The following is a 115,343-nucleotide window of genomic DNA, read 5'->3' as shown; positions in this document are numbered from 1 at the left end:
ATTTTTTTACCTTTTAAAGCATTTACACCATCAGCGAATTCCGAAGCATCCATGAACTCAGCAATTGCCAATTGATTTAATTGTTCTCTAAGTGGTAATGTGTTGAAATAATTTGCCATTGTCTTTTTTATTTTTCTTTATTAGATATAGGTTATTTACTTGTGTTTATTAATTTATGCTGTGCCTTAGCATAACCAAAATGTAGATTGTCATGGCCAGAGGTCATGGCAATAAGCTCCTCGATAGTGTCCATCGCTTCATTATAAGTCGCTGTAACCACCGGTGTAATCTGCGCAAAAACTCCCGCCTTATAATCGGCTTCAATTTCTTGCACCGTAGATATGGCCAAAGCCTTTAACTCGTCAACCTCCTCCTGCGACACAAAGTAAGTAGGTTTTGTTCCCTTCGTGTAGGCAGCGCCATACTTAATAAAAGAAGGGTCATTTCTCAACCCGGTACGTATATAGCACAATCCTGGAGTGCTAACCACGATATGACCGAAGTTCCAGATGATATTATTCGAAAAGCCATCCGGAATGGCATTTAATTCTGCTAAACTAAGGCCATCTATTAATTGAATAAAAGCCCTGCGCGAGTCTATAATAAATTTAAATACTTTATCCATAACGATTACATGGTAAACACCTTATCCTGCTGATCTAAGAATTCATTCTCTACCATTTCAGGAGCAGGTTCTTCTTGTTCAAACTGTTTCAGCTTAGCGTGGAAACCAGCGCTATCCTTAATAATGGCAATACGAGCGCCACGCACAAATTCAATGAGCTTATATTTACCCAGTTCTTCCGTTAAGCGGTCAATTTCTTCCCGATGTCCTGCTGTTTCAAAGACGATATAATCATTTCGGATTACAACCACATTGGCGCCGTATTGGCGTAGCAACCTTTCGACATATACCTTTTCTGAAATAACCGATGCCGGCACCTTGTAAAGCGCCTGTTCCTGCCAAATCAACTCGTCGTTAGTATTAAAATACGCCTTTAATACCTCCACCTGTTTTTCAATCTGGCGGCAAAGTTTTCGTACCACCTCTTCAGATTCGGTAATTAAAATGGTGAAGCGATGTATACCATCCACCTCGGAAGGAGAGGTATTTAAGCTTTCAATATTAATCTTTCTTCTGGAAAATATACCAGAGATACGGCCTATCATACCGATAGAGTTCTCTGTATATATGGTTATGGTGTATTCTTGTTTTTCCATTTTTTACTTATGCCTTAATATTACTTCAAACGGATTTCAGAAACAGATGTACCTTGCGCAACCATTGGGAATACATTGTTTTCTTTGCCTACCATTACCTCTAACAAATAAGCACCATTGTGGTCCAACATTGTTTTTATGGCGGTTTCTAAATCTTTACGTTCCGATATTTTATTGCCCTCAATATAATATCCCTTCGCTACGGCCACAAAGTCAGGGCTAGTGATATTTACGAAAGAATAACGTTTGTCGTGGAACAGCTGCTGCCATTGGCGTACCATGCCTAGGAACTCATTGTTTAAGATTAAAATTTTAACCTTTGCACCGAATTGCATAATCGTTCCTAACTCCTGGATGGTCATTTGGAAGCCACCATCGCCGATAATAGCTACCACATCGCGGTGTGGCGCACCATACCAAGCTCCAATTGCTGCTGGAAGACCAAAACCCATGGTTCCCAAGCCCCCCGAAGTAACACTCGACTTGGAGCTATTGAATTTTGCATAACGACAAGCCACCATCTGGTGCTGACCAACATCGGTAGCGATAATCGCATTGCCACCCGAAAGTTCATTGAGAACACGTATTACCTCACCCATGGTCATCACCTCCCCCGTAGGGTTAAGCTCCGGTTGAATAACCTCTTTAATTTCTTCTTTTTCGAGATCGCGAAACTGCTGCAACCAAGCGCTATGATCAAGAGGTTTTAACAATGCCGTTAAGGCAGGTAAAGTTTCTTTACAGTCGCCCCATACAGGAACGGTAGCTTTTACATTTTTATCAATTTCTGCCGGGTCGATATCCAAGTGAATCACCTTCGCCTGTTTAGCATATTTGTCTAAACGCCCCGTAACACGGTCGTCGAAGCGCATCCCAACAGCAATAAGCACATCACATTCGTTTGTCATCACGTTTGGCGCATAGTTGCCATGCATACCCAGCATACCCACATGCTGTGGATGGTCCGTTTCTAAGGCACTAAGCCCCATTACGGTCGCTGCTGCCGGGAAACCACCCTTCTCTATAAAATCCTTAAACTCCTGTTCTGCACGTCCTAATATTACCCCCTGACCAAAAAGTACAAAGGGCTTTTTGGCTTCATTAATAAGTTTTGCTGCCGCCTCAATATACTCCTTACGCACCAGGGGTGCAGGTCTGTAACTACGTACATGCGTACATTTTTCATACCCTTGATAATCGAAGAGTTGAATTTGCGCATTTTTAGTAATATCGATCAACACAGGGCCTGGTCTACCCGTTTGGGCAATATAAAACGCTTTGGCCAGCACACTTGGTATTTCGGTCGCATCAGTTACCTGATAGTTCCATTTGGTGACCGGTGTTGTAATATTTACGACATCTGTTTCCTGAAAAGCATCGGTACCTAAAAGCGAAGCAAATACCTGTCCAGTAATACAGACAATAGGGTTACTGTCGATCATGGCATCGGCCAAACCTGTTACCAAGTTTGTTGCGCCGGGGCCACTTGTTGCAAAAGCCACACCCACACGTCCGGAAGTACGTGCATAACCTTGTGCAGCATGAATTCCACCTTGCTCATGGCGGACCAAAATATGCTTTAACTTATCGTTGTAATCGTACAACGCATCATAAATTGGCATAATGGCACCACCAGGATACCCAAAAATGGTGTCCACTCCCTCATGGATCATGGCTTCCAAAACCGCCTGCGACCCCGATAATTGTGCCGGTGCAGCCTGCGTTTTAGACGCCTTTGTTTCCGTTTGTTCCAGTGTACTCATAGTTTATTTAAGTAAAAATGAAATAGTAAAAAGTAAAAAATGCATAGCGCATAATAAGTCGGTTAAACAACCGTGCGATCGTGTACAAGGCAAGCCTCAAACTTAATAGTATTGTGCCTACCTAAATACAACCTAGCCTTATTACAGATCCGTTACGCAGCCCTGTGATGCATTGGCAACCGTTTTGGCATATTTATACAATACCCCTTTTGTGACTTTCAATGCAGGTTGTTTCCAGTTTGCACGACGTCTTGCAATTTCTTCATCCGACACCCGCAGGTTCAAGGTATTGTTAACAGCGTCGATTTCAATAATATCATCATCCTGTACCAACCCAATTAATCCGCCTTCAAAAGCCTCAGGTGTAATATGGCCTACCACGAAGCCATGCGTACCCCCCGAGAAGCGGCCATCCGTAATTAAAGCGACCGAATTGCCTAAGCCAGCGCCAATAATCAAGGAAGTCGGTTTCAACATCTCCGGCATACCAGGAGCACCTTTAGGGCCTTCATTTAAGATTACAATAACATCACCCGCTTTAATTCTTCCAGAAGCTACACCAGCAACCAAATCCTGTTCGCCATCAAATACACGCGCTGGACCGGTAAACTTCTCGCCCTCTTTACCCGATATTTTAGCCACAGAACCCTGCTCGGCTAAGTTTCCGTAAAGAATCTGCAAATGGCCTGTAGCCTTAATAGGTGTTGCCAAAGGTTTAATTATAGGCTGTTCATAATCCATGATAGATTTAACATCCGCCAGATTTTCGGCCAAAGTTTTTCCCGTTACCGTAATACAGTCGCCATGTAACAAACCCTCGTCTAAAAGATAACGTAATACCGCAGGCACACCACCATAGTTATGTAAGTCCTGCATTAAGTATTTTCCCGAAGGCTTAAGGTCAGCAAGAACCGGCGTTTGGTCCGACATACGCTGAAAATCATCCGGGCTGATATCTACGCCAACAGATTTACCCATTGCAATAAAGTGTAAAACAGCATTGGTAGAACCTCCAAGTATAACGATGGTACGTATTGCATTTTCAAATGCTTCACGTGTCATAATATCCGAAGGTTTAATATCTTTTTCCAAGAGGATACGCATATATTTGCCCACCTCAAGACATTCATTTTTTTTCTCCTCAGAAACGGCAGGATTAGAAGAAGAGTACGGCAAACTCATGCCCAATGCCTCGATAGCAGAAGCCATCGTATTTGCCGTATACATACCACCACAAGCACCTGCACCAGGGCAAGTATGGCGTATGACGCCATCATAATCCTCATCCGATATTGTGCCGGCAATTTTTTTACCTAATGCCTCAAAAGCAGATACAATATTTAAGTCTTCGCCCTTATAGTGTCCAGGAGCAATAGTACCGCCATAGACCATAATTGCAGGTCTGTTTAAACGCCCCATAGCCATGATTGCTCCAGGCATATTTTTATCGCAACCGGGTATAGCCACAACAGCATCGTAATACTGCCCGCCACAGATGGTTTCAATACTATCAGCGATAACATCTCGCGATACCAACGAGTAGCGCATACCCTCGGTACCATTGCTCATACCATCACTTACGCCAATTGTGCCAAAGGTAAGACCCACTAAATTATTAGACCAGATACCTTTTTTAACAACCTGTGCCAGGTCATTTAAGTGCATGTTACAGGTGTTCCCATCATAGCCCATACTTGCAATACCAACTTGCGCTTTATCCATATCAGCATCGGTTAAACCAATACCATACAACATGGCCTTTGCCGCAGGCTGTGTTTCATCCTGCGTAAAAATTCTACTGTATTTGTTTAATGTTTGTTCTTGGTCAGATAATGACTTCATAATTCTCTTGCTCTAATACTAAGTTTTTATATTTTCTTTGGATAGATGCGCCTATCGTATGTTCCCAATCTTCTTTATATACCACATGGTCTACCTGCTTGATACCAATTATTTCTGCAGCAGTACCAGATAAAAAGGCACTATCGGCGGTATAAATATCCTGCACTGTAAGCCTTTTTTCGATAATTTCAAAACCCAACTCTTTACAAATGCCGATTACAGTTTGGCGGGTTATTCCCGGGAAAACATCAGCAATAGGAGGGGTATAAATTTTAAAATCCTTTTCGATAAAAATATTTTCGCTGGATGCCTGCGCCACATATCCTTCCTGATCTACAAGTAAAGCCTCATCGAATCCATTTCGAATAGCATCTGTAGTCGCCCGAATGGCATTAATATACTGCCCAGAAACTTTAGCGTCTATTAAAAAGGATTTTTTACTAGGACGTTCTATATCCGAAATATTTACCCGAATAAGATGCTGACCAAGGTAAGGGCCCCATTCCCAGGCGGCAATCATAATATGCGCTTCTGTTGCCGATGTTAAGTGCATATTCGAGCCCGAAAACACCAACGGCCTGATATACGCAGAACGGAGGTTATTGGCTGATAACAAAGCATAACACTGTTCAATTAACGTTCTATTATTCCAGGTATACGAGAAGCCTATCGCCTCGCAAGATTTGCGCAATCTTTCGAAATGAGCCTCTGCCTTAAAGATACGCGTGCCATTGTGCGTACTATAAGCCCGCAAACCCTCAAATGCGCCATAACCATAATGCAGCGACTGGCTAAACAAGTCGACTCTGGTGCCTGTAGCTTTCACAAATTCACCGTTTAGGTAAATCAATGTATTCTGATTGTAGTACTGCATAAGCGTAGCGTAATGGATGAATATACTGTTACTATTTTTAATAGAGTTATAGCGGCTATTTTTTCACTTCCTCAAGTTACTCCGATTTAAAATTCTTTACAATAGCCAATTAAAGTATTTTAAAAAAGATTATTATTTCAATTATTTTTTTATTTCAAAATAAAAATCTGTAAAAATGGCTTATTATAGGTTTTTAATTTTGTTATTGGTAGACCAAAATTAAAATCGGTCTTTTATTTGTTTTTTTAATTTTTTTAAGTTTAGGTCGAAATTCTTCCTAAAATCATAAAAATGGAGAGAAAAGTAAAAAAAAATAGCCCTTAAAACTTGAAGTCTTAAGGGCTATTTTTTATCGTTTTTACTATTCCTAGTCTTGCACAATTCCTTCCGCTAAAACGATGATATTGTTGTCCTTTACTTCAACTACACCACCTTTAATAATAATGACCTGTTCTTCATTATTGTTTTTAATAATGAGCTTGCCATCCTCTAGCGTCGACACAATAGCCGCGTGATCGTTCAAGATCTGAAAAGATCCTGCCGTTCCTGGAACAGTAACAGCTGTTACCGGTCCTTCAAAAGCTAATTTGTCTGGAGTAATAATTGTTAATTTCATTATTTCTGAGTATTGAGTAGTGAGGATGATAAGCGGTGTAGCACCCATAAAATGCTACACCGATTATCTTTATACCGCTTCCGCTAATAATTTTTTACCTTTTTCGATAGCATCTTCAATCGAACCTACTAAGTTGAAAGCTGCTTCTGGGTATTCATCTACTTCACCATCAATAATCATATTGAAACCTTTGATGGTATCTTTGATGTCTACTAAACAACCTTTCAAACCTGTAAATTGCTCAGCAACGTGGAAAGGCTGTGATAAGAAACGTTGTACACGACGTGCGCGGTGTACAGTTAATTTATCTTCTTCAGATAACTCGTCCATACCTAAGATAGCGATGATATCCTGTAATTCTTTATAACGTTGAAGAATTTCTTTAACACGTTGAGCCGTATTGTAATGCTCAGAACCCAATACCGCTGGCGATAAGATACGCGATGTAGAGTCCAAAGGATCCACCGCAGGGTAGATACCTAACTCAGAAATCTTACGTGATAATACCGTTGTTGCATCTAAGTGGGCAAATGTTGTTGCCGGAGCAGGGTCAGTTAAGTCATCGGCAGGAACGTAAACGGCCTGTACAGAAGTGATAGATCCATTTTTTGTAGAGGTAATACGCTCTTGCATTAAACCCATCTCCGTTGCCAATGTCGGTTGGTAACCTACCGCTGAAGGCATACGACCTAATAATGCCGATACCTCAGAACCCGCCTGCGTAAAGCGGAAGATATTGTCGATAAAGAATAATACGTCACGACCTTTTCCTTCGCCTTCACCATCACGGAAGTATTCAGCAACGGTAAGACCCGATAACGCCACACGTGCACGTGCACCAGGAGGCTCGTTCATCTGTCCGAAAACAAATGTACATTTCGAATCTTTCATCAACTCTTGGTCAACCGTATCCAAAGGCCATTCGCCTTTTTCCATGCCTTCCATAAAGTGCTCACCGTATTTGATAATACCAGACTCCAACATCTCACGAAGCAAATCGTTACCCTCACGAGTACGCTCACCAACACCCGCAAATACAGAAAGACCACCGTGACCTTTAGCGATATTGTTGATTAACTCCTGAATTAAAACCGTTTTACCTACACCAGCACCACCGAATAAACCGATTTTACCACCTTTAGCATAAGGCTCTAATAAATCGATAACTTTGATACCTGTAAATAATACTTCACTTTCTGTAGAAAGATCTTCGAAACGAGGAGGAGTATTGTGAATAGAACGTCCGTTAGTCTTGTCCAATTCGCGAATACCATCAATAGGGTCACCAACTACGTTGAATACACGGCCTTTGATTTCTTCACCGATAGGCATTTTTATAGGAGCACCAGTGTCAACAACTTTCATTCCACGTACTAAACCTTCGGTAGCATCCATGGCGATTGTACGAACACGTTCTTCACCTAAGTGCTGTTGAACCTCTAGAACAATACGTTGTCCATTTTCTTTTTCAATGTACAATGCATCGTAAATCTTAGGAAGATTTTCATTGTCGGCAAAGTTGACGTCAACCACTGGGCCGATAATCTGCGCTATTTTACCAATATTGGGCATATTATAGGGACTAAAATTTATTAATCTGTTTAATTTACAGCTCTTTTCATGAGCGGTATTTCGGAATGCAAAAATAAGTGTTATATAATTAAAAGCAAAGCATATAAAAAAATTTATTTTCTAAATGTAAAATTTCAAGTTTTAAAACCTCCAGCGCTTAGGCAAACCAGAAAAAGAGCGTCATTTTTTTAAGGAAAATGCCCTGCTGTTATAATGTAAGTGCTTGATAGTAAGGGTTTATTGAAAATAAAGCTGGTAAAAAGCTAAAAAGCCGAAAGCATCTTTTAAAAACGATACCTTCGGCTTTTTGAAGTATTATGCGGTTAACTTTGATCAAAGCTTAACCTTATTGATTTCTTTTTAGCTGCTCATCTAAAAGCTGACGCTTTAATTGCTGCTCCTTTTCCATCGCTTTTTTCTTATAGGTATGGAATTCATTTTGCACTTCCTCTGCGGTTTGCTGATGCACTACAGCATCGACCTTTGCTTTGCGGAACGAAAAAACTGTAGTCAGCAAAACAATAGACAATACCGCAATAAGAGTCCACACCGTTCCGTGGTACGCCCCTTTACCGAATTCTAACCCAGCAACAGAAACATTATCCGTTTTCTGTTTTTCGGTATGCAATTCCTCTTTAATCAAACTTAACGAATCCCTTACCGCTTGCAGTGTATTTACTGAAGACGAGCTATTGCTTTTTAAGCTCGCAATTTCTTTGGTATATTTCGCTATAGAATCCGCTACATTTTTCTGTATAATTTCAATATTTGATTTACGAATAATTTTAAAGTCCACATCTTGAGAACGAGATTGCGCTAATAAAATTTGAAATTGCGTTGGTAAGTCCAAATTAGACTGCAATTTCTGCTGCAGTGTAAGCTGTGCAAAGCTTTGGGCAACAACAAATATAAAAACAAACGAAAGAATTGATTTAAGCATAGTTGGATATTTATCAGTTGTGATTTATGTAAAAATGTTAAAATATTTACGTTTAAACAAGAAAAATTATAAATCATTGAACTGCTGTAGCGTTTTTTCAGTTTCTGCATGATTTATCCGATTATAAGGGTAGCATGTATATGCCAAAGGCAGTATGCTTGGTTTATTTGGGCGATAGTAATTAAAAAAAATCGGCTGCCTTATTCAGGCAGCCGATATATGTCGGTATGTTTTGAATTATCTTTTTTGTGTTGGAAAAGGATACTCTTTTAAAACACCGGTTACCATTTTAGGTAAATCGTTAATGGCTTTTTCAGGAACGCTAACCTCACTAAAACCACGAGCTTGCCATATTACTGTATTTGTACTGCGGTCGATAGCTTCCAGAATAAGGTGTCCGTAGCGTACCCTTTCCTTAGCCACCGGATAAGAACCACCATAGAAACCGCCATAAAAAGACCAAGGGCTATACCAACCCCAAGGGCCACCCCAACCGAAACCACCATAATATGGGCTGCTATATATTAATTTACTTTTATTGTTAACAAGGGCAATATAACGGAATAAAATATCAGGATTATCCTTGCTATAAGTAAGGCCATGCTGTTCTAGCGTTTTGTTTGCCGTAGAAAGGATATTATCTCTAGCAATATCATTATTATAGAAATCTTTGGATAGCGAGTCTACCGGGGGCAGCCAGCCATACGTTTTAAACTTGCTAAAATCCATGCTTTGAATACGTGTAGTATGGAATTTGCGCGAAGAGCAGGAGCCCAGAACAATGAAGGCTACCGCGGCAAGGAATAGGAAAAAATTTTTCATAACATACTTTATTTATAATCCTTTAGACATACGGTTCATAAAAAGGTTTATTTTTTAAAAAGAAAATTTTGCAACTAAAGGCATTGCCCTTCCAGGCCCAAAAGCCTTCGGACTTACCCTTAAAATTGGAGGGGCTTGAAAGCGTTTAAATTCAGCATTATTCAGCAGTTTGCTGATGCGTGTCACCAAGTCTATATCAAAGCCCAGTTTAACCACTTCAGATCCTGACTTCTCTTTTTCCACCAGTTGATAGAGTATTGCATCAAGTATTGGGTAAGGAGGCAAAGAGTCGGAATCTTTTTGATCTGGTCTAAGTTCTGCTGAGGGCGCTTTCACGATGGTGTTAAGTGGAATTATTTCGCGCTCCCGGTTAATGTACTTAGCAAGTTCATAAGCCTGCGTTTTATACACATCACCAATAACGCTTAATGCACCGGCCATATCACCGTACAAGGTACCATAGCCCACTGCAGCTTCACTTTTGTTGGAGGTGTTGAGCAATATGTGGCCAAATTTGTTAGACACCGCCATTAACAAGGTTCCACGTATCCGCGCTTGGATATTTTCTTCTGTTGTATCAGGTGTTAACCCCTTAAATGCCTCTGCAAGGTTATGATCAAAGGCCTCGGAGATATCCTTGATGGGCAAAACAAGGTGTTTACAGCCCGTATTTTCGACCAAGTCCATGGCATCCTTTATAGAGTGATCTGAAGAATATATGGAAGGCATTAATACGGCCAATACATTTTCAGCACCTAAAGCCTCGACAGCAAGAGCGGCAACGACAGCCGAGTCTAAACCGCCAGACAAGCCTAACACCGCCTTACTAAAGCCTGATTTTCGGAAGAAATCTTTTATTCCGAGCAATAAAGCCTGATGTATCCATGCAATTTCTGAAGGGTTCTGTTTGGCCTGTTGCTGGTCTACCACGAAATCTCCCCCCGTTAAGGTTACATAGCTCAAGTCCTCTTCAAAGGCCGCCAGTTCGGTAAGGATAGATCCAGATTTATCGAGGGCTAAAGAGCGTCCGTCAAAGATAATATCAGCATGTGCACCAACCTGATTTACATACACTAAAGGAGCACAGGCTTTAACGATATTGCTTCTCAACACCTTTACGCGTTCTTCAAAGTGTACATATGAAAAGGGAGAGGCAGCGATATTAACAATAAGGTCAGGCTTTTCCGCTGCCAGTTTATGCATAAGATCGCCAACATAAGAATTGTCTGTATCATTGTCCCAAAGATCCTCACATATGGTTAGCGCAATCTTCTTGCCCATTATGTCTATACAATGAGGAGCCGTGTTAGGTTCAAAGTAGCGGTATTCATCAAATACATCATAGGTAGGCAATAATGATTTATGCGTAACCGAATTGATTTTACCATTGGATAATACTACTGCCGCATTGAATAAAGGTTTTCCCTCTTGGTTTGTATTACGCACAGGAGCACCTATAATACAGCATATATCCACACAATGCAGCGCAATCTGCTGAATGGAAGTATGGCATTGCTGAATAAAAACAGTATTTCGGAGGAGGTCCTTGGCTGGATAACCACCAATAGCGAGTTCAGCGAAAATTATAAGATCAGCATTTTGTGTTTTGGCTTGTTGAATGGCCTGAATAATTTTGGATGCATTGCTCTCAAAATTACCGATATGATAGTTGAGTTGTGCTAGCGCTATTTTCATTTTTTTATGCTATTATGCTAAGCTATTTAGAAAGGCATAAATATAAAAATTTTTTATAGCTTAAAGCAAGCGGGTTGCCCAAATGAGCAACCCGCTGTGTATATTATTTAATATCCAAGACCTCAATGGTGAAGTCCAAAGGCGCATCAGGAGGAATTACCGCTCCTCTGCCATACTTATCATAACAATAAGGGGAAGGGGCAACAAATCGGATTTTTCCTCCTTTTTTAATTCCCAGCGGTGTTAGTCCACCCATATTATAGATCGTTCCATTCAGCTTCTGTTCGCTAGGTATTATCGCTCTTACCCAAGCATTGATAATTCCATCCGCCGTAAAAGAAACATCACCCTTGTCGTTCGCATCAAATACAGCACCATCTTTTACCAGACGCCCCTCGTATTTTGCCGTTACCATGAAGTTTTTAATATAACCATTTGCTGCATAGAAATTATAACTATTATCCGTGTTTGGAGCCAATACCTTATACCATATGCCACTTGCCGTATCCAATTTGGCTCCGGGGATATTTTTTTCCGCGTATGCTTTCAATATCGGCGCCTGTTGTTTTAACAAGGCTTCAACACGTTCTTTATCCTGTTGTAGCAATTCTTCATAGCTGATTTTGTCTTTATCGCTACAAGAAGTTGCAACAAGCGCTGTAGAAAGAATAGCGAAGGAAAGGAAGAGTAGTTTTTTCATGTAAATTATCGTGATATGCTGTAAAAATAAGATCTTTAATGATGCCTACAATGCTAAATAAAAATAAACCATATACCTAATGTTAAGGCAACAGGCATTCCGAATAAAAAAGAGGTATAAAAAATAAGGCGCCCATAATGACGCCTTATTTTTATACAAGGAATTTAGTTGCTGATTTCTAGTACCTCAAATTCGTAAGCTAAGGGTGAGTTAGCAGGAATCTTATCGCCAAGTGTGCTGTTCTGGAACGCAAATACCGATGGTCCTACAATTCTAAATTTACTGCCTTTTTTAAGACCATTTTTGGTAATACCGCCAATAATTTTGGCATCACCATTAATTTTAATGTCATACGGCGTAAACGCGTAGTACCATAAGTTGTTAAAAATAGGGGTGTTAGGGTTGTTCTGCCAGTTGTAGGTAGAACCCGTTTTATCTTCTTGAACGACAGTTCCATTCAAAAGTTTAGCCGTGTATTTTAATTTTAATATCGGTAATACAGCAACATAGCCACCATTTGTTAGTGTTGCTTTATACTCATACGTATTATCTGTAGGTTCATTAACTACCTCATACCAAATTGACCTGTCCGTTTTCTTATTTAAATAATAATAACGCATGGACACCGTATCCTTCACAGGAGTGCCGTAAGTACTTTTTGCATAATTTTCAATGGCTGTACGTTGCGAGAAAATTAATGAGTCGAGTGATTTTTCTTGTTGTCTGTAAAATTCCTCGTAATCGGTATTATCTTTTTTATTGCAGGCGCTAAACAAAAATACACCAGCTAATGCCACCAGTGAAGTCTTAATAAGGTTAGTAGTTTTCATTGTAGTTTATATTAATTTAAATCCATCTGTAAAACGCTAATATAAAAGGATGTGCTACATTTTGGAATTAAAATTATTGAAAATTACACTAAGTATCTTGAAATCAATAGCTAATGTTTGTTATTTCTTTCCAGTATTAAAAAGTACAAGCATTTCATGGCGGCAAAATCCAAAGGATGTACTGAAAAGATAAACCAGAAGCTGTTATAAAACGAAGACCTGGATTTTTTCCAGGTCTTCGTCTTCGGGGCTTTTAAAACAGTTTATTTAATTAAACGATTATTGTCGTCTGGGAATACCAATCGCGGCTGATGTACTTTGGCTTCCTCTGTCGTCATTAATGCATACGATATAATAATTACAATGTCACCAACCTGAACTAAGCGTGCAGCAGCACCATTTAAACAAATGGTACCTGTGCCCCGTTCGCCAGGAATAACATACGTCTCTAAACGAGCGCCGTTATTATTGTTTACAATCTGGACTTTTTCGTTTGCAAGAATATTTGCTTCGTCCATTAAGTCTTGGTCAATGGTAATACTCCCTACGTAATTCAACTCAGCCTGTGTTACACGAGCACGGTGAATTTTCGACTTCATTACTTCAATCATCATGATACAAAATTACTTTTTCTGCTGTATACTATGCAGAAAAAAAATATAAATATTACCTAATTGTTGTTTAACAACATATTGTCGATTAGGCGTACACCATCAATCCAAGCCACAATAAGTGCCACATAGTTTTGGTTTGGTTCTATCCGCTCAGTTTCCATTAATGTGGTCGTCTCACAGATGGCCAGATACTCCAACTCGACGTCTCCTTCCCCTGCTATCAAAGCCTTAGCTTGGCTTAAAAGTGCGGCAAAGGATTGCTCCTGGAAGCCCTCTTTTATTAAGGTCAATGCCCTCGATAAAACCAAAGCTTTGGTTTTTCCCGTTTCACTTAGGCGCACATTTCTAGAGCTTAGTGCCAAGCCCTTTTCATCGCGTATAATAGGGCAAATGATAAGGGTAACCGGCAGCTGTTTGCTATCAATTAAACGCTGAACCACCATAACCTGTTGAAAATCTTTTTGTCCGAAGCAGGCTACATCAGGCTCAATTATCGTGAAGAGTTTATAAACCACCTGTGTTACCCCCTGAAAGTGTCCCGGTCGATTGGCGCCCTCCCAGATTTGATCCAGGCTACCCAAGTCGATATGCCATTTTTCGTCCTTATCGGGATACATCTCCTGTACATCCGGCAAAAATAAGACGTCGCATTCTGCCTTTTCTAATAAGCGAATGTCATTTTCCAATGGTCTCGGGTATTTTTCCAAGTCCTTGGGGTCGTTAAATTGTGTCGGGTTTACAAAAATACTACAGATAGTTAACGTATTATTTTCTTTTGCTTTATCTAATAACGAAAGGTGCCCGCTGTGTAAAGCGCCCATGGTAGGAACCAATGCTATACGTCTATTTTCGGCCTTTTGTTGTTTTACAAAGGCCTGTATTTCGTTTTTGGTTTTAAAAATTTGCATACTGCCAACCTAAAATAAGAGGGTAAAGGTGCGTAATAAATTCGTAATTAAAAAGCTGCATGAATTGATGAATTGTAAAATTTAGATATTATTAGTATCTTTGTAAACCGATTTTACTGTTCAAAAAAAATAAAATTAAATAATTGGAGATGGCAAAAACGAAAATATTGTTTGTTACCCACGAGATGTCGCCTTTCCTTGAAATAAGTAAAATTTCTGAAATTACACGCCAACTACCTCAAGCGATGCAAGAAAAAGGATTCGAAATTCGTATCCTGATGCCGCGTTTTGGAGGTATTAATGAGCGCAGAAATCGTCTTCACGAGGTTATAAGGTTGTCGGGAATGAATATAGTGGTGGATAATAACGACAATCCATTGATTATTAAGGTAGCCTCTTTGCCTGCTGCACGTATGCAGGTTTACTTCCTGGACAATGAAGAGTTTTTTCAACGTAAGAAAGTTTTCAGTGATGAACATGGCAAGTATTTCGACGACAATAATGAGCGTTCCTTATTCTTTTGTAAAGGTGCCTTGGAAACGGTTAAGAAATTAGGCTGGTCGCCAGATGTGGTACATTGCCATGGATGGTTTACAGCAATGATTCCGCTTTACTTGAAAAAGGTGTATCATGATGATCCAACCTTTAAAGATGCGAAGGTGTTCTACTCGTTGTTTAACGAAGAGTCTGATTTTAGCCCATCAAACACATTGGGTGCCAAGTATGGCGAAATGGCTGCGCAGGAAGATGTTTCTGCAGCAGACGCAGCGGTGTATGGTAGCGGTAGTTATGCCGATGTGTACAAAGGTGCGCTGACCTATACCGATGTTGTCGTAAAGGCGGATGATAATTTAAATGCAGAAGTGTTGCAGTTTATTGAAGATCAAAAGCTACGTGTATTTACGCCAGAATCAGATACGGATTATGAAGGTTTTGGAACCTTATATGAAGAATTTGCTTCTGAGGAAGTTGAAGCATAAACACTATATACCAACAAAAAGGGCTGTCATTTTGACAGCCCTTTTTGTTGGTATATACTTAAAGCATAATAACCTTATCTATCTTAGCGACCTGTTTATAATACGCAATAACCTCGTCGGCCGTTGCAACATACGTTTCTACGGTTAAGGAGTTATATTTTCCAGTTTTAGAATCTTTAACAGCTATTTTAGTGCTAGGGTGGACGAATATTTTTTCAATCTCCGCGTTGTTTTCCAAGCTAGCAGGTACAATAAATTTAAACGTATACAGGGTTGGAAATTGCTCTACTTCAACCAGTTTTTCGCGAAAACTTGCGTAGAAGTCTGTTTTGTCTCCTGTGTTGATATCTTGAACATTGATGTTGCTCAAATCTTTCATAATAAATTTCCTTTCGTTTTAATCGTTTTATTACAATAAGTGTGCCTTGATTAGTTCGGGGTAGGTTATGGCCTATTATCTACCTCAACGGCAAATTTTTTGTTTGGTTTGGCAGACATTTCAAGTATTAACGTGCCTCCATCAATCAAATTGTCATGTTTGATATAACTTTTAGGGTAGTTTTTTCCATTTAAAGTAACCCTATTGATGTATATATTTTGGGCAGCATAATTTTTTACCTGTATTTTAAATGTTTTACCATTTGGCAATTGCAGGGTTGCCGATTCCATTAAAGGAGATCCAAATATGTACTTGCCCTCCATCGGATTTACGGGGTAGAAGCCCATTGCAGTGAATACATACCAGGCACTCATTTGTCCTAAGTCATCATTGCCACATAAACCCGCGGGGCTGTTGGTATAGTATTTCGTTGTTACTTCACGTAGCAACTTTGCGGTTTTCCACTGTTGCCCAACATAGGCATAAAGGTAGGGGACATGATGATTGGGTTCATTTCCCTGCGCATACTGCCCGACCATACCCGAAATATCAGGCGAGGCATCGTCCAGAGCCTCAGGCAGGTTGATAAATTCATCCAATTTTTGTGTGAATCCCTTTTCACCAGCAAGGAGATGAATAAGGCCATGAACATCCTGCGGTACTAACCACGTATATTGCCAGGCATTTCCCTCACAATAATCATTCTCACGGTGTTTGGCCATTAACGGATTAAAAGGGCGACGGAAGTTACCATCGCGCTGTCGGCCAACAAAGTGCCCTACCTCGGTATCAAAATATTTTTGGTACAATTTATAGCGTTTTTCAAAGTACGCCGCATCCGATTCTTTTTGTAAGAATTTGGCTATTTGGTAAGCACCATAATCAGCTATGGCATACTCCAGCGCCCAAGCTACAGACTCATGGTTCATATCTTCTATAGGAATGTACTGCAGTTGTTTAACGAAGGTTAAACCATTTTCGTTGCCCAAAGCGGTAGTTTTTACCGCTTCATATAAGAGGTCGTAATCTGTAGGGTCTACTAATCCCTTTAAAAGTGCATCAGCCAAAACAGGTGTTGCCGGCAACCCTACCATAGTATTCGTTTCGTTTGCCCAAAGGTGCCAAACCGGGAGTTTGCCCTGCTGTTCGTAGATTTTAAGTATTGTTTTTACATAATCTTTCGCTTTTTTATCCTCCAAAATGGTCATCAAAGGATGCAAAGCCCTATAGGTATCCCATAAGGAAAAAACGGTATAATTATTAAAATCCGCTGCCCGGTGTACCTGCTTGTCGGTGCCCCTATAATCACCATTATGGTCGTTAAACAAGGTAGGTGCAAAGTAGGTATGGTATAGGGCGGTGTAAAAAATAGACTTCAGATTTGTATCGGCCTGGTAATCTATTTTTGATAATACCTGGTTCCATTTATCTTTTGCCAGCATACGCGCCCGGTCAAAGTCCCAGTAAGGAATTTCTGCCGTTATATTTTCGAGAGCGTTGCTGCTGCTAACAGGAGACAAAGCAACTTTCAGCTCGACGGGTTTTTCCGGGTCGATCGTAGCAATCACTTTAACCGCTGCTCCTTTAGCCTCCGGGCTATCCTTTAATGCTTGGGTATTATTATAAAATTTCACCTCTTTAAATGCTGTGGAAGATCGTATGGCAAAATATACCTTTTGGTCGTCGGCCCATCCCTTCGAAAATCTATAGCCCACTAAAGTCGTGTCGTTTACGAGTTTTACATACGTGTCTGTCGGAGTATCCCAGTTCATCCTAAAGCCCAAATCTATCAGTATATGTGCATTATCCTTATTTTGGAAGCTGTAGCGATGGTATCCCACCCGTTCTGAGGAGGTTAATTGCGCTTCAATACCATAGTCGTCCAACTGCACCTTATAGTACCCCGGTTTTACCAGCTCATTTTCTTTCTTAAAATGCGAGCCATAGCCCTTATCCATTTGGTTGTATGGGGCCGGTGTAAGTTTAAAATCGCCGGTAGCGGGCAACACCAAGATGTCATTGAGGTCGCCAATACCCGTACCGCTAAGGTGCGTGTGGGTAAACCCTAGGATATCTTCACTTATATAGTTGTACCCGCTGCACCAATCCCAACCTTGAAATTTATCCCAGGTATGGGGGATTTGGCTTGGCCCCAACTGGACCATTCCATTTGGTACATTCGCCCCAACAAAAACATGTCCATGCCCTGCGGAACCAATATATGGGTTTACATATTGGGTGTAATCTTTTTGCTGTGCTTGTACAGCATTTAAAAGCGGTAGGGTAGCCAGTAACAATAGCAAACTTATTTTCATAATTCGTATGGGTTTCACTTGTGATTCTCGTTATATTTTGGAAATATAAAACCTTTTAGCTTAAATTTATAATTTTTTGTTTGTGGAAAGGTACGTGTATTTTAGTAGTTTCGTAATGAAATATAAGCCAAGACTTAAATAATGAAGAAAAGATTGTCGATAAGTGATATCGCCCTGAATTTAGGTGTTTCGGTTACCACCGTTTCCTTTATTCTAAATGATAAGGCGAGAGAGAAGCGTATTAGTGAGCAGCTTACTAAACGGGTGTTAGATTATGTTAAGCAGGTAGGGTATAAGCCTAATCAGTTAGCCAAGAGTTTACGTACCGGTAAATCTAAAACCATAGGTTTATTAGTCGAAGATATATCCAATTCATTTTTTGCAAATATAGCTGATCATATCGAAAAGCTAGCCTATGAATACGGTTACCATATTGTGTATTGTAGTATGAATAACGATGTAAATCGTGCGAAAGAGCTGATTCAGCTGTTTTACGATAGGCAGATTGATGGATTTATTATCACCCCAACAGAAGGGCTAACTGAGATTATTCAGCGATTGTTGAAAAATAATGTCCCCGTGGTATTATTTGATAGGAATTTGGATGATTTGGAAACAAATTTTGTGATTTCAGAAAATAAGGAGGGTGCACTGTTGGGTGTTAAATACCTGGCAGAGGAAAAAAAAGCCGAACGTATTGGTTTTATAACGATTAATTCGGAGCAATTGCAAATGCGTGGCCGGTTGGAGGGCTATAATGAAGCTGTGGCTGCAATAGGGCTGGAGCCGTTAATCAAAAGAATTGACGCTTCAAAGTCGGATGAAGATACAGTTGCTGCCATAAAAGACTTTATAGTAACAAATAAGCTCGATGGTATATTGTTTGCTACAAATTACCTGGCCTTATCTGGTCTCAAAGCTATAAAGACTTTTGGTTTGCCCATACATAAGCTCGTTTCTTTTGACGAGAATACTGTATTTTCTTTGGTGGAACCCCCTGTCAGTGCAATCGCCCAAAATATGGGCGAGATTGCACAGCAAGTTGTAGATATCTTGATAAGTGAAATAAATGGCACCAACAAAGATCTGGTAAAGGTCGTTGTGCCATGTGCGCTTATTCGGCGCTAGAATCTTCCTTTGCGATAAACTTCATGGAAATGGAGTTTACACAATGCCTTGTATTCTTAGGGGTAAAACCCTCTCCTAAGAATACATGACCTAAATGTCCGCCACAATTAGCACAGACAATCTCGGTTCTTCTGCCGTCGGCGTCCAGAACCTGCTTTACAGCGTTAGGTATTTCATCGTCAAAACTTGGCCATCCGCAGTGCGACTCAAATTTGTCTTCCGATCGATAAAGTGGCGCATCACACTGTTTGCAAAGATAGAGACCTTTGGTTTTATTGTTTAGTAAGGATCCAGTAAATGGGTGTTCTGTACCTTTGTGCAAGATGATATACTGCTCCTCTGCACTTAGTTTATTGTAATTTTTAGAACTATTCATCTCTTTAATTGTTTAAAGGTTATTGAATACTGTAAGGCTTCGCTCCATAGAACCCCTGCAGTGATTGAGCTGTATGCAAAAGTAATAATATATATATTCAAAATTTCGATACATTATACATGCTATTAAGAATAATGGTGTTATAAATCAATGCTTAAATACCAGCTTTTTTGTTTCTGCAATCATTTTTTTTTATGTTAATTTTTTGCACTTAATTCCAAATAAATAAATTCCTTTAAATGGGGCGTTTTCCTTGCTAAAGGCTATATAAATGGATTTATTTAGAATGATTTTAAATTGATAATTTGCGTCATTAAATTGTCAGGGATTACTTATAAAGTTATACTTTTGTGCATTGTTTAGTGTCGCTATGCGTACTAGCAATGAAACAAAGTAATTTTTATATTCATAAATAAATAGTATAAAGTGCTAAATATGAGAAATATCTCATCCGTATTGGGAAGACTAGCGAAGTCAATATCGATCAGTTTGGTATTGTTATTTGCCGTTACATTGACATCAAAAGCGCAGGATGCGAAAGAAGGGGCTGCGCTGTTTAAAGCAAACTGTACTGCTTGTCACAAGATTGATAGAGACATGACCGGTCCTGCCTTGAAAGGCATGACGGAACGTCACGATGAAGCTTGGTTGGTAAAGTGGATTAAAAACTCCAAAGCGTTGATCGACTCTGGAGATCCAGTTGCAAAGAAACTTTTTGAGGATCACAACAAAATTGCGATGCCTGCATTTACGCAGTTCTCGGATGATCAGATCAAAGGTATTATTGCCTTTGTGAAAGAAGAAGAAGTGAAGTTGGCGGCAGGTCCTGCTGCTGGTGGTGCTGGTGCTGCCGGTGCTGCTGCAAGTTCAGATGCTTCGACTTTTATGGTTATTGGGATGGCGGCGATCTTGATTTTGGCTGTTGGTGTAATTTTTATCTTAAGTCGTGTAACGAAGACTTTAGAGAAGGTTATTGCAAACAACCAAACTGCTATTGATGCTGCGAAAGCGCGTAACGAGGCTATTGTGGAATCTGGTAAAGCGAAATTCGCACAGAAGTTCCTTAAAAACAAAAAATTAGTAGGTTTTGCTGCTTTGATGGTGGTGGCGTTGTTGGCTGTTTTAGGATGGCAGACGATGTGGAATGTGGGTGTGCATACAGGATATAAGCCTGTGCAGCCGATTAAATTCTCTCACCAAATTCACGCGGGTGTAAATCAAATTGAATGTCAGTATTGTCACGGTGGTGCGTTTAAATCTAAAAACGCTTCTATTCCTTCGGCAAACGTATGTATGAACTGTCATAATACAATTACTGCTGCAGATCACTACAATGGTGAAATTTCTCCTGAACTATTGAAGTTATACCGTGCGGTAGACTGGAACCCAGATACCCGTACTTATGGTGAAAATACCAGACCTATTGAATGGGTTAGAATTCATAATTTACCTGATTTTGCGTATTTCAACCACTCACAACACGTTGTTGTAGCGGGCGTTGAGTGTCAAACTTGTCACGGTCCTATCGAGACGATGGAAGAGGTGTATCAATACTCTCCGTTAACGATGAAATGGTGTGTTGACTGTCACAGAACAACAGAAGTAAATACGGATAACAAGTATTACGATCAATTGATCGAGGCACACGAGAAATTGAAAAAAGGAGAGAAGATGACTGCGGCAATGATCGGTGGTCTAGAGTGTGGTAAGTGTCACTATTAATAATTAATTCGGAAAACGCAATCTTATATACAGCTTAAATGGATAGCAATAAAAAATATTGGAAAGGCTTAGAAGAGTTGAATCAAACTCCAGCGTTTGTTGAGAACAGCAAAGGTGAGTTTGCTGAGTCTATTCCTGTAGAAGATGTATTAAATGAAGCAGGCTTAAGTACAAGAACACCACGTCGTGACTTCTTGAAAGCTTTAGGTTTTGGTTTAGGGGCTGTTACCTTGGCAGCATGTAACCGTACGCCGGTTCACAAGGCTGTTCCGTATGTAATCAAGCCAGAGGAGGTTACTCCAGGAATTCCTAACTTCTACGCTTCATCATTTAATGGACAGAGTATTTTGGTTAGAACACGTGAAGGTCGTCCTATTTCTGTTGAAGCAAACCCAAATGCAATCGGATTGAACCAAGGTACAGATGCAATAACTGTTGCATCGGTATTGGATCTGTACGATATGTCGAAATTACAAAACCCACAAATTGGTGGTAAGGATGTAGAATGGTCTAAATTGGATAGTACCGTTATTGCGGCTTTAGATAAGGCTGCGGCTGCAGGAAAGCAGATTACGGTTGTTTCAAATACGGTAAATTCTCCATCAACATTAGCGTCTATCGCTAAGTTAACAGCAAAATACCCGACTACTACACATGTGCAGGTCGATGCTATTTCGTATAGCGCGATTATTGAAGCAAACAAAGCTTCTTTTGGTAAAGCTGTGGTGCCATCGTATAAATTTGATAATGCTCAGGTTGTTGTTTCTGTAGCGGCTGATTTCTTAGGAACTTGGTTGGCAGGTGAAGAGCATACCCAAGATTATATTAAAAATCGTGATTATAAATCATTGAAAAATGGTAAAATGTCACGTCATATCCAATTTGAATCTGGTCTTTCTATGACGGGATCTAATGCGGATGTTCGTATTGCTATCAAACCTTCTGAAGAGGGTGCGGTATTAATTGCATTATACAATGCTATTACAGGCCAATCGGTAGCAGGTGGCACAACAAATGCTAAAGCTCAAACAGCTATTAAACTTGCTGCAAAGGAGTTAGTAAATGCTAAAGGTTCTGCTATTGTTGTTGCGGGTGCTAACGATATTCATATCCAAGCCTTAGTAAATGCCATCAATACGCAGTTAGGTGCTTACGGTTCTATTATTGATTTAGATAACTATGCTAAACAATACCAAGGATCTGATGCTGATTTTCAACAATTCTTAACGGCTGCTAAAGCTGGTCAAGTGGGTGTTGCTTTATTCTTAAACAGCAATCCTGCTTACGATTACTTTAAAGCGGATGACGTAAAAGCGGCTATTGCGAAAGTAGATTTTAGCTTGTCATTTGCTGACCGTGCAGACGAAACTGCCATTTTAACAAAAGCTATTGCTCCTATACCTACTTACTTAGAGTCTTGGGGTGATTCTTCTTCAAAAGAAGGTTTGTTTACGGTAGTTCAACCGACTATTAATCCTGTATTTAATACCAGACAAGCGGAGCAAAGCTTCTTATTATGGGCTGGTGATACTACAAATGTATATGATTTTGTAAGACAAAACTGGGAATCTTCGATCTTATCGGGTACAGGTAAAGCATGGAAAGATGTGTTACAAGCGGGTTTTGTATACAAAGGGTCTAAATCAGGATCTTCATATACTGCAAATGTGGATGTAAATGCTGCTGCTGCTGCGATTACTGCTGATGCGAAAAAAATTACAGGTGATGTAGAATTGAAATTATACGAGTCTACAGTAATGCGTGATGGTCGTTATGCAAACAATGCGTACTTGCAAGAGCTTCCTGATCCTGTTTCTAAAGTAACCTGGGATAACTATGCCGCTATTAACCCTAAATTCGCTGAGAAATTAGGCATTGGTGAGCATGGTCGTGTAAAAGTTGAAGCGAATGGTCAATCTATTGAATTGCCTGTAGTTTTCCAACCGGGGCAGGCGATGGATACCGTTTCTGTAGCTTTAGGTTATGGTCGTACGAATGTGGGTAAGGCGGGTAATGAAGTTGGTAAAAATGCTTTCCCATTTGCATCTTTAGTAAATGGTACAGTGCAGTTGTCGGCAAAAGCGAGCCTATCTAAAGCATCAGGTACATACGAATTAGCTCAAACACAAACACACCATACCATCGAAGGTCGTAACATTATTCGGGAGACAACTTTCGCTAAGTATTTAAAAGATCCTAACTCGGAGGCTGGTCGCTTCGCGGATTCACACAAAACATACGATTTGTGGAATAAGTTTGAACAACCTGGACATAAATGGGTTATGGCGATCGACTTAAATGCGTGTACGGGCTGTGGTTCTTGTATTGTTGCTTGTAACGTAGAGAATAATATTCCGGTAGTAGGTCGTGATGAGGTTCGCCGTCGTCGTGAAATGCACTGGTTACGTATCGACCGTTACTATACAATCGAAGATAACGGAACAAAATATACCAAAGAGAAGGAGATTGCACATATCGAAGATTTCGAAAATGTTACGGTAGTACACCAACCGATGTTGTGTCAACACTGTGAGCATGCTCCTTGTGAAACGGTATGTCCGGTATTAGCAACGGTTCACTCTTCAGAGGGTTTAAACCATATGGCATACAACCGTTGTTTTGGTACACGTTACTGTGCTAACAACTGTCCATATAAAGTGCGTCGTTTCAACTGGTTTAACTACTGGAATGACTCTCGCTTTGATAACTACTTGAACAATGAATTTACACAGTTGGTATTGAACCCTGATGTTACAACACGTTCTCGTGGGGTAATGGAGAAATGTTCAATGTGTATTCAACGTATCCAGGCGGGTAAATTGAAAGCAAAAATGGAAGACCGTAAAGTAAAAGATGGCGATGTAGTAATGGCTTGTCAAGCTGCTTGTTCTGCAAACGCTATTATCTTCGGTGATGCAAACGATCCAGAGTCTGAAGTTTCAAAAGCATTACGTAACGAACGTGTATACTACGTATTGGAAGAGATCAATGTTCAGCCGAACATCGGTTATATGACAAAAGTAAGAAACACATTTGAAGCATAATTTTATTCTATATCTGAAATAAAAAAACTATGTCATCGCATAACGAATCAATATTAAGAGAACCATTAATGACCGGTAAGGGCATCACTTATGCACAAATAACTGATGATATCTTACTACCGGTTGAAAATAAACCAAACAAAGCTTGGTGGATAGGATTTATCGTAGCCGTGTGTGGAGCTATGTTATGGGTTGTGAGTGTTGGATACACGTTTTGGACGGGTATTGGCGCTTGGGGTCTGAATAAAACTGTAGGTTGGGCATGGGATATCACCGACTTTGTATGGTGGGTAGGTATCGGTCACGCCGGAACGTTGATTTCAGCCGTATTGTTACTATTCCGTCAGAATTGGCGTAATTCTATTAACCGTTCAGCCGAGGCGATGACAATCTTCGCCGTAATTTGTGCCGCTACTTACGTTGTAGCACACATGGGGCGTCCTTGGTTAGCTTACTGGATTTTCCCGCTACCAAATCAATTTGGATCTTTGTGGGTAAACTTTAACTCCCCATTGGTATGGGATGCCTTTGCGATTTCTACTTACTTTACCGTTTCTTTAGTGTTCTGGTACTGTGGTTTATTACCGGATATCGCATCTGTACGTGACCGTGCCTCTGGTTTACGTAGAAAAATCTATTCTATTTTCTCTTTAGGATGGAGTGGATCGGTGAAAACATGGCAGCGTTTTGAGATTGTATCGTTAATCTTAGCGGGTATCTCTACACCATTAGTACTTTCAGTACACACTATTGTATCTATGGACTTTGCAACGTCTGTAATTCCAGGATGGCACACGACAATCTTCCCTCCATACTTCGTGGCAGGAGCAATTTTCTCGGGTTTCGCCATGGTACAGACTTTATTGTTGATCCTTCGTAAGGTGTTAAACTTTGAGCACTACATCACGATGTTTCACATCGAGTCGATGAACAAAATCATTATGGTGACGGGTTCTATCGTAGGTATTGCTTATTTAACGGAGTTATTTATCGCATGGTACTCGGGTTCTGAATACGAGATGTATGCTTTTGCTAACCGTGTTGCCGGACCGTATGCTTGGGCGTACTGGGCGATGATGACTTGTAACGTAATCTCTCCGCAGTTGTTCTGGTTCAAAAAGATTCGTACAAGTATTCCTATCTCTTGGGTTTTATCTATTATCGTGAATATTGGTATGTGGTTCGAGCGTTTCGTAATTATCGTAACTTCCTTACACCGCGATTACTTACCATCGTCATGGGCAATGTTCTACCCAACATGGGTTGACGTGGGTATCTTTGTAGGATCTATCGGTTTATTCTTTACATTATTCCTATTGTTCTTACGTTTCTTACCGGGTATCGCTATTGCAGAGGTTAAGTTATTATTGAAAAGCTCTAGCTTACAACATAAAACTAAACTTATTCAAGAAGGTGCATTCCCTGATGACCAAGTGGAATACTTTAGAAATTCATTGGAGAAATACGACTCTGTTACGGCAGAAGAGATTAACGCTTTACGTAAAAAATAATAGCAATGAGCAATACAAAATATATATTGGGTAGTTTTGCCGATCCAGATGATATGATGCATGGGATTGAAAAATTGCAGGCAAATAACATTAGCATATACGATTGTTTTACACCGATGCCTATACACGGTATTGAGGCTAAATTAGGTGTTAAACCTTCAAGATTACCGATCGCGGCTTTCTGTTTTGGCGCCTTAGGTACTACATTAGGATTTAGTTTGTTGTACTACACCATGTCTTACGACTGGCCAATGAATATTGGTGGTAAACCCTCGATGCCTTTACCAAACTTTGTTCCGGTAACATTTGAGGTTACAATTTTATTATGTGCCTTAGGTATGGTTGCAACGTTCTTTTACCGTAATCATTTTTTTCCAGGACGTGCACCACGCGTGATGGACTTGAGAGCAACGGATGATCGTTTTATTATTGCTATTGATGCAAAAGAAAATACAGATCATTCTACAATTGATAACTTGTTGAAAGAAGCAGGTGCAGTAGAGGTTAAATACAATGAAAGAAAATATGTTAGTTATGAATAAGAAGAATTTTCTTGGCGCTGTATGTTTGGCTGTAACATTTGCAGCAGTATTTACTGCTTGTGGAGATGGTACTACTCGTAGCACTGGTTTGGAATTTTCTCGTAATATGTACGATCCGATTGCTTACAATCCTGATCAGCCAAATAATAATTTTGAAAATGGTCAAACCGCTCAAACACCGCCAAAGGGTACGGATCCTATCGGTTTTGAAAAGTTTGGTGCTGAATATGCCAATACACCTGAAGATTATCAACGTGCAGGTGCTGAAGTTAAAAACCCACTTCCGGTAACAAAAGAAAACCTTGAAAAAGGTCATAAATTGTTCTTGGCAAACTGTGCCGTTTGTCATGGTGTTGAGGGTAAAGGAGATGGTTCTATCACAAAAGACCGTAGTGTTACGGACTCCAGAGGTACGCGTCAGTTGGAAAACTTTCCGCCGCCACCATCTTATGCAAGATCTACAGGCGCCAACTCTTCTAGAGGTGGTTTAATGGCCGATCTTACAGAAGGAAAAATTTATCATACCATTTACTACGGTGTAAACACAATGGGGTCACATGCGTCACAGCTGAACCCACAGGAGCGTTGGAAGGTAGTAATGTATGTTCAAGAATTACAAAAGAAATAATCTAACATCAATTAAATAAATGGGAACTCACAATCATCACCACGATTATAATTTCGGCGAGCAATATACTTTTGCGGGTACAGCTAAGATTGTTACCTTGGTTGCTATCGTTTTTGGTATAGCAGCTATCGCTTATGGTCTGTTATCAAGTGAACATATCATTGTTGAGCGTACATATGCTAACCTATTATTGATGGGCTATTATTTTACTTGTGTATGTGCAGCAGGAGCTTTTTTTGTAGCTCTACAATTGGTAACACAATCAGGTTGGTCAGCAGGATTAATTCGTATTCCTCAAGCTATGGCCAGCATTCTTCCTATTGCCGCGGTTATCTTATTAGTTATCGCTGGTACAGGATTAATTTCACATAACCTTTATCACCACTGGAATGGCGAAGGATTAACAGATCCTAATAGCCCACATTACGATGCAATTATTGCGGGTAAATCCGCGTTTTTAAATGTACCGGGCTTCTTTATTCGTCAGATTATTTTTATGGGTAGTTATAGCATTTTTGCTTTTATCTTAACGAAACTATCTTATAATGAAGATTTAGTGGGTGGCTTAAACGGATATAAGAAAAGCTTTAAATTATCGGCTTTATTTTTAGTAATCTTCGGATTTACTACACCAATTTGGTCATTCGATACAATTATGTCGCTAGAGGCGCACTGGTTTTCAACCATGTTTGGTTGGTACAACTTCGCAGCAATGTGGGTTTCCGGTATCTCGGCAATTGTTGTGCTTTTGATCTTGGTTAAAAAAGCGGGTTACATGAAATGGGTAAATGAAAATCACTTACATGATTTAGGTAAACTGATGTTCGGTTTCTCTATTTTCTGGACGTACGTTTGGTTTGCTCAGTTTATGTTAATCTGGTACTCTAATATTCCGGAAGAAACGGTTTATTTTTATAAACGTTGGGAGCCGGAATACAAACCATGGTTTTGGTTGAGTATTGTTATTAACTTTGTATCCCCTCTATTGTTGTTAGTAGATAGAGATGCAAAACGTAAACAAAATGTAATGTTATTCGTTGCAATCTTGTTACTTTGTGGTCACTGGTTAGATTATTATATTATGATTATGCCGGGTACCGTAGAAGCAGAACGTGGATTTGGTCTTATTGAGGTGGGTACAGCAATTGGCTTCGCGGGTTTATTTGGTTTCTTAGTATTAAATAAATTAAGTAAGCATGCCTTGGCGCCTAAGCATCATCCTTTCTTAGATGAGAGCTTACACCATCAGATTTAATCGATTAAGAAGAATACGTACAAACGTTTATATAAGAAATGAATTTAAAAATAAATAACAGGTTCAAAACCATTTGGGGTTTACTACTTGTAGTAAGTTTATACTTTGCTGCTCCATTACAGGCTGCTCAGAGTGATTCTACTTCAGTAGATACGGTAGCTACAACAACGGCTGTAGTTACTGCAGATTCAACAGCTCAAGACAGTACTGCTGCTGCTACAACTGTAGCGGCGGGTACGGATGCTGCTGCTGCGACGGCAACGACAGTAAAAGTGGAAGAGGTTAAAAAAATTGACCCTCAAGTCTATAAAAACTTCTTTTATTATGTATTACTGTTTTTAGTGGTATGTACAATAATTGCTGTTGTTGGAAAAATCCATTCCGTTTATATTCTTACGAAGAAAATGAACGGGAAATACAATCCTTTAGGCAACAATAATCTTCAGGCGGCTTTATTCTTAGTGTTCCTTGTCGTGTTTTTAGCGGGGGTATACTATTCTTATTCTGTTTGGGGAAGCTGGGCTTGGAGAGATGCCGTAACAGAACATGGTAAGGATATTGATCGTATGTTTATCATTACCTTGGTGCTTACCACATTTGTATTGGTTGTAACACACATTATTCTACTGTCATTTACGTATGTGTATAGAATGCGTGCGAAAAGACAGGCGTATTACTACCCACATAATGATGCTATCGAGCGTATTTGGACTATTGTTCCTGCTATTGTTTTAACGGTTTTAGTATTGTTTGGTTTCTTTACTTGGCGATCTATTACAAATGTTCCTGAGGATTTACAAAAATCTGCTTTGCAGATTGAGGTTTTAGGTGAGCAGTTTGCATGGCATGTAAGATATCCTGGAGCGGATGGAAAAATTGGTAAACGTAATTTTAAAATGACGTCATCAACGAATCCATACGGTATTGATTTCAATGACAAAGACTCTTGGGATGATATTCAGGCACCGGAGATTGTTTTACCTGTAAATAAATCTGTGCGTTTCCACATTATCTCTAAAGATATTATTCACTCTTTCTTTATTCCTGACTTCCGTGTTCAGATTAACGCGGTACCGGGTATGGTAAACTACTTCCAGTTTACACCAACAGTTACGACGCAAGAAATGCGCGATCGTATGAACGATCCGAAGTATGACTTCGTTATGTTGTGTAATAAAATCTGTGGTTCTGGTCACTGGAATATGCAGAAGAAAGTAGTTGTTGTTACCGAAGCGGAGTATAAAGAGTGGTTAAGCAAACAGGGTAAATACTTCAATGAAGATTTACAAAAAGAGTTTGCTAGTAACAGCACAGTAGAAGATGTTAAAACAGCTTCAGTAAATTAATTGTAGTAAGAATTTTATAATAAAATATGTCAAGTACAGTTATATCACACGACGCAGGTCATCATGATGATGCGCATGGCCACCACCATGAGACATTCCTAACGAAGTACGTCTTTAGTCAGGATCATAAGATGATCGCGAAGCAATTCTTGATCACAGGTATCATAATGGCAGTTTTTGCCATGTTACTATCCCTTTTATTCCGTATCCAATTAGCTTGGCCGGATAAAGATTTCCCTATTCTTGAAGTATTCTTAGGAAAATGGGCTGAAGGCGGCCGGATAAAACCGGAGTTCTTCTTGTCTTTGGTTACCATTCACGGTACCATGATGGTATTCTTTGTATTAACAGCAGGTTTATCGGGTACTTTCAGTAACCTTTTAATTCCGTATCAAATTGGTGCGCGCGATATGGCGTCGCCGTTGATGAATATGTTATCCTATTGGTTCTTCTTTGTAGCTTGTGTTATTATGGTTGCCTCTTTCTTTGTTGAAAGTGGTCCCGCATCTGCAGGTTGGACAATCTATCCGCCGTTATCTGCTGTTCCTACAGCAATTCCGGGTTCTGGATTGGGTATGACCTTATGGTTGGCAAGTATGGTATTGTTTATTGCTTCTCAGGTATTGGGTGGTGTAAACTACGTAAGTACTGTTTTAAACATGCGTACGAAAGGTATGGATTTATGGAAAATGCCTTTAACAATATGGTCGTTTTTCTTAACTGCTATTGTGGGTTTATTATCCTTCCCGGTATTAGTATCGGCAGTAGTGTTGTTAATCTTTGACCGTTCGGCAGGTACATCATTCTACTTATCTGATTTAGTGATTCAAGGCCAGATTTTACCGAATGAAGGTGGATCTCCAATTTTATTCCAGCACTTATTCTGGTTCTTAGGTCACCCGGAGGTATATATCGTTGTTATGCCAGCTTTAGGTTTAACATCTGAAGTTATTGCAACGAACTCACGTAAACCAATCTTTGGTTACCATGCCATGGTTTACTCTTTAGTAGGTATTACTGTATTATCGTTTATCGTTTGGGGTCACCATATGTTTGTAACGGGTATGAATCCTTTCTTAGGTGGTGTATTCATGATTACAACATTAATTATTGCGGTACCTTCTGCGGTGAAGGCATTCAACTATATGGCAACATTATGGAAGGGTAACATTCGTTTTACGCCGGCAATGATGTTTGCTATTGGTATGGTATCTTTCTTTATCTCTGGTGGTTTAACAGGTATTTTCTTGGGTAATGCTACCTTAGATATCAACTTACACGACACGTACTTTGTGGTTGCCCACTTCCACTTGGTAATGGGATCGGCATCTATATTTGGTATGTTGTGTGGTGTTTATCACTGGTATCCTAAAATGTTTGGCCGTATGATGAATACTAAATTAGGTTACTTCCACTTCTGGTTAACATTTATCGGTGCTTATTTAGTATTTTTCCCGATGCACTTTATGGGTATCGATGGTGTTCCTCGTCGTTACTATGCATTTACGGAGTTCCCTTTCATGGAAAAATGGGTTTCTGTTAATATTTTAGTTACTTGGGCGGCAATTATTGCAGGTTTAGGTCAGCTGGCGTTCTTAGTAAATTTCTTTGGATCTATCTTCAAAGGTAAGAAAGCTACACAAAACCCTTGGAACTCTAATACATTAGAGTGGACGACTCCTGTTGAGCATATTCATGGTAACTGGCCAGGAGAAATTCCTACCGTTTACCGTTGGCCTTATGACTACAGTAAACCGGGTCACAACGAAGATTTCATTCCTCAGAGTGTTCCTTTTTCGGAAACTATGAGTTCAAATATGGTACACGATTTCGAAGGAAATGAAGAGGCTGTTCGTATTCAGGAACAGTGGAATAAAGATAATAATAGAGTAGTAGAAGGGTAGGTTTTTACCTACCTTTTACATACACTTGTGGTTAGATAAAGAGGGGATTAGCAGATGTATCCAAAAGCAGAAAAACGTTTTGTAAGTATTAATAGGTTTACTATTATTATTCTGTTTCTCGTTATTACTGCTGGTGGTATTGTTCGGAGTACTGGATCCGGAATGGGATGCCCGGATTGGCCTAGATGTTTCAATAGAATAATTCCGCCAACCCATGTATCGCAGTTGCCAGAGGGCTACGAACAACAATACATTGATGGTCGTGCTAAGAAAAATCAGCGTTTTGCAAAGATTGTAGATTTTTTTGGCTACGCAGATATGGCGGATCGTATCCGTCACGATGAGAGCCTTTTAGTACATGAGGAATTTAATGCAGCGAAAACCTGGACAGAGTATATCAACAGGTTAGTGGGGGTGATAGCAGGTTTTGCTTTATTATTCTCGGCCATTTTTTCCTTTACCTATATCAAATCAAAACCATCTATTGTCGTATGGAGCGTTCTTAATCTTTTTACGGTAGTTCTTCAGGCCTGGTTAGGTTCGATTGTGGTTTCCACGAATCTTATGCCTTGGATTATTACTGTGCATATGCTTTTAGCTTTGGTTATTGTAGCGATTAGTATTTATACTTTTTTTAGCGCCACAACGCATCGCAACAAAACTATTTTGGTGAACTATCCTTCAACCGGATTAAAAAGTATAGCCTTATTGTCTCTAGCTATTATGCTGGTGCAGGTTGTATTCGGAACAGAAGTTAGGGAAGCCATCGATTTGCTAAGTGCACAAGGAACTCCGCGGTCTACATGGATCGAGCAGGTTGGTAATAGTTATGCTGTACATAGGGTTCTAGCTTATATAACGTTGGTTATCACTGTATTATTTTTCTATTTAGTGAAGAGTAGATTCAGTGCCAGTTCGTTACAGGCTAAATATGCATGGCTTATATTAATAGGTGTTATAATTCAAATGTTGTCCGGTATTATTCTAGCACGTTTTGCGGTGCCTGCATTTGCACAGACAACACATTTGGTTATGGCGAGTTTGTTTTTTGGGGCTCAATTTTATTTGATGCTTTTAATGTCTAAATTGAAAAGATAAGCAATGAAAGGTATTCCCAGTTTGATAGCAGAATTTTTGCTAATGGAGGTGTCATATTAATGAAAGCTTTTATTTCCGATTTTAACAAACTTGTTAAATTGCGTCTGACGTTAACTGTTGTTTTTTCAGCATCGATTTCTTTTTTAATTGGTGCCAAGCAGCAGGGTGATATTATGTGGTTCAATTGGCTGTTATTAACAATTGGTGGTTTTTTGGTAACGAGTGCTGCAAATGGCTTTAACGAAATTATCGAAAAAGATATTGATAAGTTAATGCAACGGACTATGGATCGTCCTTTACCTGCGGGTAGGATGACTACAGGACAGGCCTTGGTTTTAAGCCTTTTTATGGGTATTGCGGGTACCTTGGTATTGGTGAAATTGAATTTTATTGCAGGTTTAATTTCTGTTTTTTCAATTTTTCTTTATGCCTTTGTATATACCCCATTAAAGCAAAAGTCGCCCATAGCGGTTTTTGTAGGCGCTATTCCGGGTGCGTTGCCGCCACTTATTGGGTACTATGCTGCTTTTCAGTCTGCAGGTTTTGGCTTGGCATATGCTGCTGTTAGCGAAGCTGCGATTGTTGTAACACCATTGGTGCTTTTTGCTATTCAGTTTTTATGGCAGTTCCCGCATTTTTGGGCTATTGCTTGGGTGGCATACGACGATTATGATAAAGCAGGTATTCATTTGTTACCGACGACAAAAAAAGATACTACATCAGCCGTTATACTGTTGATATCAGGACTGTTAATGGTTCCTGCAGGTTTTTTACCTTGGTATTATGGTTTTGGAGGTATTATTTTTACCCTGGTATCGTTAGTAGGTGGGTTAATGTTTAGCTGGTATGCGTACAAGCATTTTAAGGAACGTACCGAACAGTCAGCAAAAAGGGTTATGTATGTATCTTTTATATATTTGCCCGTAACACAGTTGGCATTATTATTTAACTTTATTCCTTTTTAGAAAATTTAAGATGGGAGATCTTAGTATGAACATGGAAGAATTGCAGCAGGTAAGAAAAGCTAAAAAGTTTAATCTTTGGCTGGGACTTATCGGTATGTTTATGATGTTTGCAGCGCTATCCAGTGGTTTTATTGTATATACAGCCAGTGGTGTGGATAAAGGCATTAAAACTTTGTTGCCGCAAGCTTTTATTTATAGTACAATTGTTATTGTACTCAGTAGTTTTACACTGCACTTCGCACACAAGGCGGTTAAAGCAGGGGAGGTTGCTAAACAGAAACTTCTGTTGTTGCTTACTATTGCTTTAGGAATTGTTTTTTTTGCATTACAGTTACATTCATGGACGGTGCTGACAGGGCAAGGTGTTTATTTTATAAATAACAATGCCTCTCAGTCTTTTATCTATGTATTTACTGGATTGCATCTGGCGCATATTATAGGAGGTCTTTTGGTGTTAATCCGCTGCTTTACTGGAGCAGTACGTGGCATACCTTTAGATAATAATGTGTACCGCATGGATCTAGCTGCTATATTTTGGCATTTTCTAGATCTTTTATGGATTTATATATATGTTTTCTTACTTTTGAATCAATAATAGTAAACAATGAGTACAACAACTGTATCGCAATTGGATAAGGTAAATGACGGGCCATGGAAAGGTGGTAAGTCGCCTTGGAACTTAGAGTATGGAAAAATCATGATGTGGTTTTTCTTGGTATCGGATGCCTTTACTTTTTCCGCATTCTTAATTTATTATGCTGCGCAAAAATTCGCTCAACCTACGTGGGTAGATGCCGATAAGGTTTTTCAATCTATACCAGGTATTGCCGATTCTGGCCAGCCCTTAGTTTTCGTAGGTATAATGACATTTATCTTGATTATGTCTTCGGTAACGATGGTATTAGCCGTTGAAGCTGGTCACCGTAATTCAAAACATGAAGTTGTAAAATGGATGTTATGGACAATTTTAGGTGGTTTATTGTTTGTAGGCTGTCAAGCTTTAGAATGGAGTCACTTGCACCATATGGGCTTTTGGTTTGGCCGTAACCCAGCAACGGGTTTGACAGATGATGTCGCTATTGCCGAAGCTTTAAAGCCATATTTTACAAATGATATCGCTTACACAGCTGCGCTGCAATTCTCTAACTTATTCTTTACCATTACAGGTTTCCACGGTTTCCACGTTTCTGTAGGTATTCTTTTAAATATTATTATTCTTTTTATGACATTGAATAATACATTTGAGAAAAGAGGTACTTACCTTATGGTTGAAAAAGTAGGTCTTTATTGGCACTTTGTAGATTTAGTGTGGGTATTTGTATTTACATTCTTCTACTTAATCTAATTATTGGCTTTAAAATTTTTAAATAAGATATGGCAAATCACGATAATCTTTCTACACATGATGCGCATGCGCACGGTGACGGTATGGATAAAAAACGTATATGGTCGGTGTTTTTTGTGCTACTAGCACTTACAGCTTTAGAGTTCTTAATCGCTCTAGGTTTTGTACACCACTGGGGAATCTTACATAAAGGTGCTTTGGTTAACACGATTTATATTGTATTAACATTAGTAAAAGCGTATTATATTGTTGCGTTCTTTATGCACTTAAAATTCGAGAAGTCAGGGTTTATTATAACCTGTGGTATCGTCTTTATATTTATCATTTACTTTATTATTCTGCTTTTGGTAGAAGGTAATTACTTACTGCATCATTTGCAGGAACATAGTGTTTATCCTAATAACTAGTAATGCGTAAAAGCAATAAAAAAACGAATTTTTCAAAATTAATTATCCTGGCTATAGTACTACTAGTGCCAGGATTTTTGTATATAGTTCTCAATAAAGTTGGTTCTAACGCGTATCTGAAATTACCTGTTTACGGCGAAAAAGTCCTCTCCGGAAAGATGAACCGTAAGATGGGACGCGAAATTCCAGATACCATATTTCATCAGGTAAAACCGATTGCACTCTTCGACGGTAATGGTAATGATGTGGGTTTTTTAAAATCGGATAGTATTATTTCCGTTGTCCATTTAATGTATGCCAACGATACTGGGCTTTCTACTGTTCTTTTTCAAAAATTGAAACCCATTGTCGATCGTTTTGTAAATAACAATAAGGTGCGTTTTTACTCCATTTCTGTAGATACTACCGATACAGCTGCTAAGCTTAAACAGTTGGAGCAGCAGTATGTAAAAGATAGTGGTAAGCATTGGTTTGTCGTGGGCTCGAAAGCTGATATTTTGCCATTTGTAAAAGATCAATTACTGATTGATGCATTTCCAGATCCTACAGAAGCGGGTAAGTTCAGAATCAGTAACAATTACTTATTGATTGATACGGAAGGTCGGATTCGTGGCTTTTATGATATTAATTTAAAGACAGAACCCGAGCGTTTACAGGATGAAATAAAAGTACAGCTTGTTGAGGAGGCAAGGAATAACCCTTTTAAAATTGAACAAAAATAATATGGCAATGACCGAAGAAGAGAAAAAATATAAAGGGATTATTTGGACACTTTCTGTTATAATTCCGGTTGCTGTAGCGGCGTTATTTGGTATTAACCTAAGGAAGTTAGGTTATGACGTGGAACCGCTGTCCTTTTTACCACCGATCTATGCGACGATAAATGGCTTAACTGCAGTCCTATTGTTCGCTGCCGTAGCGGCAATTAAAAAAAATAAAGTTAAATTACATGAAACCTTAATCAAGGTTTGTATGTTATGTTCGTCTTTATTTTTGATTATGTATGTGGCCTATCATATGACATCCGATTCAACACCTTTTGGTGGCGACGGGACAATACGTTATGTTTATTTCTTTATTTTAATTACGCATATTGTCTTGTCGATAATTATTATCCCATTTGTGTTGTTTACTTTTGTGAGGGGTATTGCCGGGGCGTACGAGCGTCATAAGCGTTTGGCACGTATTACCTACCCGATGTGGATGTATGTTGCCGTAACCGGGGTTATTGTTTACCTGATGATAGCACCTTATTATGTCCATTAGATTTTAAAATAGCATAGTATGGCAAGAGTTTGGATATATCAGGCAGATCGTTTTTTAACGGATGCTGAAGTGGAGCATATTGCGCAGGAAGCGAATGAATTTATTCGTACCTGGACTGCACATGGTACAGCCTTAGCAGGTAGGGTTAGTGTAGAGCATAACCTTTTTTTATTACTGTTGGTCGATGAGGAGCAGGCATTAGCAACGGGCTGTTCAATAGATAAGTCGGTACATTTTGTGCAAGCCTTAGGGCAACGGTACGGTATTGATTTTTTTAATCGGATGAATACTGCATACCGCAGTAATGTCGATGATAGCTTGCAGCTAGCCACGCGCGAAGAGTTTGCACAGCGCCTAAAAGAGGGCATTGTAAACCAAGAAACATTGGTTTATAATAATTTAATTCAGGATTCCAGTGAGCTCTCTACAAAATGGGAGGTTCCTTTTGCCGTCAGTTGGCATAGTAAGGTTTTTTAAGTTTCCTGATTTAGGTATAAAAAATAAGGGTCTGTTTTAAAACAGACCCTTATTTTTTTATCTTATAAGGAGGTGAGTGGTGATGCCGATAATATCTCTGCATTTGCTTCACTTTCATATTGTTTGAAATTATTGACAAACAATTGGGCTAGGGCCAATGCTTGTGCGTCATATGCTGCCGGATCTTGCCAGGTTGTTCTCGGGTTTAATACCTCTGCAGGGACACCAGGGCACGACTGTGGTTTTAATACCCCAAATACCACATGAGGTACATACTCCACACTGTCTAAATCCCCGCGCATGGCTGCATTAATCATTGCACGCGTATACTTAAGGTTCATACGCTTACCCACGCCATATTTACCGCCTGTCCATCCTGTATTTATTAACCAAACATTTACATCGGGGTTTTTATCTAATTTTTCGCCCAATAGTTCGGCGTATTTAATAGGATGTAATGGTAAAAATACACGTCCAAAACATGCTGAGAATGTCGTTTGTGGTTCTGTAATGCCAACCTCTGTACCTGCGACTTTAGCCGTATACCCAGATATAAAGTGGTACATAGCCTGTGCTTTTGTAAGTTTAGAAATGGGTGGCAAAATGCCAAAAGCATCACAGGTAAGGAAGAAAATATTTTTAGGTATTTTCCCCAACGAAGGTTCCTTCGCATTTGGAATATAATCTATCGGATAGGCTGCGCGTGTATTTTCAGTAATGCTTGCATCGGCATAATTTACTTCGTTAGTGCCAGGGAAGAAAGTTACATTTTCCAATAATGTTCCTGGGCGTATTGCTGCATATATTTCAGGTTCTTTTTCTGGGCTTAAATCAATACATTTCGCATAACAACCCCCTTCAAAGTTAAATACCGAATTATCGGCCCAACCATGCTCGTCGTCGCCGATTAATGCGCGACTGGCATCAGCAGATAGGGTAGTTTTTCCTGTACCACTTAAACCAAAGAATAAAGATACATCGCCATCTTTACCTTCATTAGCAGAACAGTGCATTGGTAAAACCTGACGTTCATGCGGTAGTAAAAAGTTGAGTACCGAAAATATACCTTTTTTCATTTCTCCGGTATAAGCCGAACCACCTATTAAAATTATTTTTTTAGTAAAATTAACGATTGTAAAGTTCGCCGAACGTGTTCCATCCACTTCAGGATCGGCTTCAAATTCAGGAATTTGTAAGACCACCCATTCTTTTTCAAAATTTACTAATTCCGCATCGGTAGGGGTAATAAATAAATTATTGCAGAATAAGTTTGCCCATGGCAATGTATTTATTACCGTAACATGTAAACCATACGATTTATCAGCTCCGGCAAAACAGTTTCTAATCCATAGCTCTTTGTCGGTAAGGCTATTTAGCATTTTTTCGTAAAGACGATCAAAAATCTCTTCCGAGATCGGGTTATTTATCTCCCCCCAGTCTACACTATGTTCGGTTAAGACGTCTTTAACAATAAACTTGTCTTTGGGAGAACGACCTGTAAATTTCCCTGTACTTACACATAAAGCACCTTTGTCATTTAAGACCCCCTGCTGGCGTTCTAAAGTTTGTGTGGTAAGTTCTTCATTATTTAAATTCCAATGTATCACACTTGCATTAAGTCCCAGACTCTCCATACTTACCTTTGAACTCTTTGTCCCAAATTCACGTAGCTCCATTGTTATCATAATTTTATTTTATGCAGCTAAGGTAACGACATTCGATAGAGCAAAATAAACATTGTTTATTTTTGCGAAAAATGTTTCTAGTTTGAAGAATTAGTTGATTTATTTACGAAAATTATGCTAATGATTGATTTTTTGTTCGTTTTTTTTAAGATGCATTGTAATTCTCTAAATTTAAGCTTTACTAAAGGCTTAGCGTTTTACTTGTATTTGGATAAAATATGTAAAGTTTGTGCACGCTTGCATTCCTGCCTCCTTAAATCCTTCCATCTTGTACGATACCCAGGTCTGCAGACAGACTGTTGTTTTTTTCTGTTTCGTTTTTTAAATACGCTGTTAAGCAGGTTGTTAAGGTGTAGTGTGTACACACTTCCTGAAAAGGTTTTAGCATTATTCTTACCGCAACTTTGGAAAGCAACAAAAAAAAGATCTGTATAGGAAAAACATTTAAATTTAAGTTAACAGCAATGGTATGTATATTGTCCTTAGGTAAAAATTAATATTGCTTTGTTTAACAAAAGTTTTAGACTTAGTTATATACCCCCAAAAAACAGGCATTATAGAAGCCTAAATGCCCTAACAATGCCTGTTAAAGTTAAAAATGTTGTTTAAACAATCTATTTTATATACTGAATAGAAACGGCATCCCCCAGCACAGAGAGTGTTACCATTTGTCCTAAAATCAACGCCCTATTATCCGGAATATGGCCGGCAGGGCATCCAAATGCGACTGGAAAATCCAGTCCGGCGATTTTATCCAGAACAATTTCAGGTACTGTTTGACCAAAGGAAGGATTGCTATCGCGCATGCCGGTAAAACTACCCACAATTATACCTTTTAAGCCATCGAATTTTTTTGCCCTTTTCAAGGTCCACAACATACGGTCGACATTGTAGAAAGATTCGCCAACATCTTCTATAAATAAAACTTTATCCGTAAAATCCACGTCCGAATCCGACGCTAACATACTTTGCAGAATAGCAAGATTTCCACCGGTTAAGATTCCAGTACCATAACCATTTCTATGAGGCAGATTCTCGGCACGAAACTCGAGATCAATATTTTCTCCAAATAAGGCCCTTCGTAGCGTTTCCAACGATTCTGCGGATGCGTCCAAAAATGCCTTAATCATCTGTCCGTGAATGGTAGGAATAGCAAACTGTCGCTGTATATGGCTGTGTAAGGCTGTAATATCCGAGAAACCGACTAGCCATTTCGGCTTCTTTACAAAGGCAGAGAAATCTAATCTATCCAAAATTCTTACCGAGCCATAACCACCCCTCACAGCAATAATAGCCTTTATTTCGGGGTTATCCAGCGCCTGTTGCAAGTCTTTTGCACGTAAGGCGTCGGTGCCAGCAAACTGGTGGTAGTGCGCCGTAACCGTTTCTCCGATTACAGGTTCTAAGCCCCAATTTCTAAGGATATCATAGGCTGGAGTAAGGTCTCCTTGAACAAAACTTGCAGGGCAAATTATAGCGACTTTATCGCCTTTTTTTAGGTATGTGGGTATACTCATATACAGATTCTTATTATATTGCACAAAATGTGAAGAGCTATAGCGGTTATCCAAGGTCATTTTTTGCCTTAGCCTACATATTAAGCGCAAATTGAATTATCTTTGCAAACAATTTTACAAATTATATTATTAGTAACACCATTAAATATTCAATATCTTGAGCAATTTATCCAAAAACCGTTACACCATTACCTCCGCATTACCCTATGCAAATGGTCCTTTGCATATTGGGCATTTGGCCGGAGCTTATATACCAGGCGATATTTTTGTACGTTTTTTACGTTTAAAAAACAAAGACGTTGTTTATGTATGTGGGTCTGATGAGCATGGGGCAGCAATTACTATAAAAGCGAAAAAAGAAGGTGTTACCCCAAAAGAAATTATCGATAAGTATAATAAACAAATAAAGGATTCTTTTGAAGAGTTTGGTATTTCTTTCGACATTTACCACCGTACTTCAGAACCTATACACCATGAACTGTCGCAGGAGTTTTTCCTTAATCTTTACGAAAAAGGAGAGTTTATAGAAAAATTCTCCGAGCAGTACTACGACGAGGAGTTTCAGCAATTTTTGGCCGACCGTTATATTACAGGAACCTGTCCGCACTGTCAGAGTGAGGGTGCTTATGGCGATCAATGCGAAAAGTGTGGCACCTCTTTAAGTCCGACAGATCTTATAAATCCAAAATCTACGTTAAGTGGAAAAACACCTATATTAAAAGCTACAAAGCACTGGTATTTGCCGTTGGATAAATACCAACCCTGGTTGGAAAAGTGGCTTATTGAAGGGAAAAAAGATGTGCTGAAATCTAATGTTTTCGGGCAGTGTCAATCTTGGTTGAAATCTGGATTGCAGCCCCGCTCTATGACCCGTGATTTGGATTGGGGCGTGGATGTACCCTTGGCAGAAGCTGAAGGTAAAAAACTGTATGTATGGTTAGATGCTCCTATCGGTTATATTTCGGCAACCAAACAGTGGGCATTGGACACGGGAAAAAATTGGGAGCATTACTGGAAGAAACAAAGTAAGGAAGCGGATGATTCGACACTGATTCATTTTATCGGTAAAGATAATATCGTGTTTCACTGTATTATTTTTCCTGCGATATTGCATGCCCATGGCGACTATATCTTACCAGAAAATGTCCCTGCAAATGAGTTCTTAAACCTTGAAGGAGATAAATTATCCACTTCGCGTAACCATGCCGTGTGGCTGCACGAATATCTACAAGATTTTCCGAACAAGCAGGATGAATTACGCTATGTGTTGACATCCATCCTACCCGAAACTTCGGACAGTGAGTTCACTTGGAAAGATTTTCAAGCACGTGTAAATAATGAGCTGGTAGCTATATTAGGCAACTTTGTAAACCGCGTCATGGTATTGTCGCATAAGTATTTTGCCGGTGAGGTGGCCTTCGGCACAGACTATAACGCGAGTGATATCGCTGTTTTCGAGGAGTTAGCCAAATTCCCGGCCTTAATAGAGCAATCTATTGGCAACTACCGTTTCCGCGAGGCGTTGAGCTTGTTTATGAATGCTGCACGATTAGGGAATAAATACCTTGCCGATGAAGAGCCGTGGAAATTAATTAAAGAAGATGAGTTACGCGTAAAAACGGTACTGAATGTGGCCACTCAGATTGTAGCGAATTTAGCGATCCTGGCGCAGCCCTTTTTACCGAAATCATCGAATGTATTGTTCGAGATGCTAAACCTGCCGAAACAGGGCTGGGAACAAGCTGGTAAATCTGATATTGTCGCTACAGGACATCAATTGGGTGCTGTGCAGCTATTGTTTGATAAAATAACCGACGAACAGGTCGATTTTCAACTGCAGAAACTTGCCGATGCGAAGGCTAAAAATGTGAAAGCTACCGCTGTTGCCGCTCCGGCAAAGGAAAACATAAGTTTCGACGATTTTATGAAACTTGATATCCGTGTAGGTACCATTATCGAAGCCGAGAAAGTGGCGAAGACCAAGAAACTACTGAAGTTGAAAATTGATACTGGAATTGATCAGCGTACCGTTGTATCGGGGATTGCCGAGTTTTTTGCACCAGCCGATATCTTAGGTAAGCAGGTTTCTATTTTAGTGAACCTGGAACCCCGCGAAATCAAAGGTATCCAGTCCCAAGGGATGATACTGATGGCTGAAGATGCAGATGGTCGTTTAGACTTTGTGTGTCCTACTACGGCTATAACGGCAGGCAGTACAGTTCGGTAATAGCCGGTTAGGCTAAAGAAAGGTTATCAAAATATGGATGTAAGATGCTCTACTTCCCCTAAATTGATAACCTTTTTTTATTGCTTTAACGGATTAATTGTAAAAGCTGTTTAGCTTCTTTAACATCATGAACACGTAACAGCTGTACACCTCTATCCAGCAAAAGTGTATGTAATACAGTTGTACCATTTAAGGCCTCCTGTGCAGTAATACCAAGCTTTTTATAAATCATAGACTTGCGTGATATACCGCCTAAGATTGGCAAATCAAAATACTGTAACTCTGCGATACGATACAGAAGCTCATAGTTCTGCTCTATGGTTTTAGCAAATCCAAATCCTGGATCTAGAATAATATCCTTTACCCCCAATTTTCGGAGGTAAGCAATCTTTTCACCAAAATATAGCGCAATATCTTGCACAATATCCGTATAGTCCGTCAGGGTAGCCATTGTCTCAGGTGTTCCCCGCATATGCATAAGTATATACGGAACCTGAAGTTCTGCCACGGTTGAAAACATATTTTCATCCAGCGTACCGCCAGAGATATCATTGATAAGATGTGCGCCGGCACCAATTGCTGCCCTTGCAACCTCCGAACGAAAGGTATCGATAGAAATTAATGCATCTGGAACTTCGTTTACCAGCGCTTCGATAACCGGTATGGCACGATCTAGCTCTTGTTGTGTTGTTATTGGTGCAGCTCCAGGCCTGCTCGAGTAGGCTCCGAGATCTATTATATCTGCCCCATCATGTAGCAACTCCTTGGCCTTACGTAGGGCGCTATGCGTAGTATTATGCATTCCCCCATCAAAAAAAGAGTCTGGTGTTACATTAAGAATCCCCATTAGCAGAGGTTCGTCAAAAGACAGTAATTTGCCATTCGCGTTGATCGATTGGCAAGGGGCGGTTTGGGGTTTATTCCGAATAGACATATATTAAAGCGAATGGTTAATAAGCAAAGAAGGTGCCTTAATTGTAAGGCACCTTCTTTATATTATTTAACAACGAGGACACCATCGGCAGTAACAGAAATTTCTGCCTGTGGGTCTTTTTGTTTGGCTCTACCTTCTACAATCACGGTTTTTCCAACCAGATCCTGTGGAACAAAGAAGGCATAATCGGTAAATCTTACGGTTATAGGTTCAGCATTGTCGGCAGCTTGCAAGGTTAAATAACAACCTTTCATCTTGCATACCTTTAAAACCTTGCCTTCAAATTTCCCCAGAAAGGATCCATTTTGTGCGAGATTATTTTCCAGGCTTTTTACCGAAATAACATTTTTGTTTGTTATACTTTTACCATAGTTTACGCCAGCCTTTGCGGGTTTTATCGTCGGTTGTTGTGCATAGGATAGTGCTGATAATCCAAACATACAACTGGCCAGCATTATTATTTTCTTCATAAACTCCTATTTACGTAAAAACTCAAACTTACCACTAGGGTCCAACCGCATGATTATCGACGCTGTTCCTGGCGTTTTATCCTCCTGCCCATAGTTCACCACATAGTCTACACCAGCTTTAATTTCAGGAGCGATGTCATCAAAGGTTCCCGCTGATGGCTCGCCACTGATATTGGCAGATGTGGAGATAATAGGTTTCCGAAAGCGTTGCAACAATTGCTGGCAAAAAGGATGCGTCACGATACGAATACCAATGCTTCCATCCGCAGCAATAGCGTTAGCGGCTAGGTTTTTTGCTCCAGAGAAAATAATCGTCATTGGTCTATCTGTTGCCTCGATTAATTCGTAGGCAACGTCAGGAATCTCTTGCACATAACTTGCCAACTGATTGTCGTTGTGTAGCAACATCAGCATACTCTTGCTTTTATCGCGACCTTTCAAGGCAAAAACCTTTTCTACAGCCGCAGGGTTTGTTGCATCGCAGCCTATACCCCAAATAGTATCCGTAGGGTATAAAATAAGTCCCCCATTTTTCAAGGTTTCTAAGGCTGCATTAATATCTGCTCTATCTACAAAAGGTTGTGCCATACTAGGGGTATATTAAACAGCCACGTTATGATCACGTAAAGCATCGTTTAGCGATGTTTTTTTATCTGTAGACTCTTTACGTTTACCAATAATTAATGCACAAGGAACCTGATATTCACCTGCATTGAACTTCTTGGTGTAAGAACCTGGAATTACCACCGAACGTGCCGGAACAATACCTTTGTATTCTACAGGCTCAGGACCTGAGACATCGATAATTTTCGTAGAGGCTGTTAACACCACATTTGCACCTAATACCGCTTCGGTTTCAACACGTACGCCTTCAACAACAATAGCACGTGAACCCACGAATACGTTATCTTCAATAATAACTGGAGCAGCTTGAATTGGCTCTAAAACACCACCAATACCTACACCGCCAGATAAGTGAACATTTTTACCAATCTGCGCGCAAGAACCAACCGTAGCCCAAGTATCTACCATAGTACCTTCACCAACATAGGCACCAATGTTAACATAGGAAGGCATCATAATAACCCCTTTGGCCAAGAAAGCACCGTAACGTGCCGATGCACCCGGTACTACACGTACGCCCAACTCTTTATAGTTGGTTTTTAACTTCATTTTATCATGGTAAACGAATGGTTTATTGTCGATTTCCTTCATCTCACGAATTGGGAAATAAAGAATAACAGCTTTTTTAATCCACTCGTTAACAAACCAACCGTCTAAAATTGGTTCAGCAACACGTAGCTCGCCGCTATCGAGTTTCATAATAACCGTTTGAATGGCTTCAAAATATTCTTTATATTCTAATAACTGTCTGTCTTCCCAAGCCTCTTCGATAAGTTTCTGTGTTTTTTGGATATCCATTTTCCTTACTTAAATGATTAATTGTGAAATGCAAATATGCTTATTTTTGTTGAGATGTGGTTAATCTTGAATTCTGATTTTCATCGGAAAGAAGTAAATTTGTTTATGGCAAATGAAAATGAAAAATTACGTATCGATAAATATTTATGGGCAATCCGTATTTTTAAAACGCGGAGTTTGGCAACCGAAGCCTGTAAGGCCGGAAGAGTAAAGCTTAATGGGCAGAATGTAAAACCCTCTTATGTTGTAAAGATTGGTGAAACCTTTACCATACAGAAGGGTATAGAAAAGAAGGTCGTTTTGGTAACGGGGTTATTGGAGCGTAGGGGAGATGCTAAAACTGCGGCTTTAAACTATGAAGACCATACACCGGTGGAAGAGACTTACGGTTATAAATCGGTATTCCATGCTCCGGTATTGAAACGCGATAGAGGGACAGGTAGGCCAACGAAAAAAGACCGTCGTGATATTGATGATTTAATGGAGGAGGGATAAAAAAAAGCAGCTCTGTATTGGAGCTGCTTTTTTTTATTGTATTAGCTGTATTAGCGTGTGCTGATATCTGTATACACACGGTCGATTTCGCCATTGTAAACTTGTCTCGGACGACCGATAGGTTCTTTTTTATCACGCATTTCTTTCCATTGCGCAATCCATCCTGGTAAACGACCCAAAGCAAATAACACGGTAAACATATCCGAATTAAAGCCTAAAGCACGGTATATAATACCCGAGTAGAAATCCACGTTTGGATATAATTTTCTGTCGATAAAGTACTGATCGCTAAGCGCAGCTTCCTCTAATTTTTTTGCTATATCCAATACCGGATCTTGAACGCCTAATTTTTCTAAAATATCATCGCATGCTTTTTTGATGATTTTAGCGCGTGGATCAAAATTTTTGTACACCCGGTGGCCAAAGCCCATTAAACGGAAAGGATCATTTTTATCTTTTGCTTTCGCTAAATACTTCTCTACATCACCACCATCGTTTTTAATATCTTCTAACATCTCAATAACCGCCTGGTTTGCTCCGCCATGTAAAGGCCCCCATAGGGCATTGATTCCAGCAGATACAGAAGCATATAAATTAGCATTAGATGAACCGACGATACGCACGGTCGATGTAGAACAGTTTTGTTCGTGGTCGGCGTGCAAAATCAGCAACTTATGCATGGCATCAATAATAACCGGATCAAAAGTTTTATCGGAGTTAACCTCGCCAAAAATCATGTTCATGAAGTTGTCGATGTATCCTAAATCTTTTTTCGGGTATACTACCGGATGTCCAAGGGATTTTTTCTGAATCCAAGAAACAATCGTAGGCATTTTGCCTAATAAATTGATAATGGTTTTATTTTCTTCTTCTTCCGTTTGATTCGGGTTTAATGACTCCGGGTAGAACGCCGATAAAGCACCTACAAGGCATGATAACTGCCCCATAGGGTGAGATTTCGATGGAAAACCAGCGAAGAATATTTTCATATCCTCGTGTACCAGCATTTGCGCTTTTATATCGGCACGGAATTTTTCTAAAACTTCTTTAGAAGGAAGGTGTCCATAGATCAACAAATAAGCTACTTCTAAAAAAGTAGACTTCTCTGCGAGGTCTTCAATTTTATAACCACGGTGTTTTAACACACCGTTTTCACCATCTAAAAAGGTAATTGCACTTTGGGTAGCTCCCGTATTTTTGTAACCGATGTCTAAGGTAATATATCCAGACTGATCTCTAAGTTTTGAAATATCGATAGCTTTTTCATTCTCTGTACCTGTGATTACAGGTAGCTCAAGTGTCTTGCCGTTTAAAGTAATAGATGCTGTTTCAGACATAATCAAATTTGTATGTGTATTCACAAAAATATAAAAATGAATGACAATTACGCCATTGCTAAATAGAATTAAATGACATTTATTAGTCATAATTTAGTTTTATCCTTAATTTTGGCAATTCTTAAAATAGCAATAAAAAATAGCGATTTTGTATGATCTTTGCAATTAGTAATTTATAATTTATGGAAAGATATTCTATTCACAACACACAGCATGATGATGCAAATGAACAACCTACGACGCCTAATTCCCATCCCGAGCAGGATGTACCACCAGGCGCTGTAGGGGCTACTGAACCCCAACAACCCCAACCAAAACAGTCTAAAAAAGGCCTATGGTGGGCCATTGGTATTTGTGCGGCTTTACTTATTGGTGGGGGCTCCTGGTACTTCGTCCAGGAGAAGGATTACACTGCGACGGCCGATTCTTCGGCAGCCGATAAAGCCAAGTGGTTGCCTATTGATGAATATCAGAAACTGGACGAAAATTATCAGCAAGCAATCATACATTATCTAAATGAAAATAACCATGGTGATAAGGGCTATTATTTTTTAACGCGTATACCCGAAAGAGCAAAGAATATTTACTGTTTTGGAAACTTTGTAAACAGTACGGATAGTATAGGGGATAATATCGCTATTGTCGCGGAGTATTTTGATTTTAAAACATCTTCTTTGGTTATTATGGATGCGAATGGCAATTTGTTGTTTACGCAGAATTTTGATGGCTTACCTTTAATCCAAAGCTTTAAAAAAGGAACGAAGATTTATAAGGAGGAACCTACATTGCAACGTTCTAACGTGGATGGTATCCTTGTGAAGTATGATGATATGAAGTATGCCATTGTATTCGATACAAAAAATAAAAAATTCCAACAGTACTACCAGTATAGTGATGAGGAAATTAAAAACCTGAATACGCCTTATGAGGAAGGTGAGGGTGTTGAGGCTTTTGATCCTGCAACAGCAACCCCGACGGATACATTAAAAAATACGGCGCCGTAAATTTTTGGTCTTGGATCCTACAAAACATAAAGCACATGTGGACTTCACGTGTGCTTTTTTTTGCTGCAATACCTGCCATGCCATTTATGTTAGTTCCTTTTGCTGCCTTGGATTTTCTGTTTCCTTTTTTTAAAAAAAAGCTAAAAAAATATTTTTTATTACGAAAAATTCGTAGACTTGTAAAGTTTTATAAGCTAAGTATATGGAAAAGTTGACATTACAAGAGGAAGAGGCTATGCAGTCGGTATGGCAATTACAGGGTGGATTTATTAAAGATATTCTCGATAACCTAAAAGGCGAGCAGGTACCTTACACCACCTTAGCATCTACAATAAAGAATTTGGAGCGTAAAGGTTTTGTTGCTGCGGTCAAGGTGGCCAATGCCAATCGCTACATTCCGCGGGTTACTGAAGAAGAGTATAAAGCGAAGTTTATGAACTCTTTTGTTGGCGATTACTTTAAAAATTCCTACAAAGAAATGGTAAGTTTTTTTGTCAAAGAGGAAAAGCTATCGGAAGCCGAACTGGAGGAAATAATGAATATGATAAAACATAATAAATCCTAAACATATGGCATCTGTTTTGACCTATATAATTCAAGTAAACTTAGTGCTCAGTATTATTTTTATCGGGTATTATTTATTACTGAAAAGCCTGACTTTCTATGCTATAAATCGTGCCTATCTATGTATTGGGGCTATTTATGCCTTTGTATATCCATTTATTGATATAAGCTCATTTTTTAGTACGCAAACCGTATATAATCTCCCCGTTATATCCGAATATATTGCCATTGAAAACCCGACTAAACAGTCGTCCTGGTTTACGGTATCGAATGTCTCTTTAATGATTTTGGCAATAGGCGCTACAGTGCTCGTAGGTAGATTTTTTATTCAGTTAGGGAGTTTATTGCGTATACACGTCTATTCTAAGCCTGCGCAATGGAAAAATTACTGGTTTCAAAACGTATTGTTTCCTATTGTTCCTTTTTCATTTCTGAATAAAATTTACCTGCATAGCGAACAACATATGGAGGTCGAGATGGATGATATTCTCAAACACGAGGATATTCATGTGAAAGGTTGGCATACCTTGGATATATTATTGTTTGAGACTATCGTGATTTTATGTTGGTACAACCCATTTGTATGGTTATTAAGGCATGCGGTGCGTCAAAACCTGGAATATCTTACAGACCAAATGGTTTTAAACAAGGGGATAAATAAACAGCAGTATCAATACTCTTTACTCCATGTTAGTAAAAATGGTGTTGCTATGGGCTTGGGAAATCAATTTAATTTTAAAATCTTAAAAAAACGAATTGCTATGATGAATAAAAAACGTTCTTCGAAAGTAGCTTTAAGCATTTACGTGTGTTTACTGCCCATATTAATTATTGCGGGAGCAAGTTTTACAGTAGTAAAAGCGAAAGATAAAATCGATGCAGTGGTGGAGAATGTGCAGGATATGCCCATTGCAACACTCTTGCCTGCAGCAAGCTTTAAGCCTATGGCACCATTGGATTCCCTAGATGCCACAGCTAATTTATCCAGCATTCCTGCGCCAGTTGCTGTTGCTGATAACCGAAAGGAAGTTGTTAAATCGGCTCCTGAACGGATAGCCCTTTACTGGAGGTCGGATTCCAATAACTATGCTGTAGATACGTTGTCAAAAGATGTTAATTCGATTAAAGTAAAAGGGTATGGTGTTAAAGGCGTAACATCGGGTGTTGTGGTGGTCGTCGATGGGGAGGAAATGCCTATAAATTTTAATCTTCAATCTTTAGATGCTAGTCGTATAAAACATATTAATGTGGTAAAGGATGCGTCCTCGAAGGACGGTAAAGGGAAAATATATGTTGAAACAAATGGCGTTGTGGATAAAAACAATCTGACCGTTCTGTTACGGGGTGCAAACATTGCTGAACATCTGGGCAAGGAAACGGTAAAGGGAGAGACCCTGGACGTTAAAAAACCGCTCATCATTCTAGATGGAAAAAAGATTACCGGCAGCCCTAAAGTAGATCCTAATACAATTGAAAATCTTACTATTCTAAAAGATAAATCTGCGGTGTCTGTTTACGGTGAAGAAGCGAAAAATGGGGTGATTTTAATAAACTCAAAAAATAACAATACCCTATCGGTACAAGGGTTTTCGAAATATAGCGACGATGATGTATTTTTTATAGATGGAAATGCCGTTTCTAAGAATGAGTATACCCGTGTGACCAAAGACAAAATTAAAGAACAAAAAATGAGTTTCAAAACCGACCAAAAAGGTAAACGTTACGAAATTATAACCCGGCCTTAGAGAATTTATTCCTAGCTCAACAAAGAGGCTGTGTGTATCATTAAGATATGCACAGCCTCTTTTAGTATATACACCATGACGGCCTGTTATTTGGTGTTTAAGTTTGTCATGGTTAAGCCTATGCCAATACTTACAAAACTATGTACCATTTTTACAGCATGATCAATCAATGCGGGTAAGTTCCGTTGCTCCTCTTTATCGAAGGGGCCCAGCACATAATCCACCTGCCTGCCTTTAGCAAAATTGTCGCCAATACCAAAACGAAGACGTGGATAGTTTTGGCCTGCACAATGAGCTTCAATAGATTTTAGTCCGTTATGTCCGGCAGCCGATCCCTTAGGTTTTATCCGCAGGGAGCCAAAAGGTATTGCCAAATCATCAACAATGACCATTACATTTTCTATAGGTACCTTTTCTTGTTGCATCCAATAGTTTACTGCCTTGCCACTAAGGTTCATATAGGTCGTAGGTTTGATAACCACCACATTATGACCACGAAGTTTAAACGCAGTATAATAGGCGTGTTTCAATGTAGACCAACTAGTACCCGCTTGGTTTGCCAATTCATCTGCGACCATAAAACCTATATTATGGCGTGTATCTGCATACTCACGGCCAATATTGCCCAATCCTACAATTAAAAAATTCATGCTGCAAAAATAGGAGTTAGATTTGAATTATCAGCGGTAGGTTTTGATATTGTATAATAACTGCGGCAAGGATAACCAATTTAGCATAAAAAACAAAGGGACCATCCTGTTCGGACGGTCCCTCCACTGTTAATTTCTTGAACAGTTATTTTTTACCACCTTTAGCGGCTTTAGCTGCTTCTTGCTCTGCTTGACGTAGTGCACGAGACATAATAACTGAAACGATAGTATCGTCGCTGTTATTCAATACTGTTGCATTTTCAAGTTCTACTTGACGTACACGGAAAGATTTACCAACCTCTAATGATTCCATAGGAACATTGATTACTTGAGGCATATTGTTAGGCAATGCTTTAACACGTAATTTACGTAATTTCTGAACTAATTTACCCCCTAATCTAACACCTGGAGATGTACCTGTTAAGTTTACAGGAATGTTGATTGATACTTCTTTGTCGTCGAATAACTCTAAAAAGTCAACATGTGTAACTAGGTCTGTCAACGGGTGGAATTGTGCTTCTTGAACGACAGCTCTTACTTTTTTACCATCGATGTCTAATTCTAAGAATACTACATCAGCAGTGTAAAGAACTTGTTTCAAATCAGCTGCGGATACCGAAAAGTGTGTTTGCTCTTTTCCTCCGTAAAGTACCGCTGGTACTAAACCTTGGTAACGTAACTCTTTTGCATCTCTTTTCCCTACGTTCTTTCTTAAAGAACCGCTAATAGCAATTGATTTCATTGTTTTTTTATTTAAAATTTGAGGTGCAAAGATAGTGAAAAATTATTAGTAAACAAGGCTTTTATAGATTTGTTTGACTCCCTTAATTTGTTGTTTCCCTGTTGTTTAAGGGGAGTAATAGCGTTATATTTGGTGTACTGATTATAACCTTATTAAATATTAACCCTGAATACTAAGTAAAAGATTATGGAAAAAACGAACACTTCAAGACGCGAGTTTCTGAAGAAATCTTTAATTGGTGCCGCAGCTTTTACCATTGTGCCGCGTTTTGTTTTAGGAAAGGGATATCTCGCACCTAGCGATCACTTAACAAAAGGAGTGATAGGGGTGGGAGCTATGGGGAGAGGGCATTTTGGCTATGCAGGCACCAAAACGGTGGCAATTTGCGATGTGGATAGCAGGCATATTGCCTTAGCACAAGAGGCTTTGGGTGGGGGCATCAAAGCCTTTCATGATTTTAGAGATTTAATTCAGCATCCTGATGTGGATATTGTGCATATCGCCACACCCCCACACTGGCATGGTTTAATGGCTATTGAAGCTGCGCGTGCGGGTAAAGATATATGGTGCGAGAAACCCATGACACGCAGCATTGGCGAGGGTAAAAAGGTTAAAGAAGCCATTGCCCAGCATGGTAATATCTTTCGGTTAAACACCTGGTTTCGGTTTGACGATAATTTTTATGGCATGAATGTGCCGGTAAAGAAAATTAAAAAAGTGGTAGACACAGGTTTGTTAGGCTGGCCTTTAAAAGTTACGATCAGTAAACATACCGGCTTTGACTGGAAATTCTATTGGGTAGGCAAGGAAAACCTTCCCGTGCAACATGTTCCTAAAGAGTTGGATTATGAGATGTGGTTAGGTCCTGCGCCTTATAAACCGTATAACGAACATAGGGTGCATACGACATTCCGCGGTTATTGGGATTATGACGGTGGGGGGCTTGGCGATATGGGGCAGCATTATTTAGATCCGGTGCAGTACTTCTTAGGTAAAGATGCCGAAAGCCCGGTTAAGATTGAAGTCGATGCCCCTCAGCAGCACTTCGATGCCGTGGGTACATGGCGCAAAATTACCTATACCTATGCCGATGGCTGTCAGATTATTTTAGATGGCGATGGCACGGAGGTGGGCAAGGCTTATATCGAAGGCCCTAAAGGTAAATTATACCGGGGTTTTGTTTCGGATATTCCCGATTTGGAGCGTAGGCTGGCGCATTATCCTGACCCGCCGGCACAGGTTACCGATTTTGTTGAAGCGGTACGTACACGAGAGAAATTTGCGCTAAATGAACAAAATGGTTATTACTCCTGTACACTAGTGAATTTGGGGCTTGCCGCACTGCGCTTAAACCGCACCTTACACTATGATTCGGCTAACCAAACCTTTGTGAATGATGAAGCCGCGAATAGATTAATCGATCAACCGATGCGTGGCCCTTGGACATTTTAAACCCTACCAGAATGAAAAAGATTTTTAATACGCTGGCGCTGGTATTGCTCGTACATGGCGTTTCCTATGGCCAGCAAATACAGAATGCGAACAGCAGACTGGATAAAATTCATGCTGTACTCGCACAGCAACCTGCATGGGGGCAATCGGATTTTATGGAGGCAATGCGTAGTATGGAGGGTTTTTCTACGGCGGATTTTACCCAGCTGTTGTTGTCCTTAAAACCGCAGGGCGGGGATAATGCGGCGCTGGAGTATGCGACAAACTCGTATGCTTTGTATGTTATGCAGCCTGGGAAAGACGCCTTGCGCCAAATTTATGTTGCTGGGTTGCTGGCGGCATTGGATACCTTAGCCGATGTTAATAATAAGGGTTATCTGTTAGAACTGTTAAAGTTTTGTGCTAAGAATGAAGCTGTCGATCGGGTTGCCAGGTACCTTAATAATCCTAATTTGATGGAAAAGGCTGCTCGGGTGTTAACTGCCATCCATAGCCCCGAATCTATTGAGGCACTTCGTCATGTATTGATTGGAGATGTTACTGAAAAGCAGGCAATCGCTATTGTTGCAGCCTTGGGCGAGCTTAAGGCTACAGCTGTAGAAGATCGTATTTTAACCTTACTACAGCAGTATAATGCGGATGATTTTCAGTTTACGGCACTTACGGCGCTTAGCCGGTTAGGAACAGCTAAATCGTATGTTGTATTTGCTGAAAAAGCTAAAGCTGCGGGGTATGCTTTTGAGCGTACGAATGCGGTTGCTTTGGCATTGGATTTTGCACGATTACTATACCAGAATAAAGATGTTAAAACGGCAACACGTTTAGTGGAACAAATTTATAAAGCTGCATCAGCACCTAACGCTGTGGGGGTTAAAGTTGCAGCTTTGGGGATTTTGGTGGAGATGGAACCTAAAAAGCAGCGTAAAAACCTGCTGCAATTGTCGACAAGTGAAAATGCCACCTTACGTACGGCGGCTGTAGGATTGCTGGATAAGGCTGCGGGACCTGCTGCTGTGCAAAAATGGAGCAGCGCTATGCTAAAACTTCCCCCTGCTGCACAGGTGTCGCTACTAAACGTATTAAAAAATAGGGGATACAGCACTGCTGTGCCTGCAATCGAAAAGAGTTTACCCGGCCTAAAAGATCCGGCTTCCAAAGTTGCCGCCTACCAGGCCCTGGCCGTTTTATCGAAGGGCGAAAATGCGGATTTCTTAATCAAGCAATTGCCTACAGCGGGCACTGTAGAGGTTAAGGCGATACAGGAATTGTTAGTTTCGGCTTCAGGGAGCCAGACCATAACGGCCGTAAACAGGGCTTTGGCGGGTGCCGACGAGAAGACGCAGCTGGTTTTGTTGGAGGTGTTGGCTAAGCGCTCCAATACAGCGTCTGCCATGCAGGTATTTCCTTTAACTCAAACCGGCCGTATGCCGGTTAAGGCAGCAGCGTATCATGCTTGGCCCATGCTGGTGCAAGATCGCGACTTTGAGGCCACAATTGAAGCCTTAAAAACTGCAGATGTGGCTTTTGTTGGGCCTCTACAGCAGGCTGCGGTAAATGCTTTATTGTACAACAGCGCGCGTAAGGATAAGGTGCAGCACTTAGCGGATACTATATTGCATACTATGGCACCGACTGCAGCACGTTATTTTCCAATCTTTGCGGCTGAGGGTAGTCACGTGGCGCTGCATGCTGTGCAACATTATGTAGGTCTTGAAACGCCGGTTCGTAAAGACGCGATACAGGCTTTAGCAAATTGGTCTAATAGTAATGCGCTTTCTACATTGACGGAATTGCTGCGTAAGGAAAAAGAGGCTGAAATTTTTAACCTTGTTTTTTCGGGCTTTGTAAAGCAGGTAAACGTCAGTGCCTTAACGCCTGAGCAGAAAACCTTAGCACTGCGGGATGCTTTTTCCTATGCGCAAACAAAAGAGCAGAAGCAGGCTGTTTTAAGGGGCCTCAAATATGCAGGAACCTATCAGGCGCTGGTCTTCGCGCAGCACTACTTGCACGATCCAGACCTCAAGGCTGCAGCAACAGATGCGGTGCTGACCCTGATTATGGACAATAAAGCTTTTGTTGGGGCCGATGTAAGGCGCTGGCTGGAAGAGGCCAAAAGTAATATCACCGGGGCAGAGCGTTCTTATATTGCCGAGGCTATTGTACGACATCTTGCTGAAATGCCTCATGAGGCAGGATATATAGCTCTCTTCAATGGTCAGGATCTGAACGGGTGGAAGGGGCTGGTGGAAAACCCCATAGCTCGCGCAAAGATGTCTCCCGAGGAACTGCAACGTAAGCAGCTTGAGGCAGACCGCAAAATGCGGGATAGTTGGTCTGCTATAAATGGAGAATTGGTTTTTCACGGGCATGGTGATAATATTGCTACCGTAAAACAATATGGCGACATGGAGATGTTGGTCGATTGGCGCTTGGATAAACAGGGTAATGAACCCGATGCTGGGGTGTATTTGCGCGGTACACCGCAGGTACAGATATGGGATATTTCGCGTACAAATGTGGGTGCGGAGGTAGGGTCTGGAGGGTTGTACAATAATAAAAAATATCCGTCGAAACCACTAACGGTGGCCGACAATGCTTTGGGTGAATGGAATACCTTTAAAATCCGTATGCTTGGCGAGCAAGTGTGGGTATGGCTCAACGGTGTGCTCGTTGTCGATCAGGTTATATTAGAAAACTATTGGGATAAAAATCAGTCTATATTCCCTAAAGAGCAGATTGAGCTGCAGGCACATGGCTCTCAGGTATGGTACCGGGATGTTTTTGTCAGGGAACTTTAGCCTCAGGCGCAGCATGTAAACAGGTGCATTACGGTTGGTTACAGGTTTTTCAGTGCGGAGGAGACAGCAAAAAAAAAGCTGTCGATTTTTGTCGACAGCTTTTCTTTATATGAGGTTAATCTACGGTGAACAATTCTTCGATTGATGCATGTTCGTTTACGCTTTTAATTGCTTTAGCAAATAAATCTGCCGTAGAAAGTACTTTAATTTTTGTCGCGTTTTTTACCTTTTCTTTGTCTAACACAATGGTGTCGGTAACAATCATCTCGGTTAACACCGAGTTCTCAATTGTTTCGTATGCTTTGCCAGATAGTACAGCATGTGTACATACTGCTCTTACCGAGTTAGCACCGTTTTCCATAATTAAAGCTGCAGCCTTCGATAGGGTACCTGCAGTATCGCATATGTCGTCAATTAAAACTACATCCTGTCCGGTTACATCGCCGATAATAGACATAGACTCAATCTCATTGGCACGTTTACGACGTTTGTCGCAGATAATAACCTCGGCATTAAAGAATTTCGCAAACGTACGTGCACGGTATGATCCGCCCATATCTGGGGAAGCAATCGTTAGGTTTGGAAGGTTCAATGACTTAATGTAAGGTACAAAGATTACCGAACCATCTAAATGATCTACGGGTATATCAAAAAATCCTTGAATCTGTGCGGCATGAAGGTCCATCGTCATAATACGGTGAGCGCCAGCCGCGGTAATTAGGTTAGCAATCATTTTCGCGCCAATAGCCACACGTGGCTTGTCTTTACGATCTTGACGTGCAAAGCCAAAATACGGAACAACTACAGTGATGTAATGTGCAGATGCTCTTTTTGCTGCATCAATCATCATTAAAAGTTCGAGTAAGTTGTCGGTAGGTTGGTTAGTAGATTGGATCAGGAAAACGTCGCTGCCGCGAACGGACTCGTTGTAGAAGGGTTGGATTTCTCCATCGCTGAACTTCGATAAAGTTTTGTCTCCCAAGGGTTTTCCGTAAGAGTGAGAAATCTTTTCTGCGAGTTCTTGTGTTCCTGAACCGGCAAATAATTTAACCGTGTTAAATTGCAAAGGCATGGTAAAATATTTATATAATTTTGAAAATGATTAGCACTATCATTTAAAAACTCTCTGCATCTACAGCATTCTTGTAGGTTCCAAAAGCTTAGGGCAAAGTTAGGTAAATGTTTCGAAATAAAAAGAGATATTCGTTTGCGATAGTTTGATATTACTGAAAGGGGGAGGTACTGGAGGGCTGATGGTTTTGTTTTTGCCTTTTAGGAGCAAACAAAAAGAGGAAAGCATTTGCTTTCCTCTTTTGTTGTCCGACCTGGATTCGAACCAAGACTAAATGAACCAAAATCACTTGTACTACCCTTATACTATCGGACAATTGGGAATGCAAAAGTAGGAAAAAAAAATATTTTTCAAAATAAAAAACGATTTTTTCTGAAAATTATTTTTTAACGCTACTTAAAGCAACAAAAAAGGAGAGCTTTTGCTCTCCTTTTTTGTTGTCCAACCTGGATTCGAACCAAGACTAAATGAACCAAAATCACTTGTACTACCCTTATACTATTGGACAATTTTTATTGTTTGTCAACCTCGTTTCCTTGTTTGACGATGCAAATATACGCTTGAATCTTTATTATGCAAACTTTTTTTTTACTTGAAATCCATATCTATTGATTCTCAGTCTACTATTTTTTGTTTTTCCTGTGGAACTTTGGATGGCGGTAATAAAAACATTAAAACTGTGTTAAAATGTTATTTTATTGTCTAATTGTAAGGAGTAATCCTTATTTTCGAACCAAAGTTTTTGGAAAATAACCTAAAGAGATTCTAATTATGAAACCCGGCAACTCCGGTTTTGTGCTTGGAATTATTTAGCATACAACAACATATAACATGAATTATAATAAGATTAACAATCTATTGGGTTGGTTTTGTGCTATAGTAGCAACATTAGCCTATGTCATGACGGCTGAACGTACTGCCAGTTGGTGGGATTGTGGAGAGTTTATTGCATCGGCCTATAAGATGCAGATTGTGCATCAACCGGGAGCACCCTTATTTTTAATGTTGCAGAATATATTTTCCAATTTTGCACTAGGCGATAGAACACAAATCGCATTTTGGATGAATATTGGTTCTGCAATATCATCGGGTTTAACCATTATGTTTTTATTTTGGTCGATTACGGCATTAGCACGAAAATTATTCTTAGAAAAACCGGATCTTAACAGCCCCTTAAATGAAAATGATGTGTTGCGCGTTATGGGGGCGGGTCTTGTGGGGGCTTTGGCGTACGCATTTACCGATACATTTTGGTTTTCGGCTGTAGAGTCTGAGGTTTACGCCATGTCTTCCCTGTGTACCGCTATTGTGTTCTGGGCCATATTGAAATGGGAGGTACGTGCGGATGAGCCGCAGGCGGATCGCTGGCTTGTGCTTATAGCGTATGTAATGGGCCTTTCTATTGGTGTCCATTTGCTGAATTTATTGGTTATTCCGGCCATTGCCTTGGTTGTTTATTACAGACGTGCCAAAACGGTAACCATTGGCGGGGTATTTAAGTCGCTTTTTATTGGTGTTGTAATTCTAGCCTTTGTGTTATGGGGGGTAATACAGTATCTGATTAAATTCGCAGCATTCTCCGATTTGTTCTTCGTAAATACGTTAGGATTAGGCTTTGGTACTGGCGTTGCTTTTTTTGCATTTTTGGTCGTTGGCGGCTTGGTATTTGGTATATGGTACTCCATTAAAAAGGTGAAACCTATTTTAAATATTGCCTTATTATCACTGGGTTTTATTATTTTGGGATATAGCTCCTTTGCAATGATTTTGATCCGTGCAAAAGCAAATCCTACCCTAAACAATTCTGATCCAGATAATGCTTTTACTTTTTTAAGCTACCTTAACCGAGAGCAATATGGCGATGAGCCTTTATTCAAGGGCAGGTATTTCGATGCTAAACCTATTGATGTATTTGAGTCGGGTAAAATTTACCGTAAAGACAAGGACAAGTATGTTGTTGCGAAGAAAAAAACCGATTATAAATACGATAAGGAAACTATTTTTCCACGTATATATAGTGAAAAGGGGGATCACCCCGCATTCTACAGGCAGTTTTTAGGTTTAGGGCCTAATGATGCCCCTACCTTTGTAGATAACTTAAAGTTCTTCTTTGGTTATCAAATCGGGCATATGTATGGGCGTTATTTTATGTGGAACTTTGCGGGCCGCCAAAATGATATTCAAGGCCATGGTTCGCCTTTGGAAGGGAATTGGATTTCTGGAATTAAATTTATTGATAATTTATTTGTCGGTGGGCAATATGATTTACCCTCTTCAGAAACGCAGAACCCTGCCCGTAACACGTATTTCTTCTTACCGCTGATTCTCGGAATTATTGGTGCCTACTGGCATTTTGGTAAAAATCAACGTGACGCGGGTGTGGTATTTTTATTGTTCTTCTTCACGGGTTTGGCCATTGTGTTGTACCTGAATCAAACACCATTCCAGCCTCGGGAACGAGATTATGCTTATGCGGGCTCGTTCTATGCCTTTGCCATATGGGTGGGGCTTGGCGTCTTGGCTATTGCTGAGTTTTTGAGTAAAAAGATAAAACCTAAAACGGCGGGTATTGTGGCTACAGGTTTTGGACTGTTGGCTGGGCCGGTTTTACTGGCCTCGCAAAATTGGGACGACCACGATAGGTCGGAGAAGTTTTTAGCGCGGGATATGGCTAAAAATTACCTGGAATCTTGTGCCCCTAATGCTATTTTGTTTACCTATGGCGACAACGATACCTACCCGTTGTGGTATGTTCAGGAGGTGGAAGGCTTCCGTACCGATGTGCGCGTTGTAAACTTAAGCTTACTGTCGTCGGATTGGTACATGCGTCAAATGTTGGAGAAGGTGAACGATGCGGATGCCTTACCTATAGATATTGATCCGGAATTGATTAAAGATGGTGTGCGCGATGTAATTTACTACCAAGACTACCAGATTGCCGAACATGTGGATGTAAAGGATTTACTACAAGTTATGCTTTCAGATAATCCGCAGAATAAGGTACAGCTGCAGACCTTAGAGTATGTGAATATCTTGCCTACGAAAAACATGAAACTTGTGGTAAACAAGGAGGCTGTAATAGCCAACCATGTGGTGCCTAAAGAATGGGAGTCTTCTGTCGTGGATACTATGCAGTGGACCTACCCAATGAATTATGTAAGCCGTGCTGAGTTGTCTATCATGGCGATTCTGGCGAATAACAACTGGAAAAGACCGATTTATTTTACAACGACCACGCCGGAGGTAAATTATATCGGTTTGGATAAGTACTTGGTTTCTGAAGGTTTTGCATTACGTTTGATGCCTATAAATACCAAAGGGCAGGGTGAAGGTGAGGAGTATACGCCGGTGGCGGATGTAAATGGTATCTATGATAATATCATAAATAAATATAAATGGGGAAATATCGCACATTCGAAGTATTTAGACCCCGATTCTTACCGTTATATTAGCTTATATGTAAGCTCTATTTTTGGCGAAACAGCACAAAGTTTGTTGGCCTTAGGTAAAAAGGATGAGGCAAGAAAAGTCGTTGTAAATGCCTACGAAAATATGCCTAAGCGTACCTTCCAAATGTCGGAACCGATGAGTTATATTCTTTTGGTGGATGCGATGTATAAAACTGGGGAATCGGCTAAAGCGAAAGAGGTTGCATTGCGTAATCTTACTTTTATAAAAGAGAATATGCGCTATTATACGAACAATTTGTTGCTAAAGAATCTTGGCGGTGAAAGAAATGTTCGGATGGCATTGGTTGGTTTGCAGCGCTATAAAATGCTGGCCGATGAGTATAAAGATGCAGACGTGCAGAAGGTGGCCGATGCCTTGATGAAGGAATATGGATATTTCTTTGGCGAGCACTAAGCTGCTTAATAAATTGTACAAAAAATACTGCGCCGAAATGGGTTGTCATTCTTATGACAACCCATTTCTTATTATATTATATTACATCTGATATCTTAAATATCAACGCAATTTCCTACTTTTGCTTAAATATTCCTAGAATGAAACAATCGATATTATTAGACGGTCCAAAGTTTCAAATAACAATCCAGCGCTTGTGTCAGCAACTGATTGAAAATCACGGTGATTTTAATAATGCAGCAATTATAGGTATTCAACCTCGTGGTACTTATTTGGCAAAACGCCTGGCGCAAGAACTCGAGTCTATGATAGGCAAGAAGGTGGAGCTTGGGATTTTGGATATCACTTTTTTCCGAGACGACTTCCGCACAAAGGGTAGTACGCCTTTATTAGCCAATAGTACGAAGATAGATTTTATTGTGGATGGTAAGGATGTCATTTTTGTGGACGATGTATTATGGACCGGGCGTACCATTCGTTCGGCAATGGATGCCATACAGGCATTCGGCCGTAGCAACACCATTGAACTATTGACATTGGTAGACCGTCGTTTTTCACGACAAATTCCTATTCAGCCGGATTACATCGGTATACAGGTAGACTCTATCGATTCACAGAAAGTTATTGTTAGCTGGCAAGAGGTCGATAAAGAAGATAGTATTGTGTTGGTTACCGAGAAAAAATAAACCTTAGTAGACAAATATTCATAACAAATGTCATCAATAGCAGAACAGTTAAGTACACGTCATCTTTTAGGAATTAAAGACCTAACAGAAAATGATATCCAACTTATCTTAGATACCGCAAAGAATTTTAAGGACGTCTTAAACCGCCCGATAAAAAAAGTCCCTTCCCTACGTGATATTACCATTGCCAATGTTTTCTTTGAAAACTCAACCCGTACGCGTTTGTCGTTTGAATTAGCGGAAAAAAGGCTGTCGGCGGATATCGTTAATTTTGCCGCCTCTTCTTCTTCGGTGAGTAAGGGGGAAACTTTAATCGATACGGTAAACAATATATTAGCGATGAAAGTGGATATGATTGTTATGCGCCATCCTTACGCTGGGGCCGGTGTCTTTTTAAGTAAACATGTAAACGCCCAGATTGTCAATGCTGGTGATGGGGCGCATGAACACCCTACACAAGCGCTGTTGGACTCTTTCTCTATACGCGAGCGCTTTGGTGATATGGCGGGTCGTAAGGTTGCTATAATCGGAGATATCTTGCACTCTAGGGTTGCGCTATCTAATATCCTTTGCTTGCAAAAACAGGGTGCCGAGGTAATGGTGTGTGGGCCGACAACGTTAATTCCGAAGTATATTTCATCGTTGGGTGTAAAGGTTGAGCATGACTTGATGAAGGCTTTAAATTGGTGCGATGTTGCGAATATGTTGCGTATACAATTGGAGCGTCAGGATATTGCATACTTCCCTTCTTTACGGGAGTATTCCATGTTGTATGGCTTGAATAAGGAGATTTTGGATAGCTTGGATAAGGAAATTGTTATTATGCACCCAGGTCCGATAAATCGTGGGGTGGAAATTACGTCCGATGTGGCTGATAGTGCGCACGCTATCATTTTAGATCAGGTTGAAAATGGTGTCGCTGTGCGTATGGCGGTTCTCTATTTATTGGCCGGCCAACGTGGTTAATGTGCTGTATAGCTGTTAAAGCTTGTTAAATATTTTTAAAACCGTCTACTATTGGGCGGTTTTTTGCGTTATTAGATGGCGGAATAACGGGTATTGCGGATAGTTGTTAACCTTTTGTTAGTAACATGTTGGTTATATTTCTAACTTGTAGATTTATGTGTTTATCTTGTTTATCGATTGGGTGGTAAACCAACCTGCATCACTAAATTTAATTGCACTTACTTGGCTTTGGACTTATGTTATTAACATTTCAACATAGTTATCCACAGCTGTTAACAACTTTTGGTGAAAACTTCCGTTTGAAGCGTTAATTTCGTATGTTGAAGAGTAGTGTGTGCTTTTGGGTAGGATATGTGGGGGTGAATGGGCATATTTTTACTATGCTAATAGGGATCAGGTAAATATAAAAAGACTTATACATCGATATGCACAAGAAAATTTATGGTCTAGGTGTTGCAATAAGTTTATTAACAATGCCAGCGTTTGGTCAGCAGACGGCATGGCAGGATATTAATAAAGCTTATAAAACAGGATTGGAATTGTTTGAAAGAGGGAAATACAGCTCTGCAGCAAAACAATTTGACAAGGTGGAAGATATCCGTACAAAATCTACGTTACAGTTGGATGAAACGGAAGAGCTAACTTTAATTAAAGAAGGGGTACGATTTTATCAGGCAGTATGTGCATTGGAATTGGGCGAAACGGATGCGGAAAATCAATTTTTAAAATATATTAAAGATTATCCGGCAAGTGCAAATTCTAAAGCTGCATATTTCCAAATCGGTCGTTCTTATTATGCCAAAAAGGATTATCCAAAAGCGATAGAATGGTTTACCAAAATTGATGCTAAAAATTTGGCAGGTGCGGAGAATACGGAGTACCGCTTTAAATTGGGCTACGCTTTGTTTATGACGAACGACTATAAGGCGGCAAAACCGTTGTTTGCCCGCTTGAAAGACGATAAAAGCTCCTTTCAAGAGGCTTCAATTTATTATTATGCGTACTTGTGTTATTTAGATGCAGAGTACAAAACTGCCTTAAACGAATTTGAACGCTTAAATGGTTCGAAGACTTTTGTAAATTCGTATCCCTATTATATTACTGCCTTGTACTTCTTAGACAAGCGCTATGATGAGGTGTTGGCCTATGCATTACCGATTTTAAATAGTACCAAACAGGAGCATGAAACAGAGATGTTCCGTATTATTGGTGCTACTTATTTTATCAAAGGTGATTTGCAAAAATCGAAAGCTTTTTACGATAAGTTTCAGGCTCAGGATCAGGGAAAAACGCAAAATAACCAGGATAGCTACCAGATTGGGTATATTGCGTACCGCTTAAAAGATTACCCTAAAGCGATTGCGGAACTGGAAAAGCTTTCCGAGCCTGATGCATACTACCAAAGTGCAATGATTACGTTGGGCGACTCTTTTTTAAAGACCAATAATAAACAAAGTGCTAGAAATGCTTTCTTTAGAGCTTCGAAATTGGACTTCGACCCGCAATTGAAAGAGGAGGGGTTGTTTAATTATGCTAAGTTGTCGTACGAGTTAGATTTCCACCAGGTTGCGCTGGATGCTATCCAGGAGTATTTGGATACGTATAAACGTACAGCACGCAAGGAGGAAGCGAATACTTTACTGGCCGAAATATTACTGAGCACAAAGAGCTATCGCTCGGCAGTGGATGTTTTGGAGTCTATAGATCGTACTTCCAGGGAGTCTAAAGCGGCTTATCAAAAGGTTACTTATTATCGAGGGTTGGAGTTTTATAATGAACGTGCCTTTGAAAATGCTATCTCCATGTTTATGCGCTCAGAAAGTAACCGCTACGACGAGGAGATTTATGCCTTATCGACCTACTGGAAAGCGGAGGCGATGTTTGAAGTGCGTAAGTATAAAGAGGCTGTAGCAAACTTCAATAAGTTCCTGCAGCTGCCAGCAGCGCGCAGTACGGATGTATATCACTATGCTAATTATGCCTTGGCCTATGCTGCCTTCCGTAACGACAACTATACGACTGCCGCAAATTATTTTGAGCGTTTCTTAGCTGGCGGAGGAAAGGATGGTTTAGACTTAAATACGCGTAACGATGCTATTGCTCGTTTAGCGGATTCTTATTTTGCAGCTAAAAATTACGGTAAGGCTATGTCGTATTACGACAGGTTAATTAGCTCCAACGCGCAAAGCCAGGATTATGCCTTATTTCAACGTGGTATCATCCAAGGCTTACAAGGAAATAATGATGCAAAGATTGCTACATTAAATTCGGTAATTTCTAAATATCCGAAATCTAATTATGCCGATGATGTGGCTTTTGAAATCCCTTATACGTATTTCTTAATGAACCAATACGATAGGGCTATTGATGGCTTGCAAAGAATGGTTGAACAATATCCGCGCAGCTCTTACGTTCCACGTGCTTTGCTGACCATCGGTTTGGTGCAGTATAACCAGGATAAGAATGATGCAGCCCTTGCAACCTTCCAACGCGTGGTGAATCAGTATGCGCAAACGGATGAGGCTAAGCAGGCAATACGATCTATTGAAAATATCTACTTAGATAATAACGATGCTACGGGCTATATAAAATATGCTACTTCAACAAATATTGGTAACCTTTCTACTTCAGAGCAGGATGCCCATAGCTTTGGCGTTGCACGCAATCTTTTTGATCGTGGTAATTGGCAGGGTGCCTTGGAAGCAATTAATGCGTACTTCGATAAATTTCCGAAACCTATAAACGAGAAATTTGCGCGTTTTATTCGTGCAGAGAGTAATGCTAATTTAGGTAAAGATAAAGAGGCCTTACACGATTATAATATTATTATGAACGACTGGACTTCTGCTTATACCGAACGTACTTTAGTGAGTGTAGCCAAATTACACTTACGAAATAAGGCTTATAATGAGGCGGTGCAGGTATTGAAAAAATTGGAGTTAACGTCTGAGTATAAGGAAAACTATGGCTGGGCAATTAAGAACCTGTTGGTCTCTTACTTCAATGTTGGCGATTTTATTGAAACCTTAAATTATGCTACGCTATTGAAAGGTTATGAAAAATCTTCTGAAGAGGATATTGCGTTAGCACATCTCTATGCTGCAAAGGCGTATTTGGCGACCAATAAAACGGCTGATGCAACAAAAGAGCTTAATCTGGCGGCTATAAAATCTAAAACTGAAACAGGTGCTGAAGCACGTTATTTGGTTGCAGAGCAACAGCTTAAAGCAAAGCAATACGATAAGGCTATACAGTCTGCATTTGATATTTCTAATTCTTTTTCATCTTACGATTATTGGGTAGCGAAAGGGTTTTTAGTAATGGCAGATGCTTATGCCGGTAAAGGAGATAAGTTCCAAGCGAAAGCAACTTTAGAAAGTGTTATTGACAATTATGACAATAAAAACGACGGTATTCTAAAGACGGCGAAGGAACGTTTACAAAAACTAAAATAACAAGAAATAGGAAATAAGATGAAGTTGCACAAAACAGTATTTAAGAATTATGCAATAAGTGCGTTGTTTTTTGGCTTGGGGTATTCTGCGTATGCACAACAGGATCCTAAAAAGCCGGTTACCATAGACTCTTTTGATGTAGTACGTGATTATAAACCTATTCTTGCTGATGCGGTAAAAATCAGACGTAGTCCGGATATGACCAACAAACGTAGTTATATGCCGAAATTGTCGTACGGAACGGTACCGGATAAAAAGCTGGATATTAATACCGGCTTAAAAGAGTTGACTGTACAGCAGCTTCCGTTTACAAAAACGGAAGATATTACCAGCAATTACGTTAAACTTGGCGTAGGTAATTTGGGTACTTTAATGGGGGAGGCTTATATCGCTGTCGAAGACTATGAAAATATCCGTTTTGGGGGTTTTGTAAAACACCTTAACCAAAAGGGTAGTTTAGACGATCAGAAGTTCTCACGCCAGGAGTTGGGGATATTCGGTCGCCGTGTTTTACCGGCTTTTACCGTTGATGGTACCTTGGGGTATAACCGCTATGGAACACGTTTTTACGGTATTCCTGTGGATACAGAAGGAAAAACCTTAAACCCGTCACGCGAAGCGCAGCATTTTAATGATATTTATTTTAAAGGGGAGTTAACGAGTAATAATGACCCGAATAACCTGGATGCTTTTTCGTATTCAGCAAAGTTGGATGCTTATACCTACAAGGATAAATTTAAAGCCAGCGAAAATGCGGTAGCCATTTCTGCCTATTTGAATAAACGTGTTCGTACGTTTAATATTGGTGCTAATGTTGCGGTAGACTTAAATTCTATCGGTGGTTCTCAGAATGTTACGGATGGTGGCAAGTTTAATAATTCCTTGGCAAATATAAATCCGTATATTAAGTTTAAGGGTGATAACTACGATTTAACATTAGGCGCTAACATTGTTTCTGAATTTGGTGACTCTACGCGTTTTAATGTGTTTCCTTCGGCCGAGGTGGATTTTTCCTTAGTGCCGGGGTATATACATTTATTTGGTGGGGTAACAGGGGGTGTGCAACGCCCTTCATTTAGGGACTTATCTCAGCTTAATCCTTACTTAGGACCGAACTTATCTTACCAGAATATGGTGGAACGCTTAAGTTTCTATGGGGGTATTAAAGGTAATGCTGGTGCAACATTTGGCTACAAAGCTAAAATTATGTACAAAGCTTTGGAGGGCATGTCCTTGTTTGTAAATAATAAGGATAATCCTTTTATGTTTGATTTAATCTATGACGGTACGCCAGATGATAAGGTTAAGTTTGTCGGTATAGAGGGGGAGATCAATGTGCGTTTGTCGGAATTGGTGAATCTTGGTGGTCGTTTAAATATCGACAATTATTCGATGGTAAAAGAGGAGGAAGCTTGGTTTAAACCGAAGTTACGGTTAGCCGCAAATGCGCGTTTCAATATCTCGGAGAAGCTGTATATTGATGCCGAAGCTTTATTCCATGGTTCTTCGTATGCGAAGGCTTTTTCGTATGATGGTACTACAAGCCCGGCAACGCCTTCGGCTTACCGTAAGGAAACGCTTCCCGAATTTTTTGACTTAAGTGCCGGTGCTGAATATAAGGCTACCTCTTATTTGGGAATTTTTGTTAAAGCAAATAATATTTTCAATAAAGAGTATCAACGTTACTTGTATTACCCGCGTTTGGGTTTCAACGTGATCGGTGGTGTTAATTTTTCTTTTTAATAAAATAAGATTATAACTTTGCACTACAGCATAAAATAACGATAAATGAACCTAGGTAAACATATATACATATTGCTTAAAAAACAGGGCTCTGTTTTTGTTAAGGGGTTAGGTACGTTTAAACGTACCGTAAAGCCGGCAACTTTTGATGCTAAACGTAATGTATTGTTACCTCCGGTTTCATTTATCGAATATGCAAAAGAGGAAACGCAGGGTGCGGATTTTGTAAATTACCTGCAGCAGGTATCGCAAATATCGCATGAGGAGGCTTTAGCTGAAACGGAAATCGCTGTAACCGAGATTCTGGAAAGATTAAAACAAGCTGGACAGGTTGACTTGGACAGCTTAGGTCATTTGGTGCTTTACGGTAACTCTTTTGTTTTTAAACCTTTAGATCTGAGTGGCTTTAGTTATACGGCGCTGACGGATTATTTTTCCGTTGGTGAGGAGATCCCCTCGCCACCTGCAGACCATACGGATGGTTTAGCTGTGGAAAAGGATGCGGTACCTCCAGTGTTACCTGCTATTCCGAATACGTCGAACACACCTAATCCGCCAGAATTACCTGATTTACCAGATGTACCTGATTTACCTGCAGAGGCGCCGGTTGTGGAACCTGAACCCTCTAAACCGGAAATACAGGCGGTTGAGGGGGCCGCGGTTGCGGATGTTAATAAGTATAATACTGGAAATACGGAGGCAGTAGAGGACGCTACGCATGAGCTTGGTACGTTCCCGCTTTCTTCAAACTATCCCGTAGACGAGTACCCAAAAGCAAAAAAAACGGCCGCCGGATCTTATATTTATGGTATTCTTGCTGCAGTTGCTATTCTGGTCTTAGCGGGTATTTATTATTATAATACCCAAATGATTCCGGTGCCTCAAGCTGAAATGCTTCCCGAGGTTATGCCAATGGTCGATAGTAGCGCAAATGGTATGGACACCACGTATGTCGTAACTCCGGATAGTATTCATAATCAGTCTATTCAAGATTCTATTCAACAGGGTATAGAGCATCCTGTAGCTTCCGTTGCCACGAAACCTGCAGCCGCAGATAAAAAATATGACTATCAGGTTGTAATCGGTACGCATAAAACTATGGAAACGGCCGAGAAACAGGTGGAGTCTTTCCATAAAAAAGGGCACAAATCTGTTCGGGCGGTAGAACCTACAGCAGGCAGTAAGCTTATCCGGGTTATCTGGGATACCTATGAAACCAAGGAAAAACAAGATTCGGCTTTGCGGTTTGTGCATAAAGAAATTAGTGCCGATGCATGGCCAGCAAAAATTAGATAACAACTTATACAACACAATAAATTCTTTTAAAGACTATGTCATTATTACAAGGCAATCTTCCGGTAGATTCAGTGAATCAGGTGCAGCAGCAGGCCGTACAATTAGCAACGCAACAGGAAAACTTAAACCTTATCCAACTTTTAATGAAGGGTGGATGGATTATGATTCCTATTGTGCTATTGTTCTTTTTAGGGTTAGTTATTTTTATTGAACGTTATCTTACCATTAGAAGGGCTTCAAAATCCGATAGTGGCTTAATGGCACAGATTAAAAGTAATGTCCTTACCGGGAAACTGGACGCCGCCATTGCTGTATGCCGCTCTAGTAATTCAGCTTTAGCACGTATGTTGCAAAAAGGTCTTACCCGTGTTGGAAGACCGATTAAAGATATTGAAGGGTCTATTGAAAATGCGGGGAAATTGGAGGTTTCACGTTTAGAAAAAAATATTAATATTTTGGGTATTATCGCCGGTATCGCGCCCATGTTAGGTTTCGTAGGAACAATCTTTGGGGTAATCCAGATTTTCCGCGACGTAGAGGTTGCTGGTGGTATTGATATTGGTTCGGTTTCTGGTGGTCTTTATGTCAAAATGATTGCTTCGGCATCTGGCTTAACCATTGGTATATTGGCTTATATTGGTTACCATATATTAAATATGATGGTAGAGCGTTTAATTCTTAAAATGGAAACGGAAGCTGTAGAGTTTATCGATCTTTTAGATGAACCCGGAGCCTAACTCTAAACCCTTTAAGATTTAAATCGAAGTACAATGAACTTAAGAAATAGAAGAGGAAAACCTACAGCAGAGGTGCATACCGCTGCATTGAACGATATCATGTTCTTCTTGATGTTGTTCTTCTTGTTGGCTTCTGCAGTGGCCAATCCGCAGGTGGTAAAGTTATTATTGCCGAAATCTAGCGCTGGAGAACAGTCGGTGGCTAAGAAGACCATTACTGTTTCTATCACTGCCGATAAAGCTTACCATGTGGATAAGCAGGTGGTGCCTTATGAGGCTTTGGAACAAACTTTGCAGGCTCAGATTAGTACGGGTGAAGAGGTTACCATTATGCTGTATGCGGATGGTAGTGTGCCGATTCAGAATGTTATTTCGGTAATGGATGTCGCAAATCGTTTGAAGATCAAACTGGTGTTGGCAACGGAGCCTAAAAAGGATTAAGATAGGAACGAATTAAGACTGCTATTAAACATCTATGGTTTGGGGTAGTCTTAACATAAAATTCGAAGATTATGTATTATCATGTAAAAGAAGAAAATAATATGCCCAAGGCATTGGGGTACTCTACCCTGGTGATGGCCGTTTTAGCTGTTATAGGCTTCTTTATCGTGTTTGGCCAGCCGGATATGCCTTTGTATGGTACGGGGGGAATTGTGGTGAATTATGGTACTGCGGATGAGGGAATGGGCGACGATTATATGAGTGTTGAAGAACCTTCGGTAGACGAAAATGCGAATAATGTGGTTCCTGATAGGGTAGTGCCTACCGAGGTGCCTACACCTACGCCGACAAAACAGGTTGCCGATAAAGCTGTGGCTACCCAAGATTTGGAAGATGCTCCTGCAGTTACGAAAGCAGAAAAACCGGTAAAAACCGCGGCGGCTGAGACTACTAAAGAGGTGAAAAATAGTACGCCTGCGGTAAATACCAACGCCTTATATAAAGGGAAAAAGAATAATGGAACGGGGGCTGGCGATGGTACGGGTTCTACTCCCGGAAATCAGGGTTCCAAATTAGGCGATCCTTTAGCATCCAATTATGGTGAAGGGGGCTCTGGTTTTGGAAATACCTCCATTTCACTGGCAAACCGTCATTTTACCACTAGACCGCAGATCGACGATAACGGCCAGCAGGCGGGTATCGTGGCTGTAGAGTTTAAAGTCGATAAAAATGGGGTCATTACCTATGCCCGTGCTGGTGCAAAAGGTACTACCTTATCCGATGGTAATTTGTGGGCCAAATGTGAAAGAGCAGTTCGTGGCGCTCGCCTTAACGAAATTGCAAATGCTCCGGACAGTCAGACGGGCGTTATTAGGTTCAACTTCAAATTAAGATAAAATTCAGAATATGAAAACCTATGCAGAGGCAATCGATTATTTATATAGTCGATTGCCTATGTTTACAAGAGACGGTGCGTCTGCCTATAAAAAAGACCTGGACCGTACAATAGCTCTTTGTGAGGCTTTGGGAAACCCACAGCATAAATTTAAAACGATTCATGTTGCGGGAACAAATGGCAAAGGCTCTTCTTCGCATATGCTTGCTGCTATTCTTGCGCAGGCAGGGTATAAGACGGGCTTATATACCTCACCCCATTTAGTAGATTTTCGAGAACGTGTGCGTATCAATGGCGAACAGGTGTCTGAAGATTTTGTTGTAGACTTTGTACAGGCAAATGCTGCTGGTATAGAGGCGGTGCAACCTTCATTTTTTGAAGCTACTGTGGCTTTAGCTTTCGATTATTTTGCCAAAGAAGAGGTCGATATTGCTGTTATCGAAGTGGGCTTAGGGGGGCGTTTAGATAGTACAAATATTATTTCTCCTGCGGTTTGTTTGATTACAAATATCGGGATGGATCATATGAACCTTTTGGGCGATACCTTGGCCGAGATAGCGGCCGAGAAGGCTGGAATTATTAAACCCTTAACCCCAGTCGTTATTTCTGAAACGCAGGAGTCTATTGCAGCTGTATTTCGGGATAAGGCTGATCGTGTTCAGGCTCCGTTATTTTTTGCAGATCAAATTTATACGGCTGAAAGGGTTGCTGTAAATTCGCAATGGCAACAGGTTAACGTTCAGCATCAGGAGGTAGAGACAGTCTATGATTTGGACTTATTGGGTTCTTATCAGGTTAAAAACTTAAGGGGTGTATTGGCGGTTATTGAACAATTGCAGGTTCAGGGTTTTAAGCTGACGCCTACGGATATTGCTGCAGCTTTGTCTAAGGTGCAGCTGCTGACGGGATTGCAGGGGCGCTGGCAAACATTGTGTACGGATCCTTTGATTATCTGCGATACCGGCCATAATGAAGATGGGATTAAACAGGTGGTGCAGAATCTCGAAGGTATGTCGTATGTGACCTTGCATATCGTGATTGGTGCTATGCGCGATAAAGATTTAGCACATATGCTGCCGTATCTACCTAAAAATGCCGTTTATTACTTTAGTAATCCGGATATGCCTAGAGCCATGCCGGCAGAAGAGCTGTCCGATATTGCGGCGGGCTATCAATTGAAGGGTAAAAGTTATGGTCCGGTACTATCGGCACTTGCAGCCGCAAAGGAGCAGTTTAAAAAGGGGGATTTAATTTTTGTGGGGGGCTCCAATTTTGTTGTGGCCGAAGTATTACAGGATTTGGCGAAAAAATAAATACTTTTTGCTGCTTAGATTAGAATATAGGCTTCCTTTTCAGGAAGCTTTTTTTATGTGCGTAGGAGGGGTATAAATTTTTTTTAAAATTCCTGTAAATTATTGTCACCCTTTTTTTACAGAAAGTCGTATTGATTAGGTAATGCAGGAAAAATCCCGGATACGTTGGCCTCTGTTGGGTACCAGGTATCGGTAAGCATAATGTTTGTTTGCCTACTGTTTAATACGGTGCTTACAAAAAATCGAATGTATGAAAGAAATAGAATATCAGCTCAAGATAAGTCAATTGATTGCTAAGGATCAATTCGGTATGCTTTCAGAACAGGAGCGTCAGATGCTAGCAGATTGGTTACAGGCCGATGAGGCTAATAGGCTGCTTTATACGGAAATTAAAAAGGATCTTACTACGGATGTGGTCAAACATACCCGTATCGATAGTGCTGAAGAGTGGAAAAAGTTTGTCGCTGTAAATGGCCTCGTTACTCGCCCTGTTTGGTATAAACAATCTTGGTTTAAGGTTGCTGCGCTGTTGGCATTGGTGGGGTCGGTTGGATTCATCTATCTTAAGCAGCAACGTGATATTAAAGAGAGGTTAAATAGCATAGCTAATAAAACATCTTTGTCTGTATCGCCTGCGGATTCGATGTTTAAAGAGCATAAAGGAATTGTGCTGTTAAGCAATGGTGAGTCCAAAAATCTGGATGCAATCAATCCGGATTCAACCTTAAATTTACAGGCTGTCTTACTCGATAATACCAACAAAAAAAGCGTTGATGCTGCTGATGAGGTCCAGATGAATACTTTAATTATTCCTCGTGGTGCCGAATTTAAGGTTAAACTGCCGGATGGCACCATTGCCTGGTTAAATGCAGGGTCGTCGTTAACTTTTCCATCCAAGTTTATCGGCGCTACCCGCAAAATTACTATTGAAGGGGAGGTATGTTTGGATGTGTTCCATAATCCGGCACAACCGTTTGTCGTGCAGGCTGGAGAACAAAGCATCCAGGTTCTGGGGACTTTATTTAATGTGGAAAATTATAAGGGGCAAAATGCGCGTACTACTTTAGTTCGGGGAAAAATAGAAGTAGCCTACCGCAATAAGAAAACCATTTTAAAACCTAATGAACAGTTTATTATCCAGAAAGATGGTCATACGCAGCTCGTGAAGGTGAATGCTGTAGAAAGTATACAGTGGACCAATGGAACCTTTGAGTTTACCGATACCAGCTTGGAAGAAATCATGCTTAAACTAGGCCGTTGGTACGATGTCTCTTATCAATTTGTCGACGCTGGTGCTCGGGAAGCCCGTTTTACCTTACAGGTAGAACGCAATGAGTCGCTAGCGCAGCTGCTGAAGAAGATTGAAATGACTGGAAGGGTACAATTTAATAAAAAGGGGAAAACAATAAAAATATTTGAATAATCAACTTTAATCTATCTACTAATAACCAAAACAAATTAACAAAAACTATGAATGTACATGTTTTAAAATCTAAGTTCTTTAGATTTTTAAGGTTCCTGCTATCTGCTGGTGTCCGTACGCAATGCAGACCTGCTGCATTGGTATTTTTCTTTACCGTTATTTGCGGGCTTTCTATCGCTGTTGCTCAAAAGAATATCGATATCAGCCGTAAGAATGCGCCTGTCGAGGAGATTTTACAGCAGGTGAAAAGTACCAGCAATTATCGCTTTGTCTATGAAAGCTCGGCAATTAAAGGGCTTAAAAATGTTGATATTCAACTCAAAGGGGCAAGCATAAATCAGGTTATGGATGCTTGTTTAGAAGGTTCTAACCTTACTTATGTGGTCGAGGGTAATACGGTAATTATCCGCGCCAAAGCGAACATCACGACTACGGTGGTGATACAGGGCTCCAAAAAGCTGACAGGAACGGTTAGGGGCAGTGAAAAGAATACGCCCATTGCTGGGGTTACGGTTACCATGATGGGGAATAATATGGCAACTATTGTAGCAGCAACCGATCAGAATGGCGCTTTTTCTATTACCTATCCGCAAAATAGCAGCAACACCAGCTTGCAGTTTTCCATTGTCGGAAAGAAACCTGTAAAGCTTGCTGTAGGCGATAAAAGTCAGTTCCAGGTGGCGATGGAGGATGTGGTGGAAGAATTGGATGATATCGTTGTTACGGGGATCTTTAATAAAGCGAAAGAAACGTATACCGGTGCTGCCAAGGAGATATCTGCTTTAGAGTTGAAGCAATTTCAGGGTAGAAACCTCTTTGTAACCTTAGGAAATATTGACCCTGCATTTTATGTGGTGCCTAATAACCTTAAAGGTTCTGACCCTAATGTTATTCCTGATATCCAACTTCGTGGTACAAGCTCTCTACCTAATATTAACCAGTTGCAGGATGCTACATCGTCCAATTTAAATATGCCGCTCGTGGTGATTGATGGTTTTGAAACGACCATACGCCGTATGATGGACCTGGATGTGAATGAGGTGGAAAGCATTACCTTGTTAAAAGATGGTTCGGCAACAGCTCTATATGGCTCGCGTGGTGCTAATGGGGTTGTTGTGATTAAAACGAAAACGCCGGCAGCAGGCAAACTATCGGTCTATTATAGAGCCGCTTTAAATGTCAATGTTCCCGATTTAAGTAGTTATAACTTATTAAATGCTAAGGATAAATTGGAGCTTGAAAGGCTTTCTGGTTATTACCAAAATAGCACCAAATCCCCGGAGCATAACCTTCAAATGTTAGACTATTATAATCAGGTCTACAAATTAGTAGATGCGGGCATCAATACCAACTGGTTGGCCAAGCCCTTACGCTTAGGTATGGATCAAAACCATAACCTACGTGTCGAAGGTGGCGATAATTCTTTTAGGTATAGTATAGGTGCCTCATACAATGATGTGCAGGGGGTAATGAAAGGGTCGGACCGTAAAACGTTTAACGGATCTATTAATATTTCTTACGACTATCAAAAGTTTACTTTCCGCAATAACACTATTATTGGTAATACCAAAACTTTTGAGTCTCCCTATGGTTCCTTCTCGGATTATGCGAAGTTAAATCCGTATTGGTCGCCTTATGATAGCAAGGGAAATATAGCACGTGTTTTCGAACCTTTTGCCGCGGTATATTGGGATCAAAATGGGATCCAAAAGCCTATTCCAAACCCACTGTATGATGCGACGTTAAATGTTTACGATAACAGTAGCTTAACGAATATAACCAATAACTTACAGCTGGAATGGCGCCCGCTTCAGGGATTGGTTATGCGTGGTGGTATTGGTATTATCACCGAGAATTCGGATAGGGATAATTTTAAACCTGCCGACCATTCTTCTTTCAATGACTATACCCCATCGGAGGTCTTTTATAAAGGAAGTTATAAATTTGATTCTGGAAAAACATTCTCCTATACCGGTAATTTTACAACGAATTATTTCAGAACTTTTGCACAAAAGCATAGTTTGTATATTGGTGTTAATGTCGATGTTTCGGAAAGAAACGCGCGTGGTTTTAGTTTCTTAGCGGAGGGATTTCCGGGTAATAATGTAGATTTTTTACCGCTAGCTTACCGCTATAAGCGAAATGATAAACCCCAAGGAAACGAAGAAACATTGCGACGTGTGGGTTTAGTGTCGACATTGAATTATTCTTTATCGAACACCTATATTTTAGATCTCTCGTATCGCTTGGATGGGGCTTCGCAGTTTGGTTCTAACCGTAAATTTGCCCCTTTCTGGTCTATAGGTACGGCATGGAATGTGCATAAGGAGCGGTTTATACGGGATAATTTATCCTTTGTAAACAATTTCAAAATTAGAGCATCTTATGGTATGACAGGTACAACACAGTTTTCTGCTTACCAGTCGCAGTCTATTTTTAACTATTATTTTGACCAGCGTTATGGCCCTTGGATTGGTGCCTACCAATCGAAACTGGGTAACCCTGACCTGAAATGGCAGTCTACAGATCAGTATAACCTGGGAACAGATATTGAATTGTTTAATTCACGTTTTAGTATCCGCGCAGATGTATACCGCAAAATAACAACGAATTTGTTGTCTTCACTGGAATTGCCTTTCTCTAATGGTTTTACCGATTATACAGAAAATGTCGGCAGTTTAAGGGAGCAGGGGTTTGAGTTGAGCTCGAGTTTTAAAATTATCCCGACCTCGAATAGAAAATGGGGCTGGTCTATTACAGCGAATGTAGCGCATAATCAAGATCGTATCACCAAGCTATCGCAAGCTATGAAAGAGGCCAATGAAAGACAGTTTTCCAGCGATGTAGCGAAATCGGGTAATCCTCCGCGCGTACTTGTGGAGGGGGCATCACAAAATACCATTTATGCGGTGCGTTCTTTAGGTATCGATCCAAGTAATGGTAAAGAACTATTTTTAGGTAAGGACGGAAAAATAACGTATAATGGTTTACTTACTGACCAGGTAGCTGTAGGGATGAACCAGCCTAAATACCGTGGAAACTTTAGCACTTTGGTGCGGTATAAAGATTTTACATTAAATGCTTCCTTTGGTTTTCGCTTTGGCGGGCAGTTGTACAATGCCACGCTCTTAGACAAAGTTGAAAGAGCTAATAAATTTTTTAATGTCGATAGTAGGGTGTTTACGGATCGCTGGCAAAAACCGGGTGATGTGGCCAAATTTAAGGGCTTGAATGAGGATGGTTATTCTCTGGCAACAACGAGATTTGTTCAAAACGAATCGGCCTTCTTCTTGCAAAATGTTAACGCCAACTACAATTTCGTTAACCAGGCTTGGTTAAAAAATGCGCGTATACGTACACTTTCTATTGGAGCAAGTACTGGGGAGTTGTTTTACCTTTCTAGCGTTCCGCAGGAGCGGGGTACGGGTTATCCGTTCTCGCGTCAAGTGTCGTTGAACCTTTCTGTCATGTTTTAAGAGTTATTGAAATGAAAAAATTAGTAATAATAGTATTTATCGGAATAGGGCTGTTGTTTTCAGGCTGTAGCAAGTGGTTGGAAGTACAACCGCAAGGCCAAACAACAGAGGGTATTATTTTCAACACACAGCAGGGTTTTAAGGATGCTTTGATTGGTGCGTATGTGCGTTTAAACTCGACTAATCTTTACGGGGAAAGTTTAAGTTATGGTTTTATAGAATACTTGGCCCTAAACTGGGATGTCACTTCCAATCAATCGGATTTGACCAACACTGCACTTCGAAATGGCAATTATAATGACCTTGGTGTTCGGGGTAAAATCGATAATGTTTTTGGACATCAATATAAATTGGTGTTGGATGTGAATGGTATTCTTGCAAATATCGATGCTAAGCAGGGGATTTTTGAAAAAAATATCTACGAAATAATTAAAGGCGAAGCTTTGGGCTTACGTGCATTAGCTCATTTTGATGCGATACGCTTATTTGGCCCTGTACCCACAAATCCTGGTGATAAAAAATGGCTCCCTTATGTTAAAGTTATTAGCAAAAATATTGGTCCTGGATTAACTTTCCAGGAATTTATGCAGGAAGTTCTTGCGGATTTAAATGAGGCTGAAGCCTTATTGGCTAAGGCTGACCCCTTGCAAAAGTATACGCTACAGCAATTGGCAAATGATAAAAATCTGGATGACTTTTTTAAGTACCGCGAGACACGTATCAACTATTACGCTATTCTAGCACTTAAGGCGCGTGTTTTCCAATGGCTGGCAGCGGGCAACCCACAGTATGCGCAGGATGCGGTGAAGTATGCTAAGCTTGTTCTGGATGGGCAGGTTGATGGGCAGAAGCATTTCCGTTTGGGTACTGAAGCGGATCGTGCTACGCAGAATTATGTGATGACGCCAGAAATTATTTTCGCTGCTTACAATGAATTGAACGATGGTGGAGAGGCGAAATTTGGTGAAAATGGAAATTACTTTAGAGCGGATAGCAAATCGGGGACAGACTTTGTGTACCTGTCGATGTTATTTCCTGCTGCCGAACGTACTTCGGATATCCGCTATAAGGAAATGTGGGTTGGAAAAACTAAAGTAGGGTCTGAGAATTACGTGTACTATAGGAAGTATTTTCAAAATATGCTTAATTTGGAAACCCCGATTAACCGTATTCCTATCATTCGCTTGAGTGAGATGTATTTTATACTGACTGAGTTTGCAACATCTAAGGCTGAGGCTGACCAATATTACCGAATTTACTGCGATGCCAAGGGAATACCTTTTGCGAGTACTGGCTTTAATGCAAGCAACTGGGAAAATGACCGTAGAACAAAACTTATACGTGAGGTTGTACGGGAGTTTTATGCAGAGGGGAAAGCATTTTTTAACTACAAACGCTTGAATATGGCGGCTTCTCCAGCGCAGTATACGTATACCTATTTTATTGGATCGGAGAAAAAATATATTCTTCCGAAACCGGATAGAGAAATTGATTATAATAAATTGTAACCTAAATCTTATGAAGACAACAATTTTATATATATCCTTTTTTGCTGTATGTTCACTCGTGTTTAATGCGTGTAAAAAAGAGGAGATAATTACCTTTTCAGGAATGCCGAAAATACAGTTTATAGATTCTGCGGCACTATCTTATACTTTTATTTATGAGCCTGAAGCACGTGTGGTAGACACCGTTTGGCTTGCTGTACGTACCATTGGTGGTATTAAAAACTACGATCGTCCGATTGTGCTTACGCAAACCCCGGAGTTTAGAGACTCGATACGTATTGACGAGGATACCAAGAAGATTATTGATACGTTGCATATCCCCGTAAGTAATCCTGCGGTTGCGGGTGTACATTATGTAGCATTGGACGACCCTGCATTAAAGCCTTATTATGTTATGAAGGCTAATCAGGTGGAGGCGAAGATGCCGGTAGTGGTATTGCGCGATCCGAGCTTAAAAGAAAGTAGCTACCGGTTACGATTAATGGTTAAGGAGAATGCGGAGTTTGTTTTCGGGGAAACCAAAAATATCGCCCGCACATTAATTGTTTCCGATCGTTTTGAACGTTTTTACTCTTGGCGTTTTGATACTTCTGTTGCGCCAGCCTTTTTTGCATTTGGAAAATATAGCCCTGCGAAGCATCAGTTTATGTATGAAACTATAGGTGCACCTATTGATGAAGAATGGTATACGGCTGTAGTAGCTATTGGGGGTGTTACTCATTATAGGAACTACCTGAGAGAGGCGCTACAAAAATATAATGCCGACCCTGTTAATATAGCCTCCGGTAAAGCACCGTTGCGTGAGGGGGGGGGTACTTCGCCTTTGGTTACATTTTAATTATATATAGCATACTATGAAATATTTAAAAAGTATATATTCTTTATGTATTGCCACCGCCTTTATCTTACAATCGTGTTATAAGGATGATAGTGTCGCGGCAACAAATGTACTTCCCGAAATTGAAGTGTCGGGAATACAGAACAATTACACGGTTATTACGAAGGTAGATTCCTTAAACATAAAACCTGTTCTTGAAAATATAACCCATGAGGCGGATTATAGTTTTATGTGGCTTTTGTATGATAAGACATTTACTGTGAACGCAGGTACGGTGGCGAAACCGGATACTTTAGCCAGCACGAAAGACTTATCTATTCTTGTTAATAAAAAAGCAGCTGATTATATTTTAGTATTTAACATTATCCATAAAAAAACGGGGGTTACCCAAATGAACCGCTATAATTTGGTCGTTAATACCTTAAATATGAATGGTTGGTATATCTTAAAAGATCATAACAATCAAACGGATTATGACTTCTTCCATCCGGATGGTAAAATTGAAAATTGGATGCAATACCATGGTTATACAAGCTTAACAGGGAAGGCTGTGAAGTCTATATTTATTCCTGATATGCGTACGTCGCTAAATTCTGTGGATAGATTTGGTGCTTTAGCCGTTCTTTCTGATCAAGATATTGCGATGTTTAGGTTAGAAAATGGGCAACGTTTGTATACTTATGATAATCTGTTTTTTACAAAACCGTCGGTAAAAAAACCGCAGAATATAACCACAACGCCTGCTGGAACTGTGGGGCTGATTAATGACAGCAAATTTTATGTTTTAAATAAAGGGGGCTTGTTTGCAAATACGCCACCCAATGATTATGTGTTAAGTGATAAAATTGGTGTCACCTCGTATGAGCTGGTGTTCGATATAAAAAGTAAATCATTACTTTATGTTAGTGGCGGTTCCTTAACCCGGTTTATTGCCAATGGTAGTGCCATGATGAATACCGCTTCTGATTTGATGTGGATCGAGGGGGCTCCGGAATTACGGAATACGGGCGCTATGATTTTCAAAAATCCTACCACAGGAACGGGGCGGTTGATTCGTATTGATGCTTCTGTGGGTAATTTCTTTATTCCTGGAAGTAAGTTGGTGACGTTGGAAGCGGAAATTCCGGCTGAGAACCCTGTTTTACAGGCCGAACAGTTGGGTGGTAATTATGATAGCGACTTGCTGTATTACTCCAAAGGAAACCAGGTGTTTATTTTTGATTTTGCGTCTTTAAGTTCTTCGTTACAGGTATCCTTCCCGGAAGGTGAAAAGGTAACGCGCATTCAGCATATTAAGTATCCTGTCCCTGTTAGAGGTGTGGTAAATAAGCTAAATTATATCGCTATTGCTACCTTTAAGGATGGTAAATATAAGGTATATCTTTATAGTTTAAATTCTATTGGCGGACTGATTCCTAAATCAGCGCCAGATTTCGAGGGTACCGGTCGGGTATCTACAATAAATTATATTGAAAATGGACTTGGTAGCCGTGTTTTTTAATTATAAAATTTAATTTCTTCTATTGGGGGCTGTTTTTATGAACAGCCCCTATCTATAATATTAAAAAATTAATAAATTTTAATTACTTTTACAATTAATTTATAAAAACGCCTTTTTTTTTGGCATCTATTGAGTGAATTAGGGGTAATGGTTAAGGATACGATATCTGATATGCATGATTTCGGAGATTTTTTTGAAAAATCGTTCGAGCCTATCTACCATTTTATCCGACGTTATATCTCCGACGATATGGTTGCTAAAGATCTTGCCCAGGATACCTTTCTACGGGTGTATGAAAAGCGTGCCGATTTCCAAAGTCAGCTACATGCTAAATCGTATACCTATATCGTTGCCAAAAACCTTTCTCTGGATTTCTTAAAACATCAGAAAGTGCGTAACCAATACGCGGAATCTTTGGTGGATATACCTGTTGAGGATAACGATTTTATAAAAAATATAATCTACACCGAAACGGTACACACCGTAAAAGTAGCGCTGGCAACGTTAAGTCCGCAAAGTAAAAGGATAATCGAGCTGAGTATGGAGGGCTTGTCAAACGATGAGATAGCGCAGGAGCTGCAGATTTCCATCAATACCGTTAAAACCATAAAAAAAAGAGCATACGAAAAACTTCGGCAGTTGCTGGCTAGTGAATATACCGATGGTATTACGCTCGCTGTATTGCTTGCAGGCTTAATGGTGCTGCTATTAAATTAAAATCGTAAACGCCGGAAGAAGGGCGGTCTTTGTTATTTTTTTAGCCATAAAAAAAGGGAAACTGTCTTTTTATCGACAGCCCCCTTACTTAACTAAACAAACACTATAAATAAATTCTTATTTTCTGTTTTATTGTCCCACTTTTACTAAGCCTTTTTTCAACTGTTCATCTATGCGCATGGCGATATCGATAAGGTGAGCCTTAGCCAATCCCTTTTTACGCGGAATAGCTTTCTTAATATCCTTACTTAGATCGACTAAATGCTGGCGCATTAAACTGGAAGCATCCGAGTGTGTAGGTTCTGGATTTAGGTACATTATTGTTCCGTTGCCATTATTTACGCCCACAATTTCAGTGGTCATAACAAAGTTGCGAAACGTCTGGTTAATATATATTTTCTGTAAAGACCTGCGCGAGGCTGTGATATCCTGGCTGTTGTATAATTCGGCCCATATGGCACTACGTAGATCCGAAAGATATTCGTTTATACCATAAAGCTTCTCTTTTTTCTTTGCCTTATTTGTATTGTCTATCATCGTAGAAATCATTCCTGAACCTAAGAATTTAAACAATACGGCATGCTGTGTTGCGAAGATATACACATCGGCATCCACACCAGTTAGCGACGTTAAGGTGTCATTTTTCAACCAGGTTGGCGTTTGAAAAAGCTGGTCATTTAAGAATTTCATCGCTTGTTTCTGTTTTTCGTACGGTACATCCTCAAATACTGGCCCAGGCTGTTCTACACTCTTAAGGGTACGGTACTTGCCGCCTACAGATTTCATCACCTGCATGTTGTATAATTTATACTGCTGCAATAATGTTTTATACATTTCTCCAGCTTCCTCATATCCCTCATTCGCTGTGCGTGTCCATGTTAATAAATTCGGTAATATGCGCTGTAAGTTTTTAATACCATAGGTATTTGCCTTCGCATTATCATCCCCTAAGTCTTCACTCTGTGATCGCGGATCTGAGTATTCGAATTCGGCGCCGAAGAACAATCTTTTGTTCGCTGTTAAGCTATCAATAATAAGTTTGTTCTGGTATGGCGTTTCATCCTCTGCCTTTTCAAACTGTGGCAACCAACGGTAACCCCAGGAAATCGCCCATTTATCATAGTCGCCGATGCGAGGGAATATTCCTTTCTGGCTGATACCATCCTCCGGCTGTGCCACATAATTGAAACGAGCATAATCCATAATAGATGGGGTATGTCCGTATTTATCGGTAAATGTTCGGCTACGCAACGAGTCTACTGGCACCGTAGAGCTGGAACCAAAATTATGCATTAACCCTAGCGTATGGCCCACCTCATGCGATGATACAAATCGAATTAATTCTCCCATAAGATCATCGTCGAGCACCATCTTACGTGCTCTCGAGTCTATGGCTCCTGCTTGTATCATATACCAATTGCGCAATACCAACATAATATTGTGGTACCAGTTAATATGCGATTCTATAATCTCGCCCGATCGTGGGTCGTGAACATGTGGACCGCTGGCATTTGGAATAGCAGAGGGTTTGTATACAATAGCAGAATTGCGGGCATCGTTAATATTCCAGGTAGAATCGTCTGTTGGTGCGAGCTCAGCGCGGATAGCATTTTTGAAACCTGCAGCCTCAAAAGCTTCCTGCCAATCGTTTACCCCTGCAATTAAATAAGGGATCCATTTCTTTGGTGTTGCAGGGTCTATATAATACACAATAGGCTTTTTAGGCTCTACCAATTCGCCGCGAAGGTAACGGGCTTCATCCTCTGCTTTAGGCTCTAAACGCCAGCGTGTAGTGTAATACACATTTTTTACCCCTTGCGGATTTTTATCAAAGTCTACAAAGCCTCGAGCAAAGAACCCTACACGCGCATCGGCTAAACGTGCTTTCATCGGTTCTTTAGGTAGTAGTACTAACGAACTATTTAAGGCGTAGGTCATAGGAAGGGTAGACGTAGATCCGTTTACCGAGTAGGTACGTACACTTTGTATTTCTACGTTAATAGGGAATGTCTGTACCTTGTCGATATAGGATTTGTCGGCCTGTATCCCGCCAATATTAAGTCCTTTTTTTGCACCTTCGTTGAAGTACAATATTTCGTTCTCCTGATTTAAAAAGTCGGTAACCTCTATGACAGACGTTTTACTCAGCGAATCTGTACCATATGCTTTAATGGTAAAGGCAGCAACAATGGGCTGTAGATTGGACTTTACCAAGGATTTAAATAGGCCATTTTCACTAGAATCTTGTGCTCGTTCTGCAAAAATACGTCGTCTTAAAAATACTTTGTTGTCGGGCCCTTTTTCAAAGGTAACGACATTCTCGGCAATCTGGTCGCCACCGTACACATGCTTCTGCGGACGTAAACCTGCTGGTGCGCCAGCAACACGGTTTACCACTAAAATATCACGGCCAAGGATAGAATCAGGAATTTCAAAAAAGAATTTTTGTTCTATTTTATGCACACCGATCATACCAAACTGCGACTTAGCTTTTGCGGTGATAATATCCTTGTAAGGTTTTATCTCGCCTGCAGCAACAGGTTTAGCCGCCGTACTGTCGGTTTTTGCTTTAGTACCTTCAGTTTTTGCTGCATTTTTTTCAGTTTTCGGTTTTTCTTTTGTCGGCTTACCGTTGCTCTTTTGTGCCAATGCCTCATTTACAGGGCCTACACTTAGACCTGTAACAAGACCTAAACTTAGGCTTAAGAATAAGGTATTTTTTGATTTAAACATGATATATGGTAATAATTAGGTATAAAATTATTTTAATAACCTTTCTAAGGTTTCGGTAAGCGCATCCCCACGTAGGTTTACTGCGATTATTACGCCGTTAGGGTCTAATAAAAAGTTTTGCGGGATAGAACGTACAGCATATAAGGCCGCAACCGGACTATTCCAAAATTGTAAATCCGATACTTGAGGCCAAGTAAGACCATCTTTTTCTATGGCCTCTAACCACGCTTTTTTTGCATTCTGTTGGTCTAAGGATACACCCAGAATTTCGAAGTTTTTACTTTTGTACTTATTATAGGCCGCTACAACATGCGGGTTTTCTTCCCTACATGGTCCGCACCAACTTGCCCAGAAATCAATAAGCAGATACTTACCACGGAATGATTTTAAGGATACCGGGTTGCCGTCAGGGTCATTACTGCTAAATTCCGGTGCCGTTGCTCCAAGCGCCACAGTTAAAAATTTGGCGATTGTATTACCGAGCTTTTTGCCGGCATCACTTTGCTGCACCTTTTTGCTCAACCCTTTATACAACTTGTTGTACGCTACGATATCATCGGGTAGGTGTCCTACAATATCGGTTAAGGCTTCTAGGCTGTTGCTCGATTTAGGGTGCTGCTTAACGTATTGTATTAACGCCGCTTTACGTTCCGTTTTTATAAGTGCAATATCGTTGCGAAAAGCGCCTAAACCTATCGTATCGTAACCTGCCTTTTTACGCTGCTCTGCATAATATAATTCAGAACGCTCTTTTATACGGCTGTCATACGGGGAGGTTAATTTTTGAAGTACAGTTTCTTTTTCGGTAGTTTCTGTCTGTGCTTTTCCGCTAAAGAAGGTACAGAGGGCTAAGCAAATGGTCAACCCAATGGTTAGTGTATTTGATTTCATTCTATTTAGTGTTACTTGTTGTTATATACCCTATACGACTGTATTCCTATTAGGGGTGACAGTATGCACTAAATAAAAAACGGAGCGTAACCTTTATCTTTAGGTTCGCTCCGTATTATTCTTGTGGATAATTTTAATCGTTTACGGTTAATTCTCCACGAATATCTTTTTCAATCCAAAAAGCTACCTTCGCTTGGTCGTCGGTTTCCCCTTGAAGGTACATCAATTTGGTTACAGCAGCTTCAAAAGTCATATCGTAGCCATTCAGTACGCCGATAGCTTTTAGCCCCTGGCTGGTTTCGTAGCGCCCTAATTCTACCGATCCAACCTTACATTGCGAAATATTAACAATATTCTTTCCCCCGTCTATGGCTTGTTTTAATAAATCCAAGAACCATTGATCGGTTGTAGTATTGCCAGAACCGAATGTTTCCATAACAATCGAGCGTACATCGGCATTTAATATTGCTTTTATAGTCTCCGGACGTATTCCTGGGAATAGTTTAAGTACGCCGACGCGGTTATCGATGCGGTTATGTAGCACTAAATCTTTATCTGAATTGTTAAGTAGCGACTCGAGGTTATATTTTAAATGAATACCAGCTTCCACCAACACCGGGTAATTCGGGGAACGGAAGGCTTCAAATTTTGCAGAATTATATTTGAAGGCTCTATTGCCACGGAACAATTTATTGTCGAATAGTATGCACACCTCTTGTATTATAGACATACCATTATGCTTTGCCGATGCAATTTCCAGTGCCGTCATCATATTTTCCCGAGCATCGGTACGTATCTCACCGATGGGTAGCTGTGATCCGGATAGAATTACAGGCTTCTGTAAGCCCTCCAGCAGGAAGCTTAAAATCGATGCTGTAAACGCCATGGTGTCGGAACCGTGAAGAATAACAAAACCATCATACAGCGCATAGTTTGTCTGTATAAGTTCGGCCATCTGCAACCAGATGTCCGGGTTCATATTCGAAGAATCTATAATAGGGTCGAAAGAGTGAACGGTAATTTTATAATCGAGGCGGCTGAGGTCGGGAAGGTTGGCTTTTATAAGATCAAAATCGAAGGGAACGAAGGTTCCCGTTTCATCTTGAACCATACCTATTGTGCCTCCTGTATATATGATAAATAGATTTTTCATGCGTTTAAATGCCAAAGACTTTAACTGAATTCTGTGTGGTTATTGTGGCCAGCGTTTCCAGACTTACCTGATGTAGGTCGGCCACTTTTTGTGCCGTATAGGCTAGGTAAGAGGTTTCATTTTCCTTTCCTCTAAAAGGTACAGGCGCTAAATAGGGCGCATCTGTTTCTAAGACAATATGTTCCAAATCAATCTGTTGAACCACCTGGTCGAGGCCTGCCTTTTTGTAGGTAACAACGCCACCGATACCGAGCTTAAAACCTAAGGCTATGGCACGTTGCGCTTGTGCTAAATTTCCCGTAAAGCAGTGGAATATACCAAAAAGCTTATCGTCATTTAGCTCCTCAAGTATGGCAAATACCTCGTCGAAGGCTTCCCTACAATGGATGTCAATCGGTAACCCCAGTGCTTTGGCCCACGCTATCTGGGTTCTAAAAGCATCTTGTTGCCAAGCCAATGTACTTTTGTCCCAATAAAGGTCAATACCAATCTCACCAATGGCGTAAATTTTATGTTGGCCAATCATGTTTTCAATATAGGCCAACTCTTTTTTATAATCCTCTTTTACGCTGCAAGGGTGTAAACCTAACATCGGAAAGCAATTGTCTGGGTAGGCGGCAACAGTATCCATAACCTGCGGAATGGATTCCCGGTCGACATTGGGTAAAAATAATCGGGTGATATGCTTTTCTAAACAATGGTCTATCTGCTGTTTTAATTTTTCGGTGTTTACCGAATAATAGATGTGTGTATGGGTATCCGTAAGCGTATATGGTAGTAACATGGTTGTTTATTAAACACTCAAAAGTAGTAATTTATCAATAAGCAGCCTAATTTAGTATAAAAAAACGCGATTCTTTTAAAAGAATCGCGTTTAAATTTTAATATTTAAAATTTTTTTAAATCTTGGTATCTGCCTAGTTTGCAGGTTCAGCAACTGTTGGTGCTGCTGTTGGTGCAGTTACAGGTTTACCTTTGATTACGTCAACCAATTCTACATCAAAGATTAATGGTGCGTAAGGAGGGATTTTATTTCCTGCCGGACGGTCGCCATAAGCTAAAGACGAAGGAATAATTAATGTTGCTTTTGTACCTTTAGCAAATAATAATAAACCTTCTGTCCAACCTTGAATTACCGGTTGGTTACCAATGCTGAAACGGATAGGCTCGAATGTACGCATCGGGTCAATAGGCATTTTGTTTGCTGTTGCAACCTCTTTAATCGACGTATCGAAGACTGTACCATTTGTTAATTTACCAGTATATTGTACAACTACAGTATCCCCTAAAACTGGTTTTTCACCTTTACCTTCTGAAGTAATTACATATTGTAAGCCAGAAGCTGTTTTCTTAGGCTCTAGTTTATTTGAAGAAACGTAAGATGAAATTTTACCTTCTTCGGCTTTTTTCAATCCTTCTAATTCACCTTTAAAATAGTTATCTATTTGCGTGTAAAGTGCTGAATCTGTTAATTGACCTTTTTTGAAGTGTTTTCTAACTTTTACGGTAAACGTCACATATTTATCTGCAAATTCAGGTTTTGGCTGATGCGTCATGGCAGCCATCGTATCCAAGTTCAAACGGAATACAGCGCTATCGCCTTCACCTAAGAATTTGAACATCGAGTTGTAATCGCCTTTGTACATTCCTGGAAGTGTATCCGCTGCAATGTTAACAATTTGAGGTAAACCTAAATCGTAAGTACTGTTTAATAACGAGTCTTTACGGTCGGATTTAATCGTTAAATCTACGGAAAGGAAGTCTCCTGTCTGCGCCTTTTCGGCACCTTCGTCTTTTACGATTTTATACTCTAAACCACCATCCCCTTTTTTAAAGTTCTGGCAAGAAGCAGCTAAAAGTGTAAAAGCTGCAGATAAAAATAAAATTGATTTCTTCATTTTATTGATTATAATACGTATTTACTTAGTTAATAATTCTTTATATTCCGGTAAAATTGATTTAAATGTATTTACGACAGTGGCAATATCCCCTGCTGCACTACCTCCAGAAGCATTGAGATGCCCTCCGCCATTGAAATACTTTTTACATATCTCATTACAAGGGATTTCGCCGATGGAACGCAAAGATAATTTAATTAATTCAGTTCTGTCGACTATTAATGCCGCTAATCGTATACCTTTAATGGATAATGCATAGTTTACTAATCCCTCTGTATCACCTGTCGTTACATTAAACTTGGCTAAATCTTCTTTCCTTATCGAAAATAATGCGGTATTGTATGCAGGTATAACCTCTAAACAGTTTAATAAACAATATCCTAAAAAGTTAAGCCTTCGTTCGGTAGCACTGTTATACACCTGCTCATGAATCTCCCAGTTACGGGCGCCAGCATCCAGTAGCTCTGCAATAATATGGTGCACAGCAGCCGTTGTCGATCGAAAGCGGAAAGAGCCTGTATCGGTCATAATACCGGTGTACAAACAGGTGGCAATATCCGCATCAATATCGGCTTTCCCCTGTAACTCCTCCTCCAAAAAGCGGTAAACCAACTGTGCTGTAGCAGCAGCATTGGAGTCCCAGTACGATAGATCTGCAAAATCTTCCGGCTCTAAGTGATGGTCTATCATCCATTTCTGTCCTGCTGCTTCTCGAATTATAGGCTCCAAAGCATGGGTACGTGAAAGAGCGCTATAGTCTAAACAGAAAATAATCTCGGCTTCATTTATCAGCTTTGACGCCATCTCCGGGCTCTGCGGATACATTATAACCGACCCTCTTCCCGGCATCCAGTCTAAAAAGTCTGGAAAATCCGAAGATACAACAACAGAAACCTGATGGTTTTTCTTTTTCAGCCAATGATAAAGGCCTAAAGAAGATCCCAGCGCGTCTCCATCTGGTTTGTGGTGAGTCGTTATAACAATTCTTCTAGGTTTAGTTAGTAATTGTAAATTATCTTTTCCTTTTAGCATAAATATTTCAAGAATACAAACCTACAAATTATTCATTTGTCCGAAAAATTATTTTTTATGTCGGAAAGCATAGAGTTTATGGTCTCTACGCATACACAATAGATAGTTATCACTGGTGGGGCTGATCTTGCCATAATAAAACAGCGGTTGTGCCTCGAGCGGAAAACCTTCGACCAGCATCTGGTCGCCAATATGGAAGAGGTAAATTAAATTACTCGCTTTTACAGCAACACCGAGAAAAGGTGTAGGGCTACCGGCATTAGGGAAAAACTGTGGCCTATCTTCCACACCTTTGGTGAAATTGTAGGTAAACAACCTGTGCAAAGAATCGGCAATATCATACACCTGTAATTCACCCTTGCTGAGGTGTACCAACTCGGGCATAGAGTTGCCATTCAGATTTTCAAAGGCCGATATGGATGCTGTTGCCGTATTTTCTAAGCGCATTTTAGTCGTTGGCTCCTGTTCTGGAATGCGGTAGAAGTTGCTTTTACCATCGGTAGCAAAATATTGATACTCCTTGTTCCCTTTGTCCCAAAAACCTATAGGGCCATTAAATTCAACATCACCGGGTACGTCGATCTCGCGATACTTTTCTCCCCTTTGATCCAGCAGGTATACACGGCCATACGTGGTGCCAATGGCGAAGTGTTCACCAGCAATCTGTACGGGGCCATTTATTCGTCCATCGACTTCAACAGTTTTCCAATCTTTAAGGCGCTGGCCTTCCATATCAAAGGCATACACTTTTTTTGCCGTAGGAACGAGTATACAGGATATACCATTTATTTGCGTTATTGTTGCTGTAGCCGTAGGTACGTCGGGAATAGTAGCGGAGAAGCCTTTAAATGCTTTCCCATCCGTATCAAATCGATATAACTGTGCTTTATCCGTCACCAACAAAAGGCTGCGATCCGGAAGCTGCTGGATATCACCGGTTACTCTACCAGCAAATACGGCGGACCATAACTTTTCTCCACTTGTGGATATCGCATGTACCGTATGGTCCAACTCCTGGATAAGAATAAACTGGCTAGTGTCGGAGTGATCAAAGACATAAGGCCTCGTGATAGCTTTGTTTTCCATAGGGTACACCCATTCTGGTGTCCCCCCGAGGGCACTTTTACTTTTGTACACCGCATAAATCTGCGACGATAGGCTGCCGTTGTTTCCGGAAAGTTGTACCGACCAGGAGTAGAAGTCCTGGTAACCATAATTATCTTTATCCTTAAACTTCTTTTGGTATGCCTGTGGTAAGGAATTTAATATCTTGTACTGCGCATTTCTATTATGCACAAACAGCGTTATATTAGCATCATTTCCTTGCAGCTTTTCAAAGTTCTTAAAACCCAGCGTGCCCACAAGAAGGCTCTTTTTACGCCAGTCAGTAAGGTAGCTTTGCAACGTAGAACTGCTATTGGCAATAACCAGCACATTGGCCACCTGGGTAACATACGGGCGGTTTAAAGTTTTAAATGCGTCGCCATACTGCGCATACAGCAGCTGGCTATTTTTAAAGCGGTATATGGAGTCGCCAACATTTTCCAGGATTGTGCTACGTACAGTCTCCCAGGCAGCGGAGTCTTGGATTGCTACAAACCCCATATGGTTTTGATCTTGTGTTTCAATTAAGGCGAAATTGCTGCCCCAGCTGGCGTTTAATTTTTCCACAGTTTTAGCACTATCACCTATTTCTTTCCAAGTATTATTTATCCTATCGCTTTCTTTCCGGTTTTGGAATAGGGTATTTAAATCCTGTTGGAATGTTTTGCTATCACGGAAACTATACTCCATATAAACCGCCGTATTGGCCGGAAAGTAGTTGTACAACTGCTGTGTAGTTTTCCGCTGCCGACTAAAAATAGCCAGATAACTGTCTTGTGTTTCCGTAATTTCGCTTTCTCCGGTAAGCATTAAAGCATCCTGTTTGAAATTAATATTCCACGCAGATTGTCCTTTCAGCCCCGCAAATTGATCTAAAAATATGCCTTTTGTGCGTTCCTGGAACTGTTGCACGAAAGCTGGAAACTGCTGATGCGGGAAGAATACACTAAACGGGGTATTTCGGGAGCTATTTTTTGCAAAGTAGTCCAGCTGTTCCTTAGGCAAATGAACGGCATGTTTGTCGACTATGGTAGCTAGTATAGGTTTGGATGTAGATGCAAATATAATATCTTGGTAATATACAGCATAGAGCCTGCTATTTTGTTGCTCAAAATGTAAGGTATACAGTTTCGTATTTAAAGTGTCCGTAGTTTCGATTTTTACGTCTCTACCCAGCGCCGCTAGTACAGTACTAAGATCAGATTCTTTGAGCGATACTTGTGTTGGCACGGTGAATAAGGTAGAAATGGTCTTTCCTTCCGGATGGAAAGAAACATATATATCAGCGTTGTCGACATAATTTTTTAAGGCATCATGGCGCAATAAAGACTGCTTAAAAAGGGTATTCGTTTGTGCCTCCTGAAACCCTAAAATAGCATCAAATATTTCAAAGTCTTTAAATATATTATCCGTAATTTGATCATTGCGGATCGATGTGATCAGTAAGGTGTTCTCCGGAAGATATTTTAAAGCCCGAGCACTATCCGTTTGATCCTTGTTAACATCACTAAAATAATATATCGATGCTGCAATAACCGCAATAAATAAGAGGGCCGTAATTATCAGAGTATTTCTCATTTTACAAACCTAGCTATTTCGGTATCTAAAAGGAAGCAATTGGCGTAAAAAACAAAAAATATGTAGCCTTTTGAACTATATTTTATACATTTATAGACACGATTTATCTAAAAGTATTTTTCATTATTATTCATGAATAAGCAAATTATTTTAACTGCTTCTTTTTTTGGTCTTATCGCCGTTGTGTTAGGGGCGTTTGGAGCCCACGGATTGGAGGGGAAAATTAGTGATTACCATCTCAATACCTGGAAGACTGCAAATCAATATCAATTTTACCATACTTTTGCTTTACTTTTTCTTTCTACATTTTCGAGAGCAAAAAGTCCTTCTATCCGGGTATCATTTATTGCCTTTACGGTAGGGATATTACTTTTCTCGGGTAGCTTATACCTTCTCAGTATACGTAGTTTGCTCGGGTTAGATGGATTCTCCTTTTTAGGGCCTATTACCCCATTAGGGGGCTTATGCTTTATGATCGGTTGGATTGGTCTTTTTGTTGCTGCGGTAAAGCACCGCGCATAATATATAATTTTTAGTATTGCAAGCCTCTGATACTTGATATCGGGGGCTTTTTTGTATTTTTGTATATGCTGGCATCAGATTTATTTTCCGACCGTAAAACGCTTTTTGTGGAGGTTATTCTTCCCCTGGCTATTGCGAAAACATATACCTATCGTATTCCGTTTGAGTTAAACCATAAGGTTGCGGTGGGCGTTCGGGTAATTGTGCAGTTTGGAAGAAACAAAATTTACTCGGCTTTGGTTAGCGCTGTTTCCGAACTTCCCCCTGAGCGCTATGAAGCGAAATATATTATGGATGTGGTCGATGATCAGCCTATAGTCGATGCAGGACAGCTGCTGTTATGGGAGTGGATTGCAGATTATTACATGTGCCACCTGGGAGAGGTTATGCAGGCAGCCTTGCCTGCAGCTTTAAAAATGGCTTCCGAAACGAAAATTATGCTTGCCGATGAAGGTGAATTGGATCGTTCGGTATTGTCGGATAAAGCTTTTATTTTGTTAGATGCACTGGAGCTGGCCGGGGAGCTTAAAGTAAATGATGTAGTTAAGATTTTGGGGCAGAAGTCGGTGTTCCCGCTATTGAAATCTCTTTTTGAGCAGGGTTTTATTTTAATATCAGAGGAGATCAAAGAACGCTATAAACCCAAGACAAAAGTTTTCCTATCGCTTGCGTCATTATATAACGATAGTTCGGGTAAGCGAGAATTATTAGATAGTTTAAATCGAGCCCCCAAACAGCAGGATGCTGTATTAGCGTACCTGCAGTTGGCAAAACAACAACAAGATATTACACGTGCAGCGTTGATGGAAGCTTCCGGTTGTGGTACATCGGCCATCACAGCGCTTATTGATAAGGGTGTATTCGAACTGCGCGAGCAGGTGGTAAGTCGCTTTGCGGGTGAAGATATTTTATTAACGAAAGAGTTTACCTTTACTGCCCTGCAGCAGCAGGCATTTGACGCTATTAAACTTGGATTTGAGCAGAAGGATGTGGTGTTGTTACATGGTGTTACGGCATCGGGGAAAACACAACTATATATTCGCTTAATTGAGGAAGCCTTAAGTTCCGGAAAGAATGCACTCTACCTATTACCCGAAATTGCGTTAACAGCTCAGATTACCGAAAGGCTAAAATTGTATTTCGGTAATGAACTTGGCGTATATCATTCCAAATTCAACGATAATGAGCGTGCCGAGTTATGGCATAAGGTATTGAAAAATGAGCTCCGTGTGGTTATAGGGGCACGGTCGTCTTTGTTTTTACCCTTCCGAGATTTAGGCCTTATTATCGTCGACGAGGAGCATGAAAACTCGTATAAACAATACGATCCAGCACCGCGCTACCATGCGCGCGATACTGCGATTTACCTGGCGCATCTGCACCATGCCAAGGTGCTGCTAGGTTCGGCAACGCCATCGGTAGAAAGTTACTATAATGCTAAATCCGGAAAGTATGGTTTAGTGCAACTTCTGCAACGCTTTGGTGAAGCCCAGTTACCGCAGATTACGGTTTTAAATATATCCGAAGAAATGCGTAAAGATAAGATGCACGCTTATTTTAGCAGCACTTTATTGCAAGGTATAGAGCAGGCGGTTGCCAATAAGGAGCAGGTAATTTTATTTCAAAATAGACGAGGGCATACACCATTTGTGCAATGTAGCACCTGTGGGCATGTTGCCAAGTGTATTAATTGTGATGTAAGTCTTACCTACCATAAAACCTCGAATATGCTGCATTGCCACTACTGTGGGCATTCGGAATCCCCGATTAATGTATGTCCGGCATGTGGTATGCCTCATATGGAAAGTAAGGGGTTTGGTACAGAGCGTGTAGAGGAGGAGTTGGAAATTCTAATGCCTAATTTGCGTATCGGAAGGTTAGATCTGGATTCCACCAAAGGCAAGTATGGCTTTGATAAGATTATTGGTGCTTTTGATGAACATGCCTATGACGTGTTGATCGGCACACAAATGGTGGCGAAGGGTTTAGATTTTGGTCGCGTAAACCTTATTGGTGTTATCAATGCCGATACCATTATAAACTTCCCTGATTTTAGAGCTTACGAGCGTGCGTTTTCTTTATTTTCGCAAGTGGCAGGACGTGCGGGCAGACGTAAAGACCAGGGCAGGGTTATCTTACAAACGTATACCCCCAATCACCGTGTAATTGAACAAGTGGTGCAACATGATTATGAGGGCATGTTTATGCAGGAGGTAACCGAGCGCAAAAATTTTATGTACCCTCCGTTTTATAGACTTATAAAGCTGGATGTTAAACACAGCAATCAACAGCAAACGTATGATTCGGCTCAAAAGTTAGGCGTTTTACTTCGTGCTCAGTTAGGAAATAGGGTGTTAGGGCCTGAGGCCCCTTTGGTTGCACGCGTACGTAACTTTTACATTCAAACTATTACCCTGAAAATTGAACGCAATAAGGTGAACATGGCGAAGGTTCGGGATCTTATACGCTCGTGTATCCTCACCTTTGAGCTGGATAAAAGAAATTCGGGTGTCCGTATCCAGATTGATGTAGACCCCTACTAATAGCAACTAGTCCCGCCGCCATGAATTTCCATTTAGTTCCACAGAGAGACCCCTATTTTAGTGGAAATAAATACAATTATAGTTTGTACTTCCGTGCATAATGTGCGGCATCTTTAGCAATTTTAGCCTGCCTGGTAGTTACAGCTTGTGGTTTGTAGCTGTTTTTACGTACATCAGTCTTGAATAGCATTTCGTACCAAGTGCAGGCGGCCGTAAAGCGACCATAGTCCAATTGCAGGTGGTACCCGTCGCGTGTAAAGTTGTCGCCAAGTTTTTTACGCGCATATTGAATGGCAATGCCAGCAGGAACGATATACTGTATAGCCTTATATTTTTTTACGCGCTGCGACACGGCCAATATACCCTGATACATGGACTCCTGATTGTTGTTATAATTGGCAAAACCTGGATGTTTGGAGTCTTGTTGGTACGCCCAGGTTTGGTGGTAAATTAATTTAGCCTTAGGTGCGCGTTGCTGTACATAAGCTATAAGCTCGGGTAAATCGCGTTCTACCTCTTCATACCGCCCCGATAAAGGGCTTGCTTGCTGCAAGCTAATATAATCCCAATTTTCATCGCCTAGCACCTCCTCGATGCTGCGGTTTTCTGTTGTTATCTTTTTTGCGTCGCTGTTTATTTTACGGTAACTATATGCTTTGAGGTTTGCCGTAGCATTTTCCACATGCAACGATAGGGGAGCACCACCAATATACATATTCCCAATAATAATTTCCTTGCCATCTTGCTGGGCGAGCTCTAAGAGATAGTTTTCCAAGGCGTCTTCTGAAAAACTGTTGCCTATGGCCAACACCTTTAAGGCCGCATTCGTTTGTGCGACAGCGGCAGCAGCAAAAATGCTGGTACAATATAAAAGAAAGAGCAGCAAAAAACTTTTTTTCATACCTTTTGAAGTAGTCCTATATTTTTATAAAATGTTTAGGTAACGAAGTGCAACCTCCATTGCCTCTCTTCTGCCCGTACGAAATTTATCGAGCTGATTATTCGCTATAGGGTCTACATTAAGTGCAAAGTAGTAGGGTTTTTGATCTTTAACAACGAAACCTACATACCAACCATTGTTTTTGTCGGCATCAGTAGACCAGCCTGTCTTGCCATAATATGCTGCTGAGCCGGGATAATCTATGCGCATAACCCTAAGCATAGTTTCGCGGGTGCTGTTTAATATCGGTAGCTTTTTGGTATAAAAACGCTGTAAGAAATCTATTTGATCAAATTGGGTAATACGCGATTTCCCTGCTATCCAAAAGTTGCTTATCGTGCTGGCGGATACATCCATATTGGTATAATGCAATTTGTTAAGGTAGGTTTGCATAGGCTTAACGCCTATTTTTTTAGCGATCTCTTGAAAGCATGGTAGACAGGAAGCCTGAAATGCCTCCCGAAGGGTAAGATCTTTCTCCCACTCTGGAAACGATCGCGGTTGTTTGTCCCATAGTAACATTGTGGTATCACTTTTTAAAACTCCCGATTCAAGGGCAATAATTGAGTTGGGGATTTTAAAGGTCGATGCGGGTAAAAAACCTGTTTTTGCCCATTCAAAATTATTTGAATAGTAGGTTTGCTTGTCGGAAGCATAAATTAATATAGAACCTTTTAAGCCATAGTGGTTTAGAATGCTGTCCAAAGTTGCCTTGTGGTCGCTGTTCATCTTGTTCTCTGCATCGTTGGAACAGGCCATCGTTAGTAGGGCAGTAATGGTTAAAAAGAAGATTGTAAAATATGAATGTGTGTGTTTTGACATACTTGTTAAGTTATCTTTCAAAGCTACCTTCTATTGTTTAATATCTCAAATCTAATGCTTTAATTTTGATATTCACCTGATAGATAGTTAATTATATTTAATCCATAAAATTGTGCAATAACAATGGTATTTTTGAGATACCATGGCGTATAAGTTCATCGATAATTATAGAGAAAAAGGTGCTCGAAAGAAGTTGGTAAAACATCTGGAGAGTAGAGGGATACAAGATGCCAATGTATTAAAAGCCATTGCTAAGGTCCCTCGGCATTATTTTTTCGATGAAACATTTTGGTTACAAGCCTATAAGGACATCGCTTTTCCTATAGGCGATGGGCAGACCATATCGCAACCCTATACCGTCGCTTACCAATCCGAATTGTTACATGTTAAAAAAGGGGATAAAGTTCTTGAAATCGGTACCGGTTCGGGCTACCAAACTTGTATACTGCTGGAACTTGGCGCGGAGGTATATACCATCGAACGACAAGAAAATTTGTATAACCGCACGATACAGGTGTTGCCTTATATGGGGTATAATCCGAACTTCTTTCTGGGAGATGGCTCCAGGGGTATTGAAGAGCATGCGCCGTATGATAAAATAATCGTTACCGCAGGTGCTCCTTTTGTTCCTGAAATTATGTTGATGCAGCTTAAATTAGGAGGCATTCTGGTAATCCCTGTCGGGGATGAGAAATCGCAGAAAATGGTGACCATATTGCGGGTTGGCGACAACGACTTTGAAAGAATAGAATTGGATACATTTAGGTTTGTGCCGCTTGTAGGTGATAAAGCGTGGTAAACTGTAAAAAAGATACATTCCGTGTAGGCTTTTCCTTATCTTTAGGCCATGATGAGGGAATTGTACCAAGAAAATATACTAAAAACAGAGCAGGAGGTTGCTCGTCTTCAAAAAACTATAAATAACAATAGCCTACTTCGTTTAGTTCTAATTGTTGGGGGCGGGGCTACCCTTTTTCAGGTTTTTCAAATGAACAGCATCATGCTGGTTTTCGCTGCCTTCTTTTCTATTATTCTAACATTTGCTTATTTGGTGCGCCGGCAGGGGCTCTTGGAAAAGGGCTTAGCAGAAAAACTGGCTTTTTTACAGGTGAATACCAATGAGGTTCGTATTCTCGATGGTAAGGCTAATATGTATGCCGATGGTGCCGTGTATAACGAAGGTAAACATCCTTATGTTTCGGATTTAGATATCTTTGGCCCTAAATCCTTATTTGCTTCGATAAATAGGGCTGCCACGCCGGACGGAGTTGCTGTGTCGGCATCCTGGTTTTTAAGTCCGGCCACAAAAAAGGAAATCCTTGCGCGGCAGGATGCCGCCCGGGAGTTGACGGAGAAGCTGGAATGGACGCAACGCCTTCAAACGAAATTGTTGTTTAATCTGGGGCAACAGACGCATATCAAAACTTTTCTTACGCGCTATTTAGGGGATCAGGCCCTTGCATTTGGTTCAGCCTTTATGCGTCTTTATGTGCCTTTAGCACCGTTTTTAATGTTAGCAGGGCTTGTATTTTCCGTTATTGTTTTTCCGTTGTGGAATTACCTTTTATTGTTGGCTATCGTACATCTCTTATGGACCCTCGCCTTAGGGGGAAAGGTTTCTTTTTTTTCCAGTAAAATCGATAAGATAGGTACAACTTTAATTGCTTATGCGGATGCGGTTGAAATGTTGGAAAAGGAACCTTTTTCTGCTTCTCTTAATAAAACGCTGCAGGAAGATTTAAAGACGGAGAAGAATGAACAACTCTCGCAGGCCTTTAAAAACTTAGGTAGATTGGTGGATAAACTCGATACCCGTAATAATGTTTTGGTAGGTGCTTTATTGAACATGGTGTTCCTTTGGGATTTTAAACAAGTGATGGCCATAATAAAATGGAAATCTAGTTATGAAGGGGATGTTGTAAAGACATTTGATATAATGGCGCAGTATGAGGCTTTGCTGACTTTAGCTACCTTAAAGCGTAATAGTCCTGAATGGACTGAACCCGTACTGTTGGATTGCCCGCTACGCGATCGTATTGTCGCAACAGAAATAAACCATCCTCTTATACCGCATAAAAATGCCGTATCCAATACCTACACGGCGCAGCAGCATCGTATTGCTTTAGTAACGGGGTCGAATATGGCGGGCAAAAGTACCTTTCTGCGTACGATTGGCATTAACGCGGTATTGGCCTATGCCGGAGCTGTGGTTTGTGCGCAGCATTTTGAACTGCCGATTTATAAATTGGTAAGCTATATGCGCATAAAGGATAACCTTAATGAGAGTACCTCTACGTTTAAAGCGGAATTAGATCGGATGAAATTTATTCTTGATATCGTTTCTAATAATCAGGATGCCTTTGTTTTAATCGATGAAATGTTACGGGGAACAAATTCGGTGGATAAATACTTAGGCTCGCGTGCCATTATCAAAAAGCTAATCCAGATGGATGGGAAAGGCCTTGTGGCGACACATGATCTACAGTTGTCGAGTTTGGAGGAGGAGTATCCTGGGGTTTTAAAAAATTATCACTTCGATATTCAAGTCCAAAAGGGTGAAATGTTGTTTGATTATAAGCTTAAAGAGGGGAAGTGTACCGTGTTTAATGCGGCTATGTTGTTAAAAGGTATCGGCGTTGATGTCGATAAGGCTGAAAGTGAACACGAGAATAAAAAACAAATATGACTTTAGAAGATAAAATAAAACAGTCGGAAACCAGGGTATGTACCACAGTATTTCCTTTTTTAACGAACCACCATGATACCCTCTTTGGCGGTAAGGCAATGGCCATTATGGATGAGGTTTCTTTTATGGCGGCAACGCGATTTTGCCGTAAACGTTTGGTTACGGTTTCTACCGATCGTATAGACTTTCAAAAGGCTATTCCTTCGGGTAGTATTATCGAAGCTGTAGCAAAAGTGGAATCCGTAGGGCGCACGAGTCTTAAAGTCAAAGTAGAGATCTTCCTGGAGCATATGTACGAAGAAGGTCGGGAGCTTGCTATACAAGGGATGTTTACCTTTGTTGCTTTGGATGAAGATAAAAAACCTATTCCTGTATTAGACGGGATGGAAATAAACGCATAAAAAAATGCTATATCGGTGTTTCATTCCGATATAGCATTTTTTTGTATTAACTAAGTAAGGTATAGTTTATTTTGAATGTTTTTCCTAAAGGCGTTTCTAGTGAAAAACCGCCCGGACCAAAGCCGTCTACAACATCCAAGGTGAAATGACAGTGTTTCCAATATTCATAAAGATCGCCATCAACCCAAAACTCAAATCCTTCGATTAACCCTAACATCACATCTTTTGAACGTGTATAGAAACCTCCTTTTTCAAAACATTGGGGTTGGGTGCCTTCACAGCAACCTCCAGCCTGGTAAAACATAAGATCACCGTGTTTTTCCGCCAGTTGGCGTACTAATGCTATTGCCGCAGGTGTGGCATCAACTTTACTGTTCATTGTCGTAATATTTACTAAACCTTAAAATACAGTAGGTGTGGGTTTAAAAGAAACCCAGTTTTTTCTTATCATAAGAGATCAACATATTTTTAACCTGTCTGTAATGGTCTAGCATGATTTTATGGTTCTCACGTCCTATACCCGACTGTTTGTAACCTCCGAATGGAGCACCAGCAGGGTAGGAGTGGTATTGGTTTACCCATACCCGGCCTGCCTGTATAGCACGTGGTATTTGATACAATTGGTGTGCATCGCGTGTCCACACTCCGGCTCCTAAACCATAAATGGTGTCGTTGGCGATAGCAATGGCTTCCGCTTCATCCTTAAATGTGGTAACCGACAATACAGGGCCAAAGATCTCTTCCTGAAAGATTCGCATCTTATTATGGCCTTTAAATAAGGTTGGTTTAATGTAATAACCATCCTCAAAGCCTGCGCCAACCTGATTTTCGTCGCCTCCGACTAATAGCTCAGCACCCTCTTCCTTCCCTAATTGTATATAGGATAGAATTTTGTCTTTTTGAATTTTTGATGCTTGTGCCCCCATCATGGTGCTTGGATCCAATGGGTCACCAACTTTAATCTGTTTCACACGCTCGATAACGCGGGCAATAAACTTATCGTAGATATCTTCCTGAATCAATAGTCGCGACGGGCAAGTACATATTTCTCCTTGATTTAGAGCAAACAGTACGGCGCCTTCTATGGCTTTGTCTAGGTATTCGTCGTCGGCATCCATAACCGAGTTGAAAAATATATTGGGCGACTTTCCTCCCAGCTCCAGTGTTACCGGAATAATATTTTCTGTGGCATACTGCATCACTAAGCGGCCTGTTGCTGTAGAACCCGTAAAGGCGGCTTTAGCAACTTTTGGATGGGTTACTAAGGTACGGCCGAGTTCGGCACCAAAACCGTTTATAATATTTACAACACCATCGGGAAGCAAATCGCCAATAAGCTCCATTAATACCAAAATTGAGGTGGGTGTGCTTTCTGCGGGTTTTAATACCACACAATTGCCGGCCGCCAATGCTGGCGCTAATTTCCAAACCGCCATAAGGATAGGGAAATTCCAGGGGATAATTTGCGCTATAACCCCGATAGGCTCGTAAACAATTAGCGATACTGTATTCGAATCTAACTCCGACAATGACCCTTCTTCTGCACGTATTACACTAGCAAAATAGCGGAAATGATCAATCGCTAAGGGGATATCGGCATTTAAGGTCTCCCGAACAGCCTTACCATTGTCTATGGTTTCTACAGCTGCAATATAGGGTAGATTGGCTTCGATACGGTCTGCAATTTTATTTAAAATAATGCTACGTTCTGTGGCAGAAGTTTTGCTCCATGCCGGAAATGCAGCGTTTGCGGCTTCGACGGCAAGTTCTATGTCTTCTTTTGTGCTATGGGCTACCTGCGTAAATACCTTGCCATCTACAGGTGAGATGTTATCAAAATATTTTCCCAGAACTGGCGGGACAAATTTGCCACCAATATAATTGTCGTATTGCGCCTTAAATGTCGGCTTTTGAATTGTACTCATTTTTTTTGGTTTATAGTGTTCTACAAATTAGCATAGCTGCTTATCAAATATAGCCACGAATTATCCTGTTCAGTAGCATTATAACGTCAAGATGTAGGATTATATTGTCTTGTCGTTCTTTGCCCTTAGCCGTATTGCGGTAGCCTTACCTGCATGTAATGGGTATAGACTTAATGATATTATTTTGATAGTTATCTTTAAGAAATTCTATATATTTGATTGATTGCCAATTGTAAAACATTTCGGGATAATGGGAAAAGCACTTATTCATACGCTGCCGTTTACGGACAACAAGGCTATATCGACCCTGGTAGAAAGTAGAAGGGCGTATACGTTGAATGATATGGAGTTGAATATTTTTGAAACCTACAAAGCATCTGTGGGGGTACCTTTGCAATTTCAGGATACGGTATTAATAAATATGTTGCAGGGCAAGAAAATTATGCACTTAAAGCAGGTGGATGCTTTTGTTTATTTACCGGGTGAAACTTTAATATTGCCTGCCGATGCTCCGCTGCAGATTGATTTTCCAGAGGCTTCTTTAGCTGCTCCTACACAGTGCACGGCACTCACTATACGTCGGGATAAAATTGAAAAGGTAGTACAGTTTCTGAATGATAAATATCCTAAATATCAGGTTGCTGAGGGGTGGAAGTTGGATTTCAACTTGTTTTACTTGTTTAATACGCCGGAAATAGCGGCCTTGCTTGATAAGCTGTTTCAGCTAATATTAAGTACCAATGCATTGAAAGATGTATTGGTGGATTTAGCTTTTAAGGAGTTGATTATTAGATTATTGCAGTCTCAGTCTTTACTGGCATTAGATCTGTCGAAAAATACAAATGCTGCGGTGTTGGATTTTCTGAAAACTTTTGTAAATAGGCATATTGCCGAACCAATTACGCTAGATTTACTGGCACTGAAGGCGAATATGAGTAAATCTACGCTTACCAGGCTGTTTAAATGTGAACTGGGGCTGTCGCCTATGGAATATGTTATCCGGCAACGCTTGGCTTTGGCCAGGCAGTATCTGGCACAAACCCGTTCGGTAAAAGAAGCCTGTTTTGCGGCAGGCTTCAATGATGTCAATTACTTTGTGCGTTTGTTTAAAAAGAAGTTAGGTATAACACCAGGGGCCTTTATAATGGGGCTTTAACTTCTTAAGAACACTTTATCGCTTCATCACACGATCCAACTCGCGTTTATTTTCGCGTTCCTTGATAGTTTCTCTTTTATCGAAGTCCTTTTTACCTTGTGCCAAAGCAATCTCTACCTTTGCAAAACCACGTTCGCTAATGAAAATTCGTAATGGCACTATCGTGAAACCTTTTTCCTCCCCCTTCTCACGTAGTTTTTTTAATTCTTTTTTTGTGAGAAGAAGTTTTCTATCGCGTTTGGATTCATGGTTGTAAAAAGAGCCAAAAGAATACTCGGCGATATGCATATTGCGGATAAATAATCCTTGTTCAAAGAAACTGCAAAAACTATCGTTTATATTTGCTTTGCCTTCTCGGATAGATTTTATTTCGGTTCCTAGGAGCTGAATACCTGCAATATAACGATCAATAAGGTTATATTCGAAGGATGCTTTTTTGTTTTTTATATTTATTTGTGCTGCTAAAGCCATAATATTTAATGCCTAATAATCTAATCACAAATGTAAACAATTTACGGATAGCTTCTTGTCAAAATAACTTACTCTATTGCGGTTTTATTAACAATAAATTAACTTTATGCTATTAATATCTTTTTTCATTATTTTAATAAAGCAAAGTTTCGTAAGTTTGCACGTTTTATAGCTGAAATAATTTTTATTAAGATCGCAAGATAGGGCTTAAAAGTGGTATGTTTGACTAACGTCATGAAGTAACATTTTATTGTTCATTTTTTGATTGTTTTAATAAATTTGACGTTTGGTTATTTTTAGTCAAAAAGTTAATTACTGTATTGCAATAATAGAAATACCTATAGCATGAGCAAGGGAAAGTTAAGTGAAAGAACAGCAAAGTTTCTACAGAAGGAACTGGATCCAATTAAAGCAAATGATTTATATGCTTATTTTAGACCTATACAGTCTAAGCAGGATACGGAAGTTCTGATTGATGGAAAACGAGTTTTGATGTTCGGTTCAAATTCTTATCTGGGTTTGACAACTGATCCGCGGATTATTAAGGCATCGCAAGATGCGTTAGAAAAGTACGGGACAGGTTGTGCAGGATCTAGATTCTTAAATGGTACGTTGGATATCCATATTGAATTGGAAGAAAAGTTGGCCGATTATGTAGGCAAGGAAGCTGCCATATTATTCAGTACTGGATTTCAGTCTAATTTAGGACCGTTGTCATGCCTTACCGGTCGTAACGATTATATCTTGTTGGACGATCGTAACCATGCTTCTATTATTGATGGTAGCCGTTTATCATTTTCTAAGGTGATTAAATATGCGCATAATGATATGGCAGACTTACGTGCGAAGATGGCTAGACTACCTGAGGATAGTTTAAAGCTTATCGCTACGGATGGTATCTTTAGTATGGAGGGTGATATTGTTAACCTTCCGGAGATGGTAAAGGTTGCTGAGGAGTTTGATGCGGCAATTTTATGCGACGATGCGCATAGTTTAGGCGTTATCGGTGAGAAAGGCGCGGGTACACCAAGCCACTTCGGTCTTACCGATCAGGTGGATTTGATTATGGGTACGTTCAGTAAGTCTTTAGCTTCTTTAGGGGGCTTTGTGGCTGCGGATAAAGATACTATCGAATACTTAAAACATAGAGCTCGTTCTTTAATGTTTAGCGCAAGTATGACGCCTGCTTCTGTGGCTTCCACGTTGAAAGCGTTGGAAATTATTCAAACGGAGCCTGAGCATATCGATAAATTATGGGCTAATACAAATTATGCAAAAAAATTGTTGTTGGACAATGGTTTTGATTTAGGTGCTACAGAAAGTCCAATCTTACCAATTTTTGTGCGTAATAATGATAAGACCTATTACGTTACTAAGATGTTGCAAGACGATGGGGTTTTCGTAAACCCTGTAGTAGCTCCTGCGGTACCTGCTGAGGAATCTTTAATCCGTTTTTCTTTAATGGCCACACATACTTTTGATCAGATTGATGAGGCTATTGAAAAAATGACCAAAGTGTTTAAAACACTTGAAGTGGAAAGTTTTATTGGCTAGTATAAAATTATAGCAAGGAAATGATTCAGATCATACCTGTAGAAACAAAAAAACAACGTGCGGAATTCATTGACTTTCCGCATGATTTGTATGTAGCAGACCCTAATTATGTTCCTGAACTTTTTGTTGCTCAGGAGGATTTATTGACGCCCAAAAAGCACCCTTTTTACAAGCATTCTGCAGCGCAGCTGTTTTTGGCCTATAAAAATCATAAAATTGTTGGTAGAATTGCCGCAATTTGGAATGTTAACCACAATAGTTTTAACCAAGTGTCTGAAGGACAGTTTGGTTTTTTTGATGCTATAGACGACCAAGAGGTCGCTAATGCGTTGTTTCGGGCTGCAACGGAATGGGTAAAACAGAAGGGGGGCACCAAAATCGTTGGGCCAATTAATCTAACTACCAACGATACCTGTGGTTTATTAGTCGAGGGTTTTAACCGACCGCCGAAAGCCATGATGCCGTACAACTTTCCTTATTATGAAAATCTTATCTTAAACGATGGTTTTGTTAAGCAGGTAGACTTACGCGCATATTTGGTGAATAAAAGCAAAGCAAACCAGCGTTCTGTGCTATTATTGGATAAGTTGCAAGAGCGTTTGTTACGGTCTAATATCCGCCTGAGAGAGGTCAATCTTAAAGATTTTAAAAACGAAGCGAAGAAGATAAAACAGGTCTATAACAAGGCTTGGGATAAGAATCTAGGTTTTGTGCCCATGACAGATGAGGAGTTTGATTATGTGGCTAAGGATCTTAAAATGGTGGTGGATCCGAAATATTGTATTATTGCTGAAAAGGGCGATGAGATTATTGGCTTTGCTGTAGGTATACCTGATATTAACGAAATCCAAATTAAGATCAAGCGTGGTCGTTTATTGCCTACGGGTATATTTAAACTTTTATTTGGAAGAAAAAAAATTAAATCCTTGCGTGTTCTTATGTTGGGTGTTTTGTCTAACTATAGAAAGTTGGGGATTGAAGCCTGTTTGTATGGAAAGATCATACAAAATTCTATCCCTGCAGGTATTGTTGAAGCGGAGTGTTCATGGATGTTAGACCATAATTACTTGATGAACCACGCTATTGAACAAATTAATGCCGAACTTTATAAGCGATATAGGCTTTTTGAAAAAAGCATCTAATGAAAAAAAAAATCTTTATTACTGGCGCTAGCGGTTTTGTTGGCTCGCACCTTGTTGAACATGTCTATGATCAGGGGTTTGAGGTACACGCTGCCGTTCGCGCGTCGAGTAATACAGCATCTATCCAGCCTTTTGTCCACAAATTTGTTTCGCTTGACTTCACAAATGTTGACGCACTAAAAACGCATTTCGACCAGGAGCAGTACAACTATATAATTCATGCTGCTGCCTTAACAAAAGCCAAAGATCCTGCCCTTATGCAGGAGGTTAACGTGGGGTATACGCACAATATTTTGACGGCTGCTTTTGCCGCTGATATGCCCTTGGAAAGGGTTTGTTTTGTGGGTAGCCTAGCGGCAATAGGCCCTGTACCCTATGCGGAAGTGTCTCCAATCATGGAGGATAGCCCTTACCATCCTTTAACGGTGTATGGTCGTAGTAAACAGGCTGCCGAGGAGATGATAAAGAAGAACTTTGCCGATAAACCGATTTCTGTTATTCGCCCTACGGCGGTGTACGGTCCGCGGGAGAAAGATCTTTTTATTCTATTCGATACACTAAATAAGGGTTTGGATCCTTATATTGGTAAAAAACCGCAAAAATTGAGCTTTGTTTATGTTAAAGATCTGGTGGAGGTGATTCTCCAGGCTTGTCTGCTGTCTCAAGAGGGTTTACAATTTTATAATATTTCGGACGGAAATAGTTATTCTAAATATGCCTTGGCTGATGTTTTTAAACGTACTTTTGCTAAAAATCCTTTGCGATTGCATATTCCTTTAGCATTGGTTTCGCTAATTGCAAAAGTGGCGCAGCTCTTGTATAAAAACACAACAAAAACTCCGGTTATTTATCCAGAGCGTTTAGGGGAGTTGACAGCTGAAAATTGGAACTGTAGTATTCAAAAAGCGAAAAACAAGTTGAACTATATTCCAAAATATGATTTGAGTAAAGGACTGACAGAGACATTGAACTGGTATAAAGCGAATAATTGGCTATAAAATTAAATATTGATGAGTGAGCAAAAGATTAACAAAAAACTATTTCAAGATAGGAAAAGAACAAATATTCTGAGTAATCCAGAACAGCGTTTTATTTCTTTTCTGGTGTCGAGGATTCCGAACTGGTTGAGCTCGGATGGGCTTACGGCAGTTGGTTTTTTGGGTTCTTTAATGATTTTAGGTAGTTTCTTATTGGCAGAGTATGTACATCGTGATCTGTTGCTGCTTGCAGTTTTAGGCTTTTTCGTGCAGTGGTTTGGTGACTCTCTGGATGGAAGGGTTGCTTATTTTAGAAATAAATCACGTAAATGGTATGGCTTTGCGCTGGATATTGTGATGGACTGGGTTAGTACGGTGTTTATCGGCCTGGGGTATATGTTGTATACCGTCGATGACTTTAAGTATTTAGCCTTTACGTTGGTCGCTTTATATGGTTGGGCAATGATTATTGCACAGTTGCGTTACCGTATTACAGATAAGTATACCATTGATGCGGGTCTCTTAGGCCCTACAGAAATACGTATTATTATAAGTTTGGTATTAGTTTTGGAGGTCATTATCAAAGGATCTATAGACTATAGTGTTTTTGCAATCTGTTTAGCCTTATTTTTTATAAATATTAGCGATACCAAGAAGCTATTAGCGCTTGGTGATCTTAAAGATAAAGAAGAGAAAAAGGCAAAAGAAAAGGCTATACAATAACTAAAAATGGCATCTCATAAAATAAAAGAATTTTTTAAAGCGCAGCTTTCGGCTTTTGTTGGCGGATTGACGGACTTTGGAATTTATACCTTTTGTTTTAAAGTGCTTTCCTTATCTGCGCCTTTATCAAACGTTGTATCGGGCAGTTTAGGGGCTGTGGTGAATTTTGTTATCAACCGTTACTGGTCCTTCAATAGTAAAGAACAGCCTTTAGGTGCGCAGTTGTGGAAATTTATTGTGGTAGTGATCGGTAGTATAACGCTGAAATCGGGTGGTATACATTTATTGGTAGAGACATGGAGCTTTAATTTTTTACTTTCTAAAGTTATTGTAGAGATTATGGTTTCCTTAGGTTTTAATTTCACACTACAGAAGTATTGGGTATTTAAAAAATAAACCATGGTATTTAAAGTTCTTCACTTTCTGGCTTTGTTTGGTTACCTCAATGTTTTGTGCTATGAGGTGAAGTTCTGTAATCTTTGGGACCCTTTTCCTGTAGCAGCAAGTGATACGTTATTGGAGGTGGTACTTGAAGATATTTTCGATGTATCGCAAACTTCCGATGAGCAACTGCCGGAGATGGTATATGATGAGTACCGCATTTTGCTGTTAACCTTTGGGCTTGCGCCTGTAGTTTTGTTTGTCGCTTGGTTGCTGCGGCGCTTTTTCGTTTACCTAAAGCAACTTAAACATCCTTTTTATAGAGCAAAAACAAGATGCCGGCCGGGTTATTATTTGTTTTTGTACCGCTTTCGTCCCTTTTAAATTTAGTCGTTTTTCTAGCAAGTTATTTTAGTTTGGTTTTCCTGCTGCAGGTTTGCCAGACTACTTCTATTTAACGTTTTTTTTATTAGGCTATCGATTAATTTGATATGATGAAAGTTTTTTTCTGCGGCTCTTTATGGGGTTGCCTACTTCTTGTTGCTGCTTGTACGGCAACAAGTAAGGATACTAAAGTAAAGGATACCGCAAAAGTTATTCCCGTAACGTCTCTTGTAACGAAGGATACCAGTATTGCTAAAGAGTATATTGCTGATATACAATCGCAACGTAATGTCGAATTGCGGTCTCGCCTCACAGGTTTTTTAGAACATATTTATGTGGATGAGGGTGCTTTTGTGCGTAAAAATCAAGTGCTTTTTTCTATAAATGATGAGGAGTATAAAGCCCAGCTGGCCCAAGCACAGGCCGTTTTGGATAATGCTAGGGCTGAGGTGAAGAAGGTGGAGCTTGAATTGGAACGTACCGCACGCTTGGTACAAAAAAATATTGTCTCCGCTACCGAACAAGAACTGCTCAGTGTACAGTTAAAAGCTACTGTCGCAAAGGTTCAGGAAGCCGAGGCTTTGCTTAGCTCGGCACGTACCAAGCTGAGCCATACCAAAATACGGGCTCCCTTTGATGGGCGTTTAGATCGTATCTTACTTAAGGAGGGTTCTTTATTAACTGAAGGTGCCCTTATTACGGCTATTTCCGACTTGGATAAGGTGAATGTGTATTATACGATTTCAGAGAGTGAGTACTTAGCGATGGCGTCGGCCGTAGATTTTAATCCCCATAAATTTAAACAGCAGGTACAGTTGATTTTAGCCAATGGACAGCTTTATCCATACCCGGGCGTTGCCGAGTTGGTAGAGTCGGAGTTTGAAACGCGTACCGGATCTATTGCATTGCGGGCGAAATTTGATAACCCTCAGGCCTTATTGAAACATGGTTCTTCGGGTCGAATTGCTGTTCCCGAGCAAGTCGGCAAACTTACTCTTGTTCACCAAAAGTCGGTTTTCGAAATTCAGGATAAGGCGTATGTGTATGTTGTTAAGGGCAATACGGTGAAAATGACGCCCTTTAAACATGGCCCTCGTGTTGGTCATTATTATGTGGTAGAAGAGGGGTTGCCAGCAGATGTTAAGGTGGTTTACGAGGGGGTGCGTTCCTTGCGTGATGGCATGACCATAACGCCCAAATTTGTGGATAATATTTAAGGAGGAGCAGCTATGTTTGAAACTTTTATTAGGAGACCGGTGTTATCGCTGGTGATCTCCATATTCATTACTTTACTAGGCTTATTGGCCTTATTTACCCTGCCGATTACACAGTTCCCAGATATTGTGCCTCCTTCTGTGGTTGTTACCGCAAACTATACCGGGGCAAATGCCGAGGTTAGTACAAATGCGGTGGCTATACCGTTGGAGAAAGCAATTAATGGGGTAGCGGGAATGACGTATATGAATACTGTATCTACGAATAATGGTACTACACTTATTCAGGTATTTTTTAAGGTTGGTGTAGACCCTGATATTGCGGCAGTAAATGTTCAGAATAGGGTGACAACGGTATTGGATGAACTTCCGGAAGAGGTAATTAAAGCGGGGGTAACGACAGAAAAAGAGGTCAATAGCATGTTAATGTACCTCAATTTATACACGGATGATAGTACGGCCGACGAAAGGTTTATTTACAATTTTACGGATATCAATATCCTCAAAGAGTTGAAACGTATTGAAGGTGTGGGTTTTGCCCAGATTATGGGCATGAAAGATTATGCCATGCGTATATGGGTGAAACCGGATCGGTTATCGGCGTATGCGATTTCTACAGAGGAGTTGGTGGCTGCATTGAAAAGACAAAATATTGAGGCGGCACCGGGACAAACCGGAAAAAGCTCCAATAAAGCGGTGAATATGCAGCAGTATGTGCTGCGTTATCCTGGGAAATTTACGGAGGTGGAAGAGTATGAAAATGTGCCGATACGTGCTTTGCATGATGGTAGTATTATACGGGTCAAGGATGTCGCCGACGTGGAGTTTGGATCGCTGGATTATGAGATGGTCTCTAAAACGGATGGGCGTGCGTCGGCTTCTATTATGCTGAAACAGCTGCCGGGCTCGAATGCGCAGGATGTTATTAAACAGGTGAAAAATAGGATGGAAGAGCTTAAGGATGCGACATTTCCACCTGGGATGACCTATACCTTGGGCTATGATGTGTCACGCTTTTTAAATGCCTCTATTTCATCGGTTATTTGGACTTTATTGGAGGCTTTTTTGCTTGTATTTCTGGTTGTTTTTATTTTTCTACAGAACTTTAGGGCGACGATAATTCCAATTTTGGCCGTGCCTGTCTGTTTAATTGGCGCTTTATTCTTTATGCAGATGATGGGCTTCTCCATTAATTTACTAACCCTCTTCGCCTTGGTTTTGGCGATCGGTATTGTGGTAGATAATGGTATTGTCGTTGTTGAGGCTGTTTATGCCAAGATGGAGGAGGAGCATTTACCCCCTTTAGAAGCAACATTAGCTGCCCTTAAAGAGGTGGGGTCTGCTGTTGTTGCGATCACCTTGGTTATGTCGGCGGTTTTTATTCCTGTAGCCTTTTTGTCTGGCCCTGTAGGGATTTTCTATAGACAGTTTTCGTTGACCTTAGCGGCATCTATTGTTATTTCTGGAATCAATGCCTTAACACTTACGCCGGCATTATGTGCTTTGATTTTGCGGTCGCCTCATGATATGAAACCATCAAATGGTCTCTTGTCTCGTTTCTTTACAGGCTTTAATCGTTATTATGATAAACTGTCTGGCAACTATAAAGCTTTATTAACAAGGATTGCTGGCCGTAGGGTTATAACTTTTGTGACCTTATTGCTGATGTTTTTCTTGACTTGGGGCTCGGCAGCAATTCTGCCTTCGGGTTTTATTCCTACAGAAGACCAGGGGATGATTTATATGTCGGTTACTACTCCTGTTGGTGCAACAGTAGATCGTACAGAACAGGTTTTGGATGAGGTCGATCAGATTGCGCGTGAGTTGGATATGGTGGAAACTGTTTCTACACTTGCAGGGTATAGTATCGTGACGGAGGTTTCTGGTGCTTCTTACGGTATGGGCATGATAAATTTAAAACCCTGGAATCAGCGTGAACATACTGTGGCCGATGTTATCAAGCTGCTTAATGAAAAAACAGCGCATATTGCGGATGGAGAGATTGAGTTCTTTCCACCTCCAACAGTTCCCGGCTTCGGTAACTCTTCTGGTTTTGAGTTACGATTATTGGATAAAAGTGGTAATGAAGACCTTGCCCAGGTTGATACTATCTTGCAAAATTTTATAACTGCGCTGCAGGATGATCCTGTAATTGAAAGTGCAAGCTCTACGTTTGATGTTACCTTCCCGCAGTATATGCTGGATATCGACTATGATATGGCTGCTCGTAGGGGTATATCCGTAGAAAATGCGATGTCTACGCTGCAGACCTTAATGGGGAGTCAATATGCTACCAATTTTATACGGTATGGTCAGATGTATAAAGTTATGGTGCAGTCGGATGCTTTTGCGCGCCGTAGTCCGGAGGATGTTTTAAAGCTGTATGTAAAAACGGATACGGACGAGATGGTGCCGTATTCCTCTTTTATGACGATGCGGCGAATTTATGGGCCTGAACAGATTACACGTTATAATATGTTTAATTCGGCGATGATAACAGGGCAGGCGGCAGAGGGATTTAGTTCTGGCCAGGCTATAGCAGCGGTTGAAGCTTTGGCAAAAGACCTTCCGCAGGGCTACGAAATAGAATGGTCGGGTATGACTCGTGAAGAAAAGATTTCGGGCAATCAGGCTGCCTATATCTTTTTGTTGTGCTTGGTATTTGTTTATTTGTTGCTGGCGGCACAGTATGAAAGCTTCTTGTTGCCTTTACCTGTGATATTATGCCTGCCAGCAGGTATTTTCGGAGCCTTTATATTTTTAAAGCTCTTCGGTTTAGAGAATAATATTTATGCGCAGGTGGCCTTAGTGATGCTGATTGGTCTGTTGGGGAAAAATGCTATCCTTATTGTGGAATATGCCAACTTAAAAAAGAAGCAGGGGATGCCGGTTCTTACTGCTGCCATTGAAGGGGCCGTGGCACGACTTCGCCCCATCTTAATGACATCCTTTGCGTTTGCTGCAGGTCTTATCCCGTTAATGGTAGCATCGGGCGCTGGAGCCGTGGGTAATCGTACTATTGGTACAGCTTCGGTCGGCGGTATGCTAATCGGTACGGTGCTTGGTGTACTCGTTATTCCTGGTCTTGTGGTTTTATTCTCTCAAGGGCGAAAAACAAAGCATACGGCTGTTAAAGTCTTCGGTTTTTTGGTCATCTTTATGTTCACGGCATGTGTAACCCCCAAAAAAATAGACTCTCCGGCATTGTCATCGGCCTTAAAGGCTGATGGGGTTGCCATATTGCAAGACACGGCGACTTTAGCTACCGTTCCGTGGCGTTCGGTTTTTACAGATTCTTTATTAAAACAATATATTGAGTATGCATTGGTGCATAATAGAGATCTTAAGCAGGCGATTCATCGTATAGAGCTCGCACAAGTAGGGTTTCGGCAGCGTAAGGCGGCTTTGTTTCCATCTTTAGAGGCTGCTGTTGATGCTGGTCTACGGAAGTATGGTCATTATACGGAGTCGGGTATAGGGAATTATGATTCCAATTTTTCGGAACACTTGAAGTCTTCGGAATTAATTCCAGAACCTTTTGTGCCGGATTATTTTGTGGGTGTTCGCTCGTCTTGGGAAATTGATCTTTGGGGCAAGTTAAGGCAGCAGCGTAATGCAGCCTTTATGAGCCTTTTGGCCGAACACGAGGCTAAGCGTTTAGTGGAAACGGAGATTATCAGTAGTTTAGCGTCTGCATATTATGAATTGCTGGCTTTGGATCATAAAATTCAGGTTTATGATCGTAATATTCTGCTACACGAGCGTGCGTTGTATATGGTTGAAGCAAGAAAGGAGTCGGGAAAAGCAGATGAACTTGCTGTTCAGCAGTTTAAATCTTTACTTGCTGAGTCTAAAGCCAAACGCGCATGGGCTAAGCAAGAGATCCTGCAATACGAGTTTCTAATGAATCAATTAATGGCTCGTGTTTACCAACCTATAGTGCGAACGGCTTCTCAGGCTCTAAATCTGGCGTTGTTTTCTGAATTAAAGGTGGGGAACATTCAAGATTTATTAAACAATAGACTGGATATACGGAAGGCTGGGATGGAGCTCCAGGCTCGTTTTAGCACTTTGGAGGCTTCACGGTTGGCCTTCCTGCCTGCCGTAGCGATAAGTCCTTTTTTAGGTTTTCAATCTTTTAGCGTGGATAAACTTTTCGCAATCGATAAATCCATTGCTTATGGAATTTTAGGTAATATTACTGTCCCTATATTTAAGCAAAGGGAATTGAAATCTACGTATGAAAATATGAAAGCCGAATATGGTATTCATTTTTTAAATTATGAAAAACAGGTGTTAACAGCGGTAAACGAAGTGGCATTAGCGTTGCAAACACAGGAATCTATTCGTGACCGAGCGGCTTTAATAGGGCAGCAGTCTGATGCATTAACACAATCTATTGATGCGGCAGAGGAACTTTTTGTTGCGGGACGTGTGAATTACCTAGATATTATTACGGCCCAGAAAGGAATTATTGCAGCGCAGGAAGCGCAAGTGGATGTACAAAAAGAAAGGATGGTGAATTTTATCGTTATCTATAAGGCACTTGGCGGTGGTTGGGCATTGTAATGTCTAACCGCCACTTTTATTACTTTTCAGCTATTAGGGTAAATATGATGGTATAGGTAGTGCTGGACAGGCTTTGTTTTCATTTTATTCCGTCTCATTTTTAGCAGGTTAAGCTTATATTAAAAAATATACGCAGCAAAGGCTTGGAAGTAATATAAAAATGTCGCTATCTTTGCACCACTCCGCAAGGGAGGGACGGTCGAAAGATTATTGAAATAAGCAAAGAATGTGGCCTTAGAGGTGTTTCAGCCTACGTTGTAGCACGAAACAATAAAAAGGTACTTCGAAAAAAAAGAAAAACTTTTTCTTGCAAATTCGAAAAACATGCTTACCTTTGCAGTCCCTACTAAAACGGGCCGCTTGCCGCAAGGGCAAGGGGAAAACAAAAAAGATTAAAACATGCCTAGTCATAGGTATTGCGATAAAGCAGAAGCGCGATGCGGATGCGACAAAAGTTCTTTAAGAAATCTGATCATAGTAGCGTAA

Annotated in this window: 95 protein-coding genes (1 of these 95 running past the window's edge); 55 read left to right on the top strand and 40 right to left on the bottom strand. The window is 40.3% G+C overall.

Going from position 1 to position 115,343, the window contains the following annotated elements:
- The 15 genes from ilvC to panC all read right to left on the bottom strand — a co-directional run.
- Nucleotides 1-119, bottom strand: partial view of a ketol-acid reductoisomerase gene (gene ilvC / locus ACL9RF_RS07915; RefSeq protein WP_422800082.1) — the start only. 1,363 nt of this gene lie to the left of the window's left edge; only the first 119 of its 1,482 coding nucleotides appear in the window; it begins with the start codon at nucleotides 117-119; its stop codon lies off the left edge, out of view.
- 32 nt (nucleotides 120-151) lie between these two features.
- Nucleotides 152-625 (bottom strand): DinB family protein, encoded by a 474-nt coding sequence (locus ACL9RF_RS07910; protein WP_422800081.1) that lies wholly within the window; start codon nucleotides 623-625, stop codon nucleotides 152-154.
- 5 nt (nucleotides 626-630) lie between these two features.
- Nucleotides 631-1,221: an acetolactate synthase small subunit gene (ilvN, locus tag ACL9RF_RS07905; protein ID WP_422800080.1), complete on the bottom strand. Its 591-nt coding sequence runs from the start codon at nucleotides 1,219-1,221 to the stop codon at nucleotides 631-633.
- A 20-nt stretch (nucleotides 1,222-1,241) separates the two neighbouring features.
- Nucleotides 1,242-2,984 (bottom strand): biosynthetic-type acetolactate synthase large subunit, encoded by a 1,743-nt coding sequence (ilvB, locus tag ACL9RF_RS07900; protein WP_422800079.1) that lies wholly within the window; start codon nucleotides 2,982-2,984, stop codon nucleotides 1,242-1,244.
- Nucleotides 2,985-3,125: 141 nt separating this feature from the next.
- A complete protein-coding gene (ilvD, locus tag ACL9RF_RS07895; protein ID WP_422800078.1) occupies nucleotides 3,126-4,826 on the bottom strand; it encodes a dihydroxy-acid dehydratase in 1,701 nt (566 codons plus the stop codon).
- Nucleotides 4,810-5,700 (bottom strand): branched-chain amino acid transaminase, encoded by an 891-nt coding sequence (locus tag ACL9RF_RS07890; RefSeq protein WP_422800077.1) that lies wholly within the window; start codon nucleotides 5,698-5,700, stop codon nucleotides 4,810-4,812. Before ACL9RF_RS07890 ends, ilvD begins: the two co-directional genes overlap by 17 nt.
- A gap of 367 nt (nucleotides 5,701-6,067) precedes the next feature.
- Entirely contained in the window at nucleotides 6,068-6,316 is a 249-nt protein-coding gene (atpC, locus tag ACL9RF_RS07885) for an ATP synthase F1 subunit epsilon (protein WP_422800076.1), read from the bottom strand.
- Nucleotides 6,317-6,385: 69 nt separating this feature from the next.
- Nucleotides 6,386-7,888 carry a F0F1 ATP synthase subunit beta gene (gene atpD, locus ACL9RF_RS07880; RefSeq protein WP_422800075.1) on the bottom strand — a complete coding sequence of 501 codons (1,503 nt, stop codon included), beginning with the start codon at nucleotides 7,886-7,888 and terminating at the stop codon, nucleotides 6,386-6,388.
- A 346-nt stretch (nucleotides 7,889-8,234) separates the two neighbouring features.
- A complete protein-coding gene (locus ACL9RF_RS07875; RefSeq protein WP_422800074.1) occupies nucleotides 8,235-8,828 on the bottom strand; it encodes a hypothetical protein in 594 nt (197 codons plus the stop codon).
- 237 nt (nucleotides 8,829-9,065) lie between these two features.
- Nucleotides 9,066-9,650, bottom strand: a complete 585-nt coding sequence (locus ACL9RF_RS07870) for a DUF4136 domain-containing protein (RefSeq protein ID WP_422800073.1) — start codon at nucleotides 9,648-9,650, stop codon at nucleotides 9,066-9,068.
- A 54-nt stretch (nucleotides 9,651-9,704) separates the two neighbouring features.
- Nucleotides 9,705-11,345, bottom strand: coding sequence for an NAD+ synthase (locus ACL9RF_RS07865; protein WP_422800072.1), 1,641 nt, complete (start codon nucleotides 11,343-11,345; stop codon nucleotides 9,705-9,707).
- 103 nt (nucleotides 11,346-11,448) lie between these two features.
- Nucleotides 11,449-12,045 (bottom strand): FKBP-type peptidyl-prolyl cis-trans isomerase, encoded by a 597-nt coding sequence (locus ACL9RF_RS07860; RefSeq protein ID WP_422800071.1) that lies wholly within the window; start codon nucleotides 12,043-12,045, stop codon nucleotides 11,449-11,451.
- A 164-nt stretch (nucleotides 12,046-12,209) separates the two neighbouring features.
- Nucleotides 12,210-12,875 (bottom strand): FKBP-type peptidyl-prolyl cis-trans isomerase, encoded by a 666-nt coding sequence (locus tag ACL9RF_RS07855; RefSeq protein ID WP_422800070.1) that lies wholly within the window; start codon nucleotides 12,873-12,875, stop codon nucleotides 12,210-12,212.
- 263 nt (nucleotides 12,876-13,138) lie between these two features.
- Nucleotides 13,139-13,489: an aspartate 1-decarboxylase gene (gene panD / locus ACL9RF_RS07850; RefSeq protein WP_422800069.1), complete on the bottom strand. Its 351-nt coding sequence runs from the start codon at nucleotides 13,487-13,489 to the stop codon at nucleotides 13,139-13,141.
- A 56-nt stretch (nucleotides 13,490-13,545) separates the two neighbouring features.
- Nucleotides 13,546-14,397: a pantoate--beta-alanine ligase gene (gene panC, locus ACL9RF_RS07845; protein WP_422800068.1), complete on the bottom strand. Its 852-nt coding sequence runs from the start codon at nucleotides 14,395-14,397 to the stop codon at nucleotides 13,546-13,548.
- Between the two features lie 149 nt (nucleotides 14,398-14,546).
- On the opposite strand from panC, the gene ACL9RF_RS07840 reads away from it, so the two are divergent.
- Nucleotides 14,547-15,377 carry a glycogen/starch synthase gene (locus ACL9RF_RS07840; protein ID WP_422800067.1) on the top strand — a complete coding sequence of 277 codons (831 nt, stop codon included), beginning with the start codon at nucleotides 14,547-14,549 and terminating at the stop codon, nucleotides 15,375-15,377.
- 58 nt (nucleotides 15,378-15,435) lie between these two features.
- Here ACL9RF_RS07840 and ACL9RF_RS07835 read toward each other — a convergent pair whose 3' ends face one another.
- Both ACL9RF_RS07835 and ACL9RF_RS07830 read right to left on the bottom strand, forming a co-directional pair.
- A complete protein-coding gene (locus ACL9RF_RS07835) occupies nucleotides 15,436-15,756 on the bottom strand; it encodes a DUF493 family protein (RefSeq protein ID WP_422800066.1) in 321 nt (106 codons plus the stop codon).
- Between the two features lie 65 nt (nucleotides 15,757-15,821).
- Nucleotides 15,822-18,071, bottom strand: coding sequence for a GH92 family glycosyl hydrolase (locus ACL9RF_RS07830; protein ID WP_422800065.1), 2,250 nt, complete (start codon nucleotides 18,069-18,071; stop codon nucleotides 15,822-15,824).
- 141 nt (nucleotides 18,072-18,212) lie between these two features.
- Between ACL9RF_RS07830 and ACL9RF_RS07825 the strand changes: the two genes are divergently transcribed.
- On the top strand, nucleotides 18,213-19,199 hold the full coding sequence (locus ACL9RF_RS07825; RefSeq protein WP_422800064.1) for a LacI family DNA-binding transcriptional regulator: 987 nt from the start codon (nucleotides 18,213-18,215) through the stop codon (nucleotides 19,197-19,199).
- On the opposite strand, the gene ACL9RF_RS07820 is transcribed toward ACL9RF_RS07825, so the two are convergent.
- Nucleotides 19,186-19,575, bottom strand: coding sequence for a methionine-R-sulfoxide reductase (locus tag ACL9RF_RS07820; protein WP_422800063.1), 390 nt, complete (start codon nucleotides 19,573-19,575; stop codon nucleotides 19,186-19,188). The genes ACL9RF_RS07825 and ACL9RF_RS07820 overlap by 14 nt on opposite strands.
- A 435-nt stretch (nucleotides 19,576-20,010) precedes the next feature.
- Here ACL9RF_RS07820 and ACL9RF_RS07815 point away from each other — a divergent pair, with 435 nt between their 5' ends.
- Genes ACL9RF_RS07815 through ACL9RF_RS07740 form a run of 16 tightly spaced genes read left to right on the top strand, consistent with a single transcriptional unit; the run spans nucleotide 20,011 to nucleotide 37,085 of the window.
- Nucleotides 20,011-21,297: a cytochrome c3 family protein gene (locus ACL9RF_RS07815; RefSeq protein WP_422800062.1), complete on the top strand. Its 1,287-nt coding sequence runs from the start codon at nucleotides 20,011-20,013 to the stop codon at nucleotides 21,295-21,297.
- Nucleotides 21,298-21,335: 38 nt separating this feature from the next.
- Nucleotides 21,336-24,341, top strand: a complete 3,006-nt coding sequence (locus ACL9RF_RS07810; protein ID WP_422800061.1) for a TAT-variant-translocated molybdopterin oxidoreductase — start codon at nucleotides 21,336-21,338, stop codon at nucleotides 24,339-24,341.
- 29 nt (nucleotides 24,342-24,370) lie between these two features.
- Entirely contained in the window at nucleotides 24,371-25,852 is a 1,482-nt protein-coding gene (gene nrfD / locus ACL9RF_RS07805) for an NrfD/PsrC family molybdoenzyme membrane anchor subunit (RefSeq protein WP_422800060.1), read from the top strand.
- A 5-nt stretch (nucleotides 25,853-25,857) separates the two neighbouring features.
- Nucleotides 25,858-26,394 (top strand): DUF3341 domain-containing protein, encoded by a 537-nt coding sequence (locus tag ACL9RF_RS07800; protein WP_422800059.1) that lies wholly within the window; start codon nucleotides 25,858-25,860, stop codon nucleotides 26,392-26,394.
- A complete protein-coding gene (locus tag ACL9RF_RS07795; RefSeq protein ID WP_422800058.1) occupies nucleotides 26,387-27,022 on the top strand; it encodes a c-type cytochrome in 636 nt (211 codons plus the stop codon). Before ACL9RF_RS07800 ends, ACL9RF_RS07795 begins: the two co-directional genes overlap by 8 nt.
- Before the next feature lie 19 nt (nucleotides 27,023-27,041).
- Complete coding sequence (locus ACL9RF_RS07790) at nucleotides 27,042-28,277, top strand: quinol:cytochrome C oxidoreductase (protein WP_422800057.1); 1,236 nt, start codon at nucleotides 27,042-27,044, stop codon at nucleotides 28,275-28,277.
- Between the two features lie 38 nt (nucleotides 28,278-28,315).
- Nucleotides 28,316-29,623, top strand: coding sequence for a cytochrome c oxidase subunit II (locus tag ACL9RF_RS07785; RefSeq protein WP_422800056.1), 1,308 nt, complete (start codon nucleotides 28,316-28,318; stop codon nucleotides 29,621-29,623).
- A 26-nt stretch (nucleotides 29,624-29,649) separates the two neighbouring features.
- Complete coding sequence (locus tag ACL9RF_RS07780; RefSeq protein ID WP_422800055.1) at nucleotides 29,650-31,527, top strand: cytochrome c oxidase subunit I; 1,878 nt, start codon at nucleotides 29,650-29,652, stop codon at nucleotides 31,525-31,527.
- Nucleotides 31,528-31,581: 54 nt separating this feature from the next.
- Entirely contained in the window at nucleotides 31,582-32,625 is a 1,044-nt protein-coding gene (locus ACL9RF_RS07775; RefSeq protein WP_422800054.1) for a COX15/CtaA family protein, read from the top strand.
- 59 nt (nucleotides 32,626-32,684) lie between these two features.
- Nucleotides 32,685-33,590: a heme o synthase gene (gene cyoE / locus ACL9RF_RS07770; RefSeq protein WP_422800053.1), complete on the top strand. Its 906-nt coding sequence runs from the start codon at nucleotides 32,685-32,687 to the stop codon at nucleotides 33,588-33,590.
- A gap of 31 nt (nucleotides 33,591-33,621) precedes the next feature.
- On the top strand, nucleotides 33,622-34,185 hold the full coding sequence (locus ACL9RF_RS07765; RefSeq protein ID WP_422800052.1) for a cytochrome c oxidase subunit 3: 564 nt from the start codon (nucleotides 33,622-33,624) through the stop codon (nucleotides 34,183-34,185).
- A gap of 9 nt (nucleotides 34,186-34,194) precedes the next feature.
- The gene (locus ACL9RF_RS07760) at nucleotides 34,195-34,935 is read left to right on the top strand and encodes a cytochrome c oxidase subunit 3 (RefSeq protein ID WP_422800051.1); all 741 of its coding nucleotides are present in this window, start codon (nucleotides 34,195-34,197) and stop codon (nucleotides 34,933-34,935) included.
- Nucleotides 34,936-34,964: 29 nt separating this feature from the next.
- Nucleotides 34,965-35,342, top strand: coding sequence for a cytochrome C oxidase subunit IV family protein (locus ACL9RF_RS07755; RefSeq protein ID WP_422800050.1), 378 nt, complete (start codon nucleotides 34,965-34,967; stop codon nucleotides 35,340-35,342).
- 2 nt (nucleotides 35,343-35,344) lie between these two features.
- Nucleotides 35,345-36,064: an SCO family protein gene (locus ACL9RF_RS07750; protein ID WP_422800049.1), complete on the top strand. Its 720-nt coding sequence runs from the start codon at nucleotides 35,345-35,347 to the stop codon at nucleotides 36,062-36,064.
- Between the two features lies 1 nt (nucleotide 36,065).
- A complete protein-coding gene (locus tag ACL9RF_RS07745) occupies nucleotides 36,066-36,608 on the top strand; it encodes a DUF420 domain-containing protein (protein ID WP_422800048.1) in 543 nt (180 codons plus the stop codon).
- Between the two features lie 18 nt (nucleotides 36,609-36,626).
- A complete protein-coding gene (locus ACL9RF_RS07740) occupies nucleotides 36,627-37,085 on the top strand; it encodes an ABC transporter ATPase (RefSeq protein WP_422800047.1) in 459 nt (152 codons plus the stop codon).
- 62 nt (nucleotides 37,086-37,147) lie between these two features.
- Here the strand turns inward: ACL9RF_RS07740 and pckA are convergent, their stop codons facing one another.
- Nucleotides 37,148-38,770 (bottom strand): phosphoenolpyruvate carboxykinase (ATP), encoded by a 1,623-nt coding sequence (pckA, locus tag ACL9RF_RS07735; RefSeq protein ID WP_422800046.1) that lies wholly within the window; start codon nucleotides 38,768-38,770, stop codon nucleotides 37,148-37,150.
- A gap of 614 nt (nucleotides 38,771-39,384) precedes the next feature.
- Entirely contained in the window at nucleotides 39,385-40,287 is a 903-nt protein-coding gene (locus tag ACL9RF_RS07730; protein WP_422800045.1) for a S66 peptidase family protein, read from the bottom strand.
- 157 nt (nucleotides 40,288-40,444) lie between these two features.
- Here ACL9RF_RS07730 and metG point away from each other — a divergent pair, with 157 nt between their 5' ends.
- Nucleotides 40,445-42,514, top strand: a complete 2,070-nt coding sequence (gene metG / locus ACL9RF_RS07725) for a methionine--tRNA ligase (protein WP_422800044.1) — start codon at nucleotides 40,445-40,447, stop codon at nucleotides 42,512-42,514.
- Between the two features lie 85 nt (nucleotides 42,515-42,599).
- On the opposite strand, the gene folP is transcribed toward metG, so the two are convergent.
- The 4 genes from folP to ACL9RF_RS07705 form a co-directional block, all read right to left on the bottom strand.
- Nucleotides 42,600-43,448: a dihydropteroate synthase gene (folP, locus tag ACL9RF_RS07720; RefSeq protein WP_422800043.1), complete on the bottom strand. Its 849-nt coding sequence runs from the start codon at nucleotides 43,446-43,448 to the stop codon at nucleotides 42,600-42,602.
- Nucleotides 43,449-43,510: 62 nt separating this feature from the next.
- Nucleotides 43,511-43,918, bottom strand: a complete 408-nt coding sequence (locus ACL9RF_RS07715) for a DUF4920 domain-containing protein (protein WP_422800042.1) — start codon at nucleotides 43,916-43,918, stop codon at nucleotides 43,511-43,513.
- 6 nt (nucleotides 43,919-43,924) lie between these two features.
- Nucleotides 43,925-44,506, bottom strand: a complete 582-nt coding sequence (locus tag ACL9RF_RS07710) for an L-threonylcarbamoyladenylate synthase (protein ID WP_422800041.1) — start codon at nucleotides 44,504-44,506, stop codon at nucleotides 43,925-43,927.
- 12 nt (nucleotides 44,507-44,518) lie between these two features.
- Nucleotides 44,519-45,340, bottom strand: a complete 822-nt coding sequence (locus ACL9RF_RS07705; RefSeq protein ID WP_422800040.1) for a 2,3,4,5-tetrahydropyridine-2,6-dicarboxylate N-succinyltransferase — start codon at nucleotides 45,338-45,340, stop codon at nucleotides 44,519-44,521.
- A 105-nt stretch (nucleotides 45,341-45,445) separates the two neighbouring features.
- Between ACL9RF_RS07705 and ACL9RF_RS07700 the strand changes: the two genes are divergently transcribed.
- Nucleotides 45,446-45,835 (top strand): RNA-binding S4 domain-containing protein, encoded by a 390-nt coding sequence (locus tag ACL9RF_RS07700; protein ID WP_422800407.1) that lies wholly within the window; start codon nucleotides 45,446-45,448, stop codon nucleotides 45,833-45,835.
- 50 nt (nucleotides 45,836-45,885) lie between these two features.
- Here ACL9RF_RS07700 and ACL9RF_RS07695 read toward each other — a convergent pair whose 3' ends face one another.
- Nucleotides 45,886-47,172, bottom strand: a complete 1,287-nt coding sequence (locus tag ACL9RF_RS07695; RefSeq protein WP_422800039.1) for a citrate synthase — start codon at nucleotides 47,170-47,172, stop codon at nucleotides 45,886-45,888.
- A gap of 182 nt (nucleotides 47,173-47,354) precedes the next feature.
- Between ACL9RF_RS07695 and ACL9RF_RS07690 the strand changes: the two genes are divergently transcribed.
- From ACL9RF_RS07690 to ACL9RF_RS07680, 3 genes are all read left to right on the top strand, one after another.
- Nucleotides 47,355-48,176: a hypothetical protein gene (locus tag ACL9RF_RS07690; RefSeq protein ID WP_422800038.1), complete on the top strand. Its 822-nt coding sequence runs from the start codon at nucleotides 47,355-47,357 to the stop codon at nucleotides 48,174-48,176.
- A gap of 202 nt (nucleotides 48,177-48,378) precedes the next feature.
- Nucleotides 48,379-48,741 carry a BlaI/MecI/CopY family transcriptional regulator gene (locus ACL9RF_RS07685; RefSeq protein WP_422800037.1) on the top strand — a complete coding sequence of 121 codons (363 nt, stop codon included), beginning with the start codon at nucleotides 48,379-48,381 and terminating at the stop codon, nucleotides 48,739-48,741.
- Between the two features lie 4 nt (nucleotides 48,742-48,745).
- Nucleotides 48,746-50,485, top strand: a complete 1,740-nt coding sequence (locus ACL9RF_RS07680) for a M56 family metallopeptidase (RefSeq protein ID WP_422800036.1) — start codon at nucleotides 48,746-48,748, stop codon at nucleotides 50,483-50,485.
- Between the two features lie 86 nt (nucleotides 50,486-50,571).
- Here ACL9RF_RS07680 and pth read toward each other — a convergent pair whose 3' ends face one another.
- Together pth and ACL9RF_RS07670 are read right to left on the bottom strand one after the other, a co-directional pair.
- Nucleotides 50,572-51,135, bottom strand: coding sequence for an aminoacyl-tRNA hydrolase (gene pth / locus ACL9RF_RS07675; protein WP_422800035.1), 564 nt, complete (start codon nucleotides 51,133-51,135; stop codon nucleotides 50,572-50,574).
- Between the two features lie 145 nt (nucleotides 51,136-51,280).
- Nucleotides 51,281-51,877 (bottom strand): 50S ribosomal protein L25/general stress protein Ctc, encoded by a 597-nt coding sequence (locus ACL9RF_RS07670; RefSeq protein WP_422800034.1) that lies wholly within the window; start codon nucleotides 51,875-51,877, stop codon nucleotides 51,281-51,283.
- A gap of 186 nt (nucleotides 51,878-52,063) precedes the next feature.
- Between ACL9RF_RS07670 and ACL9RF_RS07665 the strand changes: the two genes are divergently transcribed.
- Both ACL9RF_RS07665 and ACL9RF_RS07660 read left to right on the top strand, forming a co-directional pair.
- On the top strand, nucleotides 52,064-53,329 hold the full coding sequence (locus ACL9RF_RS07665) for a Gfo/Idh/MocA family oxidoreductase (protein ID WP_422800033.1): 1,266 nt from the start codon (nucleotides 52,064-52,066) through the stop codon (nucleotides 53,327-53,329).
- 11 nt (nucleotides 53,330-53,340) lie between these two features.
- Complete coding sequence (locus ACL9RF_RS07660; RefSeq protein ID WP_422800032.1) at nucleotides 53,341-56,127, top strand: family 16 glycoside hydrolase; 2,787 nt, start codon at nucleotides 53,341-53,343, stop codon at nucleotides 56,125-56,127.
- A gap of 115 nt (nucleotides 56,128-56,242) precedes the next feature.
- On the opposite strand, the gene ACL9RF_RS07655 is transcribed toward ACL9RF_RS07660, so the two are convergent.
- Nucleotides 56,243-57,199: a ribose-phosphate pyrophosphokinase gene (locus ACL9RF_RS07655; RefSeq protein ID WP_422800031.1), complete on the bottom strand. Its 957-nt coding sequence runs from the start codon at nucleotides 57,197-57,199 to the stop codon at nucleotides 56,243-56,245.
- 831 nt (nucleotides 57,200-58,030) lie between these two features.
- On the opposite strand from ACL9RF_RS07655, the gene ACL9RF_RS07650 reads away from it, so the two are divergent.
- The 16 genes from ACL9RF_RS07650 (at nucleotide 58,031) to ACL9RF_RS07575 (ending at nucleotide 82,058) form a co-directional block, all read left to right on the top strand.
- Nucleotides 58,031-61,063 carry a DUF2723 domain-containing protein gene (locus tag ACL9RF_RS07650; protein ID WP_422800030.1) on the top strand — a complete coding sequence of 1,011 codons (3,033 nt, stop codon included), beginning with the start codon at nucleotides 58,031-58,033 and terminating at the stop codon, nucleotides 61,061-61,063.
- 140 nt (nucleotides 61,064-61,203) lie between these two features.
- Entirely contained in the window at nucleotides 61,204-61,749 is a 546-nt protein-coding gene (gene pyrR, locus ACL9RF_RS07645; RefSeq protein ID WP_422800029.1) for a bifunctional pyr operon transcriptional regulator/uracil phosphoribosyltransferase PyrR, read from the top strand.
- A gap of 27 nt (nucleotides 61,750-61,776) precedes the next feature.
- Nucleotides 61,777-62,715, top strand: a complete 939-nt coding sequence (locus tag ACL9RF_RS07640; protein WP_422800028.1) for an aspartate carbamoyltransferase catalytic subunit — start codon at nucleotides 61,777-61,779, stop codon at nucleotides 62,713-62,715.
- A 425-nt stretch (nucleotides 62,716-63,140) separates the two neighbouring features.
- Nucleotides 63,141-66,170, top strand: a complete 3,030-nt coding sequence (locus ACL9RF_RS07635; RefSeq protein WP_422800027.1) for a tetratricopeptide repeat protein — start codon at nucleotides 63,141-63,143, stop codon at nucleotides 66,168-66,170.
- An 18-nt stretch (nucleotides 66,171-66,188) separates the two neighbouring features.
- The gene (locus tag ACL9RF_RS07630; RefSeq protein WP_422800026.1) at nucleotides 66,189-67,913 is read left to right on the top strand and encodes a hypothetical protein; all 1,725 of its coding nucleotides are present in this window, start codon (nucleotides 66,189-66,191) and stop codon (nucleotides 67,911-67,913) included.
- 45 nt (nucleotides 67,914-67,958) lie between these two features.
- Nucleotides 67,959-69,209: a hypothetical protein gene (locus ACL9RF_RS07625; protein ID WP_422800025.1), complete on the top strand. Its 1,251-nt coding sequence runs from the start codon at nucleotides 67,959-67,961 to the stop codon at nucleotides 69,207-69,209.
- Between the two features lie 35 nt (nucleotides 69,210-69,244).
- Complete coding sequence (locus ACL9RF_RS07620) at nucleotides 69,245-69,946, top strand: MotA/TolQ/ExbB proton channel family protein (protein WP_422800024.1); 702 nt, start codon at nucleotides 69,245-69,247, stop codon at nucleotides 69,944-69,946.
- 33 nt (nucleotides 69,947-69,979) lie between these two features.
- A complete protein-coding gene (locus tag ACL9RF_RS07615) occupies nucleotides 69,980-70,387 on the top strand; it encodes an ExbD/TolR family protein (RefSeq protein ID WP_422800023.1) in 408 nt (135 codons plus the stop codon).
- Nucleotides 70,388-70,458: 71 nt separating this feature from the next.
- The gene (locus ACL9RF_RS07610; protein ID WP_422800022.1) at nucleotides 70,459-71,283 is read left to right on the top strand and encodes an energy transducer TonB; all 825 of its coding nucleotides are present in this window, start codon (nucleotides 70,459-70,461) and stop codon (nucleotides 71,281-71,283) included.
- Between the two features lie 10 nt (nucleotides 71,284-71,293).
- Entirely contained in the window at nucleotides 71,294-72,595 is a 1,302-nt protein-coding gene (locus tag ACL9RF_RS07605) for a bifunctional folylpolyglutamate synthase/dihydrofolate synthase (protein ID WP_422800021.1), read from the top strand.
- A gap of 250 nt (nucleotides 72,596-72,845) precedes the next feature.
- Nucleotides 72,846-74,018, top strand: coding sequence for a FecR family protein (locus tag ACL9RF_RS07600; protein WP_422800020.1), 1,173 nt, complete (start codon nucleotides 72,846-72,848; stop codon nucleotides 74,016-74,018).
- Nucleotides 74,019-74,065: 47 nt separating this feature from the next.
- Nucleotides 74,066-77,494 carry a SusC/RagA family TonB-linked outer membrane protein gene (locus ACL9RF_RS07595; RefSeq protein ID WP_422800019.1) on the top strand — a complete coding sequence of 1,143 codons (3,429 nt, stop codon included), beginning with the start codon at nucleotides 74,066-74,068 and terminating at the stop codon, nucleotides 77,492-77,494.
- An 11-nt stretch (nucleotides 77,495-77,505) separates the two neighbouring features.
- Nucleotides 77,506-79,002: a RagB/SusD family nutrient uptake outer membrane protein gene (locus ACL9RF_RS07590; RefSeq protein ID WP_422800018.1), complete on the top strand. Its 1,497-nt coding sequence runs from the start codon at nucleotides 77,506-77,508 to the stop codon at nucleotides 79,000-79,002.
- 10 nt (nucleotides 79,003-79,012) lie between these two features.
- The gene (locus ACL9RF_RS07585) at nucleotides 79,013-79,840 is read left to right on the top strand and encodes a DUF4843 domain-containing protein (RefSeq protein WP_422800017.1); all 828 of its coding nucleotides are present in this window, start codon (nucleotides 79,013-79,015) and stop codon (nucleotides 79,838-79,840) included.
- Nucleotides 79,841-79,856: 16 nt separating this feature from the next.
- Complete coding sequence (locus tag ACL9RF_RS07580) at nucleotides 79,857-81,341, top strand: PKD-like family lipoprotein (RefSeq protein ID WP_422800016.1); 1,485 nt, start codon at nucleotides 79,857-79,859, stop codon at nucleotides 81,339-81,341.
- A 129-nt stretch (nucleotides 81,342-81,470) separates the two neighbouring features.
- Nucleotides 81,471-82,058: an RNA polymerase sigma factor gene (locus tag ACL9RF_RS07575; RefSeq protein WP_422800015.1), complete on the top strand. Its 588-nt coding sequence runs from the start codon at nucleotides 81,471-81,473 to the stop codon at nucleotides 82,056-82,058.
- Nucleotides 82,059-82,187: 129 nt separating this feature from the next.
- Here ACL9RF_RS07575 and ACL9RF_RS07570 read toward each other — a convergent pair whose 3' ends face one another.
- The 7 genes from ACL9RF_RS07570 to ACL9RF_RS07540 form a co-directional block, all read right to left on the bottom strand.
- Nucleotides 82,188-84,791 carry a zinc-dependent metalloprotease gene (locus tag ACL9RF_RS07570; protein ID WP_422800014.1) on the bottom strand — a complete coding sequence of 868 codons (2,604 nt, stop codon included), beginning with the start codon at nucleotides 84,789-84,791 and terminating at the stop codon, nucleotides 82,188-82,190.
- Between the two features lie 27 nt (nucleotides 84,792-84,818).
- Nucleotides 84,819-85,682 carry a peroxiredoxin family protein gene (locus tag ACL9RF_RS07565; protein ID WP_422800013.1) on the bottom strand — a complete coding sequence of 288 codons (864 nt, stop codon included), beginning with the start codon at nucleotides 85,680-85,682 and terminating at the stop codon, nucleotides 84,819-84,821.
- 133 nt (nucleotides 85,683-85,815) lie between these two features.
- Nucleotides 85,816-86,835 (bottom strand): asparaginase, encoded by a 1,020-nt coding sequence (locus tag ACL9RF_RS07560; protein ID WP_422800012.1) that lies wholly within the window; start codon nucleotides 86,833-86,835, stop codon nucleotides 85,816-85,818.
- Nucleotides 86,836-86,839: 4 nt separating this feature from the next.
- Nucleotides 86,840-87,619 carry a TatD family hydrolase gene (locus tag ACL9RF_RS07555; protein WP_422800011.1) on the bottom strand — a complete coding sequence of 260 codons (780 nt, stop codon included), beginning with the start codon at nucleotides 87,617-87,619 and terminating at the stop codon, nucleotides 86,840-86,842.
- Between the two features lie 133 nt (nucleotides 87,620-87,752).
- Nucleotides 87,753-88,733 (bottom strand): FKBP-type peptidyl-prolyl cis-trans isomerase, encoded by a 981-nt coding sequence (locus ACL9RF_RS07550; protein ID WP_422800010.1) that lies wholly within the window; start codon nucleotides 88,731-88,733, stop codon nucleotides 87,753-87,755.
- 21 nt (nucleotides 88,734-88,754) lie between these two features.
- Nucleotides 88,755-89,765, bottom strand: coding sequence for a DHH family phosphoesterase (locus ACL9RF_RS07545; RefSeq protein WP_422800009.1), 1,011 nt, complete (start codon nucleotides 89,763-89,765; stop codon nucleotides 88,755-88,757).
- Nucleotides 89,766-89,813: 48 nt separating this feature from the next.
- Complete coding sequence (locus ACL9RF_RS07540; RefSeq protein ID WP_422800008.1) at nucleotides 89,814-92,447, bottom strand: hypothetical protein; 2,634 nt, start codon at nucleotides 92,445-92,447, stop codon at nucleotides 89,814-89,816.
- Between the two features lie 132 nt (nucleotides 92,448-92,579).
- Here ACL9RF_RS07540 and ACL9RF_RS07535 point away from each other — a divergent pair, with 132 nt between their 5' ends.
- Nucleotides 92,580-92,969 (top strand): DUF423 domain-containing protein, encoded by a 390-nt coding sequence (locus ACL9RF_RS07535; protein ID WP_422800007.1) that lies wholly within the window; start codon nucleotides 92,580-92,582, stop codon nucleotides 92,967-92,969.
- A 65-nt stretch (nucleotides 92,970-93,034) separates the two neighbouring features.
- A complete protein-coding gene (gene priA / locus ACL9RF_RS07530; protein ID WP_422800006.1) occupies nucleotides 93,035-95,512 on the top strand; it encodes a replication restart helicase PriA in 2,478 nt (825 codons plus the stop codon).
- Nucleotides 95,513-95,588: 76 nt separating this feature from the next.
- Here the strand turns inward: priA and ACL9RF_RS07525 are convergent, their stop codons facing one another.
- Both ACL9RF_RS07525 and ACL9RF_RS07520 read right to left on the bottom strand, forming a co-directional pair.
- Entirely contained in the window at nucleotides 95,589-96,413 is an 825-nt protein-coding gene (locus ACL9RF_RS07525; protein ID WP_422800005.1) for a DUF4886 domain-containing protein, read from the bottom strand.
- A 24-nt stretch (nucleotides 96,414-96,437) separates the two neighbouring features.
- Nucleotides 96,438-97,274, bottom strand: a complete 837-nt coding sequence (locus ACL9RF_RS07520) for a penicillin-binding transpeptidase domain-containing protein (RefSeq protein WP_422800004.1) — start codon at nucleotides 97,272-97,274, stop codon at nucleotides 96,438-96,440.
- Between the two features lie 142 nt (nucleotides 97,275-97,416).
- On the opposite strand from ACL9RF_RS07520, the gene ACL9RF_RS07515 reads away from it, so the two are divergent.
- The 3 genes from ACL9RF_RS07515 to ACL9RF_RS07505 are packed head-to-tail and all read left to right on the top strand — an operon-like array spanning nucleotide 97,417 to nucleotide 100,361.
- The gene (locus tag ACL9RF_RS07515; RefSeq protein WP_422800003.1) at nucleotides 97,417-98,073 is read left to right on the top strand and encodes a protein-L-isoaspartate(D-aspartate) O-methyltransferase; all 657 of its coding nucleotides are present in this window, start codon (nucleotides 97,417-97,419) and stop codon (nucleotides 98,071-98,073) included.
- Nucleotides 98,074-98,121: 48 nt separating this feature from the next.
- A complete protein-coding gene (locus ACL9RF_RS07510; protein WP_422800002.1) occupies nucleotides 98,122-99,960 on the top strand; it encodes a MutS-related protein in 1,839 nt (612 codons plus the stop codon).
- On the top strand, nucleotides 99,957-100,361 hold the full coding sequence (locus ACL9RF_RS07505) for an acyl-CoA thioesterase (protein WP_422800001.1): 405 nt from the start codon (nucleotides 99,957-99,959) through the stop codon (nucleotides 100,359-100,361). Before ACL9RF_RS07510 ends, ACL9RF_RS07505 begins: the two co-directional genes overlap by 4 nt.
- Nucleotides 100,362-100,407: 46 nt before the next feature.
- On the opposite strand, the gene ACL9RF_RS07500 is transcribed toward ACL9RF_RS07505, so the two are convergent.
- Nucleotides 100,408-100,740 (bottom strand): DUF779 domain-containing protein, encoded by a 333-nt coding sequence (locus ACL9RF_RS07500; protein WP_422800000.1) that lies wholly within the window; start codon nucleotides 100,738-100,740, stop codon nucleotides 100,408-100,410.
- 43 nt (nucleotides 100,741-100,783) lie between these two features.
- A complete protein-coding gene (locus tag ACL9RF_RS07495) occupies nucleotides 100,784-102,286 on the bottom strand; it encodes an aldehyde dehydrogenase family protein (protein WP_422799999.1) in 1,503 nt (500 codons plus the stop codon).
- Nucleotides 102,287-102,536: 250 nt separating this feature from the next.
- Here ACL9RF_RS07495 and ACL9RF_RS07490 point away from each other — a divergent pair, with 250 nt between their 5' ends.
- On the top strand, nucleotides 102,537-103,442 hold the full coding sequence (locus ACL9RF_RS07490; protein WP_422799998.1) for a helix-turn-helix domain-containing protein: 906 nt from the start codon (nucleotides 102,537-102,539) through the stop codon (nucleotides 103,440-103,442).
- Between the two features lie 15 nt (nucleotides 103,443-103,457).
- On the opposite strand, the gene smpB is transcribed toward ACL9RF_RS07490, so the two are convergent.
- Entirely contained in the window at nucleotides 103,458-103,913 is a 456-nt protein-coding gene (gene smpB, locus ACL9RF_RS07485; RefSeq protein ID WP_422799997.1) for an SsrA-binding protein SmpB, read from the bottom strand.
- Between the two features lie 345 nt (nucleotides 103,914-104,258).
- Here smpB and spt point away from each other — a divergent pair, with 345 nt between their 5' ends.
- From spt to ACL9RF_RS07445, 8 genes are all read left to right on the top strand, one after another.
- Nucleotides 104,259-105,467 (top strand): serine palmitoyltransferase, encoded by a 1,209-nt coding sequence (spt, locus tag ACL9RF_RS07480; RefSeq protein ID WP_422799996.1) that lies wholly within the window; start codon nucleotides 104,259-104,261, stop codon nucleotides 105,465-105,467.
- A gap of 20 nt (nucleotides 105,468-105,487) precedes the next feature.
- Complete coding sequence (locus ACL9RF_RS07475) at nucleotides 105,488-106,609, top strand: hypothetical protein (RefSeq protein WP_422799995.1); 1,122 nt, start codon at nucleotides 105,488-105,490, stop codon at nucleotides 106,607-106,609.
- Entirely contained in the window at nucleotides 106,609-107,607 is a 999-nt protein-coding gene (locus ACL9RF_RS07470; protein ID WP_422799994.1) for an NAD-dependent epimerase/dehydratase family protein, read from the top strand. Before ACL9RF_RS07475 ends, ACL9RF_RS07470 begins: the two co-directional genes overlap by 1 nt.
- Nucleotides 107,608-107,619: 12 nt before the next feature.
- Nucleotides 107,620-108,309: a CDP-alcohol phosphatidyltransferase family protein gene (locus ACL9RF_RS07465; RefSeq protein ID WP_422799993.1), complete on the top strand. Its 690-nt coding sequence runs from the start codon at nucleotides 107,620-107,622 to the stop codon at nucleotides 108,307-108,309.
- 6 nt (nucleotides 108,310-108,315) lie between these two features.
- Nucleotides 108,316-108,705 (top strand): GtrA family protein, encoded by a 390-nt coding sequence (locus tag ACL9RF_RS07460; RefSeq protein WP_422799992.1) that lies wholly within the window; start codon nucleotides 108,316-108,318, stop codon nucleotides 108,703-108,705.
- Between the two features lie 3 nt (nucleotides 108,706-108,708).
- Complete coding sequence (locus tag ACL9RF_RS07455) at nucleotides 108,709-109,074, top strand: hypothetical protein (RefSeq protein WP_422799991.1); 366 nt, start codon at nucleotides 108,709-108,711, stop codon at nucleotides 109,072-109,074.
- A gap of 107 nt (nucleotides 109,075-109,181) precedes the next feature.
- Entirely contained in the window at nucleotides 109,182-110,291 is a 1,110-nt protein-coding gene (locus ACL9RF_RS07450) for an efflux RND transporter periplasmic adaptor subunit (RefSeq protein WP_422799990.1), read from the top strand.
- A gap of 12 nt (nucleotides 110,292-110,303) precedes the next feature.
- Nucleotides 110,304-114,857 carry an efflux RND transporter permease subunit gene (locus ACL9RF_RS07445; RefSeq protein WP_422799989.1) on the top strand — a complete coding sequence of 1,518 codons (4,554 nt, stop codon included), beginning with the start codon at nucleotides 110,304-110,306 and terminating at the stop codon, nucleotides 114,855-114,857.
- Nucleotides 114,858-115,343 lie beyond the last annotated feature (486 nt).

Origin of the sequence: Sphingobacterium sp. Mn56C, from assembly GCF_049319645.1 — a bacterium.
Taxonomy (GTDB): Bacteria; Bacteroidota; Bacteroidia; order Sphingobacteriales; family Sphingobacteriaceae; genus Sphingobacterium.
This window is presented reverse-complemented; position numbering and strand designations above follow the sequence as displayed.

Excerpts from the sequence above, each read along its gene's own strand:
- ACL9RF_RS07535 (WP_422800007.1), top strand. The coding sequence starts at position 92,580 with ATGAATAAGCAAATTATTTTAACTGCTTCTTTTTTTGGTCTTATCGCC.
- ACL9RF_RS07590 (WP_422800018.1), top strand. The coding sequence starts at position 77,506 with ATGAAAAAATTAGTAATAATAGTATTTATCGGAATAGGGCTGTTGTTT.
- ACL9RF_RS07875 (WP_422800074.1), bottom strand. The coding sequence starts at position 8,828 with ATGCTTAAATCAATTCTTTCGTTTGTTTTTATATTTGTTGTTGCCCAA.
- pyrR (WP_422800029.1), top strand. The coding sequence starts at position 61,204 with ATGAAACAATCGATATTATTAGACGGTCCAAAGTTTCAAATAACAATC.
- ACL9RF_RS07505 (WP_422800001.1), top strand. The coding sequence starts at position 99,957 with ATGACTTTAGAAGATAAAATAAAACAGTCGGAAACCAGGGTATGTACC.
- ACL9RF_RS07690 (WP_422800038.1), top strand. The coding sequence starts at position 47,355 with ATGGAAAGATATTCTATTCACAACACACAGCATGATGATGCAAATGAA.
- panC (WP_422800068.1), bottom strand. The coding sequence starts at position 14,397 with ATGCAAATTTTTAAAACCAAAAACGAAATACAGGCCTTTGTAAAACAA.
- nrfD (WP_422800060.1), top strand. The coding sequence starts at position 24,371 with ATGTCATCGCATAACGAATCAATATTAAGAGAACCATTAATGACCGGT.
- pckA (WP_422800046.1), bottom strand. The coding sequence starts at position 38,770 with ATGATAACAATGGAGCTACGTGAATTTGGGACAAAGAGTTCAAAGGTA.
- ACL9RF_RS07715 (WP_422800042.1), bottom strand. The coding sequence starts at position 43,918 with ATGAAGAAAATAATAATGCTGGCCAGTTGTATGTTTGGATTATCAGCA.
- ACL9RF_RS07500 (WP_422800000.1), bottom strand. The coding sequence starts at position 100,740 with ATGAACAGTAAAGTTGATGCCACACCTGCGGCAATAGCATTAGTACGC.
- ACL9RF_RS07685 (WP_422800037.1), top strand. The coding sequence starts at position 48,379 with ATGGAAAAGTTGACATTACAAGAGGAAGAGGCTATGCAGTCGGTATGG.
- ACL9RF_RS07870 (WP_422800073.1), bottom strand. The coding sequence starts at position 9,650 with ATGAAAAATTTTTTCCTATTCCTTGCCGCGGTAGCCTTCATTGTTCTG.
- ACL9RF_RS07610 (WP_422800022.1), top strand. The coding sequence starts at position 70,459 with ATGTATTATCATGTAAAAGAAGAAAATAATATGCCCAAGGCATTGGGG.
- ACL9RF_RS07740 (WP_422800047.1), top strand. The coding sequence starts at position 36,627 with ATGGCAAGAGTTTGGATATATCAGGCAGATCGTTTTTTAACGGATGCT.
- ilvD (WP_422800078.1), bottom strand. The coding sequence starts at position 4,826 with ATGAAGTCATTATCTGACCAAGAACAAACATTAAACAAATACAGTAGA.
- ACL9RF_RS07555 (WP_422800011.1), bottom strand. The coding sequence starts at position 87,619 with ATGTTACTACCATATACGCTTACGGATACCCATACACACATCTATTAT.
- ACL9RF_RS07585 (WP_422800017.1), top strand. The coding sequence starts at position 79,013 with ATGAAGACAACAATTTTATATATATCCTTTTTTGCTGTATGTTCACTC.
- ACL9RF_RS07655 (WP_422800031.1), bottom strand. The coding sequence starts at position 57,199 with ATGCCTTTGCAATTTAACACGGTTAAATTATTTGCCGGTTCAGGAACA.
- ACL9RF_RS07565 (WP_422800013.1), bottom strand. The coding sequence starts at position 85,682 with ATGAAATCAAATACACTAACCATTGGGTTGACCATTTGCTTAGCCCTC.
- ACL9RF_RS07495 (WP_422799999.1), bottom strand. The coding sequence starts at position 102,286 with ATGAGTACAATTCAAAAGCCGACATTTAAGGCGCAATACGACAATTAT.
- ACL9RF_RS07475 (WP_422799995.1), top strand. The coding sequence starts at position 105,488 with ATGATTCAGATCATACCTGTAGAAACAAAAAAACAACGTGCGGAATTC.
- ilvB (WP_422800079.1), bottom strand. The coding sequence starts at position 2,984 with ATGAGTACACTGGAACAAACGGAAACAAAGGCGTCTAAAACGCAGGCT.
- ACL9RF_RS07865 (WP_422800072.1), bottom strand. The coding sequence starts at position 11,345 with ATGAAAATAGCGCTAGCACAACTCAACTATCATATCGGTAATTTTGAG.
- atpC (WP_422800076.1), bottom strand. The coding sequence starts at position 6,316 with ATGAAATTAACAATTATTACTCCAGACAAATTAGCTTTTGAAGGACCG.
- ACL9RF_RS07445 (WP_422799989.1), top strand. The coding sequence starts at position 110,304 with ATGTTTGAAACTTTTATTAGGAGACCGGTGTTATCGCTGGTGATCTCC.
- ACL9RF_RS07765 (WP_422800052.1), top strand. The coding sequence starts at position 33,622 with ATGGAAGAATTGCAGCAGGTAAGAAAAGCTAAAAAGTTTAATCTTTGG.
- ACL9RF_RS07860 (WP_422800071.1), bottom strand. The coding sequence starts at position 12,045 with ATGAAAAAACTACTCTTCCTTTCCTTCGCTATTCTTTCTACAGCGCTT.
- smpB (WP_422799997.1), bottom strand. The coding sequence starts at position 103,913 with ATGGCTTTAGCAGCACAAATAAATATAAAAAACAAAAAAGCATCCTTC.
- ACL9RF_RS07750 (WP_422800049.1), top strand. The coding sequence starts at position 35,345 with ATGCGTAAAAGCAATAAAAAAACGAATTTTTCAAAATTAATTATCCTG.
- ACL9RF_RS07525 (WP_422800005.1), bottom strand. The coding sequence starts at position 96,413 with ATGAAAAAAAGTTTTTTGCTGCTCTTTCTTTTATATTGTACCAGCATT.
- ACL9RF_RS07630 (WP_422800026.1), top strand. The coding sequence starts at position 66,189 with ATGAAGTTGCACAAAACAGTATTTAAGAATTATGCAATAAGTGCGTTG.
- ilvN (WP_422800080.1), bottom strand. The coding sequence starts at position 1,221 with ATGGAAAAACAAGAATACACCATAACCATATATACAGAGAACTCTATC.
- ACL9RF_RS07855 (WP_422800070.1), bottom strand. The coding sequence starts at position 12,875 with ATGAAAACTACTAACCTTATTAAGACTTCACTGGTGGCATTAGCTGGT.
- ACL9RF_RS07820 (WP_422800063.1), bottom strand. The coding sequence starts at position 19,575 with ATGAATAGTTCTAAAAATTACAATAAACTAAGTGCAGAGGAGCAGTAT.
- ACL9RF_RS07625 (WP_422800025.1), top strand. The coding sequence starts at position 67,959 with ATGAACCTAGGTAAACATATATACATATTGCTTAAAAAACAGGGCTCT.
- ACL9RF_RS07560 (WP_422800012.1), bottom strand. The coding sequence starts at position 86,835 with ATGAAAAATCTATTTATCATATATACAGGAGGCACAATAGGTATGGTT.
- ACL9RF_RS07600 (WP_422800020.1), top strand. The coding sequence starts at position 72,846 with ATGAAAGAAATAGAATATCAGCTCAAGATAAGTCAATTGATTGCTAAG.
- ACL9RF_RS07835 (WP_422800066.1), bottom strand. The coding sequence starts at position 15,756 with ATGAAAGATTTGAGCAACATCAATGTTCAAGATATCAACACAGGAGAC.
- ACL9RF_RS07490 (WP_422799998.1), top strand. The coding sequence starts at position 102,537 with ATGGGAAAAGCACTTATTCATACGCTGCCGTTTACGGACAACAAGGCT.
- ACL9RF_RS07570 (WP_422800014.1), bottom strand. The coding sequence starts at position 84,791 with ATGTTTAAATCAAAAAATACCTTATTCTTAAGCCTAAGTTTAGGTCTT.
- ACL9RF_RS07515 (WP_422800003.1), top strand. The coding sequence starts at position 97,417 with ATGGCGTATAAGTTCATCGATAATTATAGAGAAAAAGGTGCTCGAAAG.
- ACL9RF_RS07680 (WP_422800036.1), top strand. The coding sequence starts at position 48,746 with ATGGCATCTGTTTTGACCTATATAATTCAAGTAAACTTAGTGCTCAGT.
- ACL9RF_RS07755 (WP_422800050.1), top strand. The coding sequence starts at position 34,965 with ATGGCAAATCACGATAATCTTTCTACACATGATGCGCATGCGCACGGT.
- cyoE (WP_422800053.1), top strand. The coding sequence starts at position 32,685 with ATGAAAGCTTTTATTTCCGATTTTAACAAACTTGTTAAATTGCGTCTG.
- ACL9RF_RS07710 (WP_422800041.1), bottom strand. The coding sequence starts at position 44,506 with ATGGCACAACCTTTTGTAGATAGAGCAGATATTAATGCAGCCTTAGAA.
- ACL9RF_RS07605 (WP_422800021.1), top strand. The coding sequence starts at position 71,294 with ATGAAAACCTATGCAGAGGCAATCGATTATTTATATAGTCGATTGCCT.
- ACL9RF_RS07615 (WP_422800023.1), top strand. The coding sequence starts at position 69,980 with ATGAACTTAAGAAATAGAAGAGGAAAACCTACAGCAGAGGTGCATACC.
- folP (WP_422800043.1), bottom strand. The coding sequence starts at position 43,448 with ATGTCTATTCGGAATAAACCCCAAACCGCCCCTTGCCAATCGATCAAC.
- pth (WP_422800035.1), bottom strand. The coding sequence starts at position 51,135 with ATGAATTTTTTAATTGTAGGATTGGGCAATATTGGCCGTGAGTATGCA.
- spt (WP_422799996.1), top strand. The coding sequence starts at position 104,259 with ATGAGCAAGGGAAAGTTAAGTGAAAGAACAGCAAAGTTTCTACAGAAG.
- ACL9RF_RS07650 (WP_422800030.1), top strand. The coding sequence starts at position 58,031 with ATGAATTATAATAAGATTAACAATCTATTGGGTTGGTTTTGTGCTATA.
- ACL9RF_RS07830 (WP_422800065.1), bottom strand. The coding sequence starts at position 18,071 with ATGAAAATAAGTTTGCTATTGTTACTGGCTACCCTACCGCTTTTAAAT.
- ACL9RF_RS07815 (WP_422800062.1), top strand. The coding sequence starts at position 20,011 with ATGAGAAATATCTCATCCGTATTGGGAAGACTAGCGAAGTCAATATCG.
- ACL9RF_RS07795 (WP_422800058.1), top strand. The coding sequence starts at position 26,387 with ATGAATAAGAAGAATTTTCTTGGCGCTGTATGTTTGGCTGTAACATTT.
- ACL9RF_RS07790 (WP_422800057.1), top strand. The coding sequence starts at position 27,042 with ATGGGAACTCACAATCATCACCACGATTATAATTTCGGCGAGCAATAT.
- ACL9RF_RS07730 (WP_422800045.1), bottom strand. The coding sequence starts at position 40,287 with ATGAGTATACCCACATACCTAAAAAAAGGCGATAAAGTCGCTATAATT.
- ACL9RF_RS07780 (WP_422800055.1), top strand. The coding sequence starts at position 29,650 with ATGTCAAGTACAGTTATATCACACGACGCAGGTCATCATGATGATGCG.
- ACL9RF_RS07890 (WP_422800077.1), bottom strand. The coding sequence starts at position 5,700 with ATGCAGTACTACAATCAGAATACATTGATTTACCTAAACGGTGAATTT.
- panD (WP_422800069.1), bottom strand. The coding sequence starts at position 13,489 with ATGATGATTGAAGTAATGAAGTCGAAAATTCACCGTGCTCGTGTAACA.
- ACL9RF_RS07460 (WP_422799992.1), top strand. The coding sequence starts at position 108,316 with ATGGCATCTCATAAAATAAAAGAATTTTTTAAAGCGCAGCTTTCGGCT.
- ACL9RF_RS07635 (WP_422800027.1), top strand. The coding sequence starts at position 63,141 with ATGCACAAGAAAATTTATGGTCTAGGTGTTGCAATAAGTTTATTAACA.
- atpD (WP_422800075.1), bottom strand. The coding sequence starts at position 7,888 with ATGCCCAATATTGGTAAAATAGCGCAGATTATCGGCCCAGTGGTTGAC.
- ACL9RF_RS07455 (WP_422799991.1), top strand. The coding sequence starts at position 108,709 with ATGGTATTTAAAGTTCTTCACTTTCTGGCTTTGTTTGGTTACCTCAAT.
- ACL9RF_RS07840 (WP_422800067.1), top strand. The coding sequence starts at position 14,547 with ATGGCAAAAACGAAAATATTGTTTGTTACCCACGAGATGTCGCCTTTC.
- ACL9RF_RS07510 (WP_422800002.1), top strand. The coding sequence starts at position 98,122 with ATGATGAGGGAATTGTACCAAGAAAATATACTAAAAACAGAGCAGGAG.
- ACL9RF_RS07665 (WP_422800033.1), top strand. The coding sequence starts at position 52,064 with ATGGAAAAAACGAACACTTCAAGACGCGAGTTTCTGAAGAAATCTTTA.
- ACL9RF_RS07775 (WP_422800054.1), top strand. The coding sequence starts at position 31,582 with ATGTATCCAAAAGCAGAAAAACGTTTTGTAAGTATTAATAGGTTTACT.
- ACL9RF_RS07550 (WP_422800010.1), bottom strand. The coding sequence starts at position 88,733 with ATGAAGAAATCAATTTTATTTTTATCTGCAGCTTTTACACTTTTAGCT.
- ACL9RF_RS07595 (WP_422800019.1), top strand. The coding sequence starts at position 74,066 with ATGAATGTACATGTTTTAAAATCTAAGTTCTTTAGATTTTTAAGGTTC.
- ACL9RF_RS07520 (WP_422800004.1), bottom strand. The coding sequence starts at position 97,274 with ATGTCAAAACACACACATTCATATTTTACAATCTTCTTTTTAACCATT.
- ACL9RF_RS07760 (WP_422800051.1), top strand. The coding sequence starts at position 34,195 with ATGAGTACAACAACTGTATCGCAATTGGATAAGGTAAATGACGGGCCA.
- ACL9RF_RS07745 (WP_422800048.1), top strand. The coding sequence starts at position 36,066 with ATGGCAATGACCGAAGAAGAGAAAAAATATAAAGGGATTATTTGGACA.
- ACL9RF_RS07545 (WP_422800009.1), bottom strand. The coding sequence starts at position 89,765 with ATGCTAAAAGGAAAAGATAATTTACAATTACTAACTAAACCTAGAAGA.
- ACL9RF_RS07620 (WP_422800024.1), top strand. The coding sequence starts at position 69,245 with ATGTCATTATTACAAGGCAATCTTCCGGTAGATTCAGTGAATCAGGTG.
- ACL9RF_RS07640 (WP_422800028.1), top strand. The coding sequence starts at position 61,777 with ATGTCATCAATAGCAGAACAGTTAAGTACACGTCATCTTTTAGGAATT.
- ACL9RF_RS07810 (WP_422800061.1), top strand. The coding sequence starts at position 21,336 with ATGGATAGCAATAAAAAATATTGGAAAGGCTTAGAAGAGTTGAATCAA.
- ACL9RF_RS07800 (WP_422800059.1), top strand. The coding sequence starts at position 25,858 with ATGAGCAATACAAAATATATATTGGGTAGTTTTGCCGATCCAGATGAT.
- ACL9RF_RS07470 (WP_422799994.1), top strand. The coding sequence starts at position 106,609 with ATGAAAAAAAAAATCTTTATTACTGGCGCTAGCGGTTTTGTTGGCTCG.
- ACL9RF_RS07450 (WP_422799990.1), top strand. The coding sequence starts at position 109,182 with ATGATGAAAGTTTTTTTCTGCGGCTCTTTATGGGGTTGCCTACTTCTT.
- priA (WP_422800006.1), top strand. The coding sequence starts at position 93,035 with ATGCTGGCATCAGATTTATTTTCCGACCGTAAAACGCTTTTTGTGGAG.
- ACL9RF_RS07910 (WP_422800081.1), bottom strand. The coding sequence starts at position 625 with ATGGATAAAGTATTTAAATTTATTATAGACTCGCGCAGGGCTTTTATT.
- ACL9RF_RS07785 (WP_422800056.1), top strand. The coding sequence starts at position 28,316 with ATGAATTTAAAAATAAATAACAGGTTCAAAACCATTTGGGGTTTACTA.
- ACL9RF_RS07705 (WP_422800040.1), bottom strand. The coding sequence starts at position 45,340 with ATGGATATCCAAAAAACACAGAAACTTATCGAAGAGGCTTGGGAAGAC.
- ACL9RF_RS07695 (WP_422800039.1), bottom strand. The coding sequence starts at position 47,172 with ATGTCTGAAACAGCATCTATTACTTTAAACGGCAAGACACTTGAGCTA.
- ACL9RF_RS07465 (WP_422799993.1), top strand. The coding sequence starts at position 107,620 with ATGAGTGAGCAAAAGATTAACAAAAAACTATTTCAAGATAGGAAAAGA.
- ACL9RF_RS07580 (WP_422800016.1), top strand. The coding sequence starts at position 79,857 with ATGAAATATTTAAAAAGTATATATTCTTTATGTATTGCCACCGCCTTT.
- ACL9RF_RS07825 (WP_422800064.1), top strand. The coding sequence starts at position 18,213 with ATGAAGAAAAGATTGTCGATAAGTGATATCGCCCTGAATTTAGGTGTT.
- ACL9RF_RS07540 (WP_422800008.1), bottom strand. The coding sequence starts at position 92,447 with ATGAGAAATACTCTGATAATTACGGCCCTCTTATTTATTGCGGTTATT.
- ACL9RF_RS07670 (WP_422800034.1), bottom strand. The coding sequence starts at position 51,877 with ATGAAATCAATTGCTATTAGCGGTTCTTTAAGAAAGAACGTAGGGAAA.
- ACL9RF_RS07660 (WP_422800032.1), top strand. The coding sequence starts at position 53,341 with ATGAAAAAGATTTTTAATACGCTGGCGCTGGTATTGCTCGTACATGGC.
- ACL9RF_RS07700 (WP_422800407.1), top strand. The coding sequence starts at position 45,446 with ATGGCAAATGAAAATGAAAAATTACGTATCGATAAATATTTATGGGCA.